Source organism: Terrisporobacter glycolicus ATCC 14880 = DSM 1288 (assembly GCF_036812735.1).
Taxonomy (GTDB): Bacteria; Bacillota; Clostridia; order Peptostreptococcales; family Peptostreptococcaceae; genus Terrisporobacter; species Terrisporobacter glycolicus.
This window is the reverse complement of the sequence record NZ_CP117523.1, coordinates 2018499-2133841: the sequence shown is the minus strand read 5'-3', so window position 1 is coordinate 2133841 and position 115343 is coordinate 2018499. Positions and strand designations below refer to the sequence as shown.

At 27.8% G+C, this 115343-nt stretch carries 99 protein-coding genes, 2 pseudogenes, 1 CRISPR repeat array and 1 other annotated feature (2 of these 103 cut by a window edge); of the genes and pseudogenes, 87 read left to right on the top strand and 14 right to left on the bottom strand.

From position 1 onward, the window contains the following. From TEGL_RS10525 to TEGL_RS10500, 7 genes are all read left to right on the top strand, one after another. Positions 1–823, top strand: partial view of a CRISPR-associated helicase/endonuclease Cas3 gene (locus tag TEGL_RS10525; protein ID WP_018590791.1) — the final stretch only. 1565 nt of this gene lie to the left of the window's left edge; only the last 823 of its 2388 coding nucleotides appear in the window; its start codon lies off the left edge, out of view; it ends in the stop codon at positions 821–823. A gap of 29 nt (positions 824–852) precedes the next feature. Continuing rightward, the gene (gene cas4 / locus TEGL_RS10520) at positions 853–1347 is read left to right on the top strand and encodes a CRISPR-associated protein Cas4 (protein ID WP_018590792.1); all 495 of its coding nucleotides are present in this window, start codon (positions 853–855) and stop codon (positions 1345–1347) included. Between the two features lie 23 nt (positions 1348–1370). Beyond that, the gene (gene cas1b / locus TEGL_RS10515; protein ID WP_018590793.1) at positions 1371–2363 is read left to right on the top strand and encodes a type I-B CRISPR-associated endonuclease Cas1b; all 993 of its coding nucleotides are present in this window, start codon (positions 1371–1373) and stop codon (positions 2361–2363) included. A 17-nt stretch (positions 2364–2380) separates the two neighbouring features. After that, positions 2381–2659 (top strand): CRISPR-associated endonuclease Cas2, encoded by a 279-nt coding sequence (cas2, locus tag TEGL_RS10510; RefSeq protein ID WP_018590794.1) that lies wholly within the window; start codon positions 2381–2383, stop codon positions 2657–2659. Positions 2660–2838: 179 nt separating this feature from the next. Further along, positions 2839–4580: a CRISPR direct-repeat array (repeat unit 30 nt; unit sequence ATATAAGTAGAACCATATTGGAATGTAAAT). A gap of 33 nt (positions 4581–4613) precedes the next feature. Then, positions 4614–4844, top strand: a complete 231-nt coding sequence (locus TEGL_RS19805; protein ID WP_416389614.1) for a hypothetical protein — start codon at positions 4614–4616, stop codon at positions 4842–4844. 171 nt (positions 4845–5015) lie between these two features. Further along, complete coding sequence (locus TEGL_RS10505; RefSeq protein WP_018590795.1) at positions 5016–5381, top strand: BlaI/MecI/CopY family transcriptional regulator; 366 nt, start codon at positions 5016–5018, stop codon at positions 5379–5381. Between the two features lie 64 nt (positions 5382–5445). Continuing rightward, positions 5446–7728: a M56 family metallopeptidase gene (locus tag TEGL_RS10500; RefSeq protein WP_018590796.1), complete on the top strand. Its 2283-nt coding sequence runs from the start codon at positions 5446–5448 to the stop codon at positions 7726–7728. A 59-nt stretch (positions 7729–7787) separates the two neighbouring features. Here TEGL_RS10500 and TEGL_RS10495 read toward each other — a convergent pair whose 3' ends face one another. Both TEGL_RS10495 and TEGL_RS10490 read right to left on the bottom strand, forming a co-directional pair. Continuing rightward, positions 7788–8138 carry a DUF1622 domain-containing protein gene (locus TEGL_RS10495; protein ID WP_242827310.1) on the bottom strand — a complete coding sequence of 117 codons (351 nt, stop codon included), beginning with the start codon at positions 8136–8138 and terminating at the stop codon, positions 7788–7790. 163 nt (positions 8139–8301) lie between these two features. Beyond that, positions 8302–9207, bottom strand: a complete 906-nt coding sequence (locus TEGL_RS10490) for a LysR family transcriptional regulator (RefSeq protein WP_018590798.1) — start codon at positions 9205–9207, stop codon at positions 8302–8304. Between the two features lie 247 nt (positions 9208–9454). Here TEGL_RS10490 and cooS point away from each other — a divergent pair, with 247 nt between their 5' ends. Then, a complete protein-coding gene (gene cooS, locus TEGL_RS10485) occupies positions 9455–11374 on the top strand; it encodes an anaerobic carbon-monoxide dehydrogenase catalytic subunit (RefSeq protein WP_018590799.1) in 1920 nt (639 codons plus the stop codon). 254 nt (positions 11375–11628) lie between these two features. Then, positions 11629–11781: a hypothetical protein gene (locus TEGL_RS10480; protein ID WP_154650642.1), complete on the top strand. Its 153-nt coding sequence runs from the start codon at positions 11629–11631 to the stop codon at positions 11779–11781. Between the two features lie 286 nt (positions 11782–12067). On the opposite strand, the gene TEGL_RS10475 is transcribed toward TEGL_RS10480, so the two are convergent. Continuing rightward, positions 12068–12181, bottom strand: a complete 114-nt coding sequence (locus tag TEGL_RS10475) for a DUF1622 domain-containing protein (RefSeq protein WP_242827309.1) — start codon at positions 12179–12181, stop codon at positions 12068–12070. A gap of 109 nt (positions 12182–12290) precedes the next feature. Between TEGL_RS10475 and TEGL_RS10470 the strand changes: the two genes are divergently transcribed. The 4 genes from TEGL_RS10470 to TEGL_RS10455 all read left to right on the top strand — a co-directional run bounded on the left by TEGL_RS10470 (position 12291) and on the right by TEGL_RS10455 (position 15693). After that, positions 12291–12953, top strand: a complete 663-nt coding sequence (locus tag TEGL_RS10470; RefSeq protein ID WP_018590800.1) for a response regulator transcription factor — start codon at positions 12291–12293, stop codon at positions 12951–12953. A gap of 93 nt (positions 12954–13046) precedes the next feature. Beyond that, a complete protein-coding gene (locus TEGL_RS10465; RefSeq protein WP_018590801.1) occupies positions 13047–13961 on the top strand; it encodes an ABC transporter ATP-binding protein in 915 nt (304 codons plus the stop codon). Next, positions 13954–14781: an ABC transporter permease gene (locus TEGL_RS10460; RefSeq protein WP_018590802.1), complete on the top strand. Its 828-nt coding sequence runs from the start codon at positions 13954–13956 to the stop codon at positions 14779–14781. The genes TEGL_RS10465 and TEGL_RS10460 overlap by 8 nt, the downstream gene beginning before the upstream one ends. Positions 14782–14790: 9 nt before the next feature. Next, positions 14791–15693: a sensor histidine kinase gene (locus tag TEGL_RS10455; protein ID WP_018590803.1), complete on the top strand. Its 903-nt coding sequence runs from the start codon at positions 14791–14793 to the stop codon at positions 15691–15693. A gap of 155 nt (positions 15694–15848) precedes the next feature. Here TEGL_RS10455 and TEGL_RS10450 read toward each other — a convergent pair whose 3' ends face one another. Further along, entirely contained in the window at positions 15849–17447 is a 1599-nt protein-coding gene (locus TEGL_RS10450) for a peptide chain release factor 3 (protein ID WP_018590804.1), read from the bottom strand. Positions 17448–17818: 371 nt separating this feature from the next. Here TEGL_RS10450 and TEGL_RS10445 point away from each other — a divergent pair, with 371 nt between their 5' ends. The 5 genes from TEGL_RS10445 (at position 17819) to TEGL_RS10425 (ending at position 26238) form a co-directional block, all read left to right on the top strand. After that, positions 17819–18190: a PH domain-containing protein gene (locus TEGL_RS10445; protein ID WP_018590805.1), complete on the top strand. Its 372-nt coding sequence runs from the start codon at positions 17819–17821 to the stop codon at positions 18188–18190. Between the two features lie 190 nt (positions 18191–18380). Continuing rightward, positions 18381–20663 (top strand): leucine-rich repeat domain-containing protein, encoded by a 2283-nt coding sequence (locus TEGL_RS10440; protein WP_018590806.1) that lies wholly within the window; start codon positions 18381–18383, stop codon positions 20661–20663. Positions 20664–20745: 82 nt separating this feature from the next. Next, on the top strand, positions 20746–22983 hold the full coding sequence (locus TEGL_RS10435) for a leucine-rich repeat domain-containing protein (protein WP_018590807.1): 2238 nt from the start codon (positions 20746–20748) through the stop codon (positions 22981–22983). 75 nt (positions 22984–23058) lie between these two features. Further along, the gene (locus tag TEGL_RS10430) at positions 23059–25413 is read left to right on the top strand and encodes a leucine-rich repeat domain-containing protein (RefSeq protein ID WP_018590808.1); all 2355 of its coding nucleotides are present in this window, start codon (positions 23059–23061) and stop codon (positions 25411–25413) included. A 225-nt stretch (positions 25414–25638) separates the two neighbouring features. Continuing rightward, on the top strand, positions 25639–26238 hold the full coding sequence (locus TEGL_RS10425; protein ID WP_018590809.1) for a hypothetical protein: 600 nt from the start codon (positions 25639–25641) through the stop codon (positions 26236–26238). Between the two features lie 67 nt (positions 26239–26305). Here TEGL_RS10425 and TEGL_RS10420 read toward each other — a convergent pair whose 3' ends face one another. Beyond that, positions 26306–26740, bottom strand: coding sequence for a hypothetical protein (locus TEGL_RS10420; RefSeq protein WP_018590810.1), 435 nt, complete (start codon positions 26738–26740; stop codon positions 26306–26308). Between the two features lie 369 nt (positions 26741–27109). Here TEGL_RS10420 and TEGL_RS10415 point away from each other — a divergent pair, with 369 nt between their 5' ends. The 37 genes and pseudogenes from TEGL_RS10415 to TEGL_RS10235 all read left to right on the top strand — a co-directional run bounded on the left by TEGL_RS10415 (position 27110) and on the right by TEGL_RS10235 (position 67988). Then, positions 27110–28024, top strand: coding sequence for an alpha/beta hydrolase fold domain-containing protein (locus tag TEGL_RS10415; protein WP_018590811.1), 915 nt, complete (start codon positions 27110–27112; stop codon positions 28022–28024). A 172-nt stretch (positions 28025–28196) separates the two neighbouring features. Beyond that, positions 28197–30500 carry a sensor histidine kinase gene (locus TEGL_RS10410; protein WP_018590812.1) on the top strand — a complete coding sequence of 768 codons (2304 nt, stop codon included), beginning with the start codon at positions 28197–28199 and terminating at the stop codon, positions 30498–30500. Positions 30501–30725: 225 nt separating this feature from the next. Continuing rightward, entirely contained in the window at positions 30726–31538 is an 813-nt protein-coding gene (locus tag TEGL_RS10405; protein WP_018590813.1) for a transporter substrate-binding domain-containing protein, read from the top strand. A gap of 24 nt (positions 31539–31562) precedes the next feature. Continuing rightward, positions 31563–32225 (top strand): amino acid ABC transporter permease, encoded by a 663-nt coding sequence (locus TEGL_RS10400; RefSeq protein ID WP_018590814.1) that lies wholly within the window; start codon positions 31563–31565, stop codon positions 32223–32225. A 31-nt stretch (positions 32226–32256) separates the two neighbouring features. Then, the gene (locus TEGL_RS10395) at positions 32257–32991 is read left to right on the top strand and encodes an amino acid ABC transporter ATP-binding protein (protein WP_018590815.1); all 735 of its coding nucleotides are present in this window, start codon (positions 32257–32259) and stop codon (positions 32989–32991) included. Positions 32992–32999: 8 nt separating this feature from the next. Next, a complete protein-coding gene (locus TEGL_RS10390; protein WP_018590816.1) occupies positions 33000–33440 on the top strand; it encodes a GNAT family N-acetyltransferase in 441 nt (146 codons plus the stop codon). A gap of 8 nt (positions 33441–33448) precedes the next feature. Continuing rightward, positions 33449–34612 carry a MalY/PatB family protein gene (locus TEGL_RS10385; RefSeq protein WP_018590817.1) on the top strand — a complete coding sequence of 388 codons (1164 nt, stop codon included), beginning with the start codon at positions 33449–33451 and terminating at the stop codon, positions 34610–34612. A gap of 348 nt (positions 34613–34960) precedes the next feature. After that, a complete protein-coding gene (locus tag TEGL_RS10380; protein ID WP_018590818.1) occupies positions 34961–36919 on the top strand; it encodes a sensor histidine kinase in 1959 nt (652 codons plus the stop codon). 80 nt (positions 36920–36999) lie between these two features. Continuing rightward, positions 37000–38220, top strand: coding sequence for a phosphoenolpyruvate hydrolase family protein (locus TEGL_RS10375; RefSeq protein ID WP_018590819.1), 1221 nt, complete (start codon positions 37000–37002; stop codon positions 38218–38220). Positions 38221–38307: 87 nt separating this feature from the next. Beyond that, positions 38308–38832, top strand: a pseudogene (locus tag TEGL_RS10370) (Tm-1-like ATP-binding domain-containing protein). Between the two features lie 112 nt (positions 38833–38944). After that, a complete protein-coding gene (locus TEGL_RS10365) occupies positions 38945–39709 on the top strand; it encodes a phosphoenolpyruvate hydrolase family protein (RefSeq protein WP_018590822.1) in 765 nt (254 codons plus the stop codon). 151 nt (positions 39710–39860) lie between these two features. Then, complete coding sequence (locus tag TEGL_RS10360) at positions 39861–43037, top strand: tetratricopeptide repeat protein (RefSeq protein WP_018590823.1); 3177 nt, start codon at positions 39861–39863, stop codon at positions 43035–43037. A gap of 11 nt (positions 43038–43048) precedes the next feature. Next, positions 43049–44746, top strand: a complete 1698-nt coding sequence (locus TEGL_RS10355) for a molecular chaperone HscC (protein WP_018590824.1) — start codon at positions 43049–43051, stop codon at positions 44744–44746. A gap of 66 nt (positions 44747–44812) precedes the next feature. After that, positions 44813–45409: a HutD family protein gene (locus TEGL_RS10350; protein WP_018590825.1), complete on the top strand. Its 597-nt coding sequence runs from the start codon at positions 44813–44815 to the stop codon at positions 45407–45409. 52 nt (positions 45410–45461) lie between these two features. Continuing rightward, entirely contained in the window at positions 45462–45977 is a 516-nt protein-coding gene (locus TEGL_RS10345; protein ID WP_018590826.1) for a nitroreductase family protein, read from the top strand. Positions 45978–46014: 37 nt separating this feature from the next. Then, positions 46015–46992: a GIY-YIG nuclease family protein gene (locus tag TEGL_RS10340; protein ID WP_018590827.1), complete on the top strand. Its 978-nt coding sequence runs from the start codon at positions 46015–46017 to the stop codon at positions 46990–46992. A gap of 191 nt (positions 46993–47183) precedes the next feature. Continuing rightward, complete coding sequence (locus tag TEGL_RS10335) at positions 47184–47474, top strand: class I SAM-dependent methyltransferase (RefSeq protein WP_018590828.1); 291 nt, start codon at positions 47184–47186, stop codon at positions 47472–47474. Positions 47475–47493: 19 nt separating this feature from the next. Next, the gene (locus TEGL_RS10330; RefSeq protein WP_018590829.1) at positions 47494–48264 is read left to right on the top strand and encodes a class I SAM-dependent methyltransferase; all 771 of its coding nucleotides are present in this window, start codon (positions 47494–47496) and stop codon (positions 48262–48264) included. An 8-nt stretch (positions 48265–48272) separates the two neighbouring features. Continuing rightward, on the top strand, positions 48273–49223 hold the full coding sequence (nikB, locus tag TEGL_RS10325) for a nickel ABC transporter permease (protein ID WP_330360096.1): 951 nt from the start codon (positions 48273–48275) through the stop codon (positions 49221–49223). Positions 49224–49227: 4 nt separating this feature from the next. Then, the gene (gene nikC, locus TEGL_RS10320; RefSeq protein WP_018590831.1) at positions 49228–50121 is read left to right on the top strand and encodes a nickel transporter permease; all 894 of its coding nucleotides are present in this window, start codon (positions 49228–49230) and stop codon (positions 50119–50121) included. An 18-nt stretch (positions 50122–50139) separates the two neighbouring features. Continuing rightward, positions 50140–51693 (top strand): ABC transporter substrate-binding protein, encoded by a 1554-nt coding sequence (locus TEGL_RS10315; RefSeq protein ID WP_018590832.1) that lies wholly within the window; start codon positions 50140–50142, stop codon positions 51691–51693. 13 nt (positions 51694–51706) lie between these two features. After that, positions 51707–52675: an ABC transporter ATP-binding protein gene (locus tag TEGL_RS10310; protein ID WP_018590833.1), complete on the top strand. Its 969-nt coding sequence runs from the start codon at positions 51707–51709 to the stop codon at positions 52673–52675. Further along, positions 52675–53610, top strand: a complete 936-nt coding sequence (locus TEGL_RS10305) for an ABC transporter ATP-binding protein (RefSeq protein ID WP_018590834.1) — start codon at positions 52675–52677, stop codon at positions 53608–53610. Before TEGL_RS10310 ends, TEGL_RS10305 begins: the two co-directional genes overlap by 1 nt. A gap of 76 nt (positions 53611–53686) precedes the next feature. Next, the gene (locus TEGL_RS10300; RefSeq protein ID WP_018590835.1) at positions 53687–54496 is read left to right on the top strand and encodes a nitroreductase family protein; all 810 of its coding nucleotides are present in this window, start codon (positions 53687–53689) and stop codon (positions 54494–54496) included. A 335-nt stretch (positions 54497–54831) separates the two neighbouring features. Further along, positions 54832–56028: a D-alanyl-lipoteichoic acid biosynthesis protein DltD gene (dltD, locus tag TEGL_RS10295; protein ID WP_018590836.1), complete on the top strand. Its 1197-nt coding sequence runs from the start codon at positions 54832–54834 to the stop codon at positions 56026–56028. Next, positions 55994–56134 (top strand): hypothetical protein, encoded by a 141-nt coding sequence (locus tag TEGL_RS10290; protein WP_018590837.1) that lies wholly within the window; start codon positions 55994–55996, stop codon positions 56132–56134. Before dltD ends, TEGL_RS10290 begins: the two co-directional genes overlap by 35 nt. 17 nt (positions 56135–56151) lie before the next feature. After that, positions 56152–57666, top strand: coding sequence for a D-alanine--poly(phosphoribitol) ligase subunit DltA (gene dltA / locus TEGL_RS10285; RefSeq protein WP_018590838.1), 1515 nt, complete (start codon positions 56152–56154; stop codon positions 57664–57666). Then, positions 57666–58814 (top strand): D-alanyl-lipoteichoic acid biosynthesis protein DltB, encoded by a 1149-nt coding sequence (gene dltB, locus TEGL_RS10280; protein WP_018590839.1) that lies wholly within the window; start codon positions 57666–57668, stop codon positions 58812–58814. Before dltA ends, dltB begins: the two co-directional genes overlap by 1 nt. 18 nt (positions 58815–58832) lie before the next feature. After that, the gene (gene dltC, locus TEGL_RS10275; RefSeq protein WP_018590840.1) at positions 58833–59063 is read left to right on the top strand and encodes a D-alanine--poly(phosphoribitol) ligase subunit DltC; all 231 of its coding nucleotides are present in this window, start codon (positions 58833–58835) and stop codon (positions 59061–59063) included. 189 nt (positions 59064–59252) lie between these two features. Continuing rightward, complete coding sequence (nrdE, locus tag TEGL_RS10270; RefSeq protein ID WP_018590841.1) at positions 59253–61352, top strand: class 1b ribonucleoside-diphosphate reductase subunit alpha; 2100 nt, start codon at positions 59253–59255, stop codon at positions 61350–61352. A 12-nt stretch (positions 61353–61364) separates the two neighbouring features. After that, entirely contained in the window at positions 61365–62336 is a 972-nt protein-coding gene (nrdF, locus tag TEGL_RS10265) for a class 1b ribonucleoside-diphosphate reductase subunit beta (protein WP_018590842.1), read from the top strand. A gap of 193 nt (positions 62337–62529) precedes the next feature. Continuing rightward, positions 62530–63195 carry a DUF1847 domain-containing protein gene (locus TEGL_RS10260; RefSeq protein WP_018590843.1) on the top strand — a complete coding sequence of 222 codons (666 nt, stop codon included), beginning with the start codon at positions 62530–62532 and terminating at the stop codon, positions 63193–63195. Positions 63196–63275: 80 nt separating this feature from the next. Further along, complete coding sequence (locus TEGL_RS10255; protein ID WP_018590844.1) at positions 63276–63647, top strand: hypothetical protein; 372 nt, start codon at positions 63276–63278, stop codon at positions 63645–63647. A 251-nt stretch (positions 63648–63898) separates the two neighbouring features. Beyond that, positions 63899–65221 (top strand): putative DNA modification/repair radical SAM protein, encoded by a 1323-nt coding sequence (locus TEGL_RS10250; protein WP_018590845.1) that lies wholly within the window; start codon positions 63899–63901, stop codon positions 65219–65221. Positions 65222–65230: 9 nt separating this feature from the next. Beyond that, complete coding sequence (locus tag TEGL_RS10245) at positions 65231–65977, top strand: TIGR03915 family putative DNA repair protein (RefSeq protein WP_018590846.1); 747 nt, start codon at positions 65231–65233, stop codon at positions 65975–65977. Between the two features lie 111 nt (positions 65978–66088). Next, positions 66089–67291: a threonine ammonia-lyase gene (gene ilvA, locus TEGL_RS10240; protein ID WP_018590847.1), complete on the top strand. Its 1203-nt coding sequence runs from the start codon at positions 66089–66091 to the stop codon at positions 67289–67291. A gap of 157 nt (positions 67292–67448) precedes the next feature. Beyond that, on the top strand, positions 67449–67988 hold the full coding sequence (locus TEGL_RS10235) for a hypothetical protein (protein WP_018590848.1): 540 nt from the start codon (positions 67449–67451) through the stop codon (positions 67986–67988). Between the two features lie 31 nt (positions 67989–68019). Here TEGL_RS10235 and TEGL_RS10230 read toward each other — a convergent pair whose 3' ends face one another. From TEGL_RS10230 to TEGL_RS10220, 3 genes are all read right to left on the bottom strand, one after another. Next, positions 68020–69114: an acyltransferase family protein gene (locus tag TEGL_RS10230; RefSeq protein WP_018590849.1), complete on the bottom strand. Its 1095-nt coding sequence runs from the start codon at positions 69112–69114 to the stop codon at positions 68020–68022. A gap of 144 nt (positions 69115–69258) precedes the next feature. Then, positions 69259–69783, bottom strand: a complete 525-nt coding sequence (locus TEGL_RS10225) for a hypothetical protein (protein ID WP_018590850.1) — start codon at positions 69781–69783, stop codon at positions 69259–69261. A 61-nt stretch (positions 69784–69844) separates the two neighbouring features. Further along, entirely contained in the window at positions 69845–70759 is a 915-nt protein-coding gene (locus TEGL_RS10220; protein WP_018590851.1) for a patatin-like phospholipase family protein, read from the bottom strand. 267 nt (positions 70760–71026) lie between these two features. On the opposite strand from TEGL_RS10220, the gene TEGL_RS10215 reads away from it, so the two are divergent. Further along, positions 71027–71848 (top strand): hypothetical protein, encoded by an 822-nt coding sequence (locus TEGL_RS10215; protein WP_018590852.1) that lies wholly within the window; start codon positions 71027–71029, stop codon positions 71846–71848. Positions 71849–72221: 373 nt separating this feature from the next. Continuing rightward, positions 72222–72395: a hypothetical protein gene (locus tag TEGL_RS10210; protein ID WP_018590853.1), complete on the top strand. Its 174-nt coding sequence runs from the start codon at positions 72222–72224 to the stop codon at positions 72393–72395. 138 nt (positions 72396–72533) lie between these two features. On the opposite strand, the gene TEGL_RS10205 is transcribed toward TEGL_RS10210, so the two are convergent. From TEGL_RS10205 to TEGL_RS10195, 3 genes are all read right to left on the bottom strand, one after another. Then, positions 72534–73493 carry a DNA-processing protein DprA gene (locus TEGL_RS10205; RefSeq protein WP_018590854.1) on the bottom strand — a complete coding sequence of 320 codons (960 nt, stop codon included), beginning with the start codon at positions 73491–73493 and terminating at the stop codon, positions 72534–72536. A gap of 68 nt (positions 73494–73561) precedes the next feature. Next, positions 73562–74164, bottom strand: a complete 603-nt coding sequence (locus TEGL_RS10200; protein WP_018590855.1) for a GNAT family N-acetyltransferase — start codon at positions 74162–74164, stop codon at positions 73562–73564. 130 nt (positions 74165–74294) lie between these two features. After that, positions 74295–74792, bottom strand: a complete 498-nt coding sequence (locus tag TEGL_RS10195; RefSeq protein ID WP_018590856.1) for a spore coat protein — start codon at positions 74790–74792, stop codon at positions 74295–74297. 573 nt (positions 74793–75365) lie between these two features. On the opposite strand from TEGL_RS10195, the gene TEGL_RS10190 reads away from it, so the two are divergent. The 9 genes from TEGL_RS10190 (at position 75366) to TEGL_RS10150 (ending at position 85639) form a co-directional block, all read left to right on the top strand. Beyond that, positions 75366–76340 (top strand): GH25 family lysozyme, encoded by a 975-nt coding sequence (locus TEGL_RS10190; RefSeq protein WP_018590857.1) that lies wholly within the window; start codon positions 75366–75368, stop codon positions 76338–76340. Positions 76341–76648: 308 nt separating this feature from the next. Beyond that, positions 76649–79045 (top strand): PAS domain-containing sensor histidine kinase, encoded by a 2397-nt coding sequence (locus tag TEGL_RS10185; protein ID WP_018590858.1) that lies wholly within the window; start codon positions 76649–76651, stop codon positions 79043–79045. Between the two features lie 51 nt (positions 79046–79096). Beyond that, complete coding sequence (locus TEGL_RS10180) at positions 79097–79399, top strand: hypothetical protein (RefSeq protein WP_018590859.1); 303 nt, start codon at positions 79097–79099, stop codon at positions 79397–79399. A gap of 190 nt (positions 79400–79589) precedes the next feature. Continuing rightward, on the top strand, positions 79590–80945 hold the full coding sequence (locus tag TEGL_RS10175; protein WP_018590860.1) for an MATE family efflux transporter: 1356 nt from the start codon (positions 79590–79592) through the stop codon (positions 80943–80945). A 46-nt stretch (positions 80946–80991) separates the two neighbouring features. Next, on the top strand, positions 80992–81201 hold the full coding sequence (locus TEGL_RS10170; RefSeq protein WP_018590861.1) for a zinc ribbon domain-containing protein: 210 nt from the start codon (positions 80992–80994) through the stop codon (positions 81199–81201). Positions 81202–81227: 26 nt separating this feature from the next. Next, a complete protein-coding gene (locus TEGL_RS10165; RefSeq protein ID WP_018590862.1) occupies positions 81228–81434 on the top strand; it encodes a small, acid-soluble spore protein, alpha/beta type in 207 nt (68 codons plus the stop codon). Positions 81435–81548: 114 nt separating this feature from the next. After that, complete coding sequence (locus TEGL_RS10160) at positions 81549–82385, top strand: sulfurtransferase (protein ID WP_018590863.1); 837 nt, start codon at positions 81549–81551, stop codon at positions 82383–82385. Between the two features lie 66 nt (positions 82386–82451). After that, positions 82452–84026: a nitrite/sulfite reductase gene (locus TEGL_RS10155; RefSeq protein ID WP_018590864.1), complete on the top strand. Its 1575-nt coding sequence runs from the start codon at positions 82452–82454 to the stop codon at positions 84024–84026. Between the two features lie 122 nt (positions 84027–84148). Beyond that, positions 84149–85639 carry a phytoene desaturase family protein gene (locus tag TEGL_RS10150; RefSeq protein WP_018590865.1) on the top strand — a complete coding sequence of 497 codons (1491 nt, stop codon included), beginning with the start codon at positions 84149–84151 and terminating at the stop codon, positions 85637–85639. Positions 85640–85670: 31 nt separating this feature from the next. Here the strand turns inward: TEGL_RS10150 and TEGL_RS10145 are convergent, their stop codons facing one another. Both TEGL_RS10145 and TEGL_RS10140 read right to left on the bottom strand, forming a co-directional pair. Beyond that, on the bottom strand, positions 85671–86315 hold the full coding sequence (locus TEGL_RS10145) for an undecaprenyl diphosphate synthase family protein (RefSeq protein WP_018590866.1): 645 nt from the start codon (positions 86313–86315) through the stop codon (positions 85671–85673). Between the two features lie 279 nt (positions 86316–86594). Next, entirely contained in the window at positions 86595–87029 is a 435-nt protein-coding gene (locus TEGL_RS10140) for a DUF2383 domain-containing protein (protein ID WP_018590867.1), read from the bottom strand. Positions 87030–87199: 170 nt separating this feature from the next. On the opposite strand from TEGL_RS10140, the gene TEGL_RS10135 reads away from it, so the two are divergent. The 4 genes from TEGL_RS10135 to TEGL_RS10120 all read left to right on the top strand — a co-directional run bounded on the left by TEGL_RS10135 (position 87200) and on the right by TEGL_RS10120 (position 93230). Continuing rightward, entirely contained in the window at positions 87200–90364 is a 3165-nt protein-coding gene (locus TEGL_RS10135) for a DEAD/DEAH box helicase (RefSeq protein ID WP_018590868.1), read from the top strand. A 47-nt stretch (positions 90365–90411) separates the two neighbouring features. Next, positions 90412–91149, top strand: coding sequence for a tRNA pseudouridine(38-40) synthase TruA (gene truA, locus TEGL_RS10130; RefSeq protein WP_018590869.1), 738 nt, complete (start codon positions 90412–90414; stop codon positions 91147–91149). An 18-nt stretch (positions 91150–91167) separates the two neighbouring features. Further along, complete coding sequence (locus TEGL_RS10125) at positions 91168–91578, top strand: GNAT family N-acetyltransferase (protein ID WP_018590870.1); 411 nt, start codon at positions 91168–91170, stop codon at positions 91576–91578. Between the two features lie 70 nt (positions 91579–91648). Continuing rightward, positions 91649–91962, top strand: a binding site (T-box leader). A 65-nt stretch (positions 91963–92027) separates the two neighbouring features. Next, entirely contained in the window at positions 92028–93230 is a 1203-nt protein-coding gene (locus tag TEGL_RS10120) for an argininosuccinate synthase (RefSeq protein ID WP_018590871.1), read from the top strand. An 80-nt stretch (positions 93231–93310) separates the two neighbouring features. Here TEGL_RS10120 and TEGL_RS10115 read toward each other — a convergent pair whose 3' ends face one another. Then, positions 93311–94528, bottom strand: a complete 1218-nt coding sequence (locus TEGL_RS10115) for a cation:proton antiporter (protein WP_026255103.1) — start codon at positions 94526–94528, stop codon at positions 93311–93313. A 352-nt stretch (positions 94529–94880) separates the two neighbouring features. Here TEGL_RS10115 and TEGL_RS10110 point away from each other — a divergent pair, with 352 nt between their 5' ends. The 17 genes and pseudogenes from TEGL_RS10110 to TEGL_RS10030 all read left to right on the top strand — a co-directional run. Continuing rightward, positions 94881–95930: a BMP family lipoprotein gene (locus TEGL_RS10110; protein ID WP_018590873.1), complete on the top strand. Its 1050-nt coding sequence runs from the start codon at positions 94881–94883 to the stop codon at positions 95928–95930. A 171-nt stretch (positions 95931–96101) separates the two neighbouring features. Next, entirely contained in the window at positions 96102–97124 is a 1023-nt protein-coding gene (locus TEGL_RS10105; RefSeq protein ID WP_018590874.1) for a threonine aldolase family protein, read from the top strand. A 121-nt stretch (positions 97125–97245) separates the two neighbouring features. Then, positions 97246–98004, top strand: coding sequence for an ABC transporter ATP-binding protein (locus tag TEGL_RS10100; protein ID WP_018590875.1), 759 nt, complete (start codon positions 97246–97248; stop codon positions 98002–98004). After that, positions 97985–98905 carry a SufB/SufD family protein gene (locus TEGL_RS10095; protein WP_018590876.1) on the top strand — a complete coding sequence of 307 codons (921 nt, stop codon included), beginning with the start codon at positions 97985–97987 and terminating at the stop codon, positions 98903–98905. Before TEGL_RS10100 ends, TEGL_RS10095 begins: the two co-directional genes overlap by 20 nt. Positions 98906–99143: 238 nt before the next feature. After that, the gene (locus TEGL_RS10090) at positions 99144–99338 is read left to right on the top strand and encodes a hypothetical protein (RefSeq protein WP_018590877.1); all 195 of its coding nucleotides are present in this window, start codon (positions 99144–99146) and stop codon (positions 99336–99338) included. A 218-nt stretch (positions 99339–99556) separates the two neighbouring features. Then, entirely contained in the window at positions 99557–102151 is a 2595-nt protein-coding gene (gene clpB / locus TEGL_RS10085) for an ATP-dependent chaperone ClpB (RefSeq protein ID WP_018590878.1), read from the top strand. A 150-nt stretch (positions 102152–102301) separates the two neighbouring features. Next, positions 102302–102822: pseudogene (locus tag TEGL_RS10080) on the top strand (WYL domain-containing protein). Between the two features lie 227 nt (positions 102823–103049). Further along, a complete protein-coding gene (locus tag TEGL_RS10075; protein WP_026255104.1) occupies positions 103050–103436 on the top strand; it encodes a hypothetical protein in 387 nt (128 codons plus the stop codon). Between the two features lie 223 nt (positions 103437–103659). After that, positions 103660–103854 (top strand): hypothetical protein, encoded by a 195-nt coding sequence (locus TEGL_RS10070; protein WP_026255105.1) that lies wholly within the window; start codon positions 103660–103662, stop codon positions 103852–103854. A gap of 793 nt (positions 103855–104647) precedes the next feature. Continuing rightward, the gene (locus TEGL_RS10065; RefSeq protein ID WP_051082135.1) at positions 104648–105235 is read left to right on the top strand and encodes a hypothetical protein; all 588 of its coding nucleotides are present in this window, start codon (positions 104648–104650) and stop codon (positions 105233–105235) included. Next, on the top strand, positions 105202–105642 hold the full coding sequence (locus TEGL_RS10060; protein ID WP_081617882.1) for a helix-turn-helix transcriptional regulator: 441 nt from the start codon (positions 105202–105204) through the stop codon (positions 105640–105642). The genes TEGL_RS10065 and TEGL_RS10060 overlap by 34 nt, the downstream gene beginning before the upstream one ends. 51 nt (positions 105643–105693) lie before the next feature. After that, positions 105694–105846, top strand: coding sequence for a hypothetical protein (locus tag TEGL_RS10055; protein ID WP_018590881.1), 153 nt, complete (start codon positions 105694–105696; stop codon positions 105844–105846). 81 nt (positions 105847–105927) lie between these two features. Further along, on the top strand, positions 105928–106101 hold the full coding sequence (locus tag TEGL_RS10050; RefSeq protein WP_018590882.1) for a hypothetical protein: 174 nt from the start codon (positions 105928–105930) through the stop codon (positions 106099–106101). A 193-nt stretch (positions 106102–106294) separates the two neighbouring features. Further along, entirely contained in the window at positions 106295–109099 is a 2805-nt protein-coding gene (locus tag TEGL_RS10045) for a hypothetical protein (protein WP_027626950.1), read from the top strand. A gap of 9 nt (positions 109100–109108) precedes the next feature. After that, the gene (locus TEGL_RS10040; protein WP_026255106.1) at positions 109109–109873 is read left to right on the top strand and encodes a DEAD/DEAH box helicase; all 765 of its coding nucleotides are present in this window, start codon (positions 109109–109111) and stop codon (positions 109871–109873) included. Positions 109874–110289: 416 nt separating this feature from the next. Next, positions 110290–113865: a helicase-related protein gene (locus tag TEGL_RS10035; protein ID WP_161618784.1), complete on the top strand. Its 3576-nt coding sequence runs from the start codon at positions 110290–110292 to the stop codon at positions 113863–113865. Positions 113866–114171: 306 nt separating this feature from the next. Further along, a protein-coding gene (locus tag TEGL_RS10030) for a RecQ family ATP-dependent DNA helicase (RefSeq protein ID WP_018590885.1) crosses the window boundary here: on the top strand, positions 114172–115343 show its 5' end (the start). It continues 2218 nt past the right edge of the window; 1172 of the gene's 3390 nt are visible here — the first part of the coding sequence; it begins with the start codon at positions 114172–114174; its stop codon lies off the right edge, out of view.

Genomic DNA, 115343 nt, shown 5'->3' with positions numbered 1-115343 from the left:
CTTTGGGAAAACATATAAAAATGAGGATACAAAAGAAATAGATAAACAAAATGGGATTTGGATATCCACATCTACTGTAGAGGCAAGTTTAGATATTGATTTTGATTATTTATTTACTGAATTACAAGATATAAATTCCCTATTCCAAAGATTTGGTAGATGTAATAGAAAAGGTAAAAAAAGTAGCGATGATACAAACTGTTATATCTACACAAAAATAGAAGAAAAAAACTTTATAAATGGAGAAAAAGGATATATAGATAAAGCTATCTTTGATTTATCAAAAGAGGCAATATCAGGATGGAATGGTCAAATTTCAGAATCTCAAAAAATTGACTTAATTAATACATATATGACTATGGATAAATTGAAAGATAGTCATTATATAACAGAATATAGGAGTGTATATAACTTTATAAAGAATTTGACACCTAATGAATTTAAAGCTGATGAGGTAAAACTTAGAAATATATTATCCAGGGAGACAATCCCAGGACCTATTTATCATAAATATTTAGGAGAAATAAAAGGCATAGAGTGTGAATTAAATAATCCCCAGATAAAATCAAAAGATAAAAAAACTAAAAGAATTGAATTACAAAATGAATTAAAAAAATATACAGTATCAGTTCATCCAAGTGATATATATAATTATCAGAATGCTTTAAGAAATAAAAAAGCTCTTACATATGAAAATATTAAATTAAGTGATTATGAATATATACCAGTTATAGATTGTGAGTATGATGAAATGGGATATAGGAAAAAGAATTTTGATGATGAAACAAATAGAACTAATAATATGGATGATTTTATGCTTTAATTAAAAAATCAATTTCAAGAGGTGTGTTTGTGGAAAAAGGAATAACAGGAGTAATGGTTTATTACCATGAAGTTTGCAAAAGAAAGCTATGGTATTTTTATAATGAAATACAAATGGAACAGGACAATGAAAATGTTGAAATTGGCAAAGTATTAGATGAAGAAACTTATAAAAGAGACAAAAAACATATTAATATAGATAACATTATAAATATTGATTTTATAAGAACTAAAGGGATTTTGCATGAAGTAAAAAAGAGTAAAAAAATTGAGGAAGCAAGTATATTGCAAGTTAAATATTATTTATATTTTTTAGAGAAAAAAGGGGTTAAAGGTATAAAAGGAAAGATAGATTATCCTTTACTAAAACAAAGTTTAGATATTGAATTAGATAATGATGACATTGTTAAAATAGAAAAAGTTTTAAGTGAAATTGAATTAATAGTAAATGAAAAATATCCCCCAAAATTAGAAAAGAAAAGAATTTGTAAATCATGCGCATACTACGATTTATGCTTTATCTAAATTTACTATAGGAAGGTAAACTAATGAAGAGAAGTTATTATATTTATAACAATGGATTATTAAAAAGACAAGATAACTCAATAGCATTTGTAGATGAAGAAGGTGTGAAAAAATATATACCAATAGAAACTGTGAACGAAATATACGTAATGTCTGAAATGGATTTTAATACAAACCTAATAAATTATTTATCTCAATATGGAGTAGTAGCTCACTTTTTTAATTACTATAGTTTCTATACTGGAAGTTTTCAACCAAGGGAAAAATTGGTATCTGGGAATTTATTAGTTAATCAAGTTAACAACTATATTGATGAAGAAAAGAGATTGGAAATTGCTAAGAGATTTATAGATGGAGCTAGTTTTAACATATATAGAAACTTAAGATATTACAATGGAAGAGGAAAAGATGTTCAATCTTATATGAACAGGATAGAGGATCTAAGAAAACAAATACCAAAAAGTAAGAGTATTAAAGAACTGATGGGATATGAAGGAAATATAAGAAAAATATATTATGAATCATGGAATATTTTAATAGATCCTGATATTAATTTCATTAAAAGAGTAAAAAATCCTCCAGATAATATGATTAATACGCTTATATCTTACGTAAATACTTTAATTTACACAAAGGTACTTAGTGCAATATATAATACTCAATTAAATCCAACGGTAAGTTATTTACATGAACCGGGCTCTAGGAGATTTTCGTTGAGCTTAGATATAGCTGAAATTTTCAAACCTATAATTGGAGATAGATTAATATTTTCTTTACTAAATAAAAAACAAATTACAGAAAAAAGCTTTACTAAAAGTCTCAATTATCTGCACCTTACTAAGGAAGGGTCTAAAACAATTGTTGCAGAACTTGATAAGAAATTACAAACAACTATAAAGCATAAAGAATTAAATAAAGATGTTTCTTATGAGTATTTAATGAGGCTTGAGTGTTATAAATTGATTAAGCATATCTTAGGCGAAAAGGAATATGATCCATTTAAAATATGGTGGTAGAATTTGGAGGAAATTTTATGTATGTTATTTTAGTTTATGATATAAAAAGTGATGATGGCGGTCAAAGAGTACTAAGCAAAACATTTAAAACTTGTAAAAAGTACTTATCTCATATACAAAACTCTGTTTTTGAAGGTGAGCTATCTAATTCACAAATTATTAAACTTCAGTATGAAATAAATGATATAATAAGAAAAGATAAAGATTCTGTTATATTATTTAAAAGCAGAAATGAAAGATGGCTAGAAAAAGAAATGTGGGGTACTCAAGAAGATAAGACAAGTAATTTTATTTAATTGTCGATGTAAGATAGTGTTTATACATGGGTAGTTAGACAATAGTAGTTATTTGAAGGGTTTTGAGTGGCTTTTGATTGAAAATAATTTTAATAATTATGTAAAATATAAAGTAGAATAATAGATAGACAAAAACAAGTCTTGAAAGATGCTTAAAAGCTAACTTTAAAGTATAACGTATATAAGTAGAACCATATTGGAATGTAAATTAATTAAAACCTCCTTATAGAATATATGTGTCTAATATAAGTAGAACCATATTGGAATGTAAATTTAACAAATGCAGTTCCTATTTCAGTAGCTTTTACCTATATAAGTAGAACCATATTGGAATGTAAATTATTGAATAGTTTAGATAAGTTTATACCAAAAATAAAATATAAGTAGAACCATATTGGAATGTAAATGTATATCAAAATGATGCAGAGGATGATGCAGAATATAAGTAGAACCATATTGGAATGTAAATGTAAAAAGATTTATTGATGAAAAAGGAGATAATAGAATATAAGTAGAACCATATTGGAATGTAAATAGAAAATTAAGAGCACTATATTCTTTTGATTCTGGATATAAGTAGAACCATATTGGAATGTAAATATTTGAGCAATACGTTGCTACTCCTATACGCAAGCAATATAAGTAGAACCATATTGGAATGTAAATTGGTATGACAGATGTTTAACTAACGCATGTACTGTTATATAAGTAGAACCATATTGGAATGTAAATATACATTCTTATTCTCATTATAGTACTTTCTAAATATATAAGTAGAACCATATTGGAATGTAAATTAGATAAGAATATAGATATATTTAACTTAGATACTTTATATAAGTAGAACCATATTGGAATGTAAATTAAGATTCTATATAGTAGTTTCTTAGTGCTTTAACATATAAGTAGAACCATATTGGAATGTAAATTTATCACCTATATTAACTCTATAGTTTTCTAAGTTAATATAAGTAGAACCATATTGGAATGTAAATACATCACCCTCCTTAGCTTCAAGAAGTATAGTTCGTAGATATAAGTAGAACCATATTGGAATGTAAATTCTGAAATAGCTTTTGCAATAGCTTCTAATCTATCTATATAAGTAGAACCATATTGGAATGTAAATTGTAAAGATAAATCAGACACTTGACCACTCTTTGAATATAAGTAGAACCATATTGGAATGTAAATGGTACAGCTGATGGTTATTTCGGTCCTAATACTGATATAAGTAGAACCATATTGGAATGTAAATTAAAGCATTCAGTTTTTCGTGCTTTGTCAATGAAACATATAAGTAGAACCATATTGGAATGTAAATTTAGCAAAAGATAATGTAGGTGAAAGTATAGTTGAATATAAGTAGAACCATATTGGAATGTAAATTAACTTGCTCAATTTCTACATTATCTTCAGCAGTTAATATAAGTAGAACCATATTGGAATGTAAATGAATATTTCTAATCGGTATATGTAGTAAGACGATTTCATATAAGTAGAACCATATTGGAATGTAAATTGGAATAGTAATAATAATGATGAAGATAATGATGCCGATATAAGTAGAACCATATTGGAATGTAAATATAAGAATCGCATATAAGGCTCTGTATTCAATTATAATATAAGTAGAACCATATTGGAATGTAAATCTGTTATTTCATCTTCATTTTTTACTATATTACAATTATATAAGTAGAACCATATTGGAATGTAAATCAATAAAAATAACTGATACTTACATTTTCAGTAATAATATAAGTAGAACCATATTGGAATGTAAATGTAGTAAATATCAATCTACTATAATATGAATCATTTGATATAAGTAGAACCATATTGGAATGTAAATGAGAGAAATTTAATTGATTTCAATTATAAAGAAAGTATATAAGTAGAACCATATTGGAATGTAAATGGATTTATAGAATCAGTGGCCAGTGGGACAGGAATGGATATAAGTAGAACTGATTTATCAGATGTACTAAATGTAATAAGTGATACATATAATTCATATACAAATTTTTATGATTTTGCAATTGAACCATCTGGTAATTACAATGAATATTCAGATAAAAACAGTTCAAAGACTGATGATTTTTTAGATAAATATAGAGTACTTGAAAATTATATAGAAACAGATAAGGAATTTAGTAATACAAATAGGAAAGAAGCATCATAGGTAAAATATGAAAGCCTGGAGTTTAACGCTCCAGGCTTTTTTGTAGTACTATGATACTTAAGAATTAACCACAAAAAAAATTACTTAACAAATAATTATTGACTTTATTGGATTACAGTTGTAAGATTTAATTAAAGATTACAACTGTAAGTTTTAAAAGGAGGTTAATCAATGAAACAAAATATTTCTGAATCAGAATTAGAAGTAATGAAAATATTATGGCAAAAACAAGAAGCAACCAGTGCTGAAATAATAGAACAACTAAAAGATAAAAGTGATTGGAAACCAAAAACAATTCAAACACTTATTACAAGATTAGTATCAAAGGAAGTTGTACAAGTAGACAAAAGCAATAAAAAATCATATATCTACAGCACAACAGTTAGTGAAGATGAGTACAAAGATGATGCAAGTAAGTCGTTTTTAGAAAAACTTTATAGTGGATCAATAAATAAAATGGTACTTAGCTTTGTAAAAAGTAAGAAATTATCAAAATCAGAAATAGAAGAGTTAAAAGACATGTTAAAAGACGAGTAGAAATTAAATGGTATTGATAAGTAAATTAAAATATTAAGAGGGTAAATAAAAGAGGAAGTGAATTATGGAAAATATTTGGGGATATATAGTTGAGGCTACTATATTTGGAAGTGTGACAGGTCTTATAATACTATTAATAAAAACCTTACTAAAAAATAAAATTAACAAAAGATATGCATACCTACTTTGGATTATATTGGTAATAAAACTAATAATTCCATTTGGACCAGAAAGCAATATAAGTTTGTTTAATAGCATACCAATAAATTCTAATATGGAAAACATACTGAGCAGTAATAGAGGTCAACTAGAAAATAACAGTACTAAATTAGATGATATAAATAGTAATTCAAATGCGTCGCAAGCTAATGACTACATAGAGACAGACAATAATACTAATGAAGTAAATAGTACAAACTCAACTTCTCAAGATAATTACAGTAGTAATGAGGATAATGAAAATGTTGGACAAAATAGTCAGATAATTAATAACACTGCATCAAGACCAATAGTAGGTACAAATAAAGATAAACTTTCAACAATATTGTCATTTGTATGGTTATTTGGATTTATATTTGCAATAGTCACTCACATAGCAATTTATATTTATTTTATAAAAGACTTAAAAAAATCTTCTATATTAAAATATGAAAGACTTGAAAAAATATTAAAAAAATGTAAATCACAATTAAATATAAATAAAAATATTCAAGTAATAGTACATGATACAATAAGCTCACCATCCCTGGTGGGAATGTTTAAAGTCAACATTATTTTACCAGAACACTTAATAAATTTAAGTGAAGAAGAGTTAAATCACATATTTTTACATGAATTATGCCATTACAAAAATAAAGATAATTACATAGATAATTTACTTGGCGTGTTACAATGTGTACATTGGTTCAATCCACTTATACATTACTATTTCAAAAAAATGAGAAATGACATGGAAATAGCTTGTGATGAAAGGGTATTAAGTGTTTTGAATGAAGATGAACATAATAAATATGGTATTACAATGCTTAATGTTTTAGAAAAAATTAATTTTAATTCTAAAGTGAGAGTAGGATTAAATATGGCTAATGATAAGAAAACCATGAGAGAAAGAGTAGAACTAATAAAAAATAGTAAGAATTTCTCTAATAAAAAAAAGATATTTGCAGTAACAGGTATAATTTGTTTACTTGTAATGGGTGGAGTATTACTTACAAATGCAAAAATTATAAAAGTGGATGATGACTTAGATAAGGCCATATCAAATGTTATTTTAGAAAAATATAGACCAGAATACGAAAAAAACAATCCAGGAATATATTCCGGGAATGGAGAATTATCTGTAGAAGCTCATAAAATTTTAGGTAAATCTACTAAAAATAATAAAATAGAAATTTACTTAATAGCAACTTATGGGAATTATGAATTCCAAAACAATATATTTAATTTGGTACGTGCTAGCTCACAAGCACCTTTAAAAATAACATTTACAACTGACTCTACAGAAGGCAGTAAATTAAAAGATAATAATAAATATTACTATGTAGATATGAAAATGGTAAGTGATGGAGATAATTTGGAAAAATCCATAAAAGATATGTTTCCAAGAAAAGAAGCCAATAAAGCGTTGGATATTATACATGGTTCAAAGGGATCAGAAAAGTTATTTGAAGAAATAAACCAAGATGCAACCAAGTATGTTGAAGGTTTAGGCAGAAAATCAAAGGTAACTTATCATAATGTGAATAAAGAACATATAGATGGATTTGCATTAGAAAGCATATGGGAGTTAAAAGAGCTAAGTGCATATCCTGATTATATTGGAACTAGAGAAGTTATAGAAAATAAAAAAAGATATATTTATAAAACAGATTATAGTAAAACAACCAAAATGTTAAATTTTACTAAAAAAGATGAAAATGGTGATAAATTAGAAGAAATTTCATACGAAATAAACAATAACAAAATGGAAAAGATAGACAGTGATAAATATGTTTCTTACAGAGAATTCTCAGGAAGAAGTTTTTTATATATAGATGAAGCTAAGACTACATTTACAGCAGAGGAAATAAAAATAGTAAATAATGAAGCTAAAATTTATGTAAAAGTGGAGAATGAAAGTGATAAAGATTTACACCTATCTATGAAAAATGTAACTATAGGAGAAAATACAAAAAATATGGACGCTGAAGTTACTATAGGTAAGGGAGAAAGTCAAAATGATATTTTAACTATTAAAGGAATATCAAAAATAAGTGATATACATGGTTTGAATACAGGAACTATATTAATAAGAAATATGAATAATCCAGATGACGTAGAAAAAATAGACTATATAAATAAGTTGTAAATAAACTTTAAAATATAAACATAAGTTAGAAAAATTTCAATAATAAGTAATCCATCAACTTAATTGTTTGGTGGATTACTATTTTTATTTTCAGATTTAATTTCTTTATTTAAGAAATAAGATATTATAGTTCTGATTATAACTAAAGCAGCCAGAGTTAGTATATGATCAATAGTTGGATCTAGTATTGACTCAATAATATCTGCACCAATCAATATCTCAAGAGCAAATAATATATATGTGCCTAAAAAATTTTTTAGCATAGTAACTTTTTCAACAGCCAATTCTCTATCTTTAGTAGTTACTTCAGATATTACAAAACCAATAAACTGTATCATAACACCATAAATTATTACTATAACAGATAACCAATATAGGATAGTAACAAGTATTTGCAATATATTTTTCAATTCCAAATTAATCAGTCCTTATAAATTGTTAGTTATTTATAGTATGAACTTTATAAAATAACAATATTCAAGTCACATATTATATATAAAACTAATGCTAATATAATAATTCAAAACAGAGATTAATTATAGGGATAACATATTCTATAAATCAAAAATCTTTTTATAATATATGCAATATTTGGGAGTTATTAGAGGGCACTTGATCTAGTATAAATTTTTTAAATAACTGTATATTTTTATTATCCTTACCATTTTTCTTAGTAATCATATAAATATCCCAAGTAAATGATTTATCTTTGAAAGGAATATAATTAATCTTACATGTTTTAGTATGAGCAAAGTCAATACTTATACCAATGCCTTCATTCCTTTTAGCCAAATCATGAATAAGTATCATTTCATCAGTTTGAGTATATATAATTGGATCAAATTTGTTTTCCAAACATTTTATTATGTAGTTATGATGAATTTTAGATTTGTTACTATTTAGAATGATTTTTTCATTTTTTAAATCTTTAAAGTCAATTTCTTTTTTATTGCATAGATGATGTTTCTTGTTAACAATAGCATAAAGCTTTTCTGATTTTACGAAATTATAATCAAATTTATTATTATTAAAATAATGAATAGCAAAACCTAAATCAATTTCACCATTTAAGACTGCTTCTTCACAATCAAAGTCAGTATATTCTTTTAGGCTAAGCATTATATTAGGATAAAGGTTGTTAAACTCCTCCATAATATTGCTTGGTAAAGCGTTGAGAACTCCATAAGAAAGTCCAATTTTCAAGTAATCATTATCTTCCATTACCATTTGTTTTATACCTTCAGTTAAAATATCGAACTGATAAACTATAGTTGTTCCTTTGTTTTTTAAATATTCCCCATATTTTGTAAGCTCATTACCTGTAGTATTTCTATAAAAAAGTTCAACGTTAATTTCTTTTTCTAAATTACTTATAGCTTTGCTTAAGCCTTGCTGAGATATGTAGAGATTTTTAGCTGCTTTAGAAAAACTGCCATCCTTACAGATTTGTAAAAAGTATTTTAACGTTTTTATATCCATTTGATTCAACTCCTTAATTTAATCAATTAAAATATTATCTGAAATGATTTCAATAAAAGTATAACATTGTTAAAAGCTTGGAACAATTTAAAAAAGTCAAGGAACTAAAAGTTGTATATTATACAACTAAGCTGTGTTATTCAACAGATTGCTACTTTGCTACAATTCTAAGTGTAAGTTAAGGAAGTTAAAAATCATAAATTAATATTGTCATAAGTTAATAGAATTGTATAAAGGAGTAGGGGAAATGGATAAAAAATTAATGACTATTGACTTAAGTAGCCGTGTATTACTAGATAAAGCTGAAAAAGATGGAGTAGAAACAATATATGACAGAAAATTATCAATGAAAGCACAATGTGGATTTGGTCTTCAAGGAGTTTGCTGTAGAAACTGTGCAATGGGTCCATGTAGAATAAGTGCAAAAACACCAAGGGGATTATGTGGAGCAGATGAACATACAATAGTAGGGAGAAATTTTGCCAGAATGTGTGCAGGAGGAACTGCAGCTCACTCTGACCACGCCAGGGATATAGCTCATACAATGGTATTAACTAGCAGAGATGGAAATTATAAAATAAGAGAAGAAGAAAAACTAATAGCACTAGCTAATGAATGGGGAGTAGAAATAGAAAATAGAGATATATATGATATAGCCCATGAAGTTGCAAATGTGGCATTGATGGAGTTTGGAAAACCATTTGGAGTATCAATATTCTTAAAAAATGCACCAGAGAAAAGACAAAAAATATGGAGAGACTTAGGTATAGAACCAAGAGCCATAGATAGAGAGATAGCGACTGTAATGCATTCAACCCATGTGGGATGTGCAGCAGATATTGATAGTTTAATAAATTTATCATTAAGGACATCAATGGCAGATGGATGGCAAGGTTCAATGATAGGAACAAGATTTAGTGATATATTATTTGGAACTCCAATGCCAGTTGAGACAGAAGCAAATTTAGGAGTACTTGAAGAAAATCAAGTAAATATAATACTTCACGGTCATGAACCTTCATTATCAGAAATGATAGTTTTAGCATCACAAGACTCAGAGTTATTAGCTTTAGCAAAAGAAATGGGAGCAGAAGGCATAAATGTATCAGGAATGTGCTGTACAGGAAATGAAATAACAATGAGACATGGTATAAAAGTGGCAGGAGACTTTCACCAACAAGAACTTGCAGTAATAACTGGGGCAGTAGAAGCTATGATAGTTGATGTTCAATGTATATTCCCAGCTCTTGCAAAGGTTGCTGATTGCTATCATACAAAATTCATAACAACATCTCAAAAAGCAAAAATAACAGGTTCAACATTTATGGAATTTAAAGAAGAAAATGCATATGAAGATGCATTAAAAATAGTAAAAGAAGCAGTACTTAACTACAAAAATAGAAATAGAGCAAATGTACTTATACCAGAATTTAAATCAAAAGCAACAGTTGGTTATAGTGTAGATGCAATAATAAATCAATTAGATAAAGTAGTAAATTCTCAAATAGATGAAACAGGAACAGTAAAACCATTGGTGGACTGCTTAAAATCAGGAGCTATAAGAGGTATAGTTGGAGTTGTTGGATGTAGTAATGCCAGAGTACCTTCAAATAATTCTCATATAACTGTAATGAAAGAATTAATCAAAAATGATATCTTAGTAGTTTCCACAGGATGTGCAGCTCAAGCAGCAGCTAAAAATGGACTCATGGATAAAGAAGAAGGAAAGAAAATGGCAGGTAAAGGTCTTGCCACAGTATGCAAATTAGTTGATATACCACCAGTACTTCATATGGGTTCATGTGTTGACTGTTCTCGTATATTAGATGTAGCTTCAGCATTAGCTAATTATACAGGCTTAGATATATGTGATTTACCAATAGCAGGATCAGCACCGGAATGGATGTCAGAAAAAGCTGTTGCCATAGGTACTTATATTGTATCAAGTGGTATAGACACATATTTAGGAATAATGCCACCTGTAGGCGGTTCATCAAAAGCTGTTGAAATACTTTGTGGTGGATTAAAAGAACAAGTAGGAGCATCATTTACAGTTAATGAAAATCCAGAAGAATTAGCTAAAATAATTATCAATGATATAGAAGAGAAACGTAAACATTTTGAGAAAGTATATGAAGCAAGATTAAATGAAAATGTAAATGCATAAAAATTGACCATATTCTAATTTTAAGTATATATTAAAAAGGCCATAAGAGTTTACTAAACAGATGTATCTGTTTGCAAACTTTTATGGCTATTTTTATCTTCCACTAACAGTGTATCCATTGGCATCGTAATCTTTGAACATGATTTACTGTCATATATTTTTCAAATTTACCAGAGCAAATTCTAAGGAATGCAATTCTATTTCTATATAGTAAATTAAAATCAATACCTGAAGGTAGCGAAGGTTTATCAGATGTGTTAAATATAATAAGTGATACATATAATTCATATACAAATTTTTATGATTTTGCAATTGAACCATCTGGTAATTACGATGAATATTCAAATAAAAATAGTTCAAAGATTGATGAGCAAATAATTATTGACTTTATTGGATTACAGTTGTAAAAGGAGGTTAATCAATGAAACAAAATATTTCTGAATCAGAATTAGAAGTAATGAAAATATTATGGCAAAAGCAATAAAAAATCATACATCTACAGCACAACAGTTAGTGAAGATGAGTAGAAATTAAATGGTATTGATAAGTAAATTAAAATATTAAGAGGGTAAATAAAAGAGGAAGTGAATTATGGAAAATATTTGGGCTGGTAAATATATATTTAAATACAATAATAAGTAATCCACCAACTTAATTGTTAGGTGGATTACTATTTTTATTTTAAGATTTGATTTATTTATTTAAAAAATAAGATATTATAGTTCTGATTATAACTAAAGCAGCCAGAGTTAGTATATGATCAATAGTTGGGTCTAGTATTGACTCAACAATATCTGCACCAATCAATTATATAAATCTTTATTGTAAGCCTTTAAAATTAATTGAGGAATAAGAATAAATCTATTATAATGAATAAGAACAACAATATGTTGCTATAACTAGAAAGGATTTCAATATGAAACATATTTTAATTGTAGATGATGATATTTATATCAGCGAAGTACTTGACGATATATTAGTAAATGCTGGTTATTCGGTATCTCATGCTTATTCGGGTACAGAAGCATTATATGTTCTTTCTTCAAACAAACCCGATTTAATATTATTGGACTTAATGTTACCGGGAATGAACGGGGAGGAAGTTCTTACTAAAATAACGGAAACTCCTGTTATCATTATGAGTGCAAAAGTAGATGTAAAAGATAAAGTGGCTCTTTTGCTTGGTGGTGCAGTTGATTATGTAACGAAACCATTTCATACGGAAGAACTTTTAGCAAGAATTACTGTTCAGCTTAGAAAAGCAACCAGTTTTGATGAAAAAGTATTTTTGGAATTTAAAGATATTCAGATGAATACAGATACTCATTTTGTGTCGGTAGATAAAGAAACCGTGAAACTGACAAGAACAGAGTATGCTATATTGAAACTTCTCATGCAAAATCCTACACAAGTAATTACAAAAACAATGATACTTGACCGTATCAGCGAAGATACACCCGACTGTATGGAAAATTCATTGAGGGTGCATATCAGTAATTTGCGTAAAAAATTGCGGGAAGTTAATGGTAGAGAATATATTGAAGCGGTTTGGGGAATTGGATTTAAAATGTCAGAATAATAAATCTTTGCAAAGTCTTAACACTTTTCTTAACAGCTTTCTTAACAGATTTACATTAGAATAAATTTATCAAAGAAAAGAGAGGTGTTATATATGGAGTATGTCTTAGTCACAAATGCTTTGAGTAAAATATACAAGAACTATAAAGCATTGAACAACCTATCTATGCACGTTCCTAAAGGTTCTATTTACGGAATTATTGGGAAAAACGGTGCAGGAAAAACCACTTTAATAAGATTAATATGTGGTTTGCAGAAGCCTACTTTTGGCGATTACATATTGTATGATGTGAAGAATACAAATTGTGCTATTTTAAAGGCACAAAGAAAAATAGGTGCAGTTGTAGAAACGCCGTCCATTTATCTTGATTTGACAGCAACGGATAATTTGAGACAGCAATGCAGTATTATTGGCTTACCGTCATTTGACTCTGTTCCTGATTTATTGAAGTTTGTTGGTCTCGAAAATACTGGAAAGAAGAAGGTAAAAAATTTTTCATTAGGTATGAAACAAAGATTGGGTATTGCTATTGCTTTAGTAGGAAGCCCGGATTTACTTATTTTAGACGAGCCAACTAATGGACTTGACCCACAGGGAATTATAGAAATAAGAGAGTTAATTTTAAAACTTAATCGCGAAAAACAGATTACCGTAATCATTTCCAGTCATATTTTAGACGAACTTTCTCGTCTTGCAACGCATTATGGATTTATAGATAAAGGAGTTATGGTAAAAGAAATCACAGCAAAGGAATTGGAAGTATCCTGCCAGAAGCGTGTTGAGTTGGTTGTCTCTGATGTAGAAAAGCTTTTACTTGTACTAGATAAAATGGAATACAAATATGACATTCTTTCAGATGAAAAAGTGAGTGTATATGGCGAAATACATATTTCTAAATTATCTCTTGAGCTGTCAAAAGTAGCGTGCGATATTATTTCTATACATGATATTGAGGAGTCTTTAGAAAGTTATTATATAAATCTGATAGGAGGTCGCAAATATGAATAAGCTTATATATGCAAACCTTTCTCGTCTATTAAAAGATAAAGTGTTTTTTGCCTGTGTGGTTATTACAATAATCACAGGAATACTTACTCCTCTATTGCGTTATAATAGTGTAAAGAATTTTTCAAATATGTTTTCCTTAGAGGGGACATTTTCTGCCTGTTCAATCATTTTAGCAATTTTACTGGCTGTTTTTTGTTCTCTGTTTGTTGGAACAGAATACAGTGATGGTACAATACGAAATAAAATTATAGTTGGACATTCAAGAGCAACAATTTATTATTCATTTTGGTTTACTAATATTATTGTAGTATGTATTTTATGTACCATCTATTTTATTATAAGTTTAGGTATCGGATTGCTTTTACAAGGAACTTTTGAAACAGACTTGAGATTTGTTATAGAATTAATCTTCAATATGTATATATTAACAATTGCCTATTCATCTATTTTTACTCTGATTTCTATGCTAGAACAAAACAAAGCCTTGGTAGCAGTGATTTGTATTCTTAGCACATTAGTCTTTTTTATGTTAGGTACTGCAATCTATACTAAATTAGCCGAACCAGAGATGATTCCTGCTAATACAAGTACAAATGGTTCGCCTGTGTATGACGTAGATACACCAAACCCAAGTTATGTAGATGGATTGGAACGTGGTGCTTATGAATTCTTATATGATTTTCTTCCTGGTGGGCAAACGGTTCAATATGCGAGTATGCAAGTATCAATCCCCTATAAACTGTCTATATATTCAAGTATTATTATTGTCATCACAACTGGAATTGGACTAAAATCATTTAAGAAAAAAGATATTAGATAGAGGTTAAATATGGAAATTAAGATATGTTTGTTAATTGTAAGTCTAAGTATAAATATTTTTTTTGCAATAAGAATTTATCTTTTGAGAAAATCAGCTAAAGAAATTAAAATCGGTTTAGTAGAAAAAGCAGAGCATGAAACAAATACAATAATAGACATATCTAGTCATGATAATTGTATGCGAGAATTAGCAAATAGCGTCAATATGCAGCTGGAAGAACTTTATAAGCAACGCCAGCATTTTTATCAAGGCGACAAAGAGCTTAAAGATGCAATCACAAATATTTCGCATGATTTGAGAACACCACTGACTGCAATCTATGCGTATTTAGATTTACTAAAGCACGAGGAAAAATCCGATTTAATAAATAAATACTTAAGCAAAATTGAGAACCGCATAGTGGTTTTAAAGAATCTGACAGAAGAATTGTTTCACTACACAGTTACTGCTTCTAACGTGGAGCATATTTCTGTTGAATCTGTAATTGTGAATAATCTTTTGGAAGAAAGTATTGCATCTTATTATGCAGTAATAAAGAATTGTAATATCATTCCAGATATAGTGATTCCACAGAAAAATGTGGTGTGTTTTCTTAACAGAAATGCAATCTCTCGTGTTTTTGAAAATATATTGAGTAATATAGTGAAGTATAGCGATGGAGATTTGCATATTATCTTATACGAAGATGGACAGATAGTATTTTCAAATCATGCTTCAGGATTGACTGAAACACAAGTCGCAAAACTTTTTGACCGCTTCTATACAGTAGAGGACGCTAGAAAGTCAACAGGTCTAGGATTGTCTATTGCCAAGATATTAATGGAACAAATGAACGGAAAAATAGTTGCACAATACACAAATGGTATATTAAGTATTTGCATTCAGTTGCCAGATGTTTTTCCGCAAAGATGATAGTAAACAAAGCAGAACTGACTGTAGAGGAAGTACAGTCAGTGAAAGAAAAGAGTGAATAAGTATAAATTAAGAATTAAATATCAATATTTTTATCTAATATTAAAAAGTCGAAAACATATATCAAATATATTTTCGACTTTTTAATTTATTTTTTATAAAGAAGTTTCTCTTAAAACTAAACCTTCATTTCTATCCATTAGTGTTCTAACAGACCATTCATTTGCGAATAACACTACTGGATTTCTATTTTTATCTTCCACTAATAGTGTATCCATTGGCATTGTAAGTTTACCAAATTTAGAAAGGTCATTTTCAATCCAACGTACATGACTGTAAGGTAGTCCGTACATTAATATATCAACACCGTATTCTTGTTTTAGACGATATTCTAAAACTTCAAACTGAAGCACACCAACAACCCCTACAATAAGTTCTTCCATACCACCGTTAGGTTGTTTATAAACTTGTATAGCACCTTCCTCAGCTAATTGTGTAAGACCTTTTACGAACTGCTTTCTTTTAAGAGCATTTTTTGTAGATATTTTCATAAAGTGCTCAGGAGCAAATTGTGGTATACCAGAATACTCTAAATTTGATTGTTTTTCACTTAATGTATCACCAATATTAAATATTCCTGGGTCATGTATACCTATAATGTCACCTGGGTAAGCAGAGTCTATTATAACACGGTCTTGTGCTACAAACTGTTGAGGTTGAGAAAGCTTAACTTTTTTACCTCTTTGTACATGATTTACTGTCATACCTTTTTCAAATTTACCAGAGCAAATTCTAAGGAATGCAATTCTATCTCTATGATTTTTATCCATATTAGCTTGAATTTTGAATATAAATCCTGAGAAATTCTCAGAGTTAGGATCAATCTCACCTAAATTACTGCTACGAGGACTTGGTGGTGCTGTTATATCTAGGAATGACTCCAAAAATGGCTCCACACCAAAGTTAGTAAGGGCACTTCCAAAGAATACTGGTGTTAATTCACCCTTTAATATTGTATCTAGGTCAAAATTATCTCCAGCGATATCTAAAAGTTCAATATCTTCAAGTAGTTTTTCGTGAAGATCATTACCTAATAAATCATTAAATTTCTCATCAGATGGATCTCCAGTTATACAATTAGCAATAGCTTGTCCATGGTTACCATCATCAAATACTTCAACTTGGTTTTTGTGACGGTTAAATACACCTTTGAACTCTTTACCAGAACCAATTGGCCAGTTTACTGGACAAGAACGGATTCCTAGAACATTTTCAATATCTTCAAGTAGTTCAAATGGGTCTTTACCTTGACGGTCCATTTTATTGATAAAAGTGAATATTGGAATTCCTCTCATTTTACAAACATGGAATAATTTCTTTGTTTGATCCTCAACCCCTTTAGCAGAGTCAATAACCATTACTGCAGAGTCTGCAGCCATAAGAGTTCTATAAGTGTCTTCACTGAAATCTTGATGTCCTGGAGTATCAAGAATATTTATACAAAAGTTATCATATTCAAATTGAAGAACACTTGATGCAACAGATATACCTCTTTGTTTTTCTATTTCCATCCAGTCAGATACTGCATGTTTTTGAGATCTTCTTGATTTAACAGATCCTGCTTCACGAATTGCTCCACCATATAATAGAAACTTTTCAGTTAATGTAGTTTTTCCTGCATCGGGATGGGAAATGATTGCAAAGGTTCTTCTTCTTTTAACCTCATTAATCAAGTTTATATTTTGTTCTGTCATTTTTTATCATCCTTTATTTTAATTTTATGATTATGCAAATATAAAAATATATTTAATAGTAGTTTTAAGATGAACATAACTATATATGTACTAAAAAAACTACAATACTAATTGATATTATAACTTTAATTAAAAACTGTCAATATATAATAGGTAACAAAATGAAAGGATATAGTCTAGAATACATGCACTGAGGAGAATTTGAACATCTTACCTGAAAAAGTAGAAGGTGTAAAAACGTCAAATGTTTATTAAACTAGTATAAAATTAACATTGTTATCGGTTTAAGATATGGAAAAAATTAATGTATTTTTTTATTCTATAATTTGATATAATGTAAATAAATATTATTTACTTGAAGGGGAACAATTATGGCAGATACAACAAATATATTACAATGGACTTTTGTGAGTGAATGTCCAATACCAGGAGATGTAGAAGACGTATTAGTACAAGGAGAAACAGCAGTTGCAGCATACAAAACACTTAGAGATAGTGCAATTTTTACTAACAAAAGATTAATAGTAAGAGATGCACAAGGATTAACAGGTAAAAAAGTAGAAATATATTCTTTACCATATTCATCAATAAACATGTGGTCAACTGAAAACGCAGGTAAACTATTTGATTTAAATGCAGAAGTTGAATTATGGACAAGAGCAGGTCATATAAAAATAAATCTACAAAAAGGTGTAGATATTAGAAAATTTGATAGATTAATAGCTGAAGCAGTATTTAAATAGAAAAAGTCTAAAATAAGCCAAGTCATTACAATGACTTGGCTTATTTTAATTGTAAGGATTTCATCTTACTAAAAAACAAGATGCACCTTTTATTTTCTTTGATAAATCAATAAAAAGTGACAAAATACATACTTCTAACATATAAATATAATAAGTAATTATGCTTAAATATATTATAAGGAGTAGAATCATGAAAGATAATGATATATATAATATAAATACTAGTGAATATTATGATTACTTCAACTTTAGTCTTACATGTAGCAAGGATTCTTATATCATAGGGGCAAAAGATATCTCTACATTATATGGAGATATTGTTATACCTAGAGAATACAATAACTTACCTGTCACACAAATTAAATCAAAAGGTTTTTATAATTGTAAAAATATACGCTCTGTTTTTATACCAAATACTATAAAATCCATAAATAGTTATGGAGCATTTGAAGGATGTAGCAATTTATCTTTAGTTTTATTTGAAAAAAACAGTGACTTAAAAAGTATTGGCAAAGCTACATTTAAAAACTGTAAAGAATTGGAAAGTATAGTAATTCCATCAAGTGTCACAAATATAGAAGAAAATGCATTTGATTGTTGTACAAATTTAAAAGAAATATATATTACATCAAAAGTGTATTTGCAACCAAAAAAATTTAAAATTTGTAATAAATTATCAAAATTAAATATATATTTATCTAATGAAAATATTGATGAATGGAAAGATTATTTACAATGTTTTGATTCAAATATTAATGTTGTTTCACTTCCAGACTTTATACCTACCGATTTAGGCTTTTTCATATTTGAATTAAATGAAGATGAAAAAAGTTATACTATATATGGAAAATACCCTCAAAGAGAAATTAAAAACTTAATACTACCATCATATTATAATGACATGCCAATAACTATAATTGGTGAAAATGCTTTTTACAATAATATTTATATGGAAAGTTTAAAACTTCCTGAAAAATTGAAAATAATTAAAAAACAAGCTTTTTCAAATTTTCATATTAAAGAACTAGAAATTCCAGATAGTTTAGAGACAATTGAACAAATGGCATTTATGGATTTTATGATTTATTTTAACTCTCCATCTGTTTCACTTCCAGGAAGTAGATCACAATTGGAAAAAGTCATAATTAGTGATAAGAGTAAGCTATCCTTTATAGGAAGGGGAGCTTTTAGTGGACATCCTAGATTAAAAGAGTTTAATTTTCCAAAATCACTAACTTATATAGGAAGCTGGTCATTTAGTGGTGCAGGTTTAGAATCTATATATATAGGAAAAAAAGTAGAATATATAGGAAGTCAAGCTTTTAGATTCACAACTGAATTGAAAAATTTCATAGTAGATCCAGAAAATACAGTTTACTCTAATGTAGATGGTGTACTATGCAGTAACCCTGATACAAACGATGAAAATTTTACAGCTATAGAATCTTATCCATCATCAAGAGAAGAAGATATATATACGATTGCCAATTATATAAGGGTAATACAAGGAAGATATGTTTTATCAAGATGCAAAAATTTAAGGGTATTATATATTAATGGGAACATGCTACCTAGATTTTTTTATGATAATGTGGATTTATATACGAATCTTCAAAGTACAAAAATTTATGTACCAGATAAGGTTTTAAATGAATATAAAAACTCAATTCAATGGAAAAAATATGCTAATATTATATATCCTCAAAGCATTATAAAAGATGGAATAGCAAAAATAGATAATACATTAATACAATGGATAGATAGTAAAGAAGATATAACTATACCAAAAGACATAAAAAGAATAGGCCCTTATGCTCTTGGAGAGGATAAAAAAATTAAAAATATATATGTAGATTTACAAAATACAAGTTTTAAATCTCAAAATGGGATTTTGTTTAATAGAGATAGATCTGAATTAATAAGATATCCACAAACAAGAGAAGAAGAGGAGTACAAAGTACCAAATTTAGTGAAAAAGTTAGGAATAGGATCATTTATAGGAGGAGAAAACCTAAGAAGGATAACCTTAGGTGAGAGAGTAGAAGAAATTGGGGAATATGCCTTTGGATCTTGCTTTAACTTATCAAAAATAAATTTAGAAAATGTAAAGAAAATAGGTAAGCTTGCTTTTTATTATTGTAATTTAAGTGGAAAAATAAATCTAAAGTCCATAGAAATACTAGAGGAAAATATTTTTAAACGTGATGAATTTTATATTAGAGAAGACAGTGGCATAGGTGTTAACTATACTATGAATATTAGTGAAGTAATACTTGGTAAAAATATTAAATACATTGGAAAAAATGCTTTACCAACGAATCCTACCATTTATATTTATGCACTAAGACCACCGACTCTTATAAAATCGTATTATGAATTTAAAAAAATATATGTTCCTAAAAAAAGTTTGGATTTATATAAAAACTCACCTGACTGGCAAAATTACAAAAAAATAATTTATCCTATTGAATAATGTGATAATAATCAGTCTAAATATGTTTCCAACAAATGATAATTTATAAGATTTAGGTAAATTTATTAAAAGGAGATATAATATGAATGAAAATATAGAAGAATCAATCTTCAAATATAAGTTACTTCCTAATAAAAGTGCTTATAGCATTTCTTTAAACATAACTTTAGACATTCCAAATGATATAGAAATACCAAAAGAATATAATGGATTACCAGTTACACATATTGAATCAAAAGGTTTTGCTAATTGTGAAAATATCATTTCAGTTTTTATACCAAATACAATAAAATCTATTAATAGTTATGGAGCATTTAAAGGATGTAGTAATTTATCTTTAGTTTTGTTTGAAAAAAATAGTGATTTAAAATATATTGGTCATGCAACTTTTAAAGACTGTTCACAGCTAGAAAGTATTATAATACCAGAAAGTGTAATAAATATGGAAGAAAATATTTTTGAAGGATGTGGTAATTTAACAGAGTTGTATATTACAACAAAAAAATATTTTTCACCAATAGGCCAATTGTTTACTTGTTGTGTAAATCCAAATTTAAATATATATTTATCAGATGAGAACATAAATGAATGGAAAGAAAATGTTTATTGTTTAAAATTAAATATAAACATTTTGCCACTTCCAAAATATATACCAACAGACTTAGGATATTTTAAGTTTAAATTAAATGATGATAAAAAAAGTTATATTATTTACCTTAAAGACAAAGAAAAAATGATGAAAAATTTAGTTTTACCATCCTTCTATAAAAATTTACCAGTAACTATAATAGATGAAAAAGGATTTTATTTTCAACTACAGCTTGAAAGTTTGAAACTTCCTAAGTATTTAAAAGTTATAGGAAAAAGTGCCTTTTGGGGTTGTATTGTTAAAGAATTGGAGCTTCCTGATAGTTTAGAAATAATAGAAAGTAGGGCGTTTGGACATATGTTGACATTTTTTAGACCACCATCTATTACACGTCCAGCAAGCCGTTCAAAGCTAGAAAAAGTAATTATTGGTGACAATAGTAAATTATCTTTTATAGGAATTTCTGCTTTTCATGCAAATATAGAACTAAAAGAATTCAATTTTCCAAAAACATTAACTCATATAGGAAGTTATGCTTTCAGTGCATCTAGTTTGGAATCTATTTATATAGGCAAAAAAGTTGAATATATTGGAGATAATGCTTTTATGATGGCAAGTGAAATAAAAAATATTGTAGTAGACCCAGCAAATACAACTTATTATAAAGTTGATGATGCACTATACAGTAACAATGCTTTAGATGTTTATCCACCGGCTACAGATAGTGACATATACACTATGCCAGACTTTGTAAGAGTAATTTATGGTAGGAGTACCTTTTACCAAAGTAAAAATTTGAGGGTGATTTATATTAATTCTAAAATAGTTCCTAGATTTCTTTATGATACTCCAGAAATGTCTACTAAGCTTCAAAGTACAAAGATTTATGTACCAGATGAAGTTGTTAATGAATATAAAAAAGCAATACAATGGGAGTATTATGCCAATAATATATTTCCACAAAGCATTATAAAAGATGGAATAGCAAAAATAGATAATACACTAATACAATGGATAGATAGTAAGGAAGATATAATAATACCAAAAGATATAGAAAAAATAGGGCCTTACGCACTAGGACAAGATAAAACAATTAAAAATATATATGTTGATTCTCAAAATACCAGCTTAAAATCAGAAGATGGAGTTTTATTTAATTTTGATAAAAGTGAATTAATTAGATATGGGCAAACAAAAGAAGCTAAAGAATATAAAGTACCAAACTCTGTTAAAAAGCTGGGAATAGGTGCTTTTGTAGGAGGAGAAAACCTGAGAAGTATAACTTTAGGAGAAAATGTGAAAGAAATTAGTGAATATGCTTTTGGATCATGTTTTAACTTGGAAAAGATAAATTTAGAAAATATAAAGAAAATAGGAAGTTTTGCATTTTATTACTGTAATCTAAGCGGGAAAATAAATCTAAACTCTATAGAAATATTAGAGGATAACATTTTTAGTCGTGAGAAAGTTTATATAACAGATGATGACCATTGGATACCATATTATTTTATGAATATTAGTGAAGTAGTATTAGGTGAAAATATTCAGTATATTGGAAAAAATGGATTGCCAAGTGATATAATACTTTATATTTATGCCTTAACTCCACCAACAGTTCATCAGGATAATAGAGGATTTAAAACAATATATGTTCCAAGAGAAAGTTTGGATTTATATAAAAACTCACCATTTTGGCAAGAGCATTCATCAAAAATTTTACCTATGGATTAATATTATAATATTTTACTAGATAAATCATAAGTATGTGAAATTTCATTTACTTTTTATTTGAAGGAGAGAAAAATCATGAATGAAAAACTTAATATTACTAATGATGAGGATTATTTTAAATATGAACTTCTAGAAGATGGAAAATCCTATTCCATAGGGGCTAAAAATGTAAATAATATTCCTAAATATATAACTTTGCCAAATGAATATAATAATTTACCAATTACAACTATACAAAAGGCTGGTTTTAGTAATTGTAAAAACCTTAAAAAAATTGTTATACCAAATAGTATAGTAAATATAGAAAGTGGAGGAGCTTTTAGTGGATGTATAAACTTACTAGTAGTAGACTTTGAAGAAAACAGTTTGTTAAAAAGAATAGGGATAAATTCATTTAAAAATTGTAGTGAACTACAAAGCATAATTCTACCTGAAAACCTTAAAGTAATTGGAGATGGAGCATTTTACAATTGTGCTAAGTTAGAAGAAATATATATAACTGGAAAAGATATTATAGTTTTAGGAAAAGATGTATTTTGTAAAATAAGTGAGAGCATGAATATACATGTGGATAAAAATTCTATATGCGAATATAAAAATAGTAAGGGTTGGAGTATTTATAAAGAGAGTATTTATCCACTACCACAAAATATTCCATCAAATTTAGGTCATTTTATATTTTTACTAAATGATGATAATGAAAGCTACACTATATGTGATATTGTATATGATACGGATAATGAAAGTTATGAAGAAAAAATTATAAAGTTTCTAACACTGCCAAGACATTTAGTAATGCCTAGTTATTATAAGAAAAAGACAATAACTGTAATAGGTAAAACGGCTTTTTGGGGAAATACCTATAACGCTACAGGTACACATCTACTAAGTATTATCTTACCAAAACATTTAAAAATAATAAAATATATGGCTCTATCTTGTAATACAAATGTGAAAGAATTTATAATGCCAGATAGTTTACAAACTATTGAAAGATCTGCTATTGGAGGAAATACAAGATGGTGGGACAGATATGACAGCTATCAGCCATCTTCATTGGAGAAAATAGTATTTAGTGAAAATAGTAAATTAAAAAATATAGGTTTTCATACAATGGCATTCTTTACTAAAATGAAAGAATTCACCATACCTAAAACTACCACAAATATAGATGCCCTTGCCTTTTGGGGTTGTGCATTGAGTCATATTAATATACCAGAAAATGTAGAACATATAGAAAATAATATTTTTGCTTACTCAAGAAAATTAAAAGAGATTACAGTGAATGAAAAGAATAGATATTTCAAGGAAGTAGATGGAGTTTTATATAATAAAGAAGAAAATACTTTAGTATCTTATCCCCTTGCCAAAGAAGATGATCGATTTACTATAGATGAAACAATAGAAAACATATCAACTAGTAGATTGTTTTTTGGAGCTAAAAATTTAAGAATATTATATTCATATATGATAAATCCAACAAATGTTGATGAATATACTTTTGATGTTCAGCTTCGAGGACTTAGAATATATGTACCTAAAGAAAAAGTAGAAACTTATAAATCAACAGATGGATGGAGTGTAGTTAGCGATAGTATTTATGAAAATGATATTATAGAAAATGATCTTGCCATAAAGGATAATATGCTAGTTCAATATTTAGGTAATGATGATGACCTATATTTAAAAGATGATATAAAAGGAATAACTAATTATGCATTATCATCATCAAAAAATTTGAAAAATATATATGTATCAGATGATAATCCTTATTTGAAATCCATAGATGGAGTTTTGTTTAATAAGAACATAACAACTCTAATAGCCTATCCACAGGGAAGATTAAGTGAAGAGTATGAAATACCTGCTTCAGTAAAAAAAGTAGGCTTTGCGGCATTTTTAGACTGTAAGAATTTGCGAAAAATTTATACTCATGAAAATCTTAGAAAACTAGATTCATATGCTTTTTATAGATGCGAAAATTTAAGTAATATAATTAATAAGGATAACGAAGATAATATACAAATTTTAGGGGATAGTTGCTTTATGTATTGTGATTCCATAAAAAAGATATATTTTGAAAAAGTTAATAAAATAGGAAAGAATTGTTTTTTCGATTGTAGAGCTTTAGAAGAAATACACTTAGACTCAGTAAAATTTATAGGTGAGATGGCAATTTATAGAAGCTCAACTATTAAAAAGATTAATTTAGGAAAAGAATTAAAACATATTGATAGATATGGAATATCTCCTCGTGAAAATTCACAGATATTTATAAATGCTATTATACCACCTGTATATGATGAAGGCTTATTTTGTTATTTTGACTACTACGTGCCTAGACAAAGTCTTGAACTGTACAAAAAGGCACCAACATGGTCTAATTGTTCAAATAGAATCTATCCACTTGATAAAAATCTAATTGAGTAGAAAATATGATAAGTTATTTAGAAAATAATTGCAAAAGTTTCACTTATAAGGGTGTATCAAAAAAGATACACCCCTTAAACATTATCTAAGTTTATTATTTTAACTTAATTCTATATTAATTTATTAATAACTATATACATATTTTGTATTTTATAAAAAATCTGCTATTATATAATTACATAAATTTGTAAAAAGAGTACTTTAAATTATGAGGGAGTGTATGACATGAAAAAATTAATATTAGCGTTAATAGTAGTATTAAGTATAAGCACAGGTTGCGCACAAAGTAATGTGAAAACAGAAGAAACATCAAAAGAAGAAAAAACAGTCTATTGCAGTGAATGTGCAGCTGAATCAAAAGAAGAAAGCAAATACTGTAAAGATTGTGGAAAAGAAACAAAATGGCTAAGCCAAAAACCAGAAATCAAAAAAGAAGAAAAAGATACTGAAAGTGACAATAAAAAAACAGAGACAAGCGATACTTCAAATAAAAAGGAAGAAAGTGAATATGACAAAGGCTACAAACAGGGATACAAAGATGGTTATTATAAAGCTCAAATAAACGACAATGAATGGAACGGATCTATAAAAAACGATTATGACAGAGGATATGCTAAAGGTTTTGACAACGGTTGGACACAATGTGTAGCAGATGGAAAAGCCTATGAAAGCAAAGATAAAGAAGAAAATAAACCTCTTCCAAAACCAGATATTTATTATATAGAGAAAGGCATATGTCCATCTTGTGGAAAAAGTAACCTAAATATAAAAAATGACAAAGAAGGATATTGTAAAGATTGTGGATTTGACTGGAATTACAATTAAAGTAAAAAATATATATAAAATAATAAAGAAGAATCAGGGTGTATCAAAAAAGATACACCCTCTATTTTTAATAATTAAAACCAAGTTGTGTTTCGTGAGAGTCCTTTGATTTAAAAGGTATTGTTTCTATTTGATTTTGTAGTGGTTTTAATTCATCTGGCTCACTCCAGTTAAACCAAATAGTTCTAGTCTTATTTGTAGAACCTAAATGAGATAGCTCTGGAACCTTCAAGATTTTTTCTTCACCTGCTTTAACAAGAAAGCTATTATGGAAATGAGATGAATCAGTCTCCTTTATATAGAAGCTATATGTCACATCTAAATCCATATCTGTGTTATTTCTAACTCTAAGCACAGGATAGCTATGTTCATTTGTCAGAGCTTCATCATTTTTTATTTCAATATGATTTGATGTAAAATCTAAAGATTCACCAAATGCATTACCTGGAAAAATAAGTACAAAAAAGAAAAAGCTAAGTAGTAAAAATTTTATTTTTTTCAATTTAATAACCTCCTTTTAAGTATAGTATTTCTTTAAATGATTAAATTTATATACTAAGATACTGTCCATATGATGGAAATTTTTATATGAATTTAACAACAAATAAAAGGGTTTTATAAATAAAAATCGAAGTTAATTAATATGAAGAATAATTGATTGAAAACTATAAACATACATAAAAGCAGGCCATGAAGGTATATAGATAGCCCTACGCTATAATAACTTTTATGGTCTTTTTACTTCTAAGGAAATGCAAACTTAAGAATTATTTAAGGATTATTTAAGGTAAATGTAGTTTAATATACTTAAACACACATACAGCAGATAATTAACTTGCAGTAAAAAAGATAGAAGTAGAGGAGGAGTAAAATGAAACAAGAACTAATCCCAGTATATGAAGAAATGGAAGAACAGATAAAAAAAATATCTAATAATAAAGCAAAGAAATCTGAACCAATATGTATAAGTGGAAAACCCATATATCTACCTCTCAATGGACATAAAATAGAAGTAACTTATTACAAAGCAAAGAAAAAAAACGCACCTATTATATTTGGAGTTTATGGTGGTGAATTTACTACGGACAACTATTATTATGACGATTTATTTTGGCATATGATCCATAGTGAGTTTGAGTGTAATGTAGTTTCTATATCATATAAGAATTTTAGAAAAAGCAAGTTTCCATGTGCTATAAATGATGTTTATGATGTGATTTGCTATTTTATGGAGAATGCATCACAGCTTGATTTTAATACAAATAAGGTAATAATATTTGGAAGTAGCATTGGTGCTAATTTTGCCACATCAGCAGCTCTTCTTGATAGAGCTAACAACACTAATTATATAAAAACACAAATATTAAATTATCCTTATTTAGATTTAACTACAAGCATAAATAAAAATATATGTGGGGATTTTATAACTCCTGATAAATATGTAAATGACGTGGCAGAACTAAAAAATCCTTTTGTATCGCCTATTTATGCTTCGCAGGAAGAATTAAAAGGTATGCCAAAGACAATAATAATTTGTGGAGAAGAAGATAATTTAAGTTATGAAAGTGAAAAATATGCAAAAATGCTACAAAGCAGCGGAACAGAAGTATATTGCCAAAACTACAGTGAAATGGAAGCTGGCTTTGTAGAACTTTATTTCTTGCTAAAATATATGCCACTTAAATCTCAGACTTTATCTAACAAAATGAAGGAAAACTTTATAAGCGGAAAGTTATATAAATCTGTTATGTCGGCGATTCAGTTTATTAAAGAACATGTTGTTTAGTTATGTAAACAAAAAGCTCTCTTTTGGGAGCTTTTTTGTATTTATAGACTAAAAAAGTTAAGATAATTCTAACAAATTTATATTTTTTGAAGGAAAATTCATATAAAAAGCAAATTAATTGTATAAAGCAAAAATATATACATGAGATGAAGAAATTATTTGGAGGTAATATATGAATTACAATGTAAGAAGAAGTAAATCAACTGTTATTAATTTTATTATATATATAGCAATCTTAATAATATTTTTTATGATTTTAGGAATGGATGACGCAACATTAAACATTGATATGAAAAATGAAAATGTAGTTACTTTAGCATCAGTGATATCTCTAGTTATGTATTTTGTAGCTATAGTTTCATCATTACACTATTATAAATTAAATAAAAATAAAGATAAAGATATGATCTTCTATTTAATTTGCTTTATTTTATCATTTCTATTACATTTTGCAAATCAAACAATTTGGGTTAATATTCAAGACGAAAATTTATTGCTTAATTCATTCATTGTTAATAAAATACTCATATTAATGACTGTAACACCCAACACAAAATTTAAAAATGAAATTATTAAAAAAAAGGTTCCCTTTGCCACATGTGTTATATTAATCTGTTTTATATTATCACTTATAGAGTTAAGTTTTTTTAATGTTGAAAATATAATACAAAATAATGATATACAAATACTATTTCTTTTTTCGAACATAATTTATTTGTATGTATCAGTTATATATTTAAAAAGATTTAAAATTTCAAAGGATTATTTATATGTTTTATGGACAGTTTTTTTACTTAGTAGATGTGTAAAAAACGTTTCAACAGTAATGTACTATAGTAGTAATATGGAAAACAACAAATATGCAACTTTGGCTTTAATAATAATGTATCTTGGGTTAATTATATATAGTACAGGATTATTATTTATTAGTAATGGAAATATGAAAGATAAATTAAAAGACAAACAAGATTTAGATGTATTTTATAATATATTAGATAACCAATCTAAGAATATAGAAATGTACTTTTTAAATAAAGATTGGAAGGTAATTTATGCAAATAAAACAGCCAGAAGACAATATGCAATTAAGGAAAACAATATGAAATCATTTGAATACTTGGGCGATGTTTGCAAGAATAGATTCGAAAATTTTGACCAAAAATATAAATTACTTATAAAAGAATCACTAAAGAATAGTAAAAGCTGGAGAGGTGTAATTTCCAAAGGTTGCAATAATGAAATGTTATTAGATATTAAAACACAAGTAAGTAAAGAGTATGGTGAAATATACGTTGCTCAAATTGATTATAACAAGGAAATGATAAAACTAAAGAAAGAGGTAGAAGAAAAAAATAAATTATTTGATGTTATAACTGAAAAAAGTGGTGACTTAATAATTATAATAGATAAAAAACAAAGAATTAAGTATGCAAATAAAAAGGCATGTAATTTATTAGGATATGAAGAAGATGAGATAATAGGTTTAAAATTAAGAAATATCTTAGTAAATAATAATAAGTATAATTTTAAAGATGAAAGAATATTTGAAGAATTACAATTTAAATGTAAGGATAATAAAATTATTGAGGTTGAAACACTGGGAACCCCTATTAATGATGAAGGTTGGATCCTTATTTCTAGAAATATTACTTATAGAAAAGAGATGCAGTTATTAAAAGAGGAAAATGAAAAAATGAAAGTTTATCAACAACTAAAAACTGATTTCTTTGCAAATCTTTCTCATGAGCTAAAAACACCTTTAAATATATTTTATTCAATTATACAAATATTAGATTTAAATTTGGAAAAAAAGGAAGATAATGATTTTAAACTAGCATATAAAAAACATAGTGACGGATTGAAAATAAATTTTTATAGAATGCTTAGAATGATTACTAATTTAATTGACTTAACAAAGTTTGACTCCAATTATAAAGATGCTAAGTTCAATAATTATGATATAGTTAGGCTATGTGAAGATGTTACATTATCTGTAGTAACATATGCTCAACAAAAAAATATTGAAATTATATTTGATACATATGAAGAAGAGCATATAATTAGATGTGACGCAGAACATATGGAAAGAATAATGTTAAACCTTCTATCCAACGCAATTAAATATACTCCAAGTGGTGGAGAGATATTTGTAAATTTAAGTTTTGATGATAATTATGTTAACATAACAGTAAAGGACAACGGAATTGGTATCCCTAAAGAAAAGCTGGATAGTATTTTTGAAAAGTTTGTTAGAGTAGACAAAACTATAAAAAGAGAAAATGAAGGTAGTGGCATAGGTCTTAATATAGTCAAATCATTAGTGGACTTATTAGAAGGGAATATACATATTGAAAGTAGTGAAAATATAGGTAGCGAATTTACAATAGAAATTCCAAATATAAAACTAGAAGAAGGATTAGCAGATTATGATGTAGATAAAGAAAGAATAACTTTAGAATTATCAGATGTTTATTAGATAAAATAAAAAAGTCTAGGCAAAAGCTTAGGCTTTTTTATTTTATTTAAATAATGAAATTAAAGATAGATTTAATAAATATATAGTAATTATTTATTAATATAATCAATTGGACAATATGTATTTGACTTAGATATACTAAATTGGCAGGCAAAAATGAAAAATATATACATTTTTGTAATAAACTGTAAAAAAATGACTTAAAAACAGAGGGGGAATTAGAAAATGAAAAAAAGAATTTTAAAATTATTAGTGTTGAGCATAGCAATGCTAGGACTGTTAGTAGGATGTAGCTCAAAAGAAAAATCTAAAGAAAATAGCAACGAGGGATCAGAAAAGGTTATTAAGGTTGGGTGTGAAGCAACAACTCCTGGATGGATCCAATCAGGGGTTGATTGTAAGTTAACTGGTTATGATTATGATGTATGGAATGAAATAGGAAAAAGAACTGGTTATAAAATAGAATATAAAGTTATGGAATGGGATGGAATGTGGGCAATGCTACAAGATGGAAGATTAGATTCAGTTGGAGAGCAAATATCAATTTCACCTGAGAGAGAAGAAAAATACAACTTCTCAGAACCATATGCATATAATGTTTATTGTTTATTAGCTGCTAAAGATAATGAAAAATTAAAAAGCATGGATGATTTAAAAAGTGGAATGTCAATATCATGTGAAACAAATACAAGTGATGAAACTATAGTTGATGCAATAGATAAAGAATATGGAGTTAAATTAAAAAGAACATATTATGATGGTATGTCTGTACAAGATGTGGCACTTGGAAGATGTGATTTATGGCCACGTGCTGAAACTTCTTGTAACTTAACTGTAAAAGAAGTAGACAATTTAAAAATACTTGGTAAAACAAATATTTTAGAAACAAATGCATATCCTTTCACAAAAACTGAAAGAGGGGAAGAACTTAATAAAGTTGTTTCAAAAGCAATTAAAGAAATGAAAGACGATGGTACATTAAAAGAATTATCGCAAAAATGGTTTTCAATGGATATATCAAAAAAACCAGCAAAATAGTATTAAGTTGAGGAGATATATAATATGGATATTAATTTTTCAATATCAGTAATAGAGGCAATTACAGAAGCGTTGCCAGTTACTTTATCATTAACTGTACTATCTTTTGTTGCGGCTTTAATACTTGCTGTTGTTATAGCAGTAATTGATTATTTTAGAGTTCCCATATTAAGACCTATTTGTAATTTGTATGTATCTTTTTTTAGAGGAACTCCATTAATACCTCAATTATTTTTGTTATATTTTGGGATACCATCATTTGTTCCTTCACTACGTGAAATACCAGCTTTCACCATATGTGTTATAGGTCTTACTCTTAACGCAGCTGCGTATATGAAGGAAGTAATAAGAGGAGCTTTATTAGCAGTTCCACTAGGACAAAAAGAAGCTGCGATTGCTCATGGAATGACGCCAATGCAAGCTATGTTTAGAATCATACTACCTCAGGCAGCAAGAGTGGCATTGCCATCTTTATTTAATAATTTAGTAGATATAGTAAAAGGAACATCAGTAGCTTTTACCATAGGAGTTATAGAAATTACAGCAACTGCAAATTTAAGAGCATCTGTAACATTTAATTATTTTGAGTCTTATATGATTTTAATGTTAATATATTGGATTATTATTCTCGTATTAGAACGTGTAGAGAGTTTTTTGGAGAAAAAATTGTCTATGGGTTATAAATAGAAGAAATAGTAAATGTGTTAGGGAGAAAAATATGATAACAGTTAAAAATATACATAAAAGTTTTGAAGGATTAGAAGTTTTAAAAGGAATTGATTTGAAAGTTTCAAAAGGAGAGGTTGTAGCTATCATTGGATCTTCCGGTACAGGAAAATCTACTTTTTTGAGATGTCTTAATTTTTTAGATAAACCAGATAAAGGTATAATAAACATAGGTGATTTATCAATAGATGCTGAGCACTGTACAAAAAAAGAAATCCATGAGTTGAGAAAACACTCAGCTATGATTTTTCAAAACTATAATCTTTATAATAATAAAACAGTACTACAAAATGTTACTGAATCTTTGATTACTGTAAAAAAAATGAATAAAGAAGAAGCAAAAAAATTAGCAATAGAATATTTGGAAAAAGTAGGAATGGCAGATAGATTAAATCAATATCCAGCAACTTTGTCTGGAGGTCAGCAACAAAGGGTAGCTATAGCAAGGTCAATGGCTACTAAACCAGATTTGTTATTATTAGATGAACCAACATCAGCCTTGGACCCTGAATGGGTTTATGAGGTTCTAGATGTAATTAAAAAACTTGCAAAAGAACACTTTACAATGATAATTGTTACCCATGAGATTCAATTTGCAAAAGAAGTTGCAGATAGAGTTATATTTATGGATAAAGGTGTTATTGTAGAAGAAGGAAATGCTAAAGAAATTTTAAATAGTCCTAAACATGATAGAACAAAAGAATTTTTAAAGCTTAAAGTAGTATAGGAGTGAAAATGAGATTTAACATAATAGAAACTAAAGAGTATTTTCCGTTAGTTCCAATGTACATCGAAGCAGGTTTAGAGATTAATATAGATGATCCTAAACCAGAGGGCATTGTACTGTGTTTAAAGATGATGGACGTTGATAATATGGTGGGGAGTGCAACTCTAACAGAAACTAATGGAGAGTATATAATAAAATGTGTAGCCATAAAGAAAGAATATCAAGGTAAAGGATTAGGTAGTATTTTAGTTAATAAGGTAATAGAAAAAGTCAAAGATAGAAAAGGTAAAAGAGTATTACTAACAGCTAAAGTACCTGAATTTTATAAAAAATTAGGATTTGAAATAATTTCTAGAGATGAAGCTCCCTATGAATCAGATTGTATAAATTGTCATCGATTCCATAATGGATGTGAATCTGAAATAATGAAACTTGATTTAAATTACTAGGAGATAATATGGAAAGGTTAATTTATAAAGAAAGAAAAAATACTAATTGTGAAAAATGGGACGGGCTAAAAGAAAAGTTTGGTCAAGAAGACTTATTACCACTATGGGTAGCAGATATGGATTTTGAAGCAGCTAAATGTATTCAAGATGCTTTAAAAAGCTATGTGAGTCAAGGAACTTACGGATATTATAGTGATCATGATTCATATTTAGAGGCATTCATAAATTGGCAAGAAGATAATCATAATGTTAAGTTAGATAAAAAATGGATTCGTTATGCTCCAAGTGTAGTTACTTCAATTAATTGGATTATACAAATATTAACTAGATTGAATGACAGTATAATAGTTTTAACACCTGTATACTATCCATTTTTCAATGCCATAGAAAATAATAATAGAAAATTAGTGAAAAGTGAGTTGATTTATAACAGGGGAAACTACGAAATAGATTATATTGATTTTGAAAATAAGATAAAGATTAATAATGTAAAATTATTTATACTTTGTTCTCCGCATAATCCTATAGGACGAGTATGGAAAAAAGAAGAATTGAATAAGATCTTAGAAATATGCAAGAAGTATGAAGTAAAAGTAATTTCTGATGAAATACATCAAGATATAATAATAGAAAACAATAAACATTACTCGATTGTTAATTTTGAAGAATATAAGGATATGATAGTTACTCTAACATCAGGAACAAAAACCTTTAACTTAGCATCTCTTCAAAATTCCTTTGTCATTATACCAAACGATGATATAAGACAAAAATTTAATGAATATGTAAAGAAAATAGATATAGTGGAAGGAAATGCATTTGGTTATATTGCATATGAGCAAGCATATACAAGTGGAAAGCCATGGTTAAACCAAGTACTAGAAACAATATGTTCAAACTATAAATTATTAAGGTCTGAATTAAGTGAGAAACTTCCTGAAGCTATAATATCTCCTCTAGAAGGTACATATTTAGCATGGATTAACTTAAATACTTATGTAAAAGATGAAAATTATATTAATCTTATTCAAAAAAAATGCAAGTTGGCAGTAGATTACGGAAATTGGTTTGGTGGAGACAAATATAATAAATTTATAAGAATTAATTTAGCTACAAGTAAAGATAATATAATAAAAGCTATTAAACAACTTGAATACTTAAATAATAAATAAATTTAAAAAAAGAGTTATTTCTAGATGATATTTTGAAATAACTCTTTTTTTATTTGAAATTTAAGTAAAAGTTCTTTATTATAGATATTAGGAAAGTCAAAACTTGACAATCTATGTCATGTTAAAGCTAAAAGTAATATAAAATATTTATATATAATAATAATTGTCGAAAAGGTAAATTGAATTTTTTGTCTAATTATTATTATAAATATATTTAATGCATGAGGAGACAATAAATAATAAATGAGGGAGACAATTTTATTACCATTTATTCTATTTATACAAATTCAAATATTAAATATATTTACATATGCATCATAATTTAACAAATAGGAGCACAAAATTAATATGAAAAAGATAAATAGGCTGCTAATAATATCATTAATAATATTTCTAAGTTCAATTACCAATATATATGGGGATATAAAAGACAATAAGGATGTACACAATATTCTTTTGATAAATTCATACGATATTGATAATAAATGGGAAAATAGTATAAAAGATGGATTTAAAGAGTCAATGAAAAATAATCCTAATATTAATATAAAAACTGAGTACTTAGATATTAGGAATAATAATAATGAAAAATACTTAAGAGATTTTGAAAAATTATTAAATACAAAATATAAAGAAAGTAACTTTGATATGGTAGTTACAGTTGACGACGAAGCATTCAGCCTAGTTAGGAAAGGTTTGCTTAACAAAAATAGTATATTTTACAAAAAAATAGTGGTTACTACAGGTGTTAGTGAAATAATAAACCTTACACCTGATGAGAAAAAATATATAACAGGTTTTATGGATGGTAGATCAAAAATAGAACTAATAAAAATAATTACACGTCTTCAGCCACAAATAAAAACAATAAACGTTTTAATTGATAATACTAATTACTGTAAAGATATAAAAGATAAATTATTAAGAAATAGATATTTATTAGATGATCATATAAATTTAAGTTTTATAGAAGCTAAATATGAAGATGAAATAATTAGTAAAATTAAAGACATGGATGAAAATAATGAAGCATTATTAATATGTGGGGTATTTAAAAACAAAAATACTTATGATTATGCTAATTCGGATAAATTTATTAGAAGAATAAAAGAAATAAAGCACATACCAATATATACAAGTAGAGAAGACTATATGGGTAAAGGCGTTATAGGTGGATATATTGACATAGGAAGTGAATATGGAAAATCACTTGGAAAGATGGTTTTGAAAATATACAAAGAAGAAGGCATATCTTCAGTACCATTAATTAATAGAGTAGGTGCCAATTATATGGTGGATTATGATCAAATATATAAGTATGATATAAGTCCATCAGACCTTCCAGAAGAAACTGTTATAATTAATAAAAAACCTCACGAATTATTAATGACTAAAAATGAGAGAATGCAAATGTTTTTAATTATACTATTTTTACTTGTTATCATGTCATATATAATCACCATGATGTTTAAACATAGAAAAAATAATATTAAAAATAAAAAGTTATACGATATTGCTAAGGAAAGAGAGCAATTAAAAACTGATTTTATAGTGAATATGAGTCATGAACTAAGAACACCTTTAAACATTATAAGTAGTGCATCAACTTTGTTAGAAATGAAGGTAAATAAAGGTGAAGAAGTTAAAAAAGAATATATACTAGATAAAGTTGAGAGGATTAACCAAAATAGTAATAGATTAAGAAGACTCATAAACAATTTAATAGATATTACAAAATTTGATTCTGGTTTTTATGAATGTAGATGTAAAAACGAAAATATAGTTTATGTGGTGGAAGATATAGTATTTGCTTCAGTTGATTATGCCAATGAGAAAGACATAGAAATATTATTTGATACAGATGCAGAAGAAATAATAACTTCTATAGATAAGGAAAAAATAGAAAGAGTTATTTTAAACTTACTATCTAATGCTATAAAATTTACTAATGAAAATGGAAAAATAGAAGTCCATATAAAACATGACGATAAATTCGTTTATATTAGTATAAAAGATAATGGAATAGGAATACCAAAAGAAAAAATAGAGCAAATATTCCATAGATTCTATCAAGTAGATTCTATTTTATCTAGAAAGAATGAAGGTAGTGGAATAGGCCTTTGTATAGTAGATGAAATAATTAAAATGCATAATGGTAAAGTTGAAATTTATAGTGAAGAAAATAAAGGAACAACTTTTGAAATAATCCTAAATCTTTCTAATGATGACCGTATAGATGGGGATATGGCTAATAAAACTGATAGAAATATTAATGACGTAGTAAAAATTGAAATGGCAAATATATAATGATAAAGCTACTAAATTTGTGTATGATATACTTATTTAGTAGCTTTATTTAATGTAAAAGAGATATAAGGGGAAAACTTATGAAGAGAGAAGAAATACTGGAAAAACTTATGTTACAAATAAATAAAGGAAACCATATTGTTGGTGTGACAACAGGATCTGGCGTGACTGCAAAGTACTCAGAAAAAGCTGGTGCAGACTTTCTTTTAACCCTTAGTTCAGCCAAATTTCGGCAAATGGGAAGAGGAGTATTAGCAAGTTTTCTACCTTATTGTAATAGTAATGATTTGGTTATGGAATTTGGATCAAAAGAAATAATACCCTTAGTCAAAGATATACCTGTTATATTTGGAGTAAATGCTACTGACCCTACTAAAAATATGGATGTATATTTAAATAAAATAATTGAAAATGGTTTTTCTGGTGTAAATAATTATCCTTCAGTTGGACTTATTGATGGTAAATTTAGAGAAGCTCTTGAAGAATCAGGATGCAGTTACTCATTAGAAGTTGACTTAATTAAAAAAGCTCATGATAAAGGTTTGTTTACTATAGCATTTGTGTTTGACGAAACACAAGCTAAGCAAATGATAAAGGTTGGAGCTGATGCTATATGCGTACATTTAGGATTCACAGAAGACGGTTTATTAGGAGACAGAAAGAAGTATTCCCTAGAATATGTAAAACTTGAAATGGAAAAAATATTTAATAAATGTAATGAGATAAATCCTTATGTAATTAAGTTGATTTATGGTGGACCTATTAAAACTCCACTGGATATTCAATATATGTATAGCAATGAAAACTTAATGGGATATATTGGAGGTTCCCCTTTTGATAAAATACCATTAGAAAAAGTTATAACAAAAACCATAAGAAGTTTCAAAGTGTCGTCAAATGTTGATGAAGACGATTTAATAACTAAAAAATTAGATAAAATTAAAAATCACTGTGATTATGTTGAGTTTCTAAAAGAATATGTTGATAAAAATTATATGAATGACATATCATTTTCAGATTTAGCCAAATCAGTTCATGTGTCTAGGAGTTATTTAAGTAGTTTGTTTAAAAAAGAAGTAGGTTGTAGTTTCACAGAATATTTAGTAAAATTTAGAATTAATAAAGCCGTTGATATACTAAATAAAAAAGACATACCTTTATCAACAGTAGCCACATTAGTCGGTTATAATGATTATTCTCAGTTTAGTAAGATGTTTAAAAAGTATAAAGGATACTCCCCAATAAAACATAAACACAAAAAGTTAGAACATAAAGACATTTACTTAGAAAATGAAAAATAATAGTATAGTTATAAGGTTAATTTTTGTAGTAAAAATAACAAAATTTATACTAATTTGACAAAATGAATCAGAAGGGGAGAATTATCGATGAAAACCGTTGCAATTGCAGGTCCCTTTGATACTAAGGGTACGGAATATCTATATGCCAAAGAGCTAATTGAAAGTTTAGAACTAAATACTTATACAATACATACAGGCGTATCTAAATCAACTTTCAAACCAGATATTTCCAACGAAGAAGTAGTACAAGCAGCAGGATGAAACATAAAAGTTCTTGCTCAAGAAAAAGACCTAGAATTGACAACAGAAGTTTTATCAAAGGGAATGGAAAACTTAATACCTAAACTTTATGAGCAAGGGAAATTTAATGGAATTATTTTTTTTGCAGGACCTAGAGAGACTTCATTAATAACACCTGCAATGAAGGCATTACCTATTGATGTACCAAAGCTTATGATATCAACAGTTTCATCTGAAAATACACCACAGTACGTGGGAAAAAGTGACATTGTTATGATGCCAAATATTGTGGATGTAGATAAATCCGATTTTACTTCTACAAAAATTGCAGTTTTTACAATTGCAGAAATGGTTAAATTTGAGAATAATTAATAATTTATATATAAAAATTTGAAAACTAACTGGAGGAAAATTCAATGAATAAGATGACAAGAAAAGAAATTATTAACAAATTTAATGAAGATGTAATCAAGGGAAAATACTAGTGGGAGTTGGGGCTGGAACAGGTACTACAGCTAAAAGTATTGAAGCCGGGGGCGCTGACATGCTTATCATCTATAACTCAAGTAGGTATAGAATGGCAGGGCGTGGACAACTGGCAGGATTAATATCCTATGGAGATGCAAACCAAATCGTTTTAGAGATGGGAGCAGAAATACTACCAGTTGTACAAAACACGCCTGTTCTAGCTGGTGTATGTGGCACAGATCCATTTAGAATAATGGACATATTTTTAAAACAATTAAAAGAGCAGGGATTTTGCGGGGTTCATAACTTCCCAACAGTAGGATTAATAGATGGTGTTTTTAGACAAAGCTTAGAAGAAACAGGGATGGGCTATGACTTAGAAGTTGAAATGATAAATAAAGCCCATAACCTAGACATGCTGACAACTCCCTTTGTATTTGATCCACAGCAAGCAAGTGAAATGGCAGACGCAGGAGCAGACATATTGATTGCACATATGGGATTAACTACAAAAGGAACAATAGGGGTAAAAACAACTCTTACTTTAGAAGAGTGTGTAGAAAAAATAAAAGCTATAATTAAAGCGGGGAAAGAAGTTAATCCAGATATAATGGTTTTTTGCTGTGGAGGACCTATATTAGAGCCAGAAGATGTTACTTATATAATAAAAGAAGTTGAGGACATGGATGGTATCTTAATAACTTCCTATATAGATAAAATCCAAACAGTAAAAGCCATTAAGGATGAAGTATCATCATTTAAAATTATAAGAAAAAAATAAAACTTTAGGATCTTACTCATTTGTACTGAAATATAAAATTATATTTCAGTATTTTTTTATTTTGTAATAATTATAAATAACAGAAAAAGGTACTTTATATGCTATAATATTTTTCAAAAGACAATAAAGTACAATATGTGAGGGTAAATTTATGGATATATTTAAAATATTAGATTTGAACATAACAAAAGAAAAAGATATTATAAAAAGGGCTTATTTATCAAAATTACAAAACACAAATCCAGAAGATAAACCAGAAGAATTTATGCAGTTAAGACAAGCTTATGAGGAAGCTTTAGAGTATGCAGACTTAAAAGATGAAACTAGTAATTCAAATGAAAACGATAACTTAAATAAAAATGAAATAGATTTATGGATGGAAAAGGTTCAATTAGTGTACAACAATTTTAAAACAAGAAATGATCTTAATAAATGGGGACAGCTTTTAAAAGATGATGTATGCCAAGGGTTAGATACTAAATTAGAATCTAGAGATGCTTTTTTAGAATTTCTTATGGATAATTATTACATATCAGGCAAACTTATGAGGTTTTTAAATGAAGAGTTTGATTTTACTGGGAATTTAGATGAATTATATGAAAACTACCCAAGACCTTTTATAGATAATATAATTTTATATAGAATAACTAATGATGAATATCCTTTATATTCTTTATTTGATATAAATGAAGAATTAAATTACGATGAATTTTTAAATATGTTTTATGAATTAAATGATTTTTATATGGAAAATGAATACGACAAAGCCATAGAATCAATTAAGAAAATAGATAATTTAAATATTTATCATCCAGAACTTGATAAGAAAAAAGCTCAAATTTACTATTCTATGGAAGAATATGAAAAAGCTTTGGATTTTATTGAAAACATAGATTCAAAATACGATGAAGTAGTAGAAACCAAGCTAATTAAAGCAATGATTTTTACAAAACAAGAAAAGCTTGATGAAGCAAAAGAATGTTTTTATGAAGTCTTAAACAAGGATCCTAGAAACTCTATAGCAATAGAATGGTTAACTTCTATATATCAAAGTGAAGATAGGCTATTAGATTCAAAAGCCTTAATATATGGCTTATTTTATAAAGGATATTCAGATTATTATATAGATGATATTTTAGACAATATAAACGAGAAAATAATAAGTACTTATGAAGAAAATCCAAATAAAAATTATAATAAAAGTGAAATAATTGAAATAGCATGGGCTTATAATGAAAATAATGATTTTGATAATGCATTAAAATTATTAAATTCCATAGAGGTAGATAAATCTACAGAATGTGGGTATTATGCATTGATGACAAAAGTTCACAGTAACTTGAATAAGGGTCTTAAAAGTTTTAACTACTTAGAAAAATGGGAGAAATCCATAGAAAATAATAAAGAAATAGAAATTACAGATTTAAATAGAAGATATAAATGTTTAAGTGGAGTTTATAAATCAAAATCACTTATTTATATAAATAAAAAAGAAATGGATGAAGCATTGAAATATATTAATAAGTCTTTAGAAATTCTTCCTACTGATATAAATAATCTAGAGTGGAAAATAAAAATACTTTATATGCAAAGAAAGCTTAAAGAAGTTGTAGATTTTAGTGATGAAATAATAAAATTAAATCCTGAAAATCAAGTAATACAAAGGATAAAAGCAAGAGCATTATATGATATGGGTGATTTTACTAGATCTTTTGAAGTATGTGAAGAAATGTTGGAGATATATAAATATCAAATATTCCCTTATGTTCAAAAAGCTAGAATATTAATTGAAGTGGAAGAAATAGATGATGCAATGGAAATATTAGATTTTCTAGAAAAAGAAGAAGTAGAATCTGAAAGTATTAATTTTATAAAAGGGCTTATGGCATATTGTAAAGATGACATAGAAAGTGCCAAAGAAATTTTTGAAAATATAATAGAAAAAATTGAGTCAAATAAAGATATAGGTCTGGAGTTTGAAGAAGAAGTTTATTTATATTATATAAAATGTACTTACAAAGAAAAAACACCAGAAGACATAATAAGGCTGGCAAATAAGGGACTAGAGTATAACAGGAAAAATATGGAGTTGATGTATTATAAAGGCTGGTATTTAATAGAAGTTGATAAACTAGATGAAGCACAAAAGATATATGAAGAGTTAGATACCATAGATGAAGGAAATTCATACTCAAAGACTAAATTAGGTGATATTCATAGGTTAAAAGGAGATTTGGACAAGGCTTTAGAGTATTATACTAAACAAATAGAACTAGAATATGACGATGAAGACTATTTTGATAGAATAACTTTAAATATGGATTTATATAATTTTGACAGTGTATATGAAGATTTAACTTACTTAGAAAGAGTAATGCCAGAAAGTCCAAGGGTCTATGACGATTTGGGAATATATTATAATATGCTAGATAAACCTGAAGAAGCACTAAAATATTACCTAAAAGCAAAAGCTATTGAAGACAGAAATGAAATCAAGGAGCTTAAATATCTAAGTTATAGAATAGCAACAGTATATCGAAAGTTGAAAATGTACAAAGAGGCCATTAAATGTTATGAAGAAGATTATGAGCAAAGTGAAGACGAAGACAATTTATTTGAAATTTACAATGTATGTATGGAAATTGGAGATTTCAAAAAGGGTGAAGAGTATTTAAAGAAATATTTAAAAATAAAAAATATACCAAAATTCAGCACTGAGTATAGATATAGAATGGCAATGATGCTTTGGCAATCTAATAGACTGTCAGAAGCAAAGAAGTATTTTTCACTAATAATTTCATTAGGTGATAGTCAAATAAACAGGGATAAGGGTAGGCTTTATTATTATATGAATAATTTAGATAAAGCAATAATGTCCATGGAAAAAGGTATAGGTATAAATGAAGTAGAGGTTGAAGAAGATGGAGAAGAACCTGATATAAATGCATATATTCATGCAGCAAGAGTATATAAAGACTTAGGTTGTGAGGAAAAAGCATTTGAATATGCCAAAACAGTATTAAAATTAATAGAAGAAGATTTAGATGATAAAAAGGATGAACTTCCTATGAATTATAAATATGCAGGAGATGCTTATGCAATTTTAGGAGATTTTGAAAAAGCTGAAAAATATCTAAAAAAAGCATTAAATTCACCTATATGCATGTATTGCAGTAAGAGTAAATGTACTGATGCAATTGCAGGATTGATATACTTGGAGCATTTAAATGAAAATACAGATAAAGCTAAAGAGTACTTAGAAGAAGGAAGAAAAATAGATCCATCTGATGAGGATATAATCGGTTTTGGTGAAATATTAGGCTGTTAAGAGGTGAGAAAATGATAATAGGAATAGATTTGGGAACAACAAATAGTTTAGCTTGTTACTTCAATGAAGGAGAAACAAAAATAATACCAAATAGACTTGGAGACAATTTAACTCCTTCTGTAGTAAGTTTAGATGAAGATAATAATATATATGTAGGAAAGATAGCAAAAGAGAGAAAAATACTATATCCTCACTTAAGTGTAGGTGTGTTTAAAAGAAACATGGGTACAAATAAGGAATTTATATTAGGAGATAAAAAATTTAAAGCAGAAGAACTATCTTCCTTTGTTCTAAAATACATAAAAGAAGACGTAGAATTTTACTTAGGAAAAAGTGTAGAAGAAGCAATAATAAGTGTTCCAGCTTATTTTAACGATGAACAAAGAAAAGCAACTAAAAAAGCAGGTGAACTAGCAGGTTTAAAAGTTGAGCGAATCATAAGTGAACCTACTGCAGCGGCAATTGCTTATGGTATAGATAAAAGAGATAATAATACTAGATTTTTAGTATTTGATTTAGGGGGAGGCACATTTGATATATCTATACTTGAGATGTATGGAAGTATAATGGAGGTAAGAGCAGTAGCAGGAGATAATTTTATAGGTGGAGAAGATTTCACAGATATACTTTATAGAATGTTTTTAGACCAAGTTAGATTAAAAGAAGAAGATTTAAGCAAAAAAAGCAAATCTCATATAAAAAAGCAATGTGAAAAAGGTAAGATAGAATTTAGCTCTAGAAAAGTTGTTCAAATAAGATGCAACGTAGAAGGTGAAATTTATGAAACAAGTATAAATATAGACGACTATGAAAAATCTTGTGAACTTATTTTATCTAAGCTAAAAAAACCTATAGAAAAAAGCTTAAAAGATGCAAAAATAAAATTAAATCAAATAGATGAAATCATATTAATAGGAGGTGCAACAAAACTTCCTATTATAAGAAAATTTGTAGGTAAAATATTTGGCAGATTACCTAATACAAGTATAAATCCAGATGAAGCTGTAGCAATGGGAGCATCTTTGCAAGGAGCTATGAAAGAAAGAAATAAATCAATAAAAGAAGTAATACTTACAGATGTATGTCCTTTCTCTCTTGGAACGGAAGTCGTAATTGACTCATCAAATCATAGATACAATGAAACATATTTCTGTCCAATAATTGAAAGAAATACAACTATTCCTGTAAGTAGAACAGAAACTTTTTATACTGCACACGACAACCAAAGTAAAGTTGTGGTGGAAATAATTCAAGGAGAAAGTAGATTAGTAAAAAATAATCTAAAGCTGGGACAAATAACTGTAAATGTGCCTAGAAGAAAAGCTGGTGGAGAATCTATAGATGTGACATATACTTATGATATAAACTCTCTTCTAGAAGTAATAGTAAAAGTAAACTCCAGCGGAGAAAAGAAAAGAGTTATAATACAAAAACAAGAGGAAAAAATCAGCGAGGAAGAAGCTAATGCAAGATTTGAAGAATTAAGCTATTTAAAAATTCATCCTAGGGAAAATGAAAAAAATAAAGAAGTACTTTCTAGGGGAGAAAGAATGTACGAAGAAAGTACAGGTGAATATAGGGAAATAATTAACTCAGCATTAATAGAATTTGGAAGTATTCTTGATAAGCAAGATAAAATTGACATTGAAAATGCAAGAGAAAAATTAAATGAAATACTAAATGATATAGAATTTGAACAACTATACTAATTGCAATTAATAAATTAATCTATTTCATGTAAATTATATTATTCACTAGATGAAAGGGGGAATATTATGAGTCATATTAAAATTATAAAAAAAGAGGAACTTTCAACAAGTAAGTGGTCAGGGGGAACGACTACTCAGCTTTATATTTATCCAGAAAATGAACTTTATGAAAATAGAAATTTTAAATTTAGAATAAGCTCAGCAAAAGTTGATTTAGAAGAGTCTACTTTTACTAAACTATCAAATATAAAAAGAAAAATTATGATATTAGATGGAAAACTTAAATTAGTCCATGAAAACCATCATGAAATTACTCTTGAAAAGTTTGACCAAGACACTTTTTATGGTGATTGGAATACTAAAAGCTATGGAAAAGTAACTGATTTTAATTTAATGTTAAATAAAAATACTGATGGTATAATAGAACATATAAATTTGGAAAATGAAATAACTATTGATTATGACAACAATTATAAATACGACAACTTGACAGAAGTTTTTTATATTGTAAAAGGGAAAATAAATATAAGTATAAATGATGAAAGTGAATTTTTAAAAGATGGTGATGCAGCTATAATAAAAAATAGGGATAAATTAAATATTAAGCTTGAAAATAATGACACATTTAATTCACATATAATAAGAACAAAAGTAAACTATTAAAACTTACTATATATAATAGAAGCAAAAAATATTAGATTATGGAGGGAAATTTATGTTAGAAATATTAAAAAATAGAAGAAGCATAAGAAAGTTTACAAATGAAAAAATATCAAAAGAAGATTTAAATAAAATATTAAAGGTTGGGTTATTTGCACCATCATCTATGGGGAAAAATCCAGTGGAGATGATAGTTGTAGAAGATAAACAAACAATTTTACAATTAGAAACTTGCAAAAAACATGGGACTTTACCATTAAAAACTGCACCACTTGTAATTGCTGTTATAGCTGATAGTGAGCTAAGCGATGTTTGGGTTGAAGATGCTTCTATAGTTTCTATTTTGATTCAATTAGAGGTTGAAAAATTAGGACTAGGGTCTACTTGGATTCAAATGAGAAAAAGAGAATCCTTAGAAAAAGATTCTGAGGAAGCTGTAAGAAAAGTTCTTAATATTCCAGAAAAATACGGGGTTTTATCCATTGTAGCCATTGGACATAAGGACGAAGAAAAGAAACCTTATGATGATAGTCATTTAAATTTTGATAAAGTTCATTATGAAAAATTTTAATTAAAAATATAAACTAAATATCAAAAGGAAAAGACTAATGAATTTAAAAGACAAAATAAATAAAATGCCTGAATGCCCTGGTATTTACATAATGAAAGATTCTTATAACAATATAATTTATGTGGGAAAATCCATAAATTTAAAAAGTCGTGTAAAAAGTTATTTTAGGGATAACCTTAATAGATCTAGAAAAATTGAGAGAATGGTAAAATCCATAAAGGATATAGACTACATTACTACAGATACAGAGCTAGATGCTCTTTTGTTAGAATGTGACTATATCCATAATATAAGGCCCATGTACAACACTTTAATGAATAATTATGAAAAATATAAATACATAAAGTTAAATACTAATAGCCTTAATTTAATTGATATTGTGGATGAGAAAGATGATGATAGCACTTACTTAGGACCATTTTCCATGAATAAAAGACTTTTTACACTAAGAGATTTTTTACTGAATTACTTTAAACTTCCAACTTGCAATACAAAAACAAAATGCATTAGATATAATATTGAAAAATGCATAGGACCTTGTAGAGTAAACACTAAGGAAATATATGAAGAGGTTTACAAAATTTTAGTGAACACCTTTGAAGGCAAAGATGATTTTATAAAAGAGTTGAAAAATGAAATGAGAACTCAATCATCTTTACTAAACTTTGAAAAGGCCATGGAAATAAAAAGTAACATGGACTTACTCAAAAGTATAAGTGAAAAAGAAAACACCTTTAATTTGTTTAAAAATAACAGTAAATTTGTACTTTGGATGAAAATGAATGGAAATAATTACAAACTGTATTTTATTAACAATGCAAAAGTGGAGTATTCACAGATTATTAATATAGAAGTCTTTGAGAAAGAAATGAAAAGTGAAATTAAAAATAAAATTGAAGAGTTTAAATTAAGAAAAAACAATAAGGTAGTATATGACAAATCTTATATTGATTACATTAATATTATTTATTCTTACATTTATAAAAATGAAAAAATTGATTACATACAACTATAAATAAAATAATTATTATTGACATATAATGTAAAAATAACTACTATTATGTTAAACATAAAATTTAATAATGTTTGTCATAATAAATTCTATTGAAATAGAATAAAACCCAAACTCTATTGCCATGAAGGTATAAATTTGTATACCTATATGGCAATAGAGTTTTTATTTTGAAAAAATAAGGGAGATGAGATATGAATATTATTATCAAAGAAAATTGCGAAGATGATTGTGAATTTAATATCATGGATAATCACATTCTTGAATTTGAAGACAATTATTTTGATTTAATTGTAAGTAGAAATGTAACATGGACTTTGTATAATCCACAAAAAGCTTATAAAGAATGGAAAAGAGTATTAAAACCAGGTGGAAAATTAATTATCTTTGATGCCAACTGGTATTTGTCATTTTTTGATGATTATGTAAAAGAAAAAGTTGAAAAGTCTATTAAAGATTATAAGAAAGAGTATAGTAGGAACTAAATAATAGGAGGTATTTAATATGTTAAATGAAAAATCTAATGTGGATGAAATTGTAAGTGGTTTGCAAAAATATTGGAATTATAGAGCACCATCATACTCAAAAAGCAATATAGAAGAGTTAAACAACTTTAAAAGAGATGCTTGGTTAAAAATATTATTAAATAATGCTCCCAAAAAAGAAAAATTAAAGGTCCTTGATGTGGGTGCAGGTCCTGGATTTTTCTCTATTTTAATGTCATTAGCTGGCCATGAAGTTACTGCAGTAGATGTTAGTCATGAAATGATAGAAAATGCAAAGGAAAATGCCAGACAATATGATGTGAATATAAATTTTGTGCAAGTGGATGGTATAAACCTACCTTTTGAAGAAAAGACTTTTGATTTTATAATATCCAGGAATGTTCTTTGGAACTTAGAATATCCTAAAGAAGCTCTAAAAGAATGGAAGAGACTATTAAGTGATGATGGCCATGTTGTATATTTTGATGCCAATCAATATTTGCATTTGTTTGATGAGAAGCAAAAAAAATTAGTAGAAGAAGATATAAGAAAAATGGAAATCCTATTCAATGACAAATATAAAGTTACGCCTGAAATTGAACATTTAGAAAATATAGCCAGAAAACTAGTTTTATCAAATAAAGTAAGACCAGCTTGGGATGTAAAAGCACTTAAAGAATGTGGATACAATGTTATTGAAGTGGAAGAAGATATGGGAAGATATGTGTGGGATGAAAAACAAAAAGTTGAACAAAAATCAAGACCACTATTTATGGTGGTAGCAAAATAAATTTGGGGGTGGTATATATTAGAAAATATATTGTCAGAAGACTTCTTCAACTTATACCCATATTAATAGGAATTACATTATTATCCTTTGCATTAATGCAAACTTCAAAAACTGATGCTGTAGATTTATTATATCAAGATGCAGGTAATGTTGCATCAGAAGAAGTTAAGGAAGAAATGAGAAAAGATCTTGGCTTAGATAAGCCATTTTTAGTTCAATATATAACTTGGTTAGGTAATGTACTTAAAGGTGATATGGGAGTATCTTATGTAATGAAGAAACCTGTATTTACAGAATTTATGAAAAGATTACCAAATACAATAGCTCTTACAATAAGTTCTATTTTAGTGACACTTATTATATCAGTTCCTTTAGGAATATTATCAGCAGTAAAACAAAATAAATTAACAGACTATATAATAAGGTTTTTAAGCTTTATTGGAAATTCACTTCCTGGATTTTTTCTTTCATTAATATTAATTTATATCTTTTCCTTAAAATTAAATTTACTTCCAGTAATGGGAAACAATGGCTTACAAAGTTTAATATTACCAACACTAACACTTTCAACAGCCATGTCAGCAAAATATACAAGGCAAATAAGGGCTACAGTATTAGAAGAATTAAGCAAGGACTATGTACTAGGTTTAAGATCTAGAGGAATAAAAGAAAATCATATACTATATGTTAACATTTTAAAAGTTGCATTATTAACTGTAGTAACTTTACTTGGATTATCCATAGGTTCACTTTTGGGAGGAACTGCCATAGTTGAGTCCATATTTATGTGGGATGGCGTGGGGAAACTAGCAGTTGATGCAATTAAGATGATGGACTATCCAATTATACAAGCATATGTCATATGGATGGCAGTAATTTTTGTAGTTATAAATCTTATAACAGATATACTATACAATTACTTAGATCCAAGAATTAGAATAGGTAAGGATGTATGGTGATTCCATGGAAAAATCAATAGGTAAACAAAATATAAAAAGAAGTAATCTAATTAATAACACTTTAGATAATTTAAATAGTATAAAAAAAAATAAAACAAAGATAAAACTATATATTCTATTAGTAATAGTAGCTGTATTACTTTTGATTGCATTGTTTGGACAGTATATTGTGCCACACGATCCTTATGCTCAGGATTTATCAAATGCTTTAAGTTCTCCAAGTAAAGAGTTTATATTTGGGACAGATAGATACGGCAGATGTTTATTTTCTAGAGTTGTGGTTGGATCAAAAACAACTATGTTTTCAGCTTTAGGATTAGTAGCAATTATAGCTACATTTGGTACCATAGTTGGATCTATTTGTGGGTATGTTGGTGGAAAAATAGATGAAGTTATTATGAGAATTTCAGACGTTTTCTTAGCCTTTCCAGGAATGGTATTTGCCATAGCAGTGGCAGGTGTTCTTGGTGGGGGAATTGTTAATGCAGTTATTTCACTGGCACTTATATCTTGGCCAAAGTTTTCACGTCTTGCGAGAGGTAATGTTTTAACAATAAAAAACAGCACCTATATTCAAGCAGCAAAATTAAGTGGATGTTCACATATGAAAATAATATTTAAGCATATTTTCCCAAATATATTGGGACCAATAATAGTAACGGCCACTTTGGATATTGGAGTTATGATGATGGAACTTGCTGGGCTATCATTTTTAGGTCTAGGTGCCATGCCACCTACTGCTGAATGGGGATCCATGATGAGTAATGGCAGAAGTATGATTCAATCATCTCCTTGGGTAATATTCGCTCCAGGATTTGCAATATTTATTACAGTAATTATTTTTAATTTACTAGGTGATACAGTTAGAGATTATTTAGATGTAAGCAACAATAAATAATATACAGGGGGAATAAAAATGAAGATTAATAAAAAAATTATTAGCCTAGTTTTAGTAGGAGTACTAAGTACAGGACTTTTAGTTGGCTGTAGCTCCAGCTCAAATGAAGGTGAAGGTAGTAAGTCAAGTAAAACATTTACATATGGAACAACTGCCTATAATTCATCAGAGGCAGGAATAAATCCTCATAAAGGATATTCAGGATGGCCAGCTATAAGATATGGTGTGACAGAAACATTATTCAAATTTAATGAAAATATGGAACTTGAGCCATGGCTTGCTACTGATTATAAAATAGTAGATGATTACACTATGAAAATAAATTTAAGGGACGATGTTAAATTTTCAAATGGAAATAAAATGACAGGAGATTCTGTAAAAGCATGTTTTGAAAGTTTAATAAAGCTTAACGATAGAGCACCAGGAGATTTGGCAATAAAATCTATAAAAGCAGATGGACAAAGTATAACAATTAAATCAAAAAACAAAGTAACTACTTTACTAAATTACTTTTCAGATCCATATGGAGGAGTAATTGATGTGTCTGACTGGGATGAAAAGGGAGATACATGTATAGGAACAGGTCCATTTATAGCTAAATCTGTATCAGGAGAAGAAATAGACTTGGACAAAAATGAAAATTACTGGGGTGGTAAGCCTAAAGTTGATAAAGTAGTTGTTAAAAGTTTTACTGACGGTGATACAATGACAATGGCTCTACAAAATGGAGAAATAGATGCAACTCAAGGACTACCTTATGCAAGTTTAGATTTATTTAAAAAAAATGATGATTATAAAATAAGCTCTAAAAATACTTCAAGAGTTTATCAAATAGCATATAACTATGAAAATAAAGATTTACAAAATAAAAAAGTAAGACAAGCCATTGCAAAATCTATAAATAAAGAAGACTTTACTAAAACATTATTAAGTGGCAATGGTACACCAGCAGTAGGTGTATTTCCTTCAAACTTCTCATTTGCTAATGAATCAGTAAAAGGAGATGATTTCGACTTAGAAGGAGCTAAAAAATTATTAGAGGAAGCTGGTTACAAAGATAGTGACAATGATGGATATGTAGACAAAGATGGTAAAAACTTGACTATTCGCTGGTTAACTTATCCTTCTCGTATGGAATTACCATTACTTGCAGAATCAGCTCAGTCTACTTTAAAAGAAATAGGTATAAAAGCTGATGTTAACTCTACTGAAAACCATAAGGATTACATTGAAAAAGGTGAGTATGACGTTTATGCAAGTGCTTTTGTTACAGCGCCAACTGGTGATCCTCAATATTACATAACTACTCACTTACTTGATAACTCTGCCTATAACAGTGGACATTACCACAGTGACAAAGTTGAGAAAGTGACAAAAGAGCTTAGAAATGAATTTGATGCTAAAAAAAGAAGTGATTTAGCAATAAAAATACAACAAGAAGTTTTAAATGATTGTGCATATACTTATGCATCTCACTTAAAAATGTCTTTAGTAATGAAAAAGAATATAAAAGGATTTGAGGCTCATCCATCAGATTACTATGAAATAACTTCTAATTTAGATATTGAGTAAAAGAGGGATATTTATGAAAACAATTCTTAAAACTAAGAATTTATGTGTAAGCTATGGAAATACAAAAATACTAGACAATATAAATATAAGTATTAATAAAGGAGAAATTCTTGGAATTGTAGGAGAATCTGGAAGTGGAAAAAGCACCTTATTAAAATCCTTAGTAAATTTATTGCCACTAAATGGAAAAATTGAAAAAGGAAGTATTTATTATAAAAATATGGACTTAGTAAATTTATCAAAAGAAGAATTACGTCAAATAAGAGGAAAAGAAATATCAATGATATTTCAAAATAGTGGGACATCTTTATGTCCAATTAGAACCATCGAAAAACAGTTTATAGAAACTGCAAAGGCCCATGACAACATAAGTAAAGAAGAAATAAGAAAAAACATCAATGAAATATTTTCTAAAATTCATTTAAAAGATGTAAGCAGAATATTAAAAAGTTATCCCTTTGAATTATCAGGAGGGATGAATCAAAGGGTGGGAATTGCTCTTGCCATGTTAAGTAAACCATCCATAATTTTAGCAGATGAGCCTACAAGCGCTCTTGATGTTACTGCACAGGCACAAGTTGTAAAGACTTTAATGACACTTAGAGATGAATTTAACACAAGTATAATTATAATTAGCCATAATATGGGGGTAGTTTCTCACATGGTAGATAAAGTTGCCGTAATGTATGGTGGAAATATTATAGAATATGGAAGTAAAAAAGATGTTATACATAGACCACTTCACCCTTATACACAAATGCTGATTAAATCTACACCAAATATGAAAAAGGATGAATTATATGGTATACCTGGGAAATCACCGATCTTTGGAGAAAATAAAAAAGGATGTGCTTTTGCTAGTAGATGTGATAAAAGTATAAGTAAATGTTTGACAGAAGTACCATTAGCAGTTAATTATGAGAACTCTATAGTAAATTGTCATTTATATAAAGAAGTAACTCAGGAGGAGATTATAATATAGTGAATGTATTAAAGGTTGAAAAATTAAAAAAAACATTTATAAAAGACAAAAAGGAATTTGTAGCTGTGAACAATTTTGACTTAGAAATTAAAGAAAGACAATGTGTAGGCTTAGTTGGAGAGTCAGGATGTGGGAAAAGTACTGTAGCAAAAATTATAACTAATCTTGAAAAAAGTAGCGAAGGAAATATATTTATAAATAATTTAAATATTAAAGAATTTAATTCAAGAAATGAAAAAGAATTATATAAACAAATTCAAATGATTTTCCAAGATCCTATGGATTCTTTTAATCCTAGAATAAAACTTGGAAACTCCATTGGTGAGATAAAAATAAATTTTGGATATAATAAGAAGGAAGTTAAAAAAGAAGTAATTGATTTACTTGAACAAGTGGGCTTAAGTAAAGACTATTACTACAGATATCCAAAAGAAGTAAGTGGAGGAGAATGTCAAAGGGCAGCTATTGCTAGGGCATTATTAATAAAGCCAAAACTTTTAGTATGTGACGAGGCAACAAGTGCCTTAGACGTATCTATTCAAGGTCAGATTATAAATCTTTTAACATATTTACAGAAAAAAACAAATATAAGTTTTTTATTTATATCGCATGATTTAGCTTTGGTACAAAACTTCTGTGACAAAATATATGTAATGTATGAAGGCGAAATAGTAGAAACAGGAAGTAGAGACCAAATTATTAATAATGCTAATCACCCCTATACTAAGTTATTATTATATTCAAATTTTGCTATTTTTGAAGATGATAAATATTATATGGAAGAATTTGATGAAATGGATATGGAAACGGATAAAACTTTCAATGGATGCAAGTTTTATGAAAGATGTCCATTTAGATTAGAATTGTGCAAAGACAATACTCCAAGACTAAAAAATCTACAAGAAGAACATTTTGCAGCATGTCATATAGTTTAATAAACATTAATTGTTTTTAATGATATAATCTGGGTATATATGTAACAAATAATAATTTAAGATGGGGGAATATATTATGGATTACAAAAAGCTTATATTAAATAGAAAATCAGTAAGAGATTTTAAAGATACAACTATTGATACAAAATATTTTAAGGAGATAGAAGACTATATAAATAGTTCTAAAAAATTACTTCCTGAAATACAAGTTGAAATGAAAATGTATGACTTTAAAGATTGTTATGAAAAGATAAATGAGTTGGCAGGATATAACGGATTTTTAATTCAAGCGCCAAACTACATTTTAATACTTTCAGATGTGAAAGAAGGATATATAGAAAATAGTGGATATATTGGAGAAAGATTAATATTAAAAGCCAGAGATCTTGGAATAGATTCTTGTTGGATAACTTTTAAAGATAGTAAATCAATAAAAGAAAGACTAAATATTTCAAGTGATAAAGAAGTTACAGCTATAATTGCTTTAGGATATGAAGATGATAGTAAGAGTAAAAATAAAAGCACTTCAGACAGATTAGGTGTGGAAGAAATCGTATTCATGGATGAGTGGGGAAATAATGCAAATGTTACTGAATTAGAAGAAAGATATCTACTTGATGCATTTTCTTATGCTAGAATGGCACCTTCAAGTCTTAATAGACAACCATGGAGATTTATTATTGACGGTGGAAAAGTTATATTAGCAGTTAAAACAGATGATTTTAGTAGTGATTATGAAGGTAGTATAGATACAGGAATAGCAATGCTTTATTTTAGCTTAATAATAGATACAACAATGTTTGATTTAAAATGGTATGTGGGAAGTTTAAATAAAGATTATAAAATTCCAGCAGACTATAAAATAGTAGGATATTGTTCTATATAGTTTATAAAACATATTAAATAAAATAATGAAAAAAAGAGCGAATATATTTGACTATATGCGCTCTTTTTTTATAAGTAAATTATGTTACAAAAGTAAAAAATTCCGGCTTTTTATAAAGAAAATTGAAACCTGTGGAAAACAGAATGAAATATAGTCACTGCAATGATTACAAAAAAGTTTTATTGATATTGTTACGAAAATGTAATATGAAAATCATCTCCATTTTATTGACAAGATATTTACACTTAGTTATATTAAAACTTGAAATAAGATATAATAATGGGGACGAAGCGAAGGTTTTTTAGCAATTTTTTAGAGGAGATTAAAGATTAAATATGAAGAAATTAAGTTATTTGATTGTACCATTAATAATCGGTGGTATATTTTTGTGTGGATTAAATAAATTCCTTGATAAGGAAATAGATTATATGCTTAAGGAAAAAGATTTAACATCAATAATAAATGATGAAAGAAGCGATGTAAAGGATAAAGGAACAATTGCCAATAATTATTTTTTAGAAAAAAATAATATTATGATGTTAGGCTCATCAGAATTAGGTCATCGAACAAAGCAACATCCAACTTACTATTTTAACCCTATGAGAAGCAAGAATAGTGTAATACCAATAGGAAGGGCATATACTCAAAGTTTACAGGATGCTGCATCATTAGGAAGTTTTGATCCAGAAGTAAAAGACAAGAAAGTTGTCTTATTAATTTCTATGCAGTGGTTTATGGATAAAAACGGCGTTACACCTCATCATTATCAAACTAGATTTTCACCAACTCAATTTTATGAGTTTTTAAGTAATCCCAAAATATCGAAGGAAAACAAAGATAAATTTGCCAATAGATCAAGTGAATTATTAGCAAATGCAGATGAATACAAATCGGAGGCTGTTTATGCTAAACTATATACTTCTGATTCTTTTGTATCAGATGTAGAAAAAGTACTTTTAAAACCTTATTTTGAAATTAGAAAATTTGCAGTAAAGCTTAAAGAAAAAGGTACTTTATATAAAAAATTAATAGTTTTATCATCACAAAAAGATAAGAAACCAGAACCTAAAAAAACTATAGATTGGAAAATGGAAAAGGAAAAAGCCATTGAAGATGCTAAAAAAAGAGTTGGAGACAACGATCTATGTATAGATAAAGTCTACTATAAAAGGTACTTTGGTGATAATTTAAACAAAGTAAAAAACAAATACAAAGATGTAAATCTTCTTGAATCAAAAGAGTTTGATGACTATCAATTTGCTCTAGATGTCTGTAGAGATTTAGGTATAAAACCTGTTGTTATAATGTTACCAGCTTTGGATAAATTTTATAATGTTACTGGTATTTCCAAGGCTGAAAGACATGAGTTTTATGATAAAGCTGAAAATATTGCAAAATCAAAAGGCTTTAAAGTTATGGACCTAAGAGATAAAGAAAATGAAAAGTACTACTTACGAGATGTAATGCATCTTGGAACGAAAGGTTGGGTGGATGTTTGTGAGAAATTATATAAAGAATTTGACCAAAAATAAGTACTTAATGATGAGTGCTACATTTACTATAATAATAGTTGCAGCTATATTAGTATTCACATTTACTTCATTTAAAGACTTACCATTTATATATAATGAGTTCTAATAAAAGGGAGATTTCACATGAAAATTATAGAAGGAATAAAAAAATATTCAACTACAGATAGAATTGCATTAATATGCAATGATGAAAAACTTACGTATAATGATTTAGAAAAGTATTCAGAAGCAATTGCTCTATACTTAAAAGATATATACAAAGAAGAAAATACACCTATAGTTATATATGGAAACAAAGAAAATATGATAATGCCATGTATGATAGGAGCTTTAAAATCTGGTAGAGCCTATGTTCCACTAGATATAAGCTTACCAATGGACAGAGTATTTGATATAACAAAAGAAGTTTCACCAAAGGTATTATTTAACTTTAGTGAAGAAACAGACTTTGGAGATTTAAATGTAATAAACGAAGATAAATTAAAAGAAATAATAAAAAAATATGAAAATAAAACTTTAGGAAAAGAAAACTGGGTAAAAGGTGACGAAAATGCCTATATCTTATTTACTTCAGGAAGTACAGGAAAACCAAAAGGTGTACAAATAAGTTCAAATAACTTAGACAGTTTTGTAAATTGGATAAGCCCTTATTTAAAAATTGATGGAAGCGAAAAGGTAGTTATGAATCAAGCAGCATACTCTTTTGACTTATCAGTAACTTCCATATATCCAGCACTAGTACATGGAGCAACTTTATTCTCTCTATCAAAGAAAGTACTAGCTGATTACAAAGAATTATTCAGCCAATTAGAAAGATCAAATATGGCTGTTTGGGTTTCTACACCATCTTTTGCAGGAGTTTGTGCAACAGAAAAAGATTTTGATAGTAACATGTTACCTAAACTTGAATCAATGATATTTATAGGAGAAACTCTTCCTAAAAGTTTAGCTAAGGAATTACTAGATAGATTCCCAAATACAAGAGTTATAAATGGATATGGGCCAACAGAAGCTACAGTTGGCGTTAGTGTAAATGACATGTCTTATGAATTAATAAATGATGAGAAAAGTCTTCCTGTTGGATATCCTATGTCAAACTGCAAAATAAAAATAGTAGATGACAATGGAGATGAAGTAAAAGAAGGAGAAAAAGGTGAGATTATCATAATAGGTCCTTCTGTTTCAAAAGGATATTTTAACAACGAAGAAAAAACAAATGAATCATTTTTCTATGATGAAATAGATAATGTTAAACATAGAGCATATAAAACAGGTGATAAAGGATATATGTTAAATGGAAACATATATTACTGTGGTAGAGTTGATTTTCAAATAAAATTAAATGGATTTAGAATAGAAATAGAAGATATTGAAAGTAATTTAAGAAAAGTTGAAAATATAAAAAATGCCATAGTTATACCTGTATACAAAGGTGAAAAAATTGCCTACTTAAAAGGAATAGTTCAACTAAAAGAAGATAGTGAACTAAGCAATATGAAAAAGGGTATAGCAATAAAAAAAGAGTTAAATAAATATATTCCTTCATATATGGTACCAAGAACTATAAAAATCATAGAAGACTTTCCAACAAATGTAAATGGAAAAATAGATAGAAAGAAACTTATGGAGGATAATTAATGACTTTTTCACAATATGGAGATTATTTTTATCTTTATATATTACTATTAACTGTTATACCTGCAATAGTTTTAGGACTTAGAGAAAAAAATATAAAATATTATGGGATGATAGCAACAGTTTTCATGATATTATTAATTGTAGGTGTAAATGTTAGACTTTCATATTTAATAGGATTTATAATATGGGAAGTAATAGTAGTTAAAGGATATGAATATGTAAGAAAGAAAACAGATAGCAAGCTTATATATAGATTATTTTTATTTTCTTCCATGCTTCCAATAATAATCAATAAAATTTCACCATTAACACCTATAGGAGTTATAGGATTTATAGGGATATCTTATTTGAACTTTAGAACTATACAAATGGTAATTGAAATTTATGATGGAGCAATAAAAGAAGTTAATATTAGTAGCATGCTTTATTTTGTATTATTTTTCCCAACACTAAGTTCTGGTCCTATAGACAGATCTAGAAGATTTGAACAAGAATTGGAGAAAAAAATACCAAGAGAAGAATATATAAACGAATATTTAATCCCAGGAATTAAAAAAATATTTATGGGAATTGGATATAAATTTGTAATAGCATTTTTAATAAACATACTTTGGATGAGCCATATACCAGCTAAATTAAGTTTTGTAAATGTTATTAGCTACATGTATGCATACAGTTTATACTTATTCTTTGACTTTGGAGGATATAGTTTGTTTGCAGTAGGTACTAGTTATATTTTTGGAATACACGCACCAGACAACTTTAATAAACCATTCATCAGTAAGGACATGAAAGAGTTTTGGACAAGATGGCATATAAGTTTATCAAGATGGTTTGGTGATTATATTTTTTCTAGATTCACAATTGGCTTTATTAGAAATAAAAGATTCAAAAAAAGAGCTACAGCATCTCATGTATCTCAGATGATTACAATGGGTATTATGGGAGTTTGGCATGGACTTACATGGTATTATATCCTTTATGGACTATACCAAGGTCTAGTGCTTGTAGGTACTGATATATATCAGAAAAAATCAAAGTTTTATAAAAAACACAAGAAAGAAAAATGGTTTGAGATTGTACAAATAGTTATAACATTCCACATAGCATGTTTTGGTTTGTTAATTTTCTCAGGACATTTCGCTTAAATTTTAGGAGGATAGATTATGCAAGAAACAGTTATAAGTATATTTGAAGACGTATTAGAATGTGATGAAATAAGAGATGATTTAGATATGAATTTATTTGAAGCAGAACTTTTAGATTCATTAGCTATAATAGAAGTTTTAGTTGAGATAGAAGATAGACTTGGAATAGCACTTCAACCAACAGACTTAGAAAGAAATGATATGGCAACAGTAAACAATTTAGTTAAATTCTTAGAAAACAGAAAATAATATTATCTTAAGGTGTATCAATAAATTTGATACACCTTTTTTTCTATTATTTATTTTTAATAAAAAAGTTTAAAGTAATAATAAATTGTGTATATACTATATGTGGTATCGAAAATGATATTAATAACTATATATAGTGTGTTTTCTTTGAAAAATACATAGAATTAAGCTTATAAAAGGAAGGTAGAGATGAACTGGATAGAACTTAACAACCAAGTCATAATAAAAGACAATGAAGGAAAATACCAATTAGAAAAAGACAAAGAAGCTTTAGAAAGTTATTTAAATGAATATGTAAATAAAAGATTAAAAAAATTCAAAAGCATAGAAGAAAGATTAAATTATTTAATAGAAAATGATTATTATAGCAAAGAAGTAATAAATAAATACAGCATGGACTTTATAGAAAAAATTTACATTCATATAAAAAATTGTGATTTTAAATTCCAATCTTATATGAGTGCTAATAAATTTTATCAAAATTACGCTCTAAAAAGTGACGATAATAAAACAATATTAGAAACATACGATGACAAGGTTCTAATAGTATCACTAGCCCTAGGTGATGGAGACGAAGATTTAACTTTAAATTTAGCAGATAAATTAATAAAACAAGAGTTTCAGCCAGCAACTCCAACATTTTTAAATGCAGGAAGAGCAAGAGCAGGTGAGATGGTATCTTGTTTCTTACTTTCAGTGGAAGATAGTACAGAGGGAATTTCTTATGCCATATCTTCTGCAAACCATTTATCTAAAATAGGCGGAGGAGTAGCTCTAAATTTAAGTAGACTAAGAGCAAGTGGAGATCCTATAAAAGGTATTGAGGGAGCAGCTGGAGGCCCTGTTGGGGTTGCAAAAATGCTTGAGCAATCATTTAGTTACTTTAATCAAATGGGAGCTAGACAAGGAGCAGGAGCAGTTTATTTAAGTGTATTCCATCCAGACTTTGAATTGTTAATGGATACAAAAAAAATAAACGCTGACGAAAAAATAAGATTAACTACTTTATCTTTAGGTGCCATAATTCACAACAAATTTATGGAATTAGCAGAAAAAAATGAGAAAGCTTACGCATTTTATCCATACAGCGTATACAAAAAGTATAAAATTCACTTAGACGAGATGGAAATGGATGAATGGTATGACAAGCTTGTAGAAGATAGGGATATAAGAAAAAAAGAAATAAATCCTAGACAGATGCTTACTAAAATAGCACAGATGCAACAAGAAAGTGGCTACCCTTATGTTGTTTTTATAGATACAGCAAATAAAGAACATACGTTAAAAAATTTAGGACTTATAAAAATGTCAAACTTATGTTGTGAAATATTCCAATATCAAACACCTTCAAACATAAAAGGTTATACAGAAGACAACATATGGGGACAAGATATAAGTTGTAACCTAGGATCATTAAATATAGCAAATGTTATGGACAATAAAGATGTGGAAAAAACAGTGGAAACAGCCATAAAAGCCTTAACTTTTGTTTCAGATAAAACTAATATAAAACAAGTTCCAACGGTGAAAAATGGTAATGATAAATCACATTCCATAGGCCTTGGAGCAATGAACTTACATGGATATTTAGTTAGAGAGAATATAATTTATACTTCTGAAGAAGCAGTGGACTTTTGTAATGTATTCTTTGCCATGATAAGATTTTATGCCATAAAAGCATCTATGAATATAGCAATAAAAAGAAAAGAAACTTTTGTTGGATTTGAAAAATCAGAATATGCAAAAGGTAAAGACAGTGAAGTTTTATCAAAATACTATAATGAAAGCTATTTACCAAAGACTGATAAAATAAAAGAATTATTTGAAGGTATTTATATTCCAACTATAAAAGACTGGTCAAAACTATTAGATGAAGTAAGAGAAAATGGTATATACAATGCTTATTTAACAGCAATAGCGCCAACACAAAGCATTAGCTACGTGCAAAATGCCACAAGCAGCATAATGCCAATAACAGAGCCAGTGGAAGTTAGAACTTATGGAGATTCAACAACAATTTATCCTATGCCATTTTTAACTAATGAAAACATGCTTTACTATCAATCAGCTTATAGAATGGACATGAGAAAAGTTATAGACATAGTAGCAGCAGCTCAAAGTCATGTGGACCAAGGAATATCTACAACATTATTTGTAACAGATGATAAAACAACTAGAGATATAGCAAGATATTATATTTATGCTTATAAAAAAGGTTTAAAAAGTTTATATTACACAAGAACAAAAATGACAAGAGATGATAATGAATGTCTAATGTGTTCTGTATAGGGAGAGGAAATTATGACATTTACTTTAAATAAAATACACAAAGCAGTAAACTGGAACAAAGAAGATGATAACTTTACACAAGCTTTCTGGGAACAAAATGTAAAGCAGTTTTGGCTTCCAGAAGAAATTTCTGTATCAAAGGATTTAAAAGTTTGGAATGAACTAAGTGAAAAGGAAAGAGACTTATATAAAAAAGTTCTTGCAGGTTTAACATTACTTGATACAAAGCAGGGAAACAATGGAATACCTTCCATGATGAGTTTAACAGATAACCTTCAAAGAAAGGCTGTACTTTCATTTATGGGAACTATGGAAGAAATACATGCAAAGAGTTATTCATCAATATTTACAACACTACTATCAAATAGAGAAATAGATGAATTATTTAAATGGATAGAAGAAGAAAAAACTCTACAAAGAAAAGCAGAGTTAATTTTGCAGCAATACGAAAATACAAATGATGAAAAAAGTTTATATTTATCCATGGCAACAAGTGTATTTTTAGAAAGTTTTCTATTTTATTCAGGATTTTTCTATCCACTATTTTTAGCAGGACAAGGAAAAATGGTATCAAGCGGAGAGATAATATCACTTATTTTAAGAGATGAATCACTACATGGAAAATATATAGGACTTCTTGCAAAAGAAAAATTTGAAAGCTTTAGTGAAGAAGAAAAAATAGAATTAAAAGATAAGATGTATAAAATTTTTAACAGCCTTATGGAAAATGAAATAGAATATACGAAGCTTATTTACAAAGACAGTAACTTGGAAGAAGAGGTTATAAACTTCTTACAATATAACGCCAACAGAGCACTTGAAAATTTAGGATTTGAAGATTACTATGAAGTAAAAGCTGTAAATCCAATAGTTTTAAATGGTCTAAGTACAGAAACTAAGACACATGATTTCTTCTCTACAAAAGGTAACGGATATCAAAAGGGAATATACGAAGAATTAAAAGACGAAGACTTTATAATATAAGAATATAAAAAGTACCCTATAAATTAATTTTTAATTTATAGGGTACTTTTTATTAATTATAAATTTAAATTTATATATTTTGAATTCCTAATTAGAATAAATGGAAAATTATGCTATAATTCTATAGTAGCAACTTAAAAATATTGAATTTTTATGTATAAAAATAGAAATATAAATAAAGGAGTAAATTTCGATGAATGAAAAGGAAATTGTAAGAAGTTGTATTGATTGTGGTGTAGTAAATTGCAATGTACAAAATAAGTCTTATCCTAAATTTTGTTTAACTACAGATAACTTAAATGAAACAATATTAAAAGAGGCATTAAAGCTATATGAGGAAAAAGAGAACAATGATGTAATGATAAATGCTGCTAATATTGAAAGTGAATATTATGGCATCATGACTAGAGTCGAGGAAAGTGTTGAATTTGCGAAACGAATGGGTTTTAAAAAAATTGGTATAGCAACTTGCGTAGGACTTATAAGTGAATCTCGAATACTTGCATCAATTTTGAGGAAAAAAGGATTTGAGGTATTTGGTATAGCATGTAAGGCAGGTGCTGTGAAAAAAGACAGCGTGGGAATTAATGAATCTTGCAAAAAAGTTGGAGACAATATGTGTAATCCAATTTATCAAGCTAAGAAGTTAAACTCAGAAAATACACAACTAAATATTGTAATGGGACTTTGTGTAGGTCATGATAGTTTATTTTACAAATATTCAAATGCATTAGTAACTACTCTCGTAACAAAAGATAGAGTTTTGGGGCATAATCCTGCTGCTGCACTTTATACGTCTAATTCTTATTATCATCGCATATTTGAAGAAACTTCTTCTATAGAGAATAATAATGAATAAAGTTATCTTTCGATTTAAAATAATCAAATTATTAACTTACAAAGGGGAACTTATTGAAATTAAAAGGGGGTAATATTTGAATGAAGATACAAAATAAATACAAAATCATACTAATAATATTAGTTTTTATTATTATGATCTTGTATTTAATATTTAGACCAGCATTCATTTTTTCTGACGAAAATATTTCAAACAAAATAAGTAGTAATTATTTAGATAAGCAAGGCTCTTTAAGTGATTATCAGATAAACTCATCAAAAACACTTAATAATGATAGAGGAACTTTTGTACAAATGCGTTATAATGTTAAGCCAAAAGCACTGGTATATAATGAGTGGAATGCAGGAAATGGTGGAGAAGGCTATAATGGATGGTTGATAGATAAGTCTGCTTGCATTCGTTACCACAAAATTGGATTTATGTATATAACTATTGAAAGCTTTGCAGAATAGTAATTATTAAAAATTCATTTTAATTTGAATAAATAATTTAATAAGATTTGTAATTTACATATAATAAGAATTAAAAAGCAATTACTTTAGATAATTATATTTAAAGTAATTGCTTTTTTTATGGAATTATCACATATTACCATTGAAAAAATAATAAAAGAATTCTATAATAATAAATAAAGAACACATGTTCATTATATAGGAATTTATGTTTGATAAAAGTTATTTATTAATTTAAAGGAGATGAAGTTTTGGATTTACAAAGAAAGCTTGAAATATTATCATCTGCTGCAAAATACGATGTATCTTGCTCTTCAAGTGGAAGTAATAGAAAAAATAAAAAAGGTGGTATAGGAAATGCTTCCATAAGTGGTATTTGTCATTCTTTTACACCAGATGGAAGATGCGTATCTCTTCTTAAAATTTTAATGAGTAATGTGTGCATTTACGATTGTAGCTACTGTGTAAGCAGAACTTCCAACGACTTTCCAAGAGCCACATTTACACCTGATGAATTATGTGATATAACTATAAATTTTTATAAAAGAAATTATATTGAAGGCTTATTTCTAAGTTCAGCCATAGTAAAAAGTGCCAATTTCACCATGGAGAAATTGTACGAAACAGTTTATAAACTTAGAAATGAACATAATTTTAATGGATACATACATTTAAAAGCCATACCTGGAGCAGACCAAAATCTAATAGATAAAGCAGGACTTCTAGTTGATAGAATGAGCGTAAATATAGAACTTCCATCATCAGAAAGTTTAAAAATATTAGCTCCAGATAAAGATAGAAATAAAATATTATTACCAATGAAGCATATTAGTAATAATATTATTCAAAATAAAAGTGAATTAAAAAGCTTTAAAAATGCCCCGAGTTTTGTACCAGGAGGACAGAGTACACAATTAATAGTAGGGGCATCACCAGAAAGTGATTTAAAAATACTAACTTTAAGTGAGAGTTTATATAAAAAAATGAACTTGAAAAGAGTTTATTACTCAGCTTTTGTACCAGTAACAAATGATAAAAGGCTACCAGAAATTAAAAATCCACCAACACTAAGAGAACATAGGCTTTATCAAGCAGACTGGCTTCTTAGATTTTATGGATTTAATGCTAATGAATTGCTAAGTGAAGAAAATCCAAACTTTGATATAAATTTTGATCCTAAAACTAATTGGGCTTTGCAAAATATTCATATATTTCCGCTAGAAATAAACAAAGCACCTAGAGAAATGTTACTTAGAATTCCAGGTATAGGTGAAAGATCCGTTCAAAGAATAATGGCCATACGCAGAGTTTCAAATATTTATTTTGAAGATTTAAAAAAAATAGGTGTAGTTTTAAAAAGAGCACAGTATTTCATAACTTGTGCTGGAAAATACTATGGAGATGTATCCTTTGATGAATCACTTATAAGAAATAGATTAACTCCTAAGGAAGATTTAAATATATTAGAAAGCAAAGGAGAACAACTAAACTTCTTTAATATGCATGGATTTTCTTATTCACCAGCCATATTAAAGGTTGATGATATATTTTCATCAGTAATAGGAGAACTATAGGAGGAATTTATGAGAGTATTTTTACATGAACAAACTTTTGAAGGCTTATTATCTGCTATTTATGATGCTTATTACTCAAGTAGCAAACCAGATTTTATATGTAGCAAAATAGTATATGAACCAAATTTAATCGACGAAGTTATTACAATAAAAAGTGATTTTATTAAATTTGAAAAAGTTTATAATGCCATAATAAATAAAATATCAAAAGATGTATTAAATAAAATATATTATGTGTTTTTATCTGAAACAAAGGAAAGTTCTAATTTGATTTATAATTACTTGAAAATGGGATTTAAATTTGGAAAAGATGTGGAATTACATATAAACAATGATATAGTTTTAAATATGGATAAAATAAGTAATAAAGTATCATATGAACGTCACAGACTTACAGGTTTTGTTAGATTTAAAGAAATAAATAATATTTTATATGCTACAATAACCCCTGACTATAACATACTTCCCATACTTGGAAATCATTTCAAAAAAAGACTTTCAAATGAAAACTTTATAATTCACGACGTAAAAAGAGATATTGCTCTTATTTATGATAAAGAAGATTATTATTTAACTAATTTATCAAAAGATCAAAAAAATATTTTGATGAATAGTGATGATAAAGGTGATTATGAAAACTTATGGAAACAATATTTTAAATCTGTAAATATAGAAGAACGTAAAAATCCTAGACTTCAAAAGAGAATGATGCCAACTAGATATTGGAATAATATTGTTGAAGTTAATAATAAGTAATTAATAGATTTTCTGACAAGTATATTAATTTGAAAATAGAGCAAAAATAAACATGTATGATTAGAATTATCATATTCTATTAATTACTTATACAGCTAGGAGTGAATCATAATGACAAAAGTAACCTTACAAGATATACAAAAAGCGCAAGAAACAATAAAGGATGTAGTAAAAAAGACAGATATACTTGAAAGTACTAAACTTAGTACAATGACTGGAGCAAATGTTTATTATAAATGCGAAAATCTCCAAAAGACTGGTTCTTTTAAGGTGAGAGGAGCTTCTAATAAAATAGCAAATCTTACAGAAGAGGAAAAATCTAAAGGAGTAATAGCATCAAGTGCAGGAAACCATGCTCAAGGTGTGGCACTAAGTGCAAAAATGAACAACATAGAAGCAACCATAGTAATGCCTTCAACAGCTCCTCTTGCTAAAGTGACAGCAACAAAATCTTATGGAGCAAATGTGGTACTAGAAGGAATTGTTTATGATGATGCCTATGCAAAAGCGGTAGAACTACAAAAAGAAAGTGGAGCAACATTCCTTCATCCATTTAACGACGAATACGTTATAGCAGGACAAGGAACAATAGCTTTAGAAATCTTTGAACAAATGAACAACAAAGTAGATACCATACTTTGCCCAATAGGCGGAGGAGGAATAATCTCCGGTGTTGCAGTGGCAGCAAAAGCTCTAAACCCTAATGTTAAAATAATTGGTGTACAAACAGCAAACATTCCATCTATGTACGAATCCATAAAGGAAGGTAAGGTAACAACAGCATTTAAAGCAACTTCTGTTGCTGATGGTATATCAGTTAAAACTGTAGGAGATAAAACATTTGATATAGCAAAAGAATTAGTCGATGAAGTAGTTCTTGTGGAAGAAGGAGAAATAGCAGAAGGACTTTTATTCTTAATGGAAAACCAAAAAGTCGTAGCAGAAGGATCAGGAGCAGTTACAACAGCAGCAATACTAAGTGGAAAATACAAACCAAAAGCAGATGAAAATGTTGTTTGTATAATTTCAGGTGGTAATATAGACGTTAACACTTTAAATAGAATAATTGCAATAGGTTTAAATAAAAGCGGTAGACGTTTTTCATTTAATACAGATATACAAGATAAACCAGGAGGACTTTCTGAACTTACTAGAATACTAAGTGGACTTGATGCAAATATTATTACAGCAAATCTATCTTCAATAAACGAAATGGGTAGATTAAATGCTAATATGATTTTAGAAACATTTGATCATGAGCATATAGAAAAAATTAAAAAAGCCATATGTGAAGGTGGTTTTGAAATTAAATAAATTACAAAAAGGAACAATGTTATAAACATTGTTCTTTTTTAGTTTTTGTATTAAAAAATGACAAAAACTATTACTATTCATGGTAAAAATACAATCTTTGTGGTATATTATAAGTTATTGTTTAAAATAAGTTATAATTATTAAGAAAGGAAATACCATGGAAATACTTAGATTTAAAAAAGACGAATTTAATTTAGAGAGTTTTATACATTATTATAATGAAAATATAGAAGAATTACTTTATAATTATCCTCATTATATATCAAGGGTTTGTTTAGTAGATAGAGATTATATGGATGTAATTGTTTTTGATGAAGATTATGATAATATAAATAATATAAAAGATTATGTAGACTTGCTACATGATGGAGAATATGCACTTCATTTTGTTGTTGGAAAAACTTATGAAGGGGCAGAAAAAGTGGAACTTCTTCATGGTGAAAAATACATACTAAATCACTATATGGATGATATTTATGAAGATAATAACACTATAAAAGATATAGGGGATTTAAGCTTAAATGTGGATAATTTAATAGGTGTATTATTTGATTTAGAAGAAAATGAAGTAGTAGTGCATCCAGTAGATTTTGAACATGGAGGAGAAATATCAAATCCTAGAATAAGAAAAGTTGATTACTGCGGAGATATGGAAGAGAAATTAGTAAAAATTTTGGAAGAATTCTTAATTCAATAAATTAAAGGACAGCTATATAGCTGTCCTTTAATTATTTCATTCCTAAAACAAAGTTAAAAATTTTAACTCTGTATAAAATTTCATAAATTATAAATGTTAAAATACCCGAAAAAATTATTATTAGTCCTATGGATAGAGCAGTAGACTCAACTGTAGGTACAATTAAAATTGCAAGAACTAATAAAATAGGTTGATGAATAATATAAATTGGAAAAGTACGTTTATTTAAAAACTTTAAAAGTGTATTGTTTTTATTTAAATGAACACTACTAAATCCAATAATTGTACAAATTGCGCATATTAAAACACCATTTTTTAAAATACTATCAATAATCCACACTGTTATATTACCATCTTCCGGTCTAATTAGTAATGTGTAAATTACACCACAAATTGCGAAAAAAACAAGGGTAACTAAATACTTAAAACGATGGCTTATTAATTTTTCTAAAAGTGTATCATCTTCATAAACAATATAGCCCAATAAGAAAATTAATAAACATCCTATTATGCTTTTTCCCATTATACTTGGAAACAAGTCGCTACATATTCCAAGAAGCAATAAAAATAGAAAACTAAATTTATTTATAAAAGCTTTTTTTAAAAAATGAACCATCTTTATGCCTTTTTCCTGCTTAAAAACTAAAGATAAAATAATTCCTCCTAAAACAGAAACAACAAATAAATAAAGTATAAACCATAGGTGAGCAGGAGTAAAAGCTCCATCAAATCCTGTAAAATCTGTTACATTTGAAAAAAAGAAACTTAAATGACTAAAGTAGTTCAAGTTTACTTCACCACGCCAAACTCTTGCTAAATAAGTTTGTGGTGGTACTAAAAATATAAGTCCAAATAAAAGTGGCACAAGAAGCTTTTTAATTCTTTCTACTATATATTCCTTCATATTCCTACGTTCAAAGGAAAAATATGTGGAAGCTCCTGCAAGGAAAAACAGCATAGGCATGTACCATGTAAATAATAATAAAATTATTATATCTGCAAAAAGATTTTTTTCTTCTGAAATAATATAAAAATCCCCAAATTGACAAAATATAGCGCAAGTATGATAAACAAAAAGCATTAATATGCTTATGTTTCTAATCCAGTCTATCTCATATCTTCTCATCCAACCCTCCAAATTTATAATAAATTACAAAATATTCTTGCTATTTATTTTACTTTACCATAAATTTAGCCATATGTATTTATAAATGAAAAAAATAAATTAGAAAATATTAAAGCTGAAAGATAATTCTTCCAGCTTTAATATTTATCCAATTTTAACAATATTTAAACTTGCTTGGCAACCTTCATTATTACAACTGATAATAGATTTACCATTAGTGGAAAAACTATTGTTTTTCAATTGAAGAATGGTGTTTTCACAAATATATACTATATCATTACCAATAATAGACATACAGTTTTTATTATTAGGATCTAATATTCCAAAGGTTCTTTGGATGTTTTTTTGTAGGATATTATTAATGTATAGTCCTATACTTTGTTCAACATGATCTTTTTTATCCTCTATATTAACTGGGATCTTATATATTATATGATATACACCAGATTTATTAATTTTTATAGTTGTAGGGTTAATAAGAATGATTTCTTCATTAAATATTTCCGTCATGTTAAATGGAAAATACTCATTCATACCCACATTTACTAATTTTGTTTGTAGAAAAGTAGCATAAGAGCTTTCTTTATTACTGCGTTCTTTTAATATATTGCAGAGGCTTTTTAATAAGTGATTATAATTTTTATTATAATCATGAAATTCTTCTTTCATAGACAATTCACTCCCTAATATATTTTATGATGAGCTTTAAAAAAGAGTTACAAAATATGATTTATGAACGATAATATTTAAGGTAAGTATTAAAATCCCAATTTTCTAAAAATGATTTAGCTGAGAAGTATCCGGATTTATATAAAGCTTTTATTTGTTCATTAGATATATTAAAATCTACAGTATTAATTCCTAAGGTTGGAATGTTTACAATTCTAACTGCATCACAATCTTTAAAATAGACTTCTTCACTTGTGACGAGACTTGTTTCTATGACATCTATTAAATAAGGAATAAATCCATTTGGATTATTACTAGGTTTTTGAACATTATTATATAAATTTAATCCAAAAGTAGGCCACCTTGGTTTATTTTCCACATCAAAAATCCAAATAGGGAAGTTGCTTAAAAGTCCACCATCAACAATATAACAAGAATTTTTTCCAATATTTAGAATCATAGGTTCAAAGAAAAATGGTATACTCAGGCTCATCCTAACAGCTTTTGCTATTTCAAAATCAAGTGGATTTATATTATATTCAACTAAGTCATCAGGTAAGGTAATTAATTTATGACGAGTAACATCTGTTGCAATAACTTTTAATTTACTTTCACCATTAACATAAATATCTCTAAAATATTTTTTCCCTTTTCTTTCAAATTTTTCTGTTAAAAAGTTTTCAATATAATCTCCTGCATGTAGTCCCTTTGAAACAAAGAGAGAAGTGATGGGTCCAAATAAAGGAATAGATTGTAATTTATTTTTATCTGCAAACTTGTTGTAATCCAAATTAAACATAATATTTCTTATTTCCCTGGCGCTATATCCAACAGCCACCAAGGATGCAACAATTGCACCAACAGATGTACCAGCAGCTCTTTGCCACACATAACCTTCTTCTTCAAAAAATGAAAGAGCACCCACAAGGGCTACTCCTTTTACACCTCCACCTTTGCACACTAAATCTGCGTACATTATTATTCACCACCAATATTAATCTAGTACCTATATAATTTGGCACAATACATAATATGAAGATTCATATAAAGATGATAAATATTATAATGAAAGTATTAAAAATTCTTTGATAAACCTTTGAGTATTATTAAATATTAATTCCTAGTAGGGTATAATATTAATATTTAACATAGTGAAAGAATACAAAACTGTAATATTTATTAATATAAATATTAATTGTTTTAAGTAAATACATAATATAAAATTACAATAAGGGGGTGGATTATGAAGGAGATTTTTACTAAAAAATGTAAGAATTGTAAAAAAGAAATTGATAAAGTTGCTACAACTTGTCATCATTGTGATACAGAACAAAAAAATAATACCATATTAAAATTAATATTAATACTTCTAATAATAGTCTTATTAATTCCTACAGATAAAACTTATTTAAAATCAATTGAAAACTTTAAATTTAATGACTTTTTATCTGAAATTGACTTAAATGATCTAAAAAATAAGGCAAACTCCATGGGAAAAGAATTTGAAGATTTTATAAATGACTTTTTCAAAGATGAAAACGAAGCCGATTTACAATTTAATGATAGGATTATATATAATGATGAAATTTATGAATTTATATTAGAAGATGGATATTATGATGTAGGAATAGATATTGATCCTGGTACATATATGCTAGTATCTCCTGATGGTGATGAGGAGGGTTGGTATGAAATATATGATGGAAATATGGATGATGGTGATTTGCTTCAAAGTAATTCATTCCAAGGAAACAGATATATTAATCTAAGAGAAAATGAATGTATACTTTTAGGTTCCTGTATTTTAGTTAAACCAGAAATAAATCCTTTGGATATGAAAAATTATACAAATCAAGAAAACTCAATGTATAAAGTAGGAGTTGATATAAAGCCAGGTACTTACAAATTACAAGGCCTTTATTCTAATCCTTCTTATGAAATTTATGATGATGTAACTTCAACAGGATCTCCAATAAAAAAAGAAAACTTTTTAAATGAAGTGGAAGTTGAATTAAAGAAAGGGCAATTTCTTAATATTGTAGATAGTAAAATTCTATTAGATTAAAATATTCCTTATTTTTAATAATTTTGACAAGAATCCTGTATACTTTAGTTAATTGGTTAACAAAATTCAAAATAAAAAAGGAATTATTTATTAGAAACAGAATATTATATATAAACCTAGTTATTTTAACTATTGAACAGATATTAAAATGTGTGAAATCCCCCACATTCTAATATATTTATAGTAATTTAACACCTTGTGCCGCTTTGCATTTGGTGTTTTTTTCTATATTTTTTTAACAATGAAAATTTATTAAGGAAAAAGGACCTTTATAGGTCTTTTTTAAGTTATTTTTTATAAAAATTTGAATAAATAGTAATATGTAATTATTTTTCAGAATTATTATATAAATTTTATAAAAGAAGGTGAAAATTTGAGCAAAAGTCAAGGTATAAAAGTAACAATTAGTTTTAAAGAAAACTATAGAGATTTAACTTTATACAATTATCTTTTGGAAGATATAAAAAATCAATACGGAATAAGTTCTTATGTAAAAAATCTAATAGAAAAGGATATGGAAACAAGAAAAGTAAAAACAGGCTCATAGTTTATGAGCCTGTTTTAGAAATATAATAATACAAGGAGAAATAATTTAAAAATAGTAAATATTGTATCAAGCACCATTAATAAATTACTTATTAATAATTGTAGTCTAAATTTTAACAATTCACAATAAGATTAATTGTTAAAATTTAAAAAGAACCTGTTCATTTAACGTTTTAGAATGCTGAACCTTAGTATTTAAGTCATTTAATTCATATATAAATGAATTTTCTATTTTGTTTATATTATAACTATTATCAATTATTCTTGTATTTTTATCTTCTAGTAATTTCATGTTACCACTTCTACAGCTATAATTCATATTATGGTGTTTATAACAACATATTATTTTATTTTGTTTTTTTGCAAAATTTACAGTATGCATTGTTCCGCTATTCATATCACACTCTACAACTACTACGCCTAAAGAAAGAGCACTTTGTAAACGGTCTCTTTCCACAAAATGATTTTTGTATGGTTTTTCAAGAGGAAAATACTCACTAATAATACATCCATTATTGCAAAGTATTTTATCACATAAAAGCTTATGATCAGATGGATAAATATTTGAAATTCCACTAGGTAAAACCGCTACTGTTTTATTATAATTTTTTACCGTAGACATGTGCGCATTATAGTCTATCCCATGAGCCAAACCACTCACAATTATATAATTTTTATTTGAAAATATTTTAGCAAGATTCCTAGTGATTTTTTCGCTTTCTAATGTGGGACGGCGAGTTCCTATAATTGCTACAGATTTATTTTCAATAATACAGGACTTATTTCCTTTATAAAATATTATTACAGGATTATTTTCAATAACTTTAAGTTTTATAGGAAAATCTTCGTCCAAAATAGTCATTATTTTTATATTATTTTTTTCACAATAATTAATAATATCTAAACTTTTATTTTTTGCCATTATTACATCTTGTATGTTTAATTTTAATTTATAATTTGGAAGGTTTTTAATAATAAAATTAAAAATTTCAAGAGCATCAATAGATGATGGCACAGGGTTAAGTATTAATTTATTAATTATTTTTTTGCCAATTCTATTTATATTAAGTAAAGTTAAAATTAATTCTGTTTTTAACATAATAACACTCCTATTAAATTAGTTTGTCAAATTAACATAACTTTTAATAGGAAATAATTTCATTTATATTAAGTTCTATTATTAACTATTGTTGAGACTATGCTTAATATACCTGTTATAGTATGGGGGGGCACATCATTTATCTTTATAAATGGTTTTGGAGGTTCTTTATGTTTACCTAAACTTTTACCCATGATTATAATATCATGCCATTTACCTAGTTTATAACCACAATTTGGATACAGCCCTAGTTTTTTAAACCCAAAGAATTCATGAAGCTTAATACTACTATCATTTGGACTAGTTATTGTACAATAAACATTTTTAATATTTTGGTGAGCTAAAATTTGCAAAATACAAGTATATAATCCTCTCCCAACACCCCTATGTGTGTATTTCTTGTCAACATAAATAGAAAGCTCCACATTCCAATTATAAGCATCTCGCACCATATCTCTATCAGCATATGCATACCCTATAACTTGATTATTTAATTCACACACTATATAAGGATAGTTTTCTTTCGTTTTTTCAATTCTACTACGAATTTCATCAATGGTAGGTACTGCATACTCAAATGTTATTGATGTGCTAATTACATAAGGTGCGTAAATTTTTAAAATTGCTTCAGCATCATTTTTCTCGGCAAATCTTATAACAAATTCATTCATATATACACCTTCTTATATATTATTTAATAAAAGTGTAATTAAAAATAATAGAATAAGCAATAAGAATAGAATAAAATAAAAAAATCTCGTAATAAAAATAGTTTTATTACGAGATTTTATAGATAATTGTCTAATTATACATATTATGTTGATTCATATAATTATAAATTTGTTCTCCATGTTCTTGTTCTTCTTTTTGAATATGATTTAAAACTTGTCTAATATTTTTATCTTTAAATTCAAAGATAGCCGTATTGTATGTAGCAGAAACATATTTTTCAGTAGATAAAGTGTCTTGACATAACATTTTATCATTTTCATCATATGTAGCGCTAGACACATTACTTCCCATATTAGGCATTGAAAGTGTGCTATTTTGCTGCATTTGTTGATTTTGTTGATTTTGACTGCCTTGGTTACCAGAATTAACATTTGGCACTGTACCATTTAATATTTGATTAATGGAATCTAAATGTTGTTGTTCTTTTTGAGCCAAAGAAGAAAATAATTGTTTTAGTTCTTGACACTTAGCTCTGTTTGAATAATCATTATATTTTGAAACGCATAAAGTTTCATGACTTTTTTCATCTTCTAGTAAAAGTCTTTCTTTTGTAGTTAAATTTACCATAATACCACCTCCACTTTTAGTTTGTATATTTTAGCAAAATTTATTCTATTTATTTCATAATATTTACTTATATTATAAAATTTATTATTTAAGAGTATAAAATAAATATATAAGGCTATAATTAAAAATGTAAAACCTTTATTTTTTATTCTTGATTTTATTTATATTCTCGGTTTCTAATTAAGATATTGTAAGAAAAGGCTAAGTAAAATATTACTTAGTCTTTTTACGTTTTAAAAAATATTAGATTTTTATGTAATAATGAAATTCTTCTAAAATAAAAATTCTGTCGTTTATAGTAACAAAAACTTATTGTACTTAATAATATAGACTATAAGTGATTATAGAAATCAAAACTAAATTATAAAACTCTTCTTAATCCTAAATAATTAAAAGAGTACAAAAATATGATTAACTGGATAATAAGATAATCACTTATTAAAGCTAGAACTTTCAAAATTACAATTCTATATAACATAAGATAATAATTCATATAATAAACAGGCCATTAAAATGAAAAGAATCTACTAAATAGTAGATTCTTTTCCATATATATAATAAGGAAGTGATTAAATGGCAACTATTAAAGGTATCGATGTGTCAAAACACAACGGAAATATTAATTGGAAGAAAGTAAAAGATGATGGTATAAAATTTGTTATTATTAGAGCAGGATATGGGTCATCTACTGTAGACGAAAAATTCGAAGAATATATTAAAGGTGCTATAGAAGAAGGTATTGATATAGGTATATACTGGTTTAGCTATGCTATAAGTGAGGAAAAAGCTAAATTAGAGGCTGTTAAGTGTATGGAAGTAATTAAGCCTTACAAAGACAAAATAACTTATCCTGTTTTTTATGATTTTGAATATGATAGTGTAAGTTATGCAAAGAAACAGGGAGTAAGTATAAACAAAACTAAGGCAACAGCATTTGCCTATTCTTTTTTAAAGGAAATTGAAAAAGGAGGATATATTCCTGGACTTTATACAAACATAGATTTCTCCAACAATTATTTTTTCAAAAGCCTTCAAAGAGATTATGACTTATGGATAGCTCAATACGCTTCAAGATGCTCTTATAGTGAGTCTCATGTAATGTGGCAATATAGCGAAAGTGGCAGAGTATCTGGAATTGACGGAGATACTGACCTAGACTATTGTTATAAAAAATATTCAAGTAAAGGTGATAATGATAATACCAATAAAGATAAGGAAGATAGTATATCTAAAATTTTAATTAAATCATTACAAAATGCTTTAAATGAATCTTATAATTGTAATTTAGCTGAAGATGGAATATTTGGACCTAAAACAAAAGCAGCTGTGGAAATACATCCATTAAGTATAAAAGATAAAGATAAAAAATTAGAACATACTAAATGGCTACAAAAAGCTTTAAAAGAATTAGGTTATGATATTGCAGTAGATGGATATTTTGGAAAGGATACGCAAGCAACCGTAGAAAAATATCAAAAAAAGAAAAATCTTACTATTGATGGAATAGCAGGAATTAAAACCCATGAATCTATAATTTCTTACATTTAAATTTAAAGTACCAGGGTGTCTGGTACTTTTTTTAACATGTAAATTAAAAAAATAAAGTCTATATTCTTTAAAATAAATGTATTCAATCATAAATAAATCATTTATATAAAGTTTGTGATAATACATATTATAATACCATTTTACATTTTATAACAATAAAACATAAAATGGTATTATATATCTAAAAATAGTATTTTTTAACTTACAAAATACTTTGAATTCAAACAGATTCTATTATAAAATATTTATATACAAATGAAAAAAGAATAAAATTGTTCTTTTTATGGGTAAAGGAAAAGGGGAAAAATATGATTAAAATTTTAAATTCTTTACGTTATGCTATTATTGCAATAAACGAAGATAAAGAAATTCTATTTGTAAATAAGTTTCTTTTAGACTTATTAGGGGTTAGTGAAGAATATGTAATTGGGAAAAACTTGTTTCAAATAATATCTATTAGCTCTCATCCCATTGATGATCTTATAGATATTCTTCCAGGAAATAAGAAGTTTCATTTTTGCGTAAAAACTCAAAATAATAACCTACAATCATTATGGGGAGAAATTGTAGAAGATGATTTTAAGGGGGAAAATGCTTATTTTATAACTGGTAAAACTCATTATGACAAACAGTATACAAGAAAAGATTTAGAGGGTTTACTAGATGTTATACAGGTAGAATGTTGTATTAAAGATACTGATGGAGAGTATATATATGTTAATCAACAATTTGCAGACAATCTTGGTTGTGAAAAAAGTGAAATTATAGGGAAAACAAGTCGGGACTTTTTTTGCAAAGAAGATTGGTCCTATATGGAAAAAAAAGAAAAATTATCAATTGAGAAGAAAAAAATAATTAATAATGAAAATGTCTATTTTACTACAAATGAAAAAAAGTGGTATAGCAATACCTTAGGACCTATATTTGATGAAAGTAATAATGTAAAATATATTGCAAGTTGCAAACTAGATATAACTCTTACAAAATTTCTAAATGATACACTGCAAATTGCTCTTAATCAAATAACTCAAATTAGTAGTGATATAAGTATCTTTGATATGGATAAAGAGTATAAATCATTAATTCAATATACTATAGAAAAATTAATGAAATTCTCAAAATCTGATGGTATTTCAGTAATATATTTAGATAAAAAGTCCTCTAAATTAAGAGTAATAGCGCAAAGTGGAGAAGTGATTGAAACATTTAAAGATGAGGATTTTGGTAAAGAATTATATGAATTTATACATACATATGGTGAAGGCATGATACAATTAGAGCAACTAAGAAATAGTAAAGACTTAGATTTAATAAATAAAAATTGTATACCAGATAAATTCTCAGCAATGGGTATTTATAATATGAATCTTGATGAAGATTATTCTGGTTTTATCATGTTAACATATAAAAAAGGTCATGAAGACAGATGTATTCCTATAAATTATTTTAAAACCATATGTTCATATATATCAATAAACATAACTAACTGGAAAAAATGTAAAGATATTAAGGACGAGAGAGCAAAAGTTGAAAAAATCAATAATTCTTTAATGCAATTCATAGACGTATCAGAAGATATGATTGCCACATGGGATTTAGATGGAAATCCTATATATAATAATTTTCAAATTTTTAATATATTAGGCTATGATACTGTAAAAAGTATAAACTTTTTTGACATATTATATCCTGATGATAGAGAACAAGTATTTAACTTAATGTTTAATGAAGGTCATGACTTTGGTTCTGTTACAAGTAGATTTAGATGTAGTGACAATACATATAAGTGGATTGATTGGAGTTTTAAAATTTTAAGAGAAGAAAATATGTTTTTTTCAACAGGTAGAGACGTAAGTGAAAGAATCGCCAATGAAAAGAGAAAATTATTACTTCAACAAGCTAAGTGTATAGAAGAAATAAAGGATGAGTTTTTATCAAACATAACTCATGAGTTTAGAACACCAATAAATATTATTATGTCAACTATTCAACTAATTAGTACAAGCTTAGAAAATAACACCTACAAACTGGAAACTTTACATGAACATATAAAATATTTAAAAAGAAACTCAAATAGGTTACTTAGATTAGTTAATAACTTAATAGATATTACATATATAAAAAATGGATATCACGAATTAAATCTTCAAAACTACAACATAGTTGAATTAGTAGAAAATGTTTGTAATGCAGTAGTTTCAAATGAAGAAAATGATGATATTAAGATTATTTTTGATACAGACTGTGAAGAAATAAATATGGCCTGCGACGCAGATGAGATTGAAAGAATCCTTTTAAATCTTTTATCTAATGCAATAAAATATAGTTTTACCACTGCTCCTATTATAGTTAGTATAAAATCAAATATGAATAATGTGAAAATATCTGTGAAAGATCATGGTATTGGTATTCCAAAAGACTATTTAGATAGAGTCTTTGATAAACTAACTAGAGTAGATAATAATTTGACAAGGCATAATGAAGGAAGTGGCATAGGCCTTGCCATAGTTAAATCCTTAGTTAATTTACACGAAGGAAATATAGAAGTTGAAAGTGAATTAGGGAAGGGGTCGAATTTTATAATTACCTTACCTATTAATTTAGTCAATGTAGGAAGAGTAAACGTGGAAAAAATATGCGATTGTAAAAATAAAATTGAAAAATGTGCTATGGAATTTTCAGATATTTATGAGTATAATTGCTGATAATTATAATAATATGTTAAAATAAAGAAAAAGCTTTTAAGGAGAGACAACATGGAAGAAATGAATATACTTATAACAAATGAAGCTAAAAGAGAATTGGACAAACTTTTAGCTAATAGCGATAAAACTTGCATAAGAATTCTTACTAGATGTATAACAATGACTAGTGATGCAAAAGTTGATTTAGAACTTGATGACCCAAGTGATGATGATAATTTATATGATGTGGATGGATATAAAATAATTATAAATAAAGTACTTGATTCGCAAATGAACTATATTACAATTTCCTTTGGTGGTCTTTTAAGTCGAGGAAGTTTCTGTGTTGATGCAGATTTTAATTTTTATTATTAAGTTGAAAAGTATAAAAATTTAAGGATAACACCTTAGTTTTTATACTTTTTTTATTTATAAAATTTTAGTAACAGATAATTAATATTGACTTGATATTATAATTCACAAAGTTTTTCCTAAGTAAGATATAATATTAATATAGTTTTAAATAAGACAAAATTAAAAATAAATTACTAACAGGAGAGTGTTTATGGATTCAAAAGATATGCAATTTGAAAAAATGACTAAAACACCCATACCCAAATTGGTGTCATCTTTGGCAGTTCCTACTATAATTAGTATGCTAATAACATCCCTATATAATATGGCGGATACATATTTTGTTTCTCAACTGGGTACAAGTGCTTCAGCAGCTACAGGTATTGTATTTTCTCTAATGGCCATTATACAAGCTGTTGCTTTTGCCATAGGTATAGGTTCTGGAAGTACAATTTCTCGAAAACTTGGTCAACAAAACAAGGAAGATGCTGATATATTAGGTTCTTCTGGTTTTGTTACTTCATTAATATTTGGATTTGCTTTATTAATATTTGGCAATATATTTATAAAACCACTGATGATTTTATTAGGTTCAACAGAAACAATTCTTCCATATGCTGTAGACTATGCAAAATATATATTATTTGCAGCTCCTTTTATGACAGCCTCTTTTGCTTTGAATAATATGTTAAGAGCTGAAGGAAAAGCTAATTTTGCCATGGTAGGCATAGGAATTGGAGGCATTATAAATATAATTTTAGATCCAATATTTATATTTCACTTTAATTTAGGTATTAGTGGTGCTGCCATAGCAACAGCCACAAGTCAATTTTTAAGTTTTATTATATTATTTTCATATTACTTAAAAGGAAAAACAATAGTTAAGTTTTCCATAAATAAAATATCAAAAGAAATAAGTACATACTTAATTATATTTAAAAATGGAATGCCTAGTTTCTTTAGGCAAGGCTTAGCCAGTGTGGCCACTGTAGCACTAAATTTTAATGCAGCCAATTATGGTGATTCAGCTGTGGCTGCCATGTCAATTGTAGGAAGAGTATTTATGCTAATATTTTGTGTTGTAGTAGGTTATGGTCAAGGCTACCAACCTGTAGTCGGATATAATTATGGCGCAAAAAACTTTACTAGAGTTAAAGAATCTTTCTTATTTACTTTAAAAATAGGAACATCAATAATGACTGGATTAGCTTTTATTGGGTATATATTATCTCCACAAATAATGTCATGGTTTATTTCAGATTTATCTGTTATTGAAATAGGAACAAGAGCCTTACGATATCAATGCTTAGTAATGCCGCTGATGACCTTAGGAGTTATTTCAAATATGACATTTCAAGCAGTGGGTAAATCTTTACATGCTACTTTTTTAACCTCTTGTCGTCAAGGAATATTCTTTCTTCCACTAATTATAATTTTACCTAAAATATTCTACTTAAAAGGAGTAGAAATTACACAACCAATTTCGGATGTACTTACTTTTATTATAAGTATTCCTTTTATATATAAATTTTTTAAAAATTTAAATAATAATAATAGGGCTGAATAATATGTTATAATGATTTTACTTTTATGAATAATATTGGAGGAAAATTATGGACAAAAAACAATATGTATGCCCAAAATGTGGAAATCAAACTTTTGAATCTGATCAGTTTCAAGCTACAGGAGGAAATTTCGCAAAAATATTTGATGTGCAAAATAAAAAGTTTGTAACTATAAGTTGTAAAAAATGTGGATTTACAGAACTTTACAAAGGAACATCTTCTGATGGTTGGAATATATTAGACTTTTTAATGGGATAATATAATAAAAACTCTAGGAGGTTTTTATGTCTAAACCAGTTGATCCAAATGCTAAATTAGCATTAAATCAAATGAAAATGGAGATTTCTCAAGAATTATTAAATGATTCTAATATAAAAAATGATTCTAATCCAATTGATAGCATAGGCTTAAGTGGTCGTGTAGGAGGCCAAATGAGCAAGAAGCTAGTTGAAATGGGTGAAAGAGAACTATTAAAAAGGTATAATAAATAAGAAAAGACTGCTTTAAAGCAGTCTTTTTCCTTATATTGTAATAAAATATTATATTGTAGTATAATAATTAATAGTTAAAAATTATAAAAGAAATATATTATAGGAGAGAGTAAAATGTCAAATATGATAAGTGCAAAATGGTTAAAAGAAAACTTAAACAATGACAAATTAGTTATAGTAGATTGTAGATTTTCACTAATGGATAAAGAATATGGAAAAAGAAGTTATGATAAGTCTCATATTAAAGGTGCTGTAAGAGTAGATATTGAAACTGAATTATCTGCACCTGTAAAAGAACACGGAGGAAGACATCCTCTTCCAAGTGTAGAAGAGTTAAAAACGACTTTTGAAAATAAAGGGATTAATAATGATTCTATAGTAGTAGCTTATGATGAAGGTGACTTAGCAGGCCCTGCAAGACTTTGGTGGATACTTAAATACTTAGGTCACAATGAAACTTATGTATTAAACGGTGGAATAAAAGCATTTGAAGAAATTGGAGGGGAATTAACTAATGAACCTAGTTCAGTAAAAAAAGGTAACTTCAATATAAATGTAAATGAAAATATGAGAGTTAATATGGAGTATGTAAAAGAAAGACTACACAAGGATAATATTGTTATAGTAGATTGTAGAGAAAACGGCAGATACAATGGTGAATTTGAACCAGTAGATAAAAAAGCTGGTCATATTCCAAGTGCTCATAATTATTTCTGGATGAATATTTTAAATAATAAAGATGATGAATTAGCTATGAAAAATAAGGATGAATTAAAAGAACTTTTCACTAAGTTAAACAATTACGATGAAGTAATAATTTATTGTGGATCTGGTATAACTGCCAGTCCTGTTAGTTTAGCACTTACAGAAGCTGAAATTGACCATAAATTATATTCAGGAAGTTTTAGTGACTGGGTAAGCTACGAAGAAAATAAAGTAGATACTATATAAAATAAATAGATTTATCACTTTTGTAAACAATATATATAGAAATATATTTTTACAGAGGTGATAACTATGCATAATTTAGAAAAAACTAAAGAAATATTTCTTAGTGAGATACCTAATTTTAAAGAGCAATGTTTAAAACTTTTAAGTGGTGACCTTACTAAGATGGATTATAAAGGAATTTCAGGCGGATATGGAGTATATGCTCAGAGAGATCAGAAATCCTTCATGATAAGACTTAGATTTTCAAGTGGAGTTGTAACTATATCTCAACTACATAAGGTATATGAATTTGCAAAACGATATAATCTTGATGGAATACATTTTACAACTAGACAAGCAGTTCAACTACATGACTTAGATGTAGATGGAATTTGCAACATTATGGAAGAAGCCATAAAAAACAATATATTTACTCGCGGTGGTGGAGGAAACTTTCCAAGAAACGTTGGATTATCACCACTTTCTGGAGTGGACCCAGACGAAGCATTTGATGTTACACCTTATGCAGTAGCAACAGACAATCACTTTATGAGTAAAATAACTACTTATCATCTACCAAGAAAGCTTAAAGTATCTTATTCATCTTGTCCAATGGACGCTGCACATACTACAGTACAAGATTTAGGATTTTTGGCTGTAATAAAAGATAATAAACCATACTTCAAAGTTTTTGTTGGTGGAGGGCTTGGAAAAAATCCAAATGTTGGTCTAGAATTAGATGAACTAATTGAACCAAAAGATGTATTATATTATGTTGAAGGTTTAACTAAACTATTTATGGATGAAGGGGATTATATTAACAAGCATAAGGCAAGAGTTAGATATATGGTTTATAGACTTGGAGAAGAAGAATTTATTAAAAAATTCAAAGAGTATGTAGCAAAAGAAAAAGAAAACAATAATCTTGATATACAACTAGAAAATATAGAATATCCTACTGATGGTGGATTTGAAACAAATGTTAAAGACTGTAGATTATTCCCACAAAAACAAAAGGGATACTATAGTGTCTACATTCATCCAATTGGAGGACAATTAAAACTTGATGATTTAAATAAATTATTAAATACTTTAGATAGTTGCAAACACGCATCAATTAGACTTGCTATGACAGAAGGAATATTTATTATAAATCTTGATGGAAAAGAAGCAGAGAATTTACTACAAATTAGTAAAAACTTTAGTGGATGCACTAGTATAGAAAAAAGTATTTCATGTATTGGTGTTCCAAGATGTCAAATGGGTATTCAAAACAGTCAAAAGATGTTACATGAAATTATTGACTACTTTAAAGAAAATTCTAAGGGAGATAATACCATACTTAATGCTATGCCAAGAATATATATATCAGGTTGTATGAACTCTTGTGGTGTACATCAAATAGGTGCTATAGGACTTACTGGTAAAAAGAAAAAAGTTGATGGACAAATGTGTGACTCCTTTGAAATATTTGTAGACGGTGATTTTGAATATAAAAAAACAAGACTAGGTAAATCATTGGGAGATTTTAAAGCAGATGAAATACCTAAAATGTTATTTGAAATTGGAGAAAAAGTAGCAAATAGCCAAATGAACTTTTACGCATACTACGCAGCCAATGAAAATGAAATAGAAAAAATAACTTCGAAATACAATATTTAATATAAAAAAACTGGTACATGATTTGTATCAGTTTTTTTTGATTTTCTTAATTTATTTAAGTATAAAGTGCATAATATAAATATAATTTTAAAAATATAAGATTATTATGAAAGAGGATGAAAATGAATAAAAATACAATTATTATTGGAGGAGGAATAGGAGGATTATGTAGTGGAATAAGACTTCTATATAAAGGGTATAAAGTAATCTTATTGGAAAAAAACAAAAAAATTGGTGGTAAAGTAAATATATTGGAAAATAAAAATTTTAAATTTGACATGACTGCATCTATTATAATGACTCCTAAAATTTATACAGATTTATTTAAAGATGTGGAAAAAAATTATGAAGACTACTTTAAAATGTATAAACTAGATCCTATTTACAAAGTATTTTATGATGATAAAACATGTTGTGATTTTTATAGTGATACTAATAAAATGATTAATGAACTAGAAAGTCTAGAAAAGGGACTATCTACTGATTTTTACAATTTTTTATCAAAATCTTATGAAAAATACTTTATTAGTAAAGACAAGATACTAAATCAACCTATGATAAATCTAAAAGAGATTGTTAATTTACCATTTATAAAAAGCATGTGTAAAATTAGCCCTTTGTCATCAACAAACAATTATCTTAATAAGTTAATACGTAATAAAAAGTTGAAAAACTATTTAATATTTACATCAATGTACATAGGAGTAAACCCTTATGCAAATTCGAATATTTACACCTTAATACCAACTATATCCCACTTATATGGCATTTGGTATATAGATGGAGGAATATATTCATATATAAAGGCTTTAGAAAAGCTATTTATAGAGTTAGGCGGACAAATAACAACAAACTGTGAAGTTAAAAATATAGTAATAGAAAACAATGAAGTAAAAGCCGTAAAAACAAAAGATAAAATATTAAGTTGCGATTTAATAGTTTGTAATGCAGATTATCCCTATGCAATTAAAAATTTAATAAATGATGAGTTTTTAGATAGCAAATACAAAAAAAAGAATTTAAGTAATATTGATTACTCCTGTTCTGTTTTTATTTTATATTTAGGATTAGATAAAATTTACCATAACTTAAATGTTCATAATATTTATATAAGTAAGGATTTTAAAAATAGTATAGAAGGACCTTTTAAGGGACATATCCCTTGTGACCCTTCATTATATATCTATTATCCTAGTGCAGTTGATGAATCTTTTAAAGCTAATAATAACTCTTCAATGAATATTATGATTCGTGTACCTAATTTGTCATTTACCAATATTAATTATAATAATGATCAAATTAAAATATTAAAAAAATATATTTTTAAAAATCTAAAAAATATTAAGGGATTAGAAAATATAGAAGATCATATCATTTATGAAAATTACTTAACACCTTTTGATCTTTGTGATAAGTACAATTTATATTATGGAAATTCTTTTGGTATAAGTCACAAAATAAGTCAGAGTGCGTATTTTAGACCTCATCTTAAATCAAAAAAAGTAAACGGTTTATATTTTATAGGTTCTTCAACGCATCCTGGAAACGGTGCCTCAGTAGTTATAGATGGTAGTAAAGTATTATGTGAAATTATTGAAAATAATAAAAAATAAGTGTTTTGCAAAATAGCAAAACACTTATTTTTTATCCTCCAAGAGTAATATCTTGCTTATCATACCATTTTAAAGCATCATAAAAATCTTGATCTTTAAAATCTGGCCACATATTATCTACTACATAAAAATCTGCATATACACATTGGATTGGTAAAAATCCACTTAATCTTCGTCTTCCTCCCCAGCGAATAATTAAATCAATACGAGAAATCTCTCTCGATTTAATATTATTCTCCACATGTTTTCCAAGAGGACAGAATTCTTTCTTGTAATTTAGATCCCAGCTCCAACCATAGTGAATTAAAAAGTTTACTTTTATTCCACCTTTTCCAAATTTTTTTCTTTCTTTTGTAAAAGGTAAAAGCTGTGAAGGAAAAGTATCACTAAATGTATCTCCTACAACTAAAATTTCACAGTCTTCTTTTGTCAAAAGCATAACCGATTCAACACAAGCTTTGATAAAAGCTTCTTTTTGAATGGTAGGTCGCTTTGTATTGTCCACTGTATAGCCATAGAAAGTCACTTCTTTAACATTTTCTCTTTGGCATAATTTAAAAAGCTGTAAACCTGGATTAACTCCATAATCATATCCTTTTTCTTTTGATAAATTATTACTAACAGCCCAGCGTCTATTTCCATCTGGGATAATTCCTATATGTTTTGGTACTCTCATAAGGCCTCCATATGTATTTAAGTTATTTATTTATTCTTGCCAAAATAATACTAACTTAAACTTAAGACAGAAAAATCCCCATAAAAATGAGGATTTTTATCTGTATATATGTTTTAATGATTCTCCATGAGTCACCACACCGTTTATTATATAAAACGGAGAAAACATATTGTAATATTAACTTATCTTTCCGATCAATTAGATAAATTAATATTTAGTGTTCCTATACTTATATATTATTGTGGATTGATAAAGATTACCACATCTTTTTATAAATATTTATAAAAACTTACGAAGATCTTTTGAAAAGTTTTCTTCTATTTCAACTAAATCATAACACAGCCCTTTAATGCCTTCCATTGCCCCATTATATTCATTTAAATATCTACAAATAGACTTAATACCCATATTACATCCTTCAGTCATTAAATCAGCAATCACTTTATCATGCTCACTTTTAATAAGCTTCACATTAATCTTAACCCATGACATGGCTTTCGCCAAAGGGTTAGGGTCCTTTTTATCATCATTAAATTTTTTCAATTCTGCTTGTATTTTTTCTTCCAATCTTTCATGGTCTTTTAGATATTTTTCTAACAGAGATTTTAGCTTTTTATTTTCAGTTTTATTTATAACTCTATTTATTCCATCAATGCCCATCTTAACTCCTGCATCACACTCTTTTAATAGTTTTATGGTATCTTCATTTGGCATAAAAATCACTCCTTATAAAATTATATTTTTATTATGCCTATAAATTTTTTTTATAATCATAAACTATTGATATTTCAATGATTTATCTAGCTTCTTTTTGCTTGTGTCATTGAAGTAGATTTATAACCGTAATATAATAAAGTTTATAATACTTAGAAACAGGTGAAAAAATGGATTTTAAAATAGTAAATGATATATTGATTAATAATACTGACAAACTAAGGTTAAGTAGAGGACAAGAGTATTATAAAGATGGATATGTACAAGAAATTAAATATAATAATCAAGATAAAATCTTAAATATTGATGGAAAAGTAGCTTCCGCTAATTATAACACAACATATTATCCAGAAATTACTATAGACTTAAAAAATAAAGAAATAGTAAATACAATTTGTACTTGTGAGGACTATAGAAAAAGAAGTTCAAGTAACAATAATGTTATATGTAAACATATTGTAGCTTCATCTTTATATGTAATTAATTTATTAAAATCAGATGTAATTAGCAATTTAAAGCAAACAACTATTGTATTAAAAAATGATAATAAAATAAAAAGAAATAAAAATTTTATTAATAAAGAGTTATTAGACTACTTTAAAAGTAACGAAAGAGAAAAAGTTAAATTAGATGTTAGAGTAGAGTATGTAGGGGACAATAGTATATCTTGTGACTTTAAAATAGGTATAGATAAGATGTACGTTATGAAAGATTTAAAGGAATTTGCTTACTCTAGACTTGAATCGAAAGATTTAATATTTGGCATTGATTTCCTATACAATCCAGTAAATAATTATTTTGAATATGAAGATGAAAAAATAGTTCAAATTATTGAAGAATATGGGATGGATTTGTCATATAACTTACCACAGAAAAATTTTAAATATTTAACTGTTAAAGGCTCAAATGTTAGAAGACTATTTGAAGCACTATCTTATAGAACTTTTGATTTTAAATTTAGAAATATGTATTACAGCCCAAGTGTCATTGAAAGTAATATTCCTGTAGATATAAGTTTTGAATTAAATAATAATGAAGCCATACTAAAATGTGAAGATAATCTTCCTTTTCCTCTATCATTAAAAGGTGATGTGGTATTTTTCAAAGGAAATATATTCTTGTTAAATAGTGAAAATGGCATATATTATAAGAAACTTTACTCTGTATTAAATGAATTTAAAGAAGTAAGCTTCCCATTGGAAAATGTCAGTCAAGTTTTAAGTGATATGATACCTAAAATAAAAAAAATCTGTGATAAGGTAATTGTAGATGAAAGAATAAAAGACAATATTTCCAAGGAATTAATAATAAAATACTTCTTTGATTTAGAAGATAGCAATGTAACTTGTAAAATAGTTTTCTCTTACGATGAAGACAATAATAAATTTATTATAAGAGACTTTGAAAAAGAAAAAGAAGGTGTATATAGATTATATTCCAACTTTTTTGAAAAAGATAAAGATAAATATATATTTAAAGGAAACGATAATCAACTATATGATTTTTTAAATAGAGACATTAATAGTCTTAAAAATATTGGTGAAGTCTATTATTCAGATAAACTTAAAGAAAGAAAAATTCACAATTCTTCGGCTTTTAAAGTTGGTCTTGGAGAAGAAATTAATCATTACTTAGATTTTAATTTTGAAATAGATGGAGTAGATCCAAAAGAATATAAAAATATTATAAAAGCATTTAAAAATCAAAAAAGATTTTACAAATTAGGTGATGGTGACTTTATAAATTTAGAAGACAGCGAAACTAAGGAAATGTTTAAATTGATGGAGAGTTTAGGTTTTACTGATAATATTAAAAACATAAAAATACACTCAAGTAAAGCAATGTTTATTAATCATCTCCTTACGGAGAAAAAGCTACCCTATATATCTGGAATGGAAAATACAAATAATATTATTGAGAAATTTAGAAGTATGGAAAAACAAGAAATCAATATTCCAAAAGACCTTCATGCAACCCTACGGGATTACCAGGTTGATTCTCTTAACTGGTTCGAAACTTTGGATTATCTAGGTTTTGGTGGGATTTTAGCTGATGAAATGGGGCTAGGTAAGACAATACAAACAATTGCCTTTTTATTAAATAAAAAAGATAAAAAAACTTTAATAGTAACTCCTACATCATTAATCCACAACTGGAAAAGTGAATTCGAAAAATTTGCACCATCTTTATCTGTGGGAATTAGTCACGGACTTAAAAAAGAAAGATTAAATATAATTAAAAACACAAAAGACTTTAATGTTATATTAACAACTTATGGTTCTCTTAGAAATGATATAGAAGAATATGAAAAGCTTGAATTTGATTATTGTATTATTGACGAAGCTCAAAATATAAAAAATCCTTTAGCTTCTTCTACTGATGCTGTAAAAGCCATAAGAGCAAGTAATAAATTTGCCTTAACTGGAACGCCTATAGAAAATAATTTGATGGAACTTTGGTCTATATTTGATTTTATTATGCCAGGGTACTTATATAGCTTAACTAAATTTAATGCCATATTTATAAAAGATGAGAGCCAAATAGAAAATTTAAAAAGAATGATAAAACCCTTTATACTTCGTAGAACAAAAGAACAAGTTATTAAAGAGCTTCCGCCTAAAATAGAAAAAGAATTTTATGTAGAAATGGGCAAAACACAAAGAAATACCTACGGCATTTATGTGGAAGAAATAAAAAGAAGATTGGAAGAAAAAAGAGATGTAAAAAATAAGATAACCATATTTTCTTATCTTACAAAACTTAGACAACTATGCTTAGATCCAAGCATAATTGTGGAAGGATACAAGGGGAAAAGTGCAAAAACTGATACTTGTTTAGAAATAATAAAAGATTATATTGAAAAAGACAACAAAATTTTAGTTTTCTCTCAATTTACATCTGTTTTAAAAAATATAGGTAAAAAACTAAACAAAAATAAAATAAACTTTTATTATTTAGATGGAAGTACTCCTGCTAAAGATAGAATAACATTAGTAGATAGCTTTAACGATAATGAAGAAATAAAAGTATTTTTAATATCACTTAAAGCTGGAGGAACTGGTTTAAATTTAACATCTGCCAATACTGTAATTCACTTTGATCCATGGTGGAATCCATCTGTGCAAAATCAAGCAAGTGATAGAGCACATAGAATCGGTCAAAAGCAAGTAGTAGAAGTTATAAAATTAATTTCTAAAGGAACAATAGAAGAAAAAATAATGGAATTACAACAAAAAAAATCAGAATTAATTCATGATATGCTTGATGGAAATCTAAACAATACTAATATACTAAGTAGTTTGTCAGAAGAAGAATTAATTGATTTAATAAAATAAATTAAGTATAATGAAATAACAAATTTTATCAAAAAGGAAAAATAATAATGAGAAATATAAAAATGATAGTACAATACGATGGAAGTAACTTTAAAGGTTTCCAAAGATTAAAAGACAATGACAATACTGTACAAGGTAAAATAGAAGATGTTCTTTGTAAACTTACAAATGAAAATGTTGAAATAATAGGTTCTGGAAGAACAGATATGGGTGTTCATGCCATGGGTCAAGTTGTAAACTTTAAAACTGATTGCAATGATTCAGTTGAAAAAATACAAAAATATTTATATAAATATTTACCTGAATCTATAGTTATAAAAAGTATTGAAGAGGTTGAAGATAGATTCCACTCTAGATACAATGCTAAATCTAAAGTTTATTTATACAAAATAGATAATAATAAGTTCCATAATCCATTTTTTAGAAAGTACTCAGCTCATATAAGTAAAAAATTAAACTTAGATCTTATGAAAGAAGCTAGCACTTATTTAATTGGAGAACATGATTTTTCCAGCTTCGCTTCTTCAAAATCAAAAAAGAAAAGTCATGTTAGAAATATTGAATCTATTGATATAGTTGAAAAAGATAACATGATTGAAATATATGTTAAAGGTGATGGATTCTTATATAACATGGTGAGAATAATTGTTGGAACTTTAATAGATGCAGGACTTAATAAATTAAATCCTACGGATATAAAAGAAATTTTAGAAGCTAAAGACAGAAAAGTAGCTCCAGAAACAGCACCAGCAAAAGGTTTATATTTATTTAAAGTTCAGTATTAATTCTGTGGGGGGATGTATTTGAATAATTTAATTATAAAAAATGGGAATGATAAAGACTCTGATTATATAATTGAAAAACTAGTAGAATATAATTTATCAAAGGTACCACAAACACAAGAGAAAGCTTATGTATGGTTAAATAAAATAATAGAAAATGATAATAAAAAAATAGTTGGGGGAATTCTTGCAAAAATGTATTGTTGGAATGTAATTTACATTGATGCACTTTGGATTGATGAAAACTACAGAGGTTGTGGTCTTGGAGAAAAATTACTATTTGCAATAGAAAAAATAGCAAAGGAAGAAAAATGTAATTTAATTCATTTAGATACTTTTGACTTTCAAGCTAAAGATTTTTATATAAAAAATGGCTATGAAATATTTGGTGTTTTAGATGAATGTCCTAAAAACCACAAAAGATACTTTTAAAAAAAATCTTTTTAACAGTTGACAATGATTAGAAATTCAACTATTATTTAAACATATTAAATTGAATACGCAAAATTCAGTGAAAAAGAGAAGTAACTTAAATAATATATTTACAGAGAATTGGGGATGGTGGAAGCCTAATAATATACTTTAAGTGAATAGAGCTTTGGAGAAGATTATCTGAAATAATAGTAGGATAATAGGTGGCCTTGCCTTAAAAGGAAGAGTGAATAAAATTCTATCAAAGCAATTTTGAGCAACGGAGTTTCCTGAAGCGCTAGCGAAGGAATCTCGTTGGCGAAATGAAGTGTAGCGCCCACGCAGTGGCTTAAGCGTAGCGAATTTTATTAATTAGAGTGGTAACGCGGTAAATTCGTCTCTTGGTTAAATCCAAGGGACTTTTTTTATTGTAAAAATTAACAATTGGAATAATAAGGGGGAAAATAACTATGAAAGAAAAAGTAGTACTAGCATATTCAGGTGGATTAGATACATCTATAATAATACCATGGCTTAAAGAAAACTATGATATTGATGTAATTGCTGTTTGTGCCAACGTAGGCCAAGATGATAATATGGATAAAATACATTATAAGGCTATCCAAAGCGGTGCAATAAAAGCCTATTGTGAAGATTTAAAAGAAGAATTTATAACTACAACAATTTATTCTGCAATAAAAGCAGAAACAAAATATGAAGGACGATATTTACTTGGAACTGCTTTAGCAAGACCAATAATAGCTAAAAAATTAGTTGAAATAGCTCATAAAGAAGGTGCTAAGTATATTTGCCACGGATGTACAGGAAAAGGAAATGACCAAGTTCGTTTTGAAGGTACCATAGCAGCCCTTGACCCATCAATAAAAGTTATAGCCCCTTGGAGAATGTGGGATATAAAATCTAGAGAAGATGCCATAGATTATGCACAGTCACACAATATACAAGTAGTAGCTACAAAAGAAAAAATTTATTCTGTTGATGATAACTTGTTCCATGTATCAACTGAAGGCGGCGATATAGAGTGTTTGCAAAATGAGCATAAAGAAGATATTTATAAGAAAACTCAATCACCAGAAACTGCTTGTGACAAAGCTGAATATGTGGAAATATATTTTGACAAAGGTATACCTAAGAAAGTTAATAATAAAGAATTATCTCCAGTTGAATTATTCGAAACTTTAGACAAATTAGGATGTAAACATGGTATAGGTGTAGTAGAAATACTAGAAAATAGATTAGTTGGAATGAAATCTAGAGGAATATATGAAACTCCAGGAGGAGAACTTTTATATACTGCACATAACTACCTAGAAAGTGCCACACTAGACAAAGATTCTCTTCATCTAAAACAAAGATTATCATTAGAATATGCTGACTTAATTTACAACGGAAAATGGTATTCAAAAGCATGTAGTGCAATAACAGCATTTATGGATGAAACTCAAGAAAATGTAACAGGAGCAGTAAAACTTAAATTATACAAAGGAAATATAAAACCTGCTGGAATATTTACTGAAAATGCATTATATGATGAAAGTATTTCTTCATTTGGCGACAGTGAGTTATACGACCACAAAGATGCTGAAGGATTTATAAACTTATTTACCCTTCCACTTAAAATAAATGCTATGAAAGATAAGAAAAATAAGTAAGTAATTAATAAATAAAAGGGGCATCACAAAACAGTTTCTAATTGTTCATGAGATAGCCCCTTTTATTAATATTCTTTAAATTAAGATATTGCACTTAAATTTTCTTTATTTTTTTTCATTTTACAATTGTATGATAACTTTAGCAATATAGGTGATAATATGGTTGTAGCTATAACCACAATTAAAATTGGTGCCAAAACGGTTGTATTAATTAATCCTGCGCTAAAACCTTTATTAGCAACAATTAAAGCAACCTCGCCTCTAGATACCATACCAAAGCCAACTTGTAATGATTCACTATTTGAGTAATTAAACAACTTACATCCTAAACCACAACCTACTACTTTTGATAAAACAGCTACAATAGTAAGAACAACAGCAAATAATATTATCATTGGAGTCATTTTAGGCAATACTAGTTTTAAACCTATACTAGCAAAAAATATTGGAGATAAAAGTGCATAGGATACTGTGTCTAACTTATCTTCAATATAATACTTCTTACTTAATGGTGATAAAGTAAGACCTGCTATAAAAGCACCTGTTATATCTGCAACACCAAAATATGTTTCTGATATATATGATAAAAGTAAACAAAATGCAAATGCTGCTATTACATAACGCCTTTTGTGCTTTGCATCTTTATCAAGCCAGTTTTTAAATATAAAATAAAATATACCACTGGCAATTGCAGCAAATATAAAAAAGCAAAATATTTTTAATAGAACTTCAAAAATATGTACATCAGGATTTGCAAAACTAATAACTATTGTAAGTGCAATAATTCCAAGGATATCATCAATAATTGCAGCACCTAATATGGTATTTCCTACTTTTGAATTTAATTTTCCCATTTCCTTAAGAGTCTCAACAGTTATACTAACTGAAGTTGCTGTAAGTATAGTTCCTATAAATATATTTTGAAGAAATGCACTTGCATTAGCTTCAAATGGTATTAATCCATGACGATTAAAATACATTGCAACAAAAAATCCACCTGCAAGTGGAACTATAATTCCCAAAATAGCTGTTACTAAAGAAGCTTTTCCAGACTGTTTTAATTCACTTATATCTGTTTCCAACCCTGCAAAAAACATTAAGAGTATTACTCCTATTTCTGCTAACTGAGTTAAAAACTCTGTTTCATGAACAATGTTTAAAACTGCTGGCCCTAAAATTAAACCAGCAAATAAGGCTCCAACTACTTGAGGCATTTGACACCTCCTAGAAATTAAGCCAAATAATTTTGTAGAAATTAGAATTAAAGCAATATCTAATATGTAACTATATGATTCCATAATACGTCCCCTTTTCTAAAATAATAATTAAATATTAAGTATCCCTCAATATCATCATCTTAGTATATAAAAGGTAATATATCAACATTAATAAATTTTTAACTAATTTATAGTAATTATTTTAAAAAATAAACTGAATTTTTATAATTTTAATTTTTATTTTATAAAATTAAAGTAAGTTAAGTTTAATTTTGTTAATAATTCTATTATGATGAATAGATGATTAAGGATTTTTTTTTGCATTTAGGAAATAATAACTTTAGAATTTTAATAAGTATTTACATTATTTATAGATGAAGAAATTTATATAAAATCTATATTTAGTATAATTAAACATAGCGGAGGTAGATTTATGACATTAAAAAAATTCATTGCGATAACTATGGTTACATCAATGTTAACTACTTGTATGACAGGATGTACCACTAAGAAAAACAATTCCACTGTCAATAATGAGTCGAATAAAAAAGAATACACTATCTCAATGATAACAGACGTTGCTGGTGTTAACGACCACTCCTTTAACCAAAGTGCCTGGGAAGGATTACAAAAATCAAAAAAGGATTTAGGTGTTAAAGTAAAATGTTTAGAATCAAAACAAGATGCAGATTACTCTACTAATGTGGAAACTCTAGTAGATGAAGGAACTGATTTAATAATAGGTGTGGGATCAAAATTAGCTCCAACAATTGAACAAGCAGCTAAGGATTATCCTGATCAAAAATTTGTAATTGTAGATGAAACATATAAAAAAATACCTTCTAACGTGGAATCAATTTTATTTAAGGCTGAACAATCGGCATATTTAGTTGGTTTAATAGCTGGAAAAATGACAAAAACAAATAATGCTGGATTTATTGGTGGCATGGATATGTCTGTTATAAATACATTTAAATATGGTTATTTGGCTGGCGTAAAAACAGCAAACCCTAAATGTAAATTACAAAGTCAATATGCAAACTCATTTACTGATCAAGCAAAAGGAAAAGCAATATCAAATCAAATGATTTCAAATGGTGCTGATGTAATATTTATAGCTGGTGGTGATGTGGGAACTGGTGCCATAGAAGCTATCAAAGAATCAAATAAATATGCTATTGGTGTAGATAGAGACCAAAGTGACTTAGCTCCAGACAATGTTTTAACTTCTGCTATAAAAAGAGTAGATATTGGTGTATATGAAACAGCAAAAAGATTTATAGAAAATAAATTTGAAGGTGGAAAAGAAACAACTTATGGGCTCAAAGAAAATGCTGTTGGTATACCTGATTCAACATCTAAATTAGTTCCACAAGATGTTTTAGACTATGTTGATGAAGAAATTAAAAAACTAGAAAGTGGAGAAGTTGTAGCTCCTAAAGATGAAACTGAATATAATAAATATCTTAACACTTTAAAATAAATACTGAGTTCCTTAATAAAAAAGAGTAGAGAAATCTACTTTTTTTTATTTTAATAAGGTTAAAATCTATTTAAAACAAGAAATATATATATCAATTAAAATATATGTAGATACAATAACAAATTTTGTATAAAATTAATTATAAGCAATATATTAATTTTGGAGGTATTTATGTACAGTTTTACAAATGATTATAGTGAAGGTGCACACGAAAGTATACTAAAAGCACTTTTAGATAGTAACCTAAAACAAAGTTCAGGCTATGGACTTGATGAATATAGTGAAAAAGCAAAGGATATACTAAAAAATGTACTTAAAAATGAGAAAATAGATATTCACTTTATACCAGGTGGTACTCAAGTTAACTTAATATGTATATCTTCTTTCTTAAAACAATATGAAGCTGCCATTGCTGCAGATACAGGACATATTGCAGTACACGAAACTGGAGCAATCGAAGCTTGTGGTCACAAAGTTATTACAGCACCTAGTAATGATGGGAAATTAACAGTAGATAAAATTGAAAAAATATTAAAGATACATACTGATGAGCATATGGTTAAGCCAAAACTAGTATATATATCTAATGCAACAGAGATTGGTACAATATACAAAAAACAAGAATTAATAGATTTATATACATATTGTAGAGAAAAGAATTTGTTATTCTTTATAGATGGAGCTAGAATGGGTTCAGCCATAACATGTGAAGAAAACGATTTAGAACTTTGCGATTTAGTTAATCTTTGTGATGCATTTTACATAGGTGGAACTAAAAATGGAGCACTATTTGGTGAAGCTCTTGTTATTTGCAATGACTCACTAAAAGAAGATTTTAGATATAACATAAAACAAAAAGGCGCTTTACTTGCAAAGGGAAGACTTCTTGGAATTCAGTTTATGGAATTATTTAAAGATGATCTATTCTTCAATTTAGCAAAACACGCCAATGAAATGGCTGCTCTAATTCAAGATGCTTTGATTGAAGAAAACTATAAATTATTAATTAAATCACCTACTAATCAAATATTCCCTATACTACCTAATTCATCTATAGAAAAATTAAGAGAAAAGTATTCATTTAATACATGGGAAGAATACGATGAAAATCATACAGTTATCAGACTTGTTACTTCATGGGCAACAGAAAAAGATAAAGTATTAGATTTTATAAATGATTTAAAAATTCGATAAACTCATATCGCCAACGAGATGCCTTTGTTACCACTTTAAGCCACTGCGTGGGCGCTATGAAATTTCAGGCAGCTCCGTTGCTAAAAACTTATAATAATAATCTTAGAAAGGAATGTTTACAATGCTTGAACTAAAGAATATATCTTTTAAAGTTAAAGCTTTAGATAGTAATGAAGAAATTACCATTTTAGATAATGTAAGCTTTAAAATTGACTTTGGAAAAATGTTAGTTATAACAGGTCCAAATGGTGGAGGAAAGTCCACATTGGCAAAAATCATAATGGGAATAGAAAAACCAAGTAGTGGACAAATTTTATTTGACGGTATTGATATAACAAATTTAAATATAACAGAAAGAGCAAAATTAGGTATAGGTTATGCTTTCCAACAACCACCTAGATTCAAAGGTGTAACTGTAGAAAAAATGCTACAATTGGCTTCTGGTAAAAATCTGTCTGAAGAGTTATGTTGTGAATATTTATCTAAAGTAGGCCTTTGCTCTAGAGAATACTTAAAAAGAGACGTGGACAACTCTTTATCTGGTGGAGAATTAAAAAGAATAGAGATAGCCTCATTAATGGCAAGGGATTCTATAATATCAATATACGATGAACCAGAGGCAGGAATTGATTTATGGAGCTTCTCCATGCTTGTAGATACTTTTACAAATTTCAAAAAAAGCAGTAACCAAAGTGTTATCATAATATCTCATCAAGAAAGAATTATAGACTTAGCAGATGAGTTAATAATAATTTCTGATGGAAAAATTCAAAATATAGGCACAAAATCTAAAGTTTTACCTTTACTACAAGGTGATATGAAAAATTGTCTATGTCAAATGAAGGAGGTAGCACTTACTCATGAGCGAGTTAATGATTAAAAACTTATTAAAAACAATAGCAGATATTACTGGAGAAGTTGATGGAGCATTCAATCTAAGAAGCAATGGATGTGGTGTAGAGAGAAGATCTAGTGAAAATATTATAATCACTCCTAAAGAAGATAAACCAGGAATTGACATAACAGTTAAACCTAACACTAAAAATGAAACTGTACATATACCTGTAGTAATAACAGAAGATAATGTTAATGATTTAGTATATAACGACTTTTATATTGGAGAAAATGCAGATGTAACTATTGTAGCTGGATGTGGTATTCATAATGATGGATGCGGTACTAGTGAACACGATGGTATACATACTTTCCATATAGGTAAAAATGCTAAAATTAAATATGGAGAAAAACACTATGGTGAGGGAAGTTCTGAGAGCAAAAGAATATTAAACCCAACAACAATAGTACATATGGATGAAGACTCTTATTGTGAAATGAATATGACTCAAATAGAAGGAGTTGATTCAACTAAAAGAGAAACAGAGGCATTTTTAGGAAAGGGAGCAAAATTAATAATAAATGAAAAATTAATGACTCATGACGATCAAGTTGCTCATTCAAATGTGAGATGTAATCTAAATGGAGAAGATTCCATATTACAAATTATATCTCGTTCTGTTGCCAAAGATGAATCTGTTCAAGTATTTCATCCGATAGCCATAGGAAATGATAACTGCAAAGCTCACGTTCAATGTGATTCTATAATTATGGATAAAGCTAAAGTAAGCTCTATTCCAGAAATTCAGGCAAATCATACTGATGCACAAATAGTTCATGAAGCTGCCATTGGTAGAATTAATAATGAACAATTGCTAAAACTTGAAACTTTCGGATTAAGCGAAGAAGAAGCTGAAGAAGTAATAGTAAATGCATTTTTAAGTTAATATATAAAGAGAAGTAACTAGTTTACTTCTCTTTTTTAATAACAAAATATAAATATTGATCTAATTTATAATAAATAACTATAAAGTGCTAAATTTCACAAAAAGAACAAACGTTCTTATATCTAAAAAATATCACTTCAATAATAATATTTTAATTCAGTTGTCTTTTTTAAATGAAGAATACTAATTATATTTTGGGATAAATTATTACTATAGTATGGATTATAAGGAGGACAATATGACTAAAGATAAACATAAAAGAGAAGATGACAAAACTAGATATAATGGAAATGATAAGAAAAATCCACACTTCAAATTAGAACTTGGTGAAGAGCTAAACTTAGAACCTAGACTTAGACCTTCAAAGACAGGATCTGTAGCTCAAAACACAGCAAGACCTATTAGCACTCACAAAAAACATCAAGATAAATAAGAAAATGTTACCTTATCTAAGAAAGAAGTAAAAGCTTCTTTCTTTTTTAACTATTTTGTCATATTTTAATTATAAATGTTTACAAAAATGTATACTAAAAATGCTCAAATTTAATGGAATTTTTTTTGTAAGAGTTCTATAATATTTTTTGAGGTTAGCTTTATAAAAAATTCGCTTTACTCAAATTTAAATTATGTAATATCAAAGGAGGGATTTTAATGGATATTGAAAGAATGACTGTTAGAGTTCAAAAAAGTTTAAATGAAGCCTACAATGAGGCTGTTAAGCATCACAACCAAATGGTTGATGTAATTCACTTATTTTCAGCTTTAGTAAATCAAGAAGACGGTTTAATTCCTAATATTTTAGAAAAAATGAATATATCTGTTACTGCTCTTAAAAGTAGCATCAATGAAGAATTAGACAAGCTTCCTCAAATTTACGGAGAAGGAATTAACTCTCAAGGTGTAACTGCATCTAGAAATATTGAAGAAGTATTAATAAAAGCAGAAGACATTTCAAAAGACTTTAAAGATTCCTACATAAGTGTGGAACATGTAATGCTTGCTATTATGGAAATGACTTCTATTTCAAACGTTAAAAAAATATTAAACATGTATAATATAAATAAAAATGATTTTCTTCAAGTATTATCTGCAGTAAGAGGTAGTCAAAGAGTGGAAAGTCAAGATCCAGAAGGAACTTACGATGCCCTAGCTAAATTTGGTACAAACTTAGTAGAACTAGCTAAAAAACACAAACTAGACCCAGTTATAGGTAGAGACGAAGAAATAAGAAGAGTTATAAGAATTTTATCTAGACGTACTAAAAACAATCCCGTGCTTATAGGTGAACCTGGTGTTGGTAAAACTGCCATAGTAGAAGGTTTAGCTGAAAGGATAGTTAGAGGAGACGTACCAGAAGGCCTAAAAGATAAAATAATTTTCTCACTAGATATGGGTTCACTAATTGCTGGTGCAAAATACAGAGGTGAGTTTGAAGAAAGGCTAAAAGCTGTACTTAAAGAAGTACAAAGTGCAGAAGGAAAAATAATATTATTTATAGATGAGATACACACAATAGTTGGTGCTGGTAAAACAGAAGGTTCTATGGATGCAGGTAATTTAATAAAACCAATGCTTGCTCGTGGAGAACTTAATTGCATAGGTGCTACTACTTTTGATGAATATAGAAAATACATTGAAAAAGATAAAGCACTAGAGAGACGTTTCCAACCAGTAATAGCTGAGGAACCTACGGTTGAAGATACAATTTCTATTCTTAGAGGTTTAAAAGAAAGATTTGAAATACACCATGGTGTTAGAATTCATGACAGTGCTATTGTTGCTGCTGCCAAACTTTCAAATAGATATATACAAGATAGATATTTACCAGACAAAGCCATAGACTTAATAGACGAAGCTGGTGCCATGATAAGAAGTGAGATAGATTCTCTTCCTACGGAATTAGATATGGTAAGAAGAAGATTATTTACTTTGGAAACTGAAAGAGAAGCACTATTAAAAGAAAAAGATGAAAAAAGTAAGCTAAGACTGGAAGAACTTCAAAGGGAAATTGCAGAGCTTAAATCTAAAGATGATGAAATGACAGCTAAGTATGAAAAAGAAAAAGGCTCAATTACAGAAATTAAAAATTTAAAATCAAAATTAGATGCAGCTAAAGGCGATGTGGAAAAATACGAAAGAGAATACGACTTTAATAAAGTTGCTGAAATAAAATACGGTGTAATTCCTGATTTAGAACAACAAATAAAAGAAGTAGAAGAAAAAATGAAATCAGGATATGATAATGCCCTACTTAAAGAAGAAGTAACAGAAAACGAAATTTCTGATATAGTTTCTAAATGGACAGGTATACCTGTTACTAAACTTGTTGAAGGTGAAAGAGAAAAACTTCTTAAGTTAGAAGATGTACTTCATGAAAGAGTAATAGGACAAGATGAAGCTGTAACTGCCGTATCCAATGCAGTAATAAGAGCAAGAGCAGGACTAAAAGATGAAAATAAACCAATTGGTTCATTTATATTCCTTGGACCTACTGGTGTTGGTAAAACAGAACTTGCTAAAACTCTAGCTAAAACTTTATTTGATAGCGAAGAAAACATAATAAGAATAGATATGTCTGAATATATGGAAAAACACTCAGTGTCTAGACTTGTGGGACCTCCTCCAGGATATGTAGGATACGAAGAAGGTGGCCAATTAACAGAAGCTGTAAGACGTGCTCCTTATTCTGTTATATTATTTGATGAAATAGAAAAAGCACATGAAGACGTATTTAATATGTTCTTACAAATACTAGATGATGGTAGACTTACTGACAATAAAGGTAAAACAGTAGATTTCAAAAATACTATAATTATAATGACATCTAATATAGGAAGTAGCTATTTATTAGAAGATGAAGGCAAAATCACAGAAGCTACTAAAGATTTAGTAATGAATGAAATGAAAAGAAGATTCAAACCAGAGTTTCTAAATAGAGTAGATGATATTATTATGTTTAAGGCTCTTGATAAAGAAGAAATAAAAGAAATAATAGATATATTTATTAAATCTTTAGCTAATAGACTTCGTGATAAAGATATTAAAATAGAAATTACAGACAAAGCAAAAGAGATTATAGTTAGAGAAGGATATGATCCAGTGTATGGGGCAAGACCACTAAAAAGATATATTGGTAATACACTAGAGACTATGATTGCTAGAAGAATGATTGCTGGAAAAATTTATAATGGATGCACTATAGTAGTTAATGGTGAGGATGATAATATAACTATAGAAGTTAAATAAAATTCATTTTAATAACTCAAACAATATAAAGTTGAATAATTTTAATAAAGAATCCAAAGATATATTAACTATCTTTGGATTCTTTATTATGCTATAGAGTTATGGCTTTACTTTTATTATAATCTAATAACTATTGATCTTACTACATGGATGGGGAACAATCAATTCAAGTCTAATATGGAAAAAATAAAAAAAGCTTTAAATGATAATAAACACTTATCTTTTGAATATTATGGAGCTAGTAGAAAGAAAGATAAGCGCTTCATAGAACCATATAAATTAATACTAAAAGAAAATAACTGGTATCTACAAGGATATTGCACTTATCTAGAATATCAAATCTTGAAATACTACAATCTACATTTAAACTTAGGGAATTTAAATCAAAACCACTAGATGGAAGAGGGTGGATAGATAAAAAACTTGTTACTATCAAACTTCTTGTTGATTGGTCACTTAGAGAAATTATGGTTGAAAGATGTGGAGATGATAATGTGAAGGAGTATGGTGATGATAAGTTTATAGTGGATTTCCCTTTTGTAGAAGATGATTTTGGATATAATATATTAATGGGATTTGGGGATAAATGTGAATGCTTGTCTCCAGAAAATGTACTTCTAGAACTTATTAATCGTATACAGAAGCTGATGAAAATATATGTAGAGTCATAATTTTCTAGTAAGTAAAAAATAAATCACGTTCTATATAATAAGTTTAGGAGAACCGTATCATAGTAAATGATACGGCTTTTTATATTGAAGAGAATTTCTATAAAAATAATTATAAAATGTTGACTAGCTAAGGCAGAGATGAATACAGAAAAGAAAAGCCAAGACTTCGACTAATAATCCCCCTAAGTAGAAGCATAAGCCCTGAAGAATACTGTGCAGTTTCCAGAATGATTGCAAAAGAAATAGGAATTGATTTATTTGACGATACAACTTACGAAGCAAGCAGACTAATGTATTGGCCATCCACTTGTATAGATGGAGAATTTGTTTTTAAAGAGATAAAAGGTGATTTATTAAATCCAGATGATGTTCTAAACAAATACAAAGACTGGACAGATTCTAGACAGTGGCCCGTATCTAGCAGACAAAAGATTATTACAAAGCATGATGTAAAAAAACAAGCAGATCCTCTTGAAAAAGGCGGCTTAGTCGGTGCATTTTGCAGAGCTTATAGTATAGAAGATATTGTAGAAAATTTTCTTTCTAATGTATATGAAAAAGTGAAATGGAGGGCAGATACGATTACATCCCAGCCACTTCCTGTGCAGGAGTAGCTGTTTATGATGACAAATTTGCTTATTCTCAGATCCAGCTTGTGACAAGTTGGTTAACGCCTTTGATATGGTGAAAATTAATAAGTTTGGTTATTTGGATGAAAATGTGGAGGGGAATGAGGAGTGTGTGAATATTCCTTCATATAAGGCTATGGAGTAGTTTGCCATAAATGATGAGAAAATAAGGTTGCAATTATCAAAGGAGAGGAAATAGCTAGCATCTTTGGAGTTTGATGTGGTTGAGGATGAAGAGGTAAACAAGGAAAATTGGCAGGAGCTTTTAGAGCTAGATAAACATGGAAAAGTGAAAAGTACTTTATTAAATATAACTAACATCGTTCGCTATGATCCTAATCTTAAAAATATTGTATACAATGAGCTAAAATCTTCCATAGAAGTTATAGGAAAACTTCCTTAGAAACAAGCTAAATCAGGATGGTCAGATGCAGATTATGCCTGTGTAAAAATATATTTTGAAAAAGTTTATGGAATTTGGTCACCATCAAAGTTCAAAGATGCCATATTAGTCGTAGTTTCTTCAGAAAGAATTTATAACCCAATCAAAGAATATTTCAGCAAACTAACTTGGGATGGTAAAAAAAGAATGGATACACTTTTAATAGATTATCTAGAGGCTAAGGACAATGAGTTTGTAAGAAAAGTAACTAGAGGTTAAGTTTAAAATGAAAAGGCTTAGATCTCGAGTTGCAAGGTATAAGCCTTTTGGATATATATTGATAAAGTGCATCATAAGTAAGTGATACGGTTTATAGCTTTAGTCATTGATTTTAATTGGCTAAGGCTATTTTTATGAGTAAAAATACTACAAGTAGCTATATAGTAAAGGCGTTGAAATGTTTTGACTATAATGCTATGGGAGGACAAATTATGTCAAAAACTTGCGAAGAGGTAGATAAATAGATGTAAATACAGAAAAATTTGCAAAAAATGACATAAAAAAAGTGTATAATTAATTAGATGTTATATATGGTCTATTAACTGGAACAAAAGAACATCCATATTGGAAAGTACATGTCAAGTCATTGGAATGCTTTGACTACGATGACCGGGGGTGCAGTTATTGGCATATTATGTAAAGAACTTGCTATGTGCTTATTTGTATATATAGGTAACTTTTATAAAAATTTTATATAAAAAAGTATGACATGGACAGTAAATGTCCATATCGAATACTATAATAAGAGATATAGATGGTGATAATTTTGGCTGAAGATAAAGATGGAAAAGTAAATAGAATATTGACTGTATATGAAAAGCTTACAAAAGGTGAAGTAATATATAAAAAACAGTCGGCAACGATATTTGGTGTTAATGAAAAAACAATACAAAGGGACATAGAAGATATCAGAGCTTATCTATCAAATAGTACAGAAACTAAGTGCAGTATAGATGTTGAATATAGAAGGGATAAAAAAGGATACAGCCTTAACAAAAGAGAAGATGCTATTTTAAACAGAGAAGATATACTAGCTATAAGTAAAATATTATTAGAAAGTAGAGCTTTTTGTAAAGAAGAAATAAATCATTTAATAACTGCAATGTTAGGGGAAATAGATTTTGAACAAAGAAAATATGTAAAAGAGCTTATTGGAAATGAATTGCTAAATTTTGTACCTTTAAAACACAATGATAGATTGCTATCAAGGATATGGGATTTAAGTGAATTTATAAGACATAAACAAAGTATAGAAATAAGCTATGTAAAAACAGATGGAGCAGAAGTTAAAAGAATTCTTAATCCAGTATCAATAATTTTTCAGAATACTATTTCTATTTAATTGCATATTTTAATGATTTAGCATTTGATGATCCTACAGTATTTAGAATTGACAGGATAAAAAAATATGAAAGTAGCGGGAATAAATTCTATATTCCAGAATCAGAGAGATTTGAAAATGGTGAATTCAGAAACAGAATTCGGTTCATGTATTTAGGTAAGTTGATGAAAATAAAATTTGAGTTTTGTGGTAGTTCTGTTGATGCAGTATTAGAAAGGCTACCAACATCAAAAATAATTGACCAATATGATAATAAATATTTAATTGAAGCAGAAGTATTTGGAAAAGGGATAATTATGTGGATATTAAGTCAAGGAAGTAAGTTAAAAGTAATTTCACCTGATGATTTTGTTAAAGAGATAGCTTGTGAAGCTAAAAAGATAAGTGAACTTTATAAAAATGATTAACTAAAATAAAAGTTAATTCATATACATATTAAATTTTTGGAGGTAATAGAGATGGCAAAGACCATAAAATTCAATTTAATTTTAGATGATAAACCAGTAAGAACTATTGAAGATTTAAGAGAAAATTTCTCAATTGAGGACATTTTAGAACTATATAATAATGGATTACTACAGAGCTGCCTTGAGGTGAGAGGATACTCATAACTTTTAGAAAAGGTAAATTCTATAAATTAAGAGGATGATATTGAAATAATTACAAAACTAATAGCTATTTTTCAAGTAGAAATGGAAGCTCAAAAGGTAAAAGAAGGCGTCGCTATATTAGAGTATATAAGTGAAAGAAAAATACAATTTGATGAATATAATAAACTTGATTTTAAAACACAGGCAGTAATTGACGATTATCATTTAGGATATAGAGCATTAAAAGAGGTAAAACCAGATGGATTTATTTTATAGAGTGGATACTGATGAAATGCGTGATAAAAGTCAATTCGGTGATATTATGTTGCAAGTTCAAAACTTTTTATATGAGCAACATGGTATAAAGTTATCACATTTTGTATGTGATATTTATGAATTGTACAATCCAAAAATAAAGTAAACTTAAATGTTTAGAATAACTTATGTTATTTGATGGGGGTAGATGGATATGAGTACACCTAATAAGATTAAGATATTGCAGGATAAAATTAATAAAGGTATTGAAAAATACAAAAGTGAATTCTTACTAGGGTGTATTGAAGTTGATGATGAGACATATTGTGAACTTTTAGATTTTTCAAGTGCTTTAATCAATAGGGCGACTTTTGTTCTTAAAAAAGAAAGATATGCTATTATTTCAATAGCTTTGGTGTTATTTGCAGTTAATGAGTACCAGAATGGACAATTTTGGAGTGAATTTGCTAAGAGAGTAAATGCTGAAGAATCAGATGTTAATAAGATTTGTAAGGAATCTTTTGAAAAGTTTTGTGAAATCAATGGTGTATATTTTCATGTAGGCAATGTGAACAAAGGTTATGTTACTTCAATCTTGACGCATGCAATAATTCCTAAATCAAATGTAAATAGATTTCTTGAGTTTTTACATGATATTTATTTCAAAGATTTAGAAGAGAACTATATTGATAATGAAGTTGAAGAATTGATACAATATATGCATAGGCTATTTACAAAGTATTTAGAAGATGATGATATTAGCCTGATTGTACAGGGATCAAAAATGACAATTGCTAGGCAACAACTACCTAAATCTTTTAGAATAGCATTTGTTAAAGCTACAAGTATCGTTGTGCCAATTATTGAAAGATTGCTCTTTTATATGAATCAATCACATTATGGAGACGTAGTTGAATACCTTGAGAACGACCGATTTGATCAATATTTTGATCTGTACGATTATTATAGCTCCAAAAAAACAATAGAAAAAAGTAAGCGAGGGCAAGTTGTAGAGCACATCAAGAAGTTTAATGTAGCTCAATATCAATATGATAACCGGAAGATATTCTTGCAAATTCCTAAGCAAATTATTGATTCTGACTATATTGAAAATCAAATAACTCTAGAGATATATTGTGGAGACAACATAATTCATAGAGAAGATTTACTCCTTACAAAAAGTAGATTATTTTTTAAATCGGAACAAACTTGTGTAGAAATCCAGCAATTCTATCCCCAGATTGTTTATAGAATCAATAGTGGCAATCAAATAATTTATAATTCAGGGGAATTATTGTTCAGAGAGTTTGTGTTTTTTGACCTTGATGGAAATGAAGTTAATCCAAAGCAGCTTTCTGATGAAACAATTCGTGTAATAACAAAAAAAGAAAATGAAGTTCTTTCTGATAATACACAGATTGACATAGTTTTTGAATCAAATTATAGGGTTTCAACAGTATTTTTAAATGAAGAGTCTATTTTATTAATAAATGATAGAATTCTATCAACGAATGTTGCAACAATTAAAAATGAAATAGATTCAAAATTCAAATATCAAGGCATTGTAATAAGAAATACATCAAAAGTGTCATTTGATTTATATTCTGAGATTCCTGAGATTAGAATAAGAATACCATATATGAAAGGAATTGATGATTTTATAGTAACAATCAATGGCTCAAACTATCATATGAATAAAGTAGCTGATTGTAAAGTCAAGTTGATTTGTGATGGAAGTGGTGACAATTTAGGACTTGTTCATATTCGAGATTCAGTATTAAAAAGTCATCAACCTTTTTCAATAGTTATTCGTGAAAAAGGAAGTAATAAAATTTATATAGAGGAAAATGTTTTTGCAATAGGGTCACTTTACTATAATTTTGATAAGGATTATTACTATAAGGAAAAAGAAGCAAAGCTATTAACTTTTAATTCTAATGATATTGACTTCAATCTTGACCTTCAATTACCAATTGCAATCAATATTAAGGAAAATAAAGTTTTTAGTTCTATCTTCTATTTACATAGTGTAGAGTATGAGATTGAAATTAAATTGCCTGTACTGAGCTGGAGAATAGGCAGTATTAATTCAGATATGAAGAATAGTGACAATATTTGGTGGGAGAATGTAAAGGATTATAGGCTTTATGTTAAGTTTCCCAATAAACCATCAAGACTTAATATAATAAGTAATTCAGGGTATGAAAAATTAGAGGGCAAGAGAATAGGTGATGAGGTCAAATACTCATTAGATCATCTATTTCAGATATCTGAGCAAGATCCAATAACCCTTGGAATTCATATGAACGGCAAAGAGGAATGTATCACAAATATACATTTCAAGCCTGCTATCAGAGATTTTTCAGTGGCATATTACGATTATCGGAATTTAACACAATGCTTATATGCAAATTGGAGCTTTTTGGGAATAGGTGGTATAGAGATTGATGTCATATATTTTCCAACTCAGAAAGTAATAAAGCATTATGAATTAAGTAATAGTGACCATTTAATGGATAAAGATATTACCCTTTATTATAATGAGTATGAAATAGAGATTTATCAGGTTGAAGAAGATGATTTTTTTGGGGAGTGTGCAGTAAAAAATGTGCTATTACGGGAAAAATTTATTGTTGGTGATCCATTAATTGTTGCATGCAGGAACAAAGTTCTCAAAGGAAATAAGTGTATAAGCGAATCTGAAAATTTCGATCTTTCAAATTTTTACATAAAAAACATTAAATTCGCAAAGAAGAAGGGCTATTATGAAGCAACTGGTCTGTATTATATAAAGGATCGTTATACCGGAGATAAGCGAGAATGGTACTTTACTAACTATAATCCATTTATAATAAAGCCTATTAAACAGGAAAATGGTAGATTTACATTTGAGATTGTTGATAGAGATGAAGATGGCCTAATTTATGACATAAAGACGAAGTATGTGAATCCTAGGGAATATGGCAACAGCTCTAGATATAAATTGATAGATATTATGATTTTTGAAATTATTGAGTGAGGTGGGGATATGGAACTAAATCCAATTAAAGCGTCCGATAACATTGTAGAAAAATATTTAGGATATATTGAAACTACTTTTTATATTAATGATAAAGAGTACATGAAGCAGTTTCGCAAATATATTGAAAATGCTAACTACTTCGCAAAAGGGCCTTATCTTGACTTTTCGGATTCGTTTGAATTTGGTCAAAGCATCAAAGATCTTATTGATAAAGGTATTCTAAGTCGAGAATTCATAAAATTATATCAAGGGGAAAAGAAAGAAAAAATTTTAAATCGAAACTTATATAAACATCAAGAGCTATCGATTCGTAAAATTAGAGACGGTAAAAATTTAGTTGTGACAACAGGTACAGGTTCAGGGAAAACAGAATCTTTTTTGTTGCCAATTATTAATTATTTAATGGAACAAAAGGAATCTGGAGATCTTAGCGATGGTGTTAGAGCTCTTATTATTTATCCTATGAATGCTCTTGCTAATGATCAAATGAAAAGGATGAGAGAGCTTTTAGTGGATTATCCGAATATTACTTTTGGTTCTTATACGGGGGAGACAGAAAGAGAAGATAAGGCTGCAGTGTCAAAGTATATGTCGCTTAATAATGGTGAGAAACCAATATCTAATGAAAGAATTTCAAGAAGGCAAATGAAAGAAAAACCTCCTCATATTCTGATAACGAACTATGCGATGTTAGAGTATTTGCTTTTAAGACCGGACGACAATGTTTTTTTCATGGGACATACTCTAATGAATGGAAATTTATTGTTCTAGATGAAGCACATACTTATACCGGAGCAACCGGTATTGAAGTTTCAATGTTATTGAGGAGGTTGAAGAATACTTTAAGTAGTTGTAATGATATTAAATTTATTTTAACAAGTGCTACTCTTGGAGATGAAAAAGATAATCAAGATATTTGTGATTTTGCATCGAGGTTATGTACTGGAGCATGCTTTGATGAAAACAGTATTGTTCGTGCTTTTCGATATTCTGAATTTAATCTTAAGAGTAGTAGAGAATATCCTAGTAAAATTTATAAAAGGATAAATAAGCTTTTAGAACGTAGGGTTAAGTTTGACAAAGTTTTGGAATTAATTCGTGAATTTGACGATGACTTTCAAACCACAGCTCAAAGCATTCCTGAACTTTTATATGATCTATTAATTCAAGATAAATTTTACTATCAAATGCGTGAGGTCCTTAAGGAAGAACCAGTAACAATCAAAAACATTTCCACACGTTTAAATATAGATGAATTGGATATTGTGGCTTTTGTATCTATTGCGCGTAAAGCAGAAAAAAATAATATAATGCTATTGGATGCTCGATATCACATGTTTATTCGTGCATTAGAAGGTGCTTATATTGTTCTTGGGGTAAATAAAGATTTGTCTATTATCCCTAGAGACAAAGCTTTTATCAGAGGAGATAAGTATAAGAGCTATAAGATATCTGTTTGCAAATACTGTGGATGTGTTTATATTGAAGGTAAGATAGAAGAGTCACATTTGGTGCAGAAAAAAGAGTATGAAAATGATGATGTTAACAATCTTTATATGCTATTAAGCGATGCTGAAGGGTCAGCATGTTTGGATGAATATTCTATCAGTGGTGTAGAAGAAAATATGTATAAGCTTTGTGGGAAATGCGGAATGATTGAAAAAGCAAATGTTGTAAAAGACAATATGTGCAATTGTGGGCAAGAACATATTGTAAAAGTCGTTGAGTCCGTGACTAAAAATAAAGTTTTAAATAAGTGTTTGTCATGTGGATTAATCAATACCAAGGGATCTGTATTAAGAGGATTTTATTTGGGTCAAGAAGCAGCAGCTAGTGTCATTGCATCAAGTCTTTATGAGGAAATGCCCTCTCAACAAGTGGAAATACATGAAAAACCAAACAAAGTAGATGATGACTTTTTTGGAAGAGAGAATGATGGAGAACCAATTAAACAAGATATTATTACTAAGAAAGCTAAAAAGCAACTCTTAGTGTTCTCTGATAGCAGGCAGGAAGCAGCATATTTTGCTAGTTATTTTGACTTTACTTATAATAATATCCTTAGGAGACGTCTTCTAATAGAAGCATTACGTGAATTAGATGAATATGCTACAGATTCAGGAATTGATATTGGTATGGCAGTAAAAAAGCTAGCTGCCTTATTAGAGCAGCACGAAATTGTTGAAGCAGAAGATTCATTGAAAGAAGCTTGGAAGACACTTCTTTATGAAATTTCTAGTAATGATAGAAATAGTTTAGAAAATATTGGATTAGTTTCATTTGAATTTCAATCAGAATCAGTACCTAAGATTGGTTCATTTGTTGGTCAAGATGTATCAACAATCCAACGCGTTCTAGCCAATAGTTTTAAGCGAGATTGCATATTTGATTTTCCTTATTGTAAGGAAATGTTGAAGTGTGATAAGGAATACTATACTTACAAGGGCATTGAATCTTCAATGTCTAAAGTATTGACACAGCATGAAAGCAAGAAAAGCTATAGAAAAGCATGGATATCGACAAATAATGCAAATGTAAGATTTGATTATTTAAAGAAAACTCTTGGAATCAATGATAAGGGCGAGGTAAATAAATATTTGGAAAATATTTGGAATGGTATTTTTATAGGAAGAGGACATCTTGTTGCAAAGGCACCAGACCAATATGTTATGAATATTAGTAAATTTAAGATTAGAACATCATTCACCCATGACATTCAATGGTACATTTGCGACAAATGTGGCAAGTTGACTGTCAACAATATCAATAATATTTGTCCAGCAAATAGGTGTGATGGGAAATTGTCACTATGTAATTTTGAAAAAGATTTTGCAAATAATCATTATAGAAAACAATATTTAGAGTTAGACATATTCCAAATGAAAGTTAAAGAACATACAGCTCAACTAAGTCCTGAAACGGCTAAGCGTTATCAGGAAATGTTTGTTAAGAATAAAATTAATGTATTGAGCTGTTCTACTACTTTTGAAATGGGAGTTGATGTAGGTGAACTAGAAACAGTATTTATGAAGAATATGCCACCTACTCCTGCTAATTATGCTCAAAGGGCAGGACGAGCTGGTCGAAGAAAAGATTCAGTTGCATACTCTTTGACTTTTTGTAGATTGTCCTCTCACGATTTAACTTATTTTAATTCACCAGTTAAAATGATAAAAGGAAGAATTTATCCGCCACGATTCAAAATAGAAAACGAAAAGATAGTTAAAAGACACACGAATGCTGCAATTATTGCATCTTACTGGAAGTTAAATTCAGATTCATATAAAGATGTTGGGACATTCTTCGATAATGAAAATTTCACAAGATTAATTAACTATATTGATAATCTTCCTCAGAGTGTAATGAGTTATATCAATGCATTTATTCCAAATGAACTTAAGAATCAAGCATCTGATTGGTTAGTTGATTTAACTTCAGAGGACGGAATTCTTATAAAAGAGTTTGCACAATATACAGCTGAATTAGATGAATTGTCAAAATTAAGAAAAGAAGCTGTGAAAAAAACAAGTATTGGTGAATCGTTAGGGGACTATATAAATAAGATCGATCAATATGTTGAAAAAATCAAGAAAGAAAATATCATTCCATTTTTATCTAAAAAAAATATTATTCCAAAGTATGGATTTCCAGTAGATACGGTAGAACTAGTTACTTCTTTTGATAAAAATGCAATAATTAATAGTTTTGACAAATCTTCCAAATTACGATTGCAACGAGATCTGATGATTGCAATTTCTGAGTATGCTCCAGGATCAGAAGTTATTGCTGATGGGGATATTTACAAGAGTCAGTATATAAAGAGACCTACTGGACAAAACAAAGTATGGAATCTATACGATTTTGGTATTTGCTCAAATAAGAAATGTGGTCATCTAAATATTAAACGTCATATTTCAGAAGATAATAATAGATTTGTTGGAAAATGTGAAATATGTGGTGATGCAGTTCAAAAGGACAATACATTCATTATTCCAGAGTATGGATTTATTATTAGCCCTCAAATTAAAAAATCGACAATAAAAAAACCAGAAAGGACTTACAGAGGTGAAATATTCTATATTGGAGATAAAAGCGAAATCATAGAAAATGAGTATAAAGAAGTAAAGATTAACAACTACAAAATTAGCATCAAGTCTACATCAAATGATGAACTAGTGGTAATCAATACATCTAACTTCTTTGTATGTGACAATTGTGGATACTCCACTGTCAATGAAAAACTTCGTGACGAAAATTTCATGATAGATAAAGACTATCATAATAATCCATTTGGTAACCGTTGTCCTAATAAAAAACTGTATCGCAGGACACTTGGTCATAAGTTCAAAACTGATGTAGCTTATATTTCGGTTCATAAATACTTAGAAAAGGAGACAGCGTTGTCAGTTGTTTATGCTCTTTTAGAGGGTGTAAGCCAATATCTTGGTATTGAAAGAAATGATATATCTGGAACTTTACACTATAACCAACTGGAGGGTGGAATCTGGGAAACTAATTTTATTCTTTTTGATACTGTTCCCGGGGGAGCCGGGCATGTAAGAAGAATTGGTGAAGCAGATGAAATACAGTTAACCAATATGATTAAAAAGTCTCTTAATATTGTTAAACAATGTAATTGTGGTGAAGACAGTAACGGAGATGCAGCATGTTATAGCTGTTTATGCAATTACTATAATCAAAAGCATCATGACATTATTAAGCGTAGATATGCAGTTGAGTTTTTTGAAGAAATATTACAATAGTTTGAATGAATTGCATATAAAAGGAAGTTTTGATAGATTATGTAAAGAACATGCTATTAAATATTCATTGTAATGATTTCCTTATAAAAAGGGTGGAAGACAATACTATGTACATAGATACAACATAATTATAAAAATAAAAGCTAGTATATGCTAGCTTTTATTTTTTTGCAAATATTATTAAGTATATAAACAGTTACTATAACTAAAATCATGATAAAAATATATATAAAAGCAGTTTAGATAATTTTTTATGATACTATATAAATATAGAAAAATGTATTTAAAGAGGAAATAGGGGGAAATATGGAGAAATACACAGCTGCCTATTCGTATACAAATTATAACTTTGTTATACAAAATATAGAAGGCAAAGACAACATAAACAATAAATTTTATCCATTAATATGTGTATTAAAAAATATACTACAAAGAGGATGCCCAACAAGGATGTCAAGTTATTTAACTGAAAAATTAGGTGACATTGATTTAAAGAAAGTGAAGTATTTTGGGCTTATAGATGATGAAACACCAAGATGGATAAATACTATAAAAGGTGACTCTGAAAATTATAACTATCCAGCAAAGGTATTTTTTGAAGAATTAATCCCTTTATATTTTGGAGAGTATGCTTTTGTTCAAAAGTTAATAAAACCAGAAGTTGAGATTAAGGATATAGTTGAAAAAGAAAATCCAGAATTCATATATCAAAAGGTGGATTTTTATTTACATAGATGTAAATTAGTTATAGAAATTGATGGACACCATCATGAAGAACCTATACAAAAATACCAAGATACACAAAGGGACAATTATTTAGCAGAGCAAGGAATTAGAACTATTAGAATAAAAACAAAAGATATTAACGATAAGAGTAAATCTTTTCATGAAAGAATCGATGAAATATTAAATCACATTAGTAAATATGAAAAAGTTTTAATGATTTATAAGGATGTAAGAAATATAGATGATTATAATGGAAATGAAATAAAATCATTAAAAGCGTGTGCAATTATAAGGATGCAGTTGACTTTATTATCACTTCTTCAAAAAGAGAAAATTCATATAGATGATAAAGAGTGGAAGATTAATATTTTACAGAGAGATATATATGGATTTATTGAATTGGCTATAGAAGATTTATTTGCATGGTTTGAAAACTTGTGTATTTTAAATAATATGGAGTTTAAAAGACCTAAGATTAATATTATAGAGGGTAGAAGAGTTGAAGATTTTGTATATTATCAAGATTATATAAATATAGATTTTAGTATTAACAAAAGATATACTGATGAAAATGAAATAAACAAAAAAGTAATATATGTAAGAGGAGCCTATTTCGATAAGGTAAACTATTTTAAAGTTAATACAACAGATCCTATATGTTATAGAATTGATAAAGAAAATAGAAAATGTGTAGAAGCACTAGAGTTTTTACTAAAAAGTATATTTGGATACGATAAATTTAGAGATGGTCA

Coding starts and splice junctions, on each gene's coding strand:
- ilvA (WP_018590847.1), top strand. CDS start 66,089: ATGACAAAAGTAACCTTACAAGATATACAAAAAGCGCAAGAAACAATA.
- TEGL_RS10230 (WP_018590849.1), bottom strand. CDS start 69,114: ATGAGAAGATATGAGATAGACTGGATTAGAAACATAAGCATATTAATG.
- TEGL_RS10405 (WP_018590813.1), top strand. CDS start 30,726: ATGAAAAAAAGAATTTTAAAATTATTAGTGTTGAGCATAGCAATGCTA.
- TEGL_RS10190 (WP_018590857.1), top strand. CDS start 75,366: ATGGCAACTATTAAAGGTATCGATGTGTCAAAACACAACGGAAATATT.
- TEGL_RS10390 (WP_018590816.1), top strand. CDS start 33,000: ATGAGATTTAACATAATAGAAACTAAAGAGTATTTTCCGTTAGTTCCA.
- TEGL_RS10200 (WP_018590855.1), bottom strand. CDS start 74,164: ATGAATGAATTTGTTATAAGATTTGCCGAGAAAAATGATGCTGAAGCA.
- TEGL_RS10315 (WP_018590832.1), top strand. CDS start 50,140: ATGAAGATTAATAAAAAAATTATTAGCCTAGTTTTAGTAGGAGTACTA.
- TEGL_RS10120 (WP_018590871.1), top strand. CDS start 92,028: ATGAAAGAAAAAGTAGTACTAGCATATTCAGGTGGATTAGATACATCT.
- TEGL_RS10170 (WP_018590861.1), top strand. CDS start 80,992: ATGGACAAAAAACAATATGTATGCCCAAAATGTGGAAATCAAACTTTT.
- TEGL_RS10415 (WP_018590811.1), top strand. CDS start 27,110: ATGAAACAAGAACTAATCCCAGTATATGAAGAAATGGAAGAACAGATA.
- TEGL_RS10430 (WP_018590808.1), top strand. CDS start 23,059: ATGAATGAAAAACTTAATATTACTAATGATGAGGATTATTTTAAATAT.
- TEGL_RS10500 (WP_018590796.1), top strand. CDS start 5,446: ATGGAAAATATTTGGGGATATATAGTTGAGGCTACTATATTTGGAAGT.
- TEGL_RS10115 (WP_026255103.1), bottom strand. CDS start 94,528: ATGGAATCATATAGTTACATATTAGATATTGCTTTAATTCTAATTTCT.
- TEGL_RS10375 (WP_018590819.1), top strand. CDS start 37,000: ATGAAGAGAGAAGAAATACTGGAAAAACTTATGTTACAAATAAATAAA.
- TEGL_RS10465 (WP_018590801.1), top strand. CDS start 13,047: ATGGAGTATGTCTTAGTCACAAATGCTTTGAGTAAAATATACAAGAAC.
- TEGL_RS10400 (WP_018590814.1), top strand. CDS start 31,563: ATGGATATTAATTTTTCAATATCAGTAATAGAGGCAATTACAGAAGCG.
- TEGL_RS10095 (WP_018590876.1), top strand. CDS start 97,985: ATGAGCGAGTTAATGATTAAAAACTTATTAAAAACAATAGCAGATATT.
- TEGL_RS10165 (WP_018590862.1), top strand. CDS start 81,228: ATGTCTAAACCAGTTGATCCAAATGCTAAATTAGCATTAAATCAAATG.
- TEGL_RS10045 (WP_027626950.1), top strand. CDS start 106,295: ATGAGTACACCTAATAAGATTAAGATATTGCAGGATAAAATTAATAAA.
- TEGL_RS10350 (WP_018590825.1), top strand. CDS start 44,813: ATGAGTCATATTAAAATTATAAAAAAAGAGGAACTTTCAACAAGTAAG.
- TEGL_RS10260 (WP_018590843.1), top strand. CDS start 62,530: ATGAATGAAAAGGAAATTGTAAGAAGTTGTATTGATTGTGGTGTAGTA.
- TEGL_RS10220 (WP_018590851.1), bottom strand. CDS start 70,759: ATGTACGCAGATTTAGTGTGCAAAGGTGGAGGTGTAAAAGGAGTAGCC.
- dltA (WP_018590838.1), top strand. CDS start 56,152: ATGAAAATTATAGAAGGAATAAAAAAATATTCAACTACAGATAGAATT.
- TEGL_RS10335 (WP_018590828.1), top strand. CDS start 47,184: ATGAATATTATTATCAAAGAAAATTGCGAAGATGATTGTGAATTTAAT.
- TEGL_RS10460 (WP_018590802.1), top strand. CDS start 13,954: ATGAATAAGCTTATATATGCAAACCTTTCTCGTCTATTAAAAGATAAA.
- TEGL_RS10135 (WP_018590868.1), top strand. CDS start 87,200: ATGGATTTTAAAATAGTAAATGATATATTGATTAATAATACTGACAAA.
- TEGL_RS10385 (WP_018590817.1), top strand. CDS start 33,449: ATGGAAAGGTTAATTTATAAAGAAAGAAAAAATACTAATTGTGAAAAA.
- dltD (WP_018590836.1), top strand. CDS start 54,832: ATGAAGAAATTAAGTTATTTGATTGTACCATTAATAATCGGTGGTATA.
- TEGL_RS10160 (WP_018590863.1), top strand. CDS start 81,549: ATGTCAAATATGATAAGTGCAAAATGGTTAAAAGAAAACTTAAACAAT.
- TEGL_RS10340 (WP_018590827.1), top strand. CDS start 46,015: ATGAATTTAAAAGACAAAATAAATAAAATGCCTGAATGCCCTGGTATT.
- TEGL_RS10185 (WP_018590858.1), top strand. CDS start 76,649: ATGATTAAAATTTTAAATTCTTTACGTTATGCTATTATTGCAATAAAC.
- TEGL_RS10205 (WP_018590854.1), bottom strand. CDS start 73,493: ATGTTAAAAACAGAATTAATTTTAACTTTACTTAATATAAATAGAATT.
- nrdE (WP_018590841.1), top strand. CDS start 59,253: ATGAACTGGATAGAACTTAACAACCAAGTCATAATAAAAGACAATGAA.
- TEGL_RS10110 (WP_018590873.1), top strand. CDS start 94,881: ATGACATTAAAAAAATTCATTGCGATAACTATGGTTACATCAATGTTA.
- cooS (WP_018590799.1), top strand. CDS start 9,455: ATGGATAAAAAATTAATGACTATTGACTTAAGTAGCCGTGTATTACTA.
- nikC (WP_018590831.1), top strand. CDS start 49,228: ATGGAAAAATCAATAGGTAAACAAAATATAAAAAGAAGTAATCTAATT.
- TEGL_RS10455 (WP_018590803.1), top strand. CDS start 14,791: ATGGAAATTAAGATATGTTTGTTAATTGTAAGTCTAAGTATAAATATT.
- TEGL_RS10330 (WP_018590829.1), top strand. CDS start 47,494: ATGTTAAATGAAAAATCTAATGTGGATGAAATTGTAAGTGGTTTGCAA.
- TEGL_RS10225 (WP_018590850.1), bottom strand. CDS start 69,783: ATGAAAGAAGAATTTCATGATTATAATAAAAATTATAATCACTTATTA.
- TEGL_RS10155 (WP_018590864.1), top strand. CDS start 82,452: ATGCATAATTTAGAAAAAACTAAAGAAATATTTCTTAGTGAGATACCT.
- TEGL_RS10105 (WP_018590874.1), top strand. CDS start 96,102: ATGTACAGTTTTACAAATGATTATAGTGAAGGTGCACACGAAAGTATA.
- TEGL_RS10075 (WP_026255104.1), top strand. CDS start 103,050: ATGATTGCAAAAGAAATAGGAATTGATTTATTTGACGATACAACTTAC.
- TEGL_RS10055 (WP_018590881.1), top strand. CDS start 105,694: ATGGCAAAGACCATAAAATTCAATTTAATTTTAGATGATAAACCAGTA.
- TEGL_RS10150 (WP_018590865.1), top strand. CDS start 84,149: ATGAATAAAAATACAATTATTATTGGAGGAGGAATAGGAGGATTATGT.
- dltB (WP_018590839.1), top strand. CDS start 57,666: ATGACTTTTTCACAATATGGAGATTATTTTTATCTTTATATATTACTA.
- TEGL_RS10300 (WP_018590835.1), top strand. CDS start 53,687: ATGGATTACAAAAAGCTTATATTAAATAGAAAATCAGTAAGAGATTTT.
- TEGL_RS19805 (WP_416389614.1), top strand. CDS start 4,614: ATGGATATAAGTAGAACTGATTTATCAGATGTACTAAATGTAATAAGT.
- TEGL_RS10255 (WP_018590844.1), top strand. CDS start 63,276: ATGAAGATACAAAATAAATACAAAATCATACTAATAATATTAGTTTTT.
- truA (WP_018590869.1), top strand. CDS start 90,412: ATGAGAAATATAAAAATGATAGTACAATACGATGGAAGTAACTTTAAA.
- TEGL_RS10440 (WP_018590806.1), top strand. CDS start 18,381: ATGAAAGATAATGATATATATAATATAAATACTAGTGAATATTATGAT.
- TEGL_RS10505 (WP_018590795.1), top strand. CDS start 5,016: ATGAAACAAAATATTTCTGAATCAGAATTAGAAGTAATGAAAATATTA.
- nrdF (WP_018590842.1), top strand. CDS start 61,365: ATGACATTTACTTTAAATAAAATACACAAAGCAGTAAACTGGAACAAA.
- TEGL_RS10380 (WP_018590818.1), top strand. CDS start 34,961: ATGAAAAAGATAAATAGGCTGCTAATAATATCATTAATAATATTTCTA.
- TEGL_RS10470 (WP_018590800.1), top strand. CDS start 12,291: ATGAAACATATTTTAATTGTAGATGATGATATTTATATCAGCGAAGTA.
- cas1b (WP_018590793.1), top strand. CDS start 1,371: ATGAAGAGAAGTTATTATATTTATAACAATGGATTATTAAAAAGACAA.
- TEGL_RS10040 (WP_026255106.1), top strand. CDS start 109,109: ATGGAACTAAATCCAATTAAAGCGTCCGATAACATTGTAGAAAAATAT.
- TEGL_RS10410 (WP_018590812.1), top strand. CDS start 28,197: ATGAATTACAATGTAAGAAGAAGTAAATCAACTGTTATTAATTTTATT.
- TEGL_RS10425 (WP_018590809.1), top strand. CDS start 25,639: ATGAAAAAATTAATATTAGCGTTAATAGTAGTATTAAGTATAAGCACA.
- TEGL_RS10195 (WP_018590856.1), bottom strand. CDS start 74,792: ATGGTAAATTTAACTACAAAAGAAAGACTTTTACTAGAAGATGAAAAA.
- TEGL_RS10450 (WP_018590804.1), bottom strand. CDS start 17,447: ATGACAGAACAAAATATAAACTTGATTAATGAGGTTAAAAGAAGAAGA.
- TEGL_RS10245 (WP_018590846.1), top strand. CDS start 65,231: ATGAGAGTATTTTTACATGAACAAACTTTTGAAGGCTTATTATCTGCT.
- TEGL_RS10235 (WP_018590848.1), top strand. CDS start 67,449: ATGGAAATACTTAGATTTAAAAAAGACGAATTTAATTTAGAGAGTTTT.
- TEGL_RS10215 (WP_018590852.1), top strand. CDS start 71,027: ATGAAGGAGATTTTTACTAAAAAATGTAAGAATTGTAAAAAAGAAATT.
- TEGL_RS10100 (WP_018590875.1), top strand. CDS start 97,246: ATGCTTGAACTAAAGAATATATCTTTTAAAGTTAAAGCTTTAGATAGT.
- TEGL_RS10140 (WP_018590867.1), bottom strand. CDS start 87,029: ATGCCAAATGAAGATACCATAAAACTATTAAAAGAGTGTGATGCAGGA.
- dltC (WP_018590840.1), top strand. CDS start 58,833: ATGCAAGAAACAGTTATAAGTATATTTGAAGACGTATTAGAATGTGAT.
- TEGL_RS10050 (WP_018590882.1), top strand. CDS start 105,928: ATGGAAGCTCAAAAGGTAAAAGAAGGCGTCGCTATATTAGAGTATATA.
- TEGL_RS10090 (WP_018590877.1), top strand. CDS start 99,144: ATGACTAAAGATAAACATAAAAGAGAAGATGACAAAACTAGATATAAT.
- TEGL_RS10360 (WP_018590823.1), top strand. CDS start 39,861: ATGGATATATTTAAAATATTAGATTTGAACATAACAAAAGAAAAAGAT.
- cas2 (WP_018590794.1), top strand. CDS start 2,381: ATGTATGTTATTTTAGTTTATGATATAAAAAGTGATGATGGCGGTCAA.
- TEGL_RS10490 (WP_018590798.1), bottom strand. CDS start 9,207: ATGGATATAAAAACGTTAAAATACTTTTTACAAATCTGTAAGGATGGC.
- TEGL_RS10145 (WP_018590866.1), bottom strand. CDS start 86,315: ATGAGAGTACCAAAACATATAGGAATTATCCCAGATGGAAATAGACGC.
- TEGL_RS10435 (WP_018590807.1), top strand. CDS start 20,746: ATGAATGAAAATATAGAAGAATCAATCTTCAAATATAAGTTACTTCCT.
- TEGL_RS10445 (WP_018590805.1), top strand. CDS start 17,819: ATGGCAGATACAACAAATATATTACAATGGACTTTTGTGAGTGAATGT.
- clpB (WP_018590878.1), top strand. CDS start 99,557: ATGGATATTGAAAGAATGACTGTTAGAGTTCAAAAAAGTTTAAATGAA.
- TEGL_RS10310 (WP_018590833.1), top strand. CDS start 51,707: ATGAAAACAATTCTTAAAACTAAGAATTTATGTGTAAGCTATGGAAAT.
- TEGL_RS10355 (WP_018590824.1), top strand. CDS start 43,049: ATGATAATAGGAATAGATTTGGGAACAACAAATAGTTTAGCTTGTTAC.
- TEGL_RS10395 (WP_018590815.1), top strand. CDS start 32,257: ATGATAACAGTTAAAAATATACATAAAAGTTTTGAAGGATTAGAAGTT.
- TEGL_RS10175 (WP_018590860.1), top strand. CDS start 79,590: ATGGATTCAAAAGATATGCAATTTGAAAAAATGACTAAAACACCCATA.
- TEGL_RS10345 (WP_018590826.1), top strand. CDS start 45,462: ATGTTAGAAATATTAAAAAATAGAAGAAGCATAAGAAAGTTTACAAAT.
- TEGL_RS10035 (WP_161618784.1), top strand. CDS start 110,290: ATGCGTGAGGTCCTTAAGGAAGAACCAGTAACAATCAAAAACATTTCC.
- TEGL_RS10180 (WP_018590859.1), top strand. CDS start 79,097: ATGGAAGAAATGAATATACTTATAACAAATGAAGCTAAAAGAGAATTG.
- TEGL_RS10065 (WP_051082135.1), top strand. CDS start 104,648: ATGGTGATAATTTTGGCTGAAGATAAAGATGGAAAAGTAAATAGAATA.